The 114,703-nt window shown below is 64.2% G+C and carries 99 protein-coding genes and 3 pseudogenes (1 of these 102 running past the window's edge); 59 read left to right on the top strand and 43 right to left on the bottom strand.

Annotated elements, in window-relative coordinates; genetic code table 11:
* Nucleotides 1-81 carry the 3' end of a LysR substrate-binding domain-containing protein gene (locus GYA95_RS11295; protein WP_015270644.1) on the top strand. It extends 801 nt beyond the left edge of the window, so 81 of the gene's 882 nt are visible here — the last part of the coding sequence; its start codon lies beyond the left edge, outside the window; it ends in the stop codon at nt 79-81.
* Between the two features lie 134 nt (nt 82-215).
* Here GYA95_RS11295 and GYA95_RS11290 read toward each other — a convergent pair whose 3' ends face one another.
* From GYA95_RS11290 to GYA95_RS11275, 4 genes are all read right to left on the bottom strand, one after another.
* Complete coding sequence (locus tag GYA95_RS11290; RefSeq protein WP_015270643.1) at nt 216-815, bottom strand: START domain-containing protein; 600 nt, start codon at nt 813-815, stop codon at nt 216-218.
* 160 nt (nt 816-975) lie between these two features.
* Complete coding sequence (locus GYA95_RS11285; RefSeq protein ID WP_013972924.1) at nt 976-1,812, bottom strand: bifunctional allantoicase/(S)-ureidoglycine aminohydrolase; 837 nt, start codon at nt 1,810-1,812, stop codon at nt 976-978.
* A 106-nt stretch (nt 1,813-1,918) separates the two neighbouring features.
* On the bottom strand, nt 1,919-3,310 hold the full coding sequence (locus tag GYA95_RS11280; RefSeq protein WP_015270642.1) for an LLM class flavin-dependent oxidoreductase: 1,392 nt from the start codon (nt 3,308-3,310) through the stop codon (nt 1,919-1,921).
* A 16-nt stretch (nt 3,311-3,326) separates the two neighbouring features.
* Nucleotides 3,327-4,307 (bottom strand): aliphatic sulfonate ABC transporter substrate-binding protein, encoded by a 981-nt coding sequence (locus GYA95_RS11275; protein WP_015270641.1) that lies wholly within the window; start codon nt 4,305-4,307, stop codon nt 3,327-3,329.
* A gap of 304 nt (nt 4,308-4,611) precedes the next feature.
* On the opposite strand from GYA95_RS11275, the gene GYA95_RS11270 reads away from it, so the two are divergent.
* Complete coding sequence (locus GYA95_RS11270) at nt 4,612-5,295, top strand: TetR/AcrR family transcriptional regulator (RefSeq protein ID WP_015270640.1); 684 nt, start codon at nt 4,612-4,614, stop codon at nt 5,293-5,295.
* 99 nt (nt 5,296-5,394) lie between these two features.
* Here GYA95_RS11270 and xthA read toward each other — a convergent pair whose 3' ends face one another.
* On the bottom strand, nt 5,395-6,207 hold the full coding sequence (xthA, locus tag GYA95_RS11265; protein WP_013972920.1) for an exodeoxyribonuclease III: 813 nt from the start codon (nt 6,205-6,207) through the stop codon (nt 5,395-5,397).
* Between the two features lie 133 nt (nt 6,208-6,340).
* Between xthA and GYA95_RS11260 the strand changes: the two genes are divergently transcribed.
* From GYA95_RS11260 to GYA95_RS11250, 3 genes are read left to right on the top strand one after another with little or no spacing between them, the layout of a single operon-like run.
* The gene (locus GYA95_RS11260) at nt 6,341-6,991 is read left to right on the top strand and encodes a GNAT family N-acetyltransferase (RefSeq protein WP_013972919.1); all 651 of its coding nucleotides are present in this window, start codon (nt 6,341-6,343) and stop codon (nt 6,989-6,991) included.
* 52 nt (nt 6,992-7,043) lie between these two features.
* On the top strand, nt 7,044-8,786 hold the full coding sequence (locus GYA95_RS11255; RefSeq protein WP_015270639.1) for an autotransporter assembly complex protein TamA: 1,743 nt from the start codon (nt 7,044-7,046) through the stop codon (nt 8,784-8,786).
* Nucleotides 8,783-12,457 carry a translocation/assembly module TamB domain-containing protein gene (locus tag GYA95_RS11250; RefSeq protein ID WP_015270638.1) on the top strand — a complete coding sequence of 1,225 codons (3,675 nt, stop codon included), beginning with the start codon at nt 8,783-8,785 and terminating at the stop codon, nt 12,455-12,457. Before GYA95_RS11255 ends, GYA95_RS11250 begins: the two co-directional genes overlap by 4 nt.
* Before the next feature lie 18 nt (nt 12,458-12,475).
* On the opposite strand, the gene GYA95_RS11245 is transcribed toward GYA95_RS11250, so the two are convergent.
* The 4 genes from GYA95_RS11245 to GYA95_RS11230 form a co-directional block, all read right to left on the bottom strand.
* Entirely contained in the window at nt 12,476-13,030 is a 555-nt protein-coding gene (locus tag GYA95_RS11245; protein WP_043935675.1) for a DUF2589 domain-containing protein, read from the bottom strand.
* Nucleotides 13,031-13,105: 75 nt separating this feature from the next.
* The gene (locus GYA95_RS11240) at nt 13,106-13,765 is read right to left on the bottom strand and encodes a DUF2589 domain-containing protein (RefSeq protein ID WP_015270636.1); all 660 of its coding nucleotides are present in this window, start codon (nt 13,763-13,765) and stop codon (nt 13,106-13,108) included.
* A 64-nt stretch (nt 13,766-13,829) separates the two neighbouring features.
* Nucleotides 13,830-14,210, bottom strand: a complete 381-nt coding sequence (locus GYA95_RS11235; RefSeq protein WP_015270635.1) for a Mor transcription activator family protein — start codon at nt 14,208-14,210, stop codon at nt 13,830-13,832.
* Nucleotides 14,211-14,461: 251 nt separating this feature from the next.
* Nucleotides 14,462-14,920, bottom strand: a complete 459-nt coding sequence (locus tag GYA95_RS11230) for a hypothetical protein (RefSeq protein ID WP_015270634.1) — start codon at nt 14,918-14,920, stop codon at nt 14,462-14,464.
* Nucleotides 14,921-15,071: 151 nt separating this feature from the next.
* Between GYA95_RS11230 and GYA95_RS11225 the strand changes: the two genes are divergently transcribed.
* The gene (locus GYA95_RS11225; protein WP_003248064.1) at nt 15,072-15,260 is read left to right on the top strand and encodes a hypothetical protein; all 189 of its coding nucleotides are present in this window, start codon (nt 15,072-15,074) and stop codon (nt 15,258-15,260) included.
* 36 nt (nt 15,261-15,296) lie between these two features.
* Here GYA95_RS11225 and GYA95_RS11220 read toward each other — a convergent pair whose 3' ends face one another.
* Complete coding sequence (locus tag GYA95_RS11220; RefSeq protein ID WP_013972911.1) at nt 15,297-15,671, bottom strand: hypothetical protein; 375 nt, start codon at nt 15,669-15,671, stop codon at nt 15,297-15,299.
* Between the two features lie 194 nt (nt 15,672-15,865).
* Between GYA95_RS11220 and pvdQ the strand changes: the two genes are divergently transcribed.
* Nucleotides 15,866-18,178 carry a bifunctional acylase PvdQ gene (pvdQ, locus tag GYA95_RS11215; protein WP_043935672.1) on the top strand — a complete coding sequence of 771 codons (2,313 nt, stop codon included), beginning with the start codon at nt 15,866-15,868 and terminating at the stop codon, nt 18,176-18,178.
* 113 nt (nt 18,179-18,291) lie between these two features.
* Here the strand turns inward: pvdQ and GYA95_RS11210 are convergent, their stop codons facing one another.
* Both GYA95_RS11210 and GYA95_RS11205 read right to left on the bottom strand, forming a co-directional pair.
* On the bottom strand, nt 18,292-19,014 hold the full coding sequence (locus GYA95_RS11210) for a UDP-2,3-diacylglucosamine diphosphatase (RefSeq protein WP_013972909.1): 723 nt from the start codon (nt 19,012-19,014) through the stop codon (nt 18,292-18,294).
* Nucleotides 19,011-19,511, bottom strand: a complete 501-nt coding sequence (locus GYA95_RS11205; protein ID WP_003259195.1) for a peptidylprolyl isomerase — start codon at nt 19,509-19,511, stop codon at nt 19,011-19,013. The genes GYA95_RS11210 and GYA95_RS11205 overlap by 4 nt, the downstream gene beginning before the upstream one ends.
* A 247-nt stretch (nt 19,512-19,758) precedes the next feature.
* On the opposite strand from GYA95_RS11205, the gene GYA95_RS11200 reads away from it, so the two are divergent.
* Both GYA95_RS11200 and cysS read left to right on the top strand, forming a co-directional pair.
* A complete protein-coding gene (locus GYA95_RS11200) occupies nt 19,759-21,462 on the top strand; it encodes a glutamine--tRNA ligase/YqeY domain fusion protein (RefSeq protein ID WP_015270632.1) in 1,704 nt (567 codons plus the stop codon).
* A 9-nt stretch (nt 21,463-21,471) separates the two neighbouring features.
* Complete coding sequence (gene cysS / locus GYA95_RS11195; protein WP_013972907.1) at nt 21,472-22,854, top strand: cysteine--tRNA ligase; 1,383 nt, start codon at nt 21,472-21,474, stop codon at nt 22,852-22,854.
* A 134-nt stretch (nt 22,855-22,988) separates the two neighbouring features.
* Here cysS and GYA95_RS11190 read toward each other — a convergent pair whose 3' ends face one another.
* From GYA95_RS11190 to csiR, 3 genes are all read right to left on the bottom strand, one after another.
* Nucleotides 22,989-24,380 (bottom strand): sensor histidine kinase, encoded by a 1,392-nt coding sequence (locus tag GYA95_RS11190; protein ID WP_015270631.1) that lies wholly within the window; start codon nt 24,378-24,380, stop codon nt 22,989-22,991.
* Complete coding sequence (locus GYA95_RS11185; protein WP_013972905.1) at nt 24,358-25,038, bottom strand: response regulator transcription factor; 681 nt, start codon at nt 25,036-25,038, stop codon at nt 24,358-24,360. Before GYA95_RS11185 ends, GYA95_RS11190 begins: the two co-directional genes overlap by 23 nt.
* 211 nt (nt 25,039-25,249) lie before the next feature.
* A complete protein-coding gene (gene csiR / locus GYA95_RS11180) occupies nt 25,250-25,945 on the bottom strand; it encodes a DNA-binding transcriptional regulator CsiR (protein WP_015270630.1) in 696 nt (231 codons plus the stop codon).
* 195 nt (nt 25,946-26,140) lie between these two features.
* Between csiR and glaH the strand changes: the two genes are divergently transcribed.
* The 6 genes from glaH (at nt 26,141) to proP (ending at nt 33,936) form a co-directional block, all read left to right on the top strand.
* Nucleotides 26,141-27,118, top strand: coding sequence for a glutarate dioxygenase GlaH (glaH, locus tag GYA95_RS11175; RefSeq protein ID WP_015270629.1), 978 nt, complete (start codon nt 26,141-26,143; stop codon nt 27,116-27,118).
* 114 nt (nt 27,119-27,232) lie between these two features.
* Nucleotides 27,233-28,495 carry an L-2-hydroxyglutarate oxidase gene (gene lhgO, locus GYA95_RS11170; protein WP_161551394.1) on the top strand — a complete coding sequence of 421 codons (1,263 nt, stop codon included), beginning with the start codon at nt 27,233-27,235 and terminating at the stop codon, nt 28,493-28,495.
* Between the two features lie 151 nt (nt 28,496-28,646).
* Nucleotides 28,647-30,038, top strand: a complete 1,392-nt coding sequence (gene gabP, locus GYA95_RS11165) for a GABA permease (RefSeq protein ID WP_023661037.1) — start codon at nt 28,647-28,649, stop codon at nt 30,036-30,038.
* Nucleotides 30,039-30,125: 87 nt separating this feature from the next.
* Nucleotides 30,126-31,019, top strand: coding sequence for a PA4780 family RIO1-like protein kinase (locus GYA95_RS11160; RefSeq protein WP_015270627.1), 894 nt, complete (start codon nt 30,126-30,128; stop codon nt 31,017-31,019).
* A 280-nt stretch (nt 31,020-31,299) separates the two neighbouring features.
* Nucleotides 31,300-32,274, top strand: a complete 975-nt coding sequence (gene hemB / locus GYA95_RS11155; RefSeq protein WP_013972900.1) for a porphobilinogen synthase — start codon at nt 31,300-31,302, stop codon at nt 32,272-32,274.
* A 159-nt stretch (nt 32,275-32,433) separates the two neighbouring features.
* The gene (gene proP, locus GYA95_RS11150; RefSeq protein WP_015270626.1) at nt 32,434-33,936 is read left to right on the top strand and encodes a glycine betaine/L-proline transporter ProP; all 1,503 of its coding nucleotides are present in this window, start codon (nt 32,434-32,436) and stop codon (nt 33,934-33,936) included.
* On the opposite strand, the gene GYA95_RS11145 is transcribed toward proP, so the two are convergent.
* The 5 genes from GYA95_RS11145 to GYA95_RS11125 all read right to left on the bottom strand — a co-directional run bounded on the left by GYA95_RS11145 (nt 33,937) and on the right by GYA95_RS11125 (nt 39,755).
* Entirely contained in the window at nt 33,937-34,638 is a 702-nt protein-coding gene (locus tag GYA95_RS11145) for a YoaK family protein (RefSeq protein WP_013972898.1), read from the bottom strand. It lies immediately after the preceding gene.
* Nucleotides 34,639-34,648: 10 nt separating this feature from the next.
* On the bottom strand, nt 34,649-35,275 hold the full coding sequence (locus GYA95_RS11140) for a riboflavin synthase (protein WP_015270625.1): 627 nt from the start codon (nt 35,273-35,275) through the stop codon (nt 34,649-34,651).
* Between the two features lie 156 nt (nt 35,276-35,431).
* On the bottom strand, nt 35,432-37,498 hold the full coding sequence (gene treS, locus GYA95_RS11135; protein WP_015270624.1) for a maltose alpha-D-glucosyltransferase: 2,067 nt from the start codon (nt 37,496-37,498) through the stop codon (nt 35,432-35,434).
* A gap of 203 nt (nt 37,499-37,701) precedes the next feature.
* Nucleotides 37,702-38,544, bottom strand: a complete 843-nt coding sequence (locus GYA95_RS11130) for a TIGR03915 family putative DNA repair protein (RefSeq protein WP_043935670.1) — start codon at nt 38,542-38,544, stop codon at nt 37,702-37,704.
* Nucleotides 38,535-39,755: a putative DNA modification/repair radical SAM protein gene (locus tag GYA95_RS11125; protein WP_013972894.1), complete on the bottom strand. Its 1,221-nt coding sequence runs from the start codon at nt 39,753-39,755 to the stop codon at nt 38,535-38,537. The genes GYA95_RS11130 and GYA95_RS11125 overlap by 10 nt, the downstream gene beginning before the upstream one ends.
* A gap of 144 nt (nt 39,756-39,899) precedes the next feature.
* On the opposite strand from GYA95_RS11125, the gene mqo reads away from it, so the two are divergent.
* Nucleotides 39,900-41,477, top strand: a complete 1,578-nt coding sequence (gene mqo / locus GYA95_RS11120) for a malate dehydrogenase (quinone) (RefSeq protein WP_161551393.1) — start codon at nt 39,900-39,902, stop codon at nt 41,475-41,477.
* 16 nt (nt 41,478-41,493) lie between these two features.
* Here mqo and GYA95_RS11115 read toward each other — a convergent pair.
* The 3 genes and pseudogenes from GYA95_RS11115 to GYA95_RS11105 all read right to left on the bottom strand — a co-directional run.
* Nucleotides 41,494-41,577: pseudogene (locus GYA95_RS11115) on the bottom strand (NAD-dependent epimerase/dehydratase family protein); the annotation flags it as partial.
* Nucleotides 41,565-42,902, bottom strand: coding sequence for a UDP-glucose dehydrogenase family protein (locus GYA95_RS11110; protein WP_161551392.1), 1,338 nt, complete (start codon nt 42,900-42,902; stop codon nt 41,565-41,567). The pseudogene GYA95_RS11115 and the gene GYA95_RS11110, both read right to left, overlap by 13 nt.
* Nucleotides 42,903-42,950: 48 nt before the next feature.
* Nucleotides 42,951-43,886 (bottom strand): LysR family transcriptional regulator, encoded by a 936-nt coding sequence (locus GYA95_RS11105; protein ID WP_043936190.1) that lies wholly within the window; start codon nt 43,884-43,886, stop codon nt 42,951-42,953.
* A gap of 119 nt (nt 43,887-44,005) precedes the next feature.
* Here GYA95_RS11105 and GYA95_RS11100 point away from each other — a divergent pair, with 119 nt between their 5' ends.
* A complete protein-coding gene (locus GYA95_RS11100; RefSeq protein ID WP_015270618.1) occupies nt 44,006-44,869 on the top strand; it encodes a type 1 glutamine amidotransferase domain-containing protein in 864 nt (287 codons plus the stop codon).
* Nucleotides 44,870-44,931: 62 nt separating this feature from the next.
* On the opposite strand, the gene GYA95_RS11095 is transcribed toward GYA95_RS11100, so the two are convergent.
* The 7 genes from GYA95_RS11095 to GYA95_RS11065 all read right to left on the bottom strand — a co-directional run bounded on the left by GYA95_RS11095 (nt 44,932) and on the right by GYA95_RS11065 (nt 53,970).
* Nucleotides 44,932-46,176 carry a saccharopine dehydrogenase family protein gene (locus tag GYA95_RS11095; RefSeq protein WP_003248123.1) on the bottom strand — a complete coding sequence of 415 codons (1,245 nt, stop codon included), beginning with the start codon at nt 46,174-46,176 and terminating at the stop codon, nt 44,932-44,934.
* A gap of 31 nt (nt 46,177-46,207) precedes the next feature.
* Nucleotides 46,208-47,305, bottom strand: a complete 1,098-nt coding sequence (nspC, locus tag GYA95_RS11090; RefSeq protein ID WP_013972889.1) for a carboxynorspermidine decarboxylase — start codon at nt 47,303-47,305, stop codon at nt 46,208-46,210.
* 333 nt (nt 47,306-47,638) lie between these two features.
* The gene (locus GYA95_RS11085) at nt 47,639-48,556 is read right to left on the bottom strand and encodes a pyridoxal-phosphate dependent enzyme (protein ID WP_015270617.1); all 918 of its coding nucleotides are present in this window, start codon (nt 48,554-48,556) and stop codon (nt 47,639-47,641) included.
* Nucleotides 48,553-49,227 carry a helix-turn-helix transcriptional regulator gene (locus tag GYA95_RS11080; protein WP_015270616.1) on the bottom strand — a complete coding sequence of 225 codons (675 nt, stop codon included), beginning with the start codon at nt 49,225-49,227 and terminating at the stop codon, nt 48,553-48,555. The genes GYA95_RS11085 and GYA95_RS11080 overlap by 4 nt, the downstream gene beginning before the upstream one ends.
* A gap of 245 nt (nt 49,228-49,472) precedes the next feature.
* Nucleotides 49,473-51,176 carry an amidase gene (locus GYA95_RS11075; protein ID WP_015270615.1) on the bottom strand — a complete coding sequence of 568 codons (1,704 nt, stop codon included), beginning with the start codon at nt 51,174-51,176 and terminating at the stop codon, nt 49,473-49,475.
* Nucleotides 51,177-51,373: 197 nt separating this feature from the next.
* A complete protein-coding gene (locus GYA95_RS11070) occupies nt 51,374-53,374 on the bottom strand; it encodes a peptidase U32 family protein (RefSeq protein ID WP_015270614.1) in 2,001 nt (666 codons plus the stop codon).
* 215 nt (nt 53,375-53,589) lie between these two features.
* Complete coding sequence (locus GYA95_RS11065; protein WP_015270613.1) at nt 53,590-53,970, bottom strand: RidA family protein; 381 nt, start codon at nt 53,968-53,970, stop codon at nt 53,590-53,592.
* Nucleotides 53,971-54,106: 136 nt separating this feature from the next.
* Here GYA95_RS11065 and GYA95_RS11060 point away from each other — a divergent pair, with 136 nt between their 5' ends.
* The gene (locus GYA95_RS11060; RefSeq protein ID WP_015270612.1) at nt 54,107-54,799 is read left to right on the top strand and encodes a tRNA (adenine(22)-N(1))-methyltransferase; all 693 of its coding nucleotides are present in this window, start codon (nt 54,107-54,109) and stop codon (nt 54,797-54,799) included.
* Nucleotide 54,800: 1 nt separating this feature from the next.
* Here GYA95_RS11060 and GYA95_RS11055 read toward each other — a convergent pair whose 3' ends face one another.
* The gene (locus GYA95_RS11055) at nt 54,801-55,064 is read right to left on the bottom strand and encodes a DUF2790 domain-containing protein (protein ID WP_015270611.1); all 264 of its coding nucleotides are present in this window, start codon (nt 55,062-55,064) and stop codon (nt 54,801-54,803) included.
* 123 nt (nt 55,065-55,187) lie between these two features.
* Between GYA95_RS11055 and GYA95_RS11050 the strand changes: the two genes are divergently transcribed.
* Nucleotides 55,188-56,120: a LysR family transcriptional regulator gene (locus GYA95_RS11050; protein ID WP_013972881.1), complete on the top strand. Its 933-nt coding sequence runs from the start codon at nt 55,188-55,190 to the stop codon at nt 56,118-56,120.
* Between the two features lie 162 nt (nt 56,121-56,282).
* Here GYA95_RS11050 and GYA95_RS11045 read toward each other — a convergent pair whose 3' ends face one another.
* Together GYA95_RS11045 and GYA95_RS11040 are read right to left on the bottom strand one after the other, a co-directional pair.
* Entirely contained in the window at nt 56,283-57,434 is a 1,152-nt protein-coding gene (locus GYA95_RS11045; RefSeq protein ID WP_003258582.1) for an acyl-CoA dehydrogenase family protein, read from the bottom strand.
* Nucleotides 57,435-57,450: 16 nt separating this feature from the next.
* Nucleotides 57,451-58,521 (bottom strand): enoyl-CoA hydratase/isomerase family protein, encoded by a 1,071-nt coding sequence (locus GYA95_RS11040; protein WP_015270610.1) that lies wholly within the window; start codon nt 58,519-58,521, stop codon nt 57,451-57,453.
* Nucleotides 58,522-58,915: 394 nt separating this feature from the next.
* Between GYA95_RS11040 and mdcA the strand changes: the two genes are divergently transcribed.
* From mdcA to madM, 9 genes are all read left to right on the top strand, one after another.
* A complete protein-coding gene (gene mdcA / locus GYA95_RS11035) occupies nt 58,916-60,577 on the top strand; it encodes a malonate decarboxylase subunit alpha (protein ID WP_015270609.1) in 1,662 nt (553 codons plus the stop codon).
* Nucleotides 60,577-61,521, top strand: a complete 945-nt coding sequence (locus GYA95_RS11030; RefSeq protein WP_043935669.1) for a triphosphoribosyl-dephospho-CoA synthase — start codon at nt 60,577-60,579, stop codon at nt 61,519-61,521. Before mdcA ends, GYA95_RS11030 begins: the two co-directional genes overlap by 1 nt.
* Nucleotide 61,522: 1 nt before the next feature.
* Complete coding sequence (locus tag GYA95_RS11025) at nt 61,523-61,822, top strand: malonate decarboxylase subunit delta (RefSeq protein WP_015270607.1); 300 nt, start codon at nt 61,523-61,525, stop codon at nt 61,820-61,822.
* Nucleotides 61,815-62,663, top strand: coding sequence for a biotin-independent malonate decarboxylase subunit beta (locus GYA95_RS11020; protein WP_015270606.1), 849 nt, complete (start codon nt 61,815-61,817; stop codon nt 62,661-62,663). Before GYA95_RS11025 ends, GYA95_RS11020 begins: the two co-directional genes overlap by 8 nt.
* Entirely contained in the window at nt 62,660-63,451 is a 792-nt protein-coding gene (mdcE, locus tag GYA95_RS11015) for a biotin-independent malonate decarboxylase subunit gamma (protein WP_015270605.1), read from the top strand. The genes GYA95_RS11020 and mdcE overlap by 4 nt, the downstream gene beginning before the upstream one ends.
* A gap of 1 nt (nt 63,452) precedes the next feature.
* Nucleotides 63,453-64,067 carry a malonate decarboxylase holo-ACP synthase gene (locus GYA95_RS11010; protein ID WP_015270604.1) on the top strand — a complete coding sequence of 205 codons (615 nt, stop codon included), beginning with the start codon at nt 63,453-63,455 and terminating at the stop codon, nt 64,065-64,067.
* Entirely contained in the window at nt 64,064-64,984 is a 921-nt protein-coding gene (mdcH, locus tag GYA95_RS11005; RefSeq protein WP_015270603.1) for a malonate decarboxylase subunit epsilon, read from the top strand. The genes GYA95_RS11010 and mdcH overlap by 4 nt, the downstream gene beginning before the upstream one ends.
* A 192-nt stretch (nt 64,985-65,176) precedes the next feature.
* The gene (gene madL, locus GYA95_RS11000; RefSeq protein ID WP_003258591.1) at nt 65,177-65,599 is read left to right on the top strand and encodes a malonate transporter subunit MadL; all 423 of its coding nucleotides are present in this window, start codon (nt 65,177-65,179) and stop codon (nt 65,597-65,599) included.
* A gap of 2 nt (nt 65,600-65,601) precedes the next feature.
* Nucleotides 65,602-66,366, top strand: a complete 765-nt coding sequence (gene madM / locus GYA95_RS10995) for a malonate transporter subunit MadM (RefSeq protein ID WP_015270602.1) — start codon at nt 65,602-65,604, stop codon at nt 66,364-66,366.
* Between the two features lie 226 nt (nt 66,367-66,592).
* Here madM and GYA95_RS10990 read toward each other — a convergent pair whose 3' ends face one another.
* Nucleotides 66,593-66,865, bottom strand: a complete 273-nt coding sequence (locus GYA95_RS10990) for a DUF3077 domain-containing protein (RefSeq protein WP_015270601.1) — start codon at nt 66,863-66,865, stop codon at nt 66,593-66,595.
* An 818-nt stretch (nt 66,866-67,683) separates the two neighbouring features.
* On the opposite strand from GYA95_RS10990, the gene mnxG reads away from it, so the two are divergent.
* From mnxG to GYA95_RS10875, 23 genes and pseudogenes are all read left to right on the top strand, one after another.
* Nucleotides 67,684-73,533, top strand: coding sequence for a manganese-oxidizing multicopper oxidase MnxG (gene mnxG / locus GYA95_RS10985; RefSeq protein WP_161551391.1), 5,850 nt, complete (start codon nt 67,684-67,686; stop codon nt 73,531-73,533).
* Nucleotides 73,534-73,553: 20 nt separating this feature from the next.
* On the top strand, nt 73,554-75,530 hold the full coding sequence (locus tag GYA95_RS10980) for a YncE family protein (protein WP_015270599.1): 1,977 nt from the start codon (nt 73,554-73,556) through the stop codon (nt 75,528-75,530).
* Entirely contained in the window at nt 75,527-76,183 is a 657-nt protein-coding gene (locus GYA95_RS10975) for an SCO family protein (RefSeq protein ID WP_015270598.1), read from the top strand. The genes GYA95_RS10980 and GYA95_RS10975 overlap by 4 nt, the downstream gene beginning before the upstream one ends.
* Nucleotides 76,180-76,845 (top strand): SCO family protein, encoded by a 666-nt coding sequence (locus tag GYA95_RS10970; protein ID WP_015270597.1) that lies wholly within the window; start codon nt 76,180-76,182, stop codon nt 76,843-76,845. The genes GYA95_RS10975 and GYA95_RS10970 overlap by 4 nt, the downstream gene beginning before the upstream one ends.
* 257 nt (nt 76,846-77,102) lie before the next feature.
* Nucleotides 77,103-78,587 (top strand): cytochrome c/ABC transporter substrate-binding protein, encoded by a 1,485-nt coding sequence (locus GYA95_RS10965; protein ID WP_224765912.1) that lies wholly within the window; start codon nt 77,103-77,105, stop codon nt 78,585-78,587.
* A gap of 12 nt (nt 78,588-78,599) precedes the next feature.
* On the top strand, nt 78,600-79,241 hold the full coding sequence (locus GYA95_RS10960; RefSeq protein WP_013972866.1) for a SurA N-terminal domain-containing protein: 642 nt from the start codon (nt 78,600-78,602) through the stop codon (nt 79,239-79,241).
* 249 nt (nt 79,242-79,490) lie between these two features.
* Nucleotides 79,491-80,024, top strand: a complete 534-nt coding sequence (locus tag GYA95_RS10955; RefSeq protein WP_031325917.1) for a response regulator — start codon at nt 79,491-79,493, stop codon at nt 80,022-80,024.
* A gap of 165 nt (nt 80,025-80,189) precedes the next feature.
* Nucleotides 80,190-81,863, top strand: a complete 1,674-nt coding sequence (locus tag GYA95_RS10950) for a GspE/PulE family protein (protein ID WP_015270595.1) — start codon at nt 80,190-80,192, stop codon at nt 81,861-81,863.
* Nucleotides 81,817-82,638 (top strand): hypothetical protein, encoded by an 822-nt coding sequence (locus GYA95_RS10945; RefSeq protein WP_233467751.1) that lies wholly within the window; start codon nt 81,817-81,819, stop codon nt 82,636-82,638. Before GYA95_RS10950 ends, GYA95_RS10945 begins: the two co-directional genes overlap by 47 nt.
* Nucleotide 82,639: 1 nt before the next feature.
* Nucleotides 82,640-83,182: a PilN domain-containing protein gene (locus GYA95_RS10940; protein WP_015270593.1), complete on the top strand. Its 543-nt coding sequence runs from the start codon at nt 82,640-82,642 to the stop codon at nt 83,180-83,182.
* The gene (locus GYA95_RS10935; protein ID WP_015270592.1) at nt 83,169-83,732 is read left to right on the top strand and encodes a GspMb/PilO family protein; all 564 of its coding nucleotides are present in this window, start codon (nt 83,169-83,171) and stop codon (nt 83,730-83,732) included. The genes GYA95_RS10940 and GYA95_RS10935 overlap by 14 nt, the downstream gene beginning before the upstream one ends.
* Complete coding sequence (locus GYA95_RS10930; protein ID WP_043936184.1) at nt 83,732-84,241, top strand: hypothetical protein; 510 nt, start codon at nt 83,732-83,734, stop codon at nt 84,239-84,241. Before GYA95_RS10935 ends, GYA95_RS10930 begins: the two co-directional genes overlap by 1 nt.
* Complete coding sequence (locus GYA95_RS10925) at nt 84,238-86,103, top strand: secretin N-terminal domain-containing protein (protein ID WP_015270590.1); 1,866 nt, start codon at nt 84,238-84,240, stop codon at nt 86,101-86,103. Before GYA95_RS10930 ends, GYA95_RS10925 begins: the two co-directional genes overlap by 4 nt.
* On the top strand, nt 86,100-86,579 hold the full coding sequence (locus GYA95_RS10920; RefSeq protein ID WP_015270589.1) for a type II secretion system protein: 480 nt from the start codon (nt 86,100-86,102) through the stop codon (nt 86,577-86,579). Before GYA95_RS10925 ends, GYA95_RS10920 begins: the two co-directional genes overlap by 4 nt.
* A gap of 5 nt (nt 86,580-86,584) precedes the next feature.
* Nucleotides 86,585-86,959, top strand: a complete 375-nt coding sequence (locus GYA95_RS10915; RefSeq protein WP_015270588.1) for a type II secretion system protein — start codon at nt 86,585-86,587, stop codon at nt 86,957-86,959.
* Nucleotides 86,934-87,461, top strand: a complete 528-nt coding sequence (locus tag GYA95_RS10910; protein ID WP_013972856.1) for a type II secretion system protein — start codon at nt 86,934-86,936, stop codon at nt 87,459-87,461. The genes GYA95_RS10915 and GYA95_RS10910 overlap by 26 nt, the downstream gene beginning before the upstream one ends.
* Complete coding sequence (gene csgE, locus GYA95_RS10905; protein WP_013972855.1) at nt 87,458-87,859, top strand: curli production assembly/transport protein CsgE; 402 nt, start codon at nt 87,458-87,460, stop codon at nt 87,857-87,859. The genes GYA95_RS10910 and csgE overlap by 4 nt, the downstream gene beginning before the upstream one ends.
* Entirely contained in the window at nt 87,856-88,269 is a 414-nt protein-coding gene (locus tag GYA95_RS10900; protein WP_013972854.1) for a curli assembly protein CsgF, read from the top strand. Before csgE ends, GYA95_RS10900 begins: the two co-directional genes overlap by 4 nt.
* Nucleotides 88,270-88,303: 34 nt before the next feature.
* A complete protein-coding gene (locus GYA95_RS10895) occupies nt 88,304-89,152 on the top strand; it encodes a CsgG/HfaB family protein (RefSeq protein ID WP_015270587.1) in 849 nt (282 codons plus the stop codon).
* A gap of 594 nt (nt 89,153-89,746) precedes the next feature.
* Nucleotides 89,747-89,983, top strand: coding sequence for a hypothetical protein (locus GYA95_RS10890; protein ID WP_015270586.1), 237 nt, complete (start codon nt 89,747-89,749; stop codon nt 89,981-89,983).
* 276 nt (nt 89,984-90,259) lie between these two features.
* Nucleotides 90,260-90,491 (top strand): annotated as a pseudogene (locus tag GYA95_RS10885) (CsgG/HfaB family protein); the annotation flags it as partial.
* 70 nt (nt 90,492-90,561) lie between these two features.
* Entirely contained in the window at nt 90,562-91,584 is a 1,023-nt protein-coding gene (locus tag GYA95_RS10880) for an RHS repeat-associated core domain-containing protein (RefSeq protein WP_080604883.1), read from the top strand.
* An 83-nt stretch (nt 91,585-91,667) separates the two neighbouring features.
* Nucleotides 91,668-92,000 (top strand): annotated as a pseudogene (locus tag GYA95_RS10875) (CsgG/HfaB family protein); the annotation flags it as partial.
* A 346-nt stretch (nt 92,001-92,346) separates the two neighbouring features.
* On the opposite strand, the gene GYA95_RS10870 reads toward GYA95_RS10875, so the two are convergent.
* From GYA95_RS10870 to GYA95_RS10840, 7 genes are all read right to left on the bottom strand, one after another.
* Nucleotides 92,347-92,619, bottom strand: coding sequence for a PAAR domain-containing protein (locus GYA95_RS10870; RefSeq protein ID WP_080604882.1), 273 nt, complete (start codon nt 92,617-92,619; stop codon nt 92,347-92,349).
* A gap of 3 nt (nt 92,620-92,622) precedes the next feature.
* Complete coding sequence (locus tag GYA95_RS10865; RefSeq protein WP_226989585.1) at nt 92,623-93,474, bottom strand: hypothetical protein; 852 nt, start codon at nt 93,472-93,474, stop codon at nt 92,623-92,625.
* 79 nt (nt 93,475-93,553) lie between these two features.
* A complete protein-coding gene (locus GYA95_RS27905; protein WP_232914202.1) occupies nt 93,554-95,434 on the bottom strand; it encodes a hypothetical protein in 1,881 nt (626 codons plus the stop codon).
* The gene (locus GYA95_RS10855) at nt 95,427-96,269 is read right to left on the bottom strand and encodes a hypothetical protein (RefSeq protein WP_015270579.1); all 843 of its coding nucleotides are present in this window, start codon (nt 96,267-96,269) and stop codon (nt 95,427-95,429) included. Before GYA95_RS10855 ends, GYA95_RS27905 begins: the two co-directional genes overlap by 8 nt.
* A complete protein-coding gene (locus GYA95_RS10850) occupies nt 96,266-96,841 on the bottom strand; it encodes a DUF4123 domain-containing protein (RefSeq protein WP_015270578.1) in 576 nt (191 codons plus the stop codon). The genes GYA95_RS10855 and GYA95_RS10850 overlap by 4 nt, the downstream gene beginning before the upstream one ends.
* Nucleotides 96,838-98,940, bottom strand: a complete 2,103-nt coding sequence (locus tag GYA95_RS10845; protein ID WP_015270577.1) for a type VI secretion system Vgr family protein — start codon at nt 98,938-98,940, stop codon at nt 96,838-96,840. The genes GYA95_RS10850 and GYA95_RS10845 overlap by 4 nt, the downstream gene beginning before the upstream one ends.
* Before the next feature lie 327 nt (nt 98,941-99,267).
* On the bottom strand, nt 99,268-100,245 hold the full coding sequence (locus GYA95_RS10840) for an IS5 family transposase (RefSeq protein WP_033991331.1): 978 nt from the start codon (nt 100,243-100,245) through the stop codon (nt 99,268-99,270).
* Nucleotides 100,246-100,881: 636 nt separating this feature from the next.
* On the opposite strand from GYA95_RS10840, the gene GYA95_RS10835 reads away from it, so the two are divergent.
* The 4 genes from GYA95_RS10835 to qhpG are packed head-to-tail and all read left to right on the top strand — an operon-like array spanning nt 100,882 to nt 106,479.
* Nucleotides 100,882-102,792 (top strand): sigma-54-dependent Fis family transcriptional regulator, encoded by a 1,911-nt coding sequence (locus GYA95_RS10835; RefSeq protein ID WP_015270575.1) that lies wholly within the window; start codon nt 100,882-100,884, stop codon nt 102,790-102,792.
* Between the two features lies 1 nt (nt 102,793).
* Nucleotides 102,794-104,527 (top strand): ABC transporter ATP-binding protein, encoded by a 1,734-nt coding sequence (locus GYA95_RS10830; RefSeq protein WP_161551390.1) that lies wholly within the window; start codon nt 102,794-102,796, stop codon nt 104,525-104,527.
* Nucleotides 104,517-105,194, top strand: coding sequence for a subtilisin-like serine protease QhpE (gene qhpE / locus GYA95_RS10825; protein WP_015270573.1), 678 nt, complete (start codon nt 104,517-104,519; stop codon nt 105,192-105,194). Before GYA95_RS10830 ends, qhpE begins: the two co-directional genes overlap by 11 nt.
* Nucleotides 105,187-106,479, top strand: a complete 1,293-nt coding sequence (gene qhpG / locus GYA95_RS10820; protein WP_015270572.1) for a flavin-dependent monooxygenase QhpG — start codon at nt 105,187-105,189, stop codon at nt 106,477-106,479. The genes qhpE and qhpG overlap by 8 nt, the downstream gene beginning before the upstream one ends.
* A 139-nt stretch (nt 106,480-106,618) precedes the next feature.
* On the opposite strand, the gene GYA95_RS10815 is transcribed toward qhpG, so the two are convergent.
* Nucleotides 106,619-107,932 carry an alginate export family protein gene (locus tag GYA95_RS10815; RefSeq protein WP_015270571.1) on the bottom strand — a complete coding sequence of 438 codons (1,314 nt, stop codon included), beginning with the start codon at nt 107,930-107,932 and terminating at the stop codon, nt 106,619-106,621.
* 137 nt (nt 107,933-108,069) lie between these two features.
* Entirely contained in the window at nt 108,070-109,563 is a 1,494-nt protein-coding gene (locus GYA95_RS10810) for an aldehyde dehydrogenase family protein (RefSeq protein WP_015270570.1), read from the bottom strand.
* Nucleotides 109,564-110,055: 492 nt separating this feature from the next.
* Between GYA95_RS10810 and peaA the strand changes: the two genes are divergently transcribed.
* Genes peaA through peaD form a run of 4 tightly spaced genes read left to right on the top strand, consistent with a single transcriptional unit; the run spans nt 110,056 to nt 114,580 of the window.
* Nucleotides 110,056-111,621, top strand: a complete 1,566-nt coding sequence (gene peaA, locus GYA95_RS10805) for a quinohemoprotein amine dehydrogenase subunit alpha (RefSeq protein WP_043936178.1) — start codon at nt 110,056-110,058, stop codon at nt 111,619-111,621.
* Nucleotides 111,622-111,670: 49 nt separating this feature from the next.
* Complete coding sequence (gene peaB, locus GYA95_RS10800; protein WP_015270568.1) at nt 111,671-113,101, top strand: quinohemoprotein amine dehydrogenase maturation protein; 1,431 nt, start codon at nt 111,671-111,673, stop codon at nt 113,099-113,101.
* Between the two features lies 1 nt (nt 113,102).
* The gene (qhpC, locus tag GYA95_RS10795) at nt 113,103-113,426 is read left to right on the top strand and encodes a quinohemoprotein amine dehydrogenase subunit gamma (protein WP_004375838.1); all 324 of its coding nucleotides are present in this window, start codon (nt 113,103-113,105) and stop codon (nt 113,424-113,426) included.
* Nucleotides 113,427-113,458: 32 nt separating this feature from the next.
* Entirely contained in the window at nt 113,459-114,580 is a 1,122-nt protein-coding gene (gene peaD, locus GYA95_RS10790) for a quinohemoprotein amine dehydrogenase subunit beta (protein WP_015270567.1), read from the top strand.
* Nucleotides 114,581-114,703 lie beyond the last annotated feature (123 nt).

Below are 114,703 nucleotides of genomic sequence, written 5' to 3'. Positions count from 1 at the left end.
GTCCACCGGCCGACGGCGGATGTGATGGTCAAGGCGCTGGCCGAGGTGATGACGCAATTGCTTGCGGGGGGCGGGATCTGACAGGGTTGGGGCCGCTTTGCGGCCCATCGCCGGCAAGCCAGCTCCCACAGGGTTTGCGTATGGCTTGAGGCCAATGCGGTCGAGGTGGGAGCTGGCTTGCCGGCGATGAGGCCGGTGCAGGTTTTCAATACCCTCTAGGGCTGGCGCTCGGCCACCGCTCGCAGGGTCCGCAACGTCACCACTGGCGCATCCACCACAAACCGGTTGGCCAGCCACCCCGGCACATCCCCGGCAGGGTCGGCCTGCAGTTGGTAGGTCACCTCGGTCCTGCGCTCACCCAGCGGTTTCATCCGCCACTCGCCGTTGAGCTGCTGCACACGGATCAGCCCATCTACCTTGGGGATCCTGTCTGGTTCGGCGCTCAGGTGGCGCAGCAGCGTGCCGTCGTCCAGGCGTTCGGTGGTGACCTTCAGCACGATGTCCCGTGGCATCGTCGGCCACGGCAGGTTGGTGGTCAGGTACACCCAGGTGTTTTCGCCCTGCACATCCAGCAAACGCATCTCGGCGCAGGCGTACAGCCACTTGCAGGCCACCCGCAGGTTCTCCTGCAGGTCGGTGAGCGTGCGAACGCTGGCTTTCATGGTGCTGACACCACGGAATTGCTGGTAGGGCGAGTCGGGGGCGGCACTCAGGTAAACGCGAATGCCTTCGCGGTCGTAGGCCAGGTTCCAGTCATCGGCGGCTGGGGCGGGGGGGCAGAACAGCAGGGCGGTGAGCAGCAGGCAGCGGTTCATGGCTGGTACCGCACGGGGGCAGGATTTTCAGTATGCGGCTACTGGGGCTGCCTTGCAGCCCTTTCGCGACACAAGGCCGCTCCCACAGGGTTCGGGGTACACCGTACTTTTGTGGGAGCGGCCTTGTGTCGCGAAAGGGGCGCAGAGCGCCCCCAATGCATCAACGCTTAGGGTTGAGCGTCAGGTGCACGTGACGGTTCACGTCCTTGTACAGCAGGTAGCTGAACTTGCCTGGGCCACCGGCGTAGCAGGCTTGCGGGCAGAAGGCGCGCAGCCACATGAAGTCGCCGGCTTCCACTTCGACCCAGTCCTGGTTCAGGCGGTACACCGCCTTGCCTTCCAGCACGTACAGGCCGTGTTCCATTACGTGGGTCTCGGCGAACGGGATCACGCCGCCCGGCTGGAAGGTGACGATGTTCACGTGCATGTCGTGGCGCATGTCGGCCATGTCGACGAAGCGGGTGGTGACCCAGCGGCCTTCGGTGCCCGGCATCTCGATGACGGTGGCGTTGTCACGGTGGGTGACGAACGACTCGGGAACGTCCAGGCCTTCGACCTTCTGGTAGTGCTTGCGCAGCCAGTGGAAGGTCACGTTGGACTTGCTGTTGTTGCGCAGGCTCCACTCGGCGCCCGGGGCCAGGAAGGCGTAGCCGCCCGGTACCAGGGTGTGGTGCTTGCCTTCGACGGTGATGTCCAGTTCGCCTTCGACGATGAACACCACGGCTTCGGCGTTCGGGTCCAGCTCAGGGCGTTCGCTGCCGCCTTCCGGGGCCACTTCGACGATGTACTGGGAGAAGGTTTCGGCAAAACCGGTCAGCGGGCGGGCGATGACCCACATGCGCATCTTGTCCCAGAACGGCAGGTGGCTGGTGACGATGTCACGCATCACGCCCTTGGGGATGACGGCATAGGCTTCGGTGAACATGGCACGGTCAGTCAGCAGCTCGGTCTGAGCCGGGTGCCCACCGTGGGGGGCGAAGTACGAATGGTTCGACATGGACGATCTCGACTTGTTGTTCTCTCCCCATGCCGTGAACCGCACCGGCCGGTGCGGCGCAGGGGATGTGGCGACAGAATAGGGTCGAGTGCGTGCCATCCACAAATTAAATGTTGGAATACCCGGTATTTGCCGGCTGAATGCGAACCTGCCGGCCAGCGTGCCCTTCCGGCAAGCGGTCGCCCTGGCCGAACAGCTTGTGGCGCAAGGTGCCTTCGGCATAACTCAGCGGGTAGCGGCCACGGCGTTGCAACTCCGGCACCAGCAGCTCGACCACATTTGCAAGGTCGTCTGGTTGCACTGCGTAGGTCAGGTTGAAGCCATCGATGCCGGTCTGGTCCAGCCAGCTTTCCAGCTGGTCGGCCACCTCGCTGGCAGCCCCCACCAGCACCGGGCCACGGCCGCCCAGGCCGACGAACTCGGCAGCCTCGCGCACGGTCCAGCGGCGGTTCGGGTCGGCGGCGGTGAAGGCGGCCAGGGCTGCGCGGCCGGCATCGTTCTCGACGTATTCGATGGGCGCATCGGGGTCGAGGCCGGCAAAGTCGATGCCGGTCCAGCCCGACAGCAGTGCCAGGGCGGCGTCCAGGTCGACATAACGGCGGTATTCGGCGAAGCGCGCTTCGGCCTCCTCCCGCGTGGGGGCGACGATCAACAGCGCCTGGGCGTAGATCAGCACCTCGTCCCGGCCACGCCCGGCCACCTCGCTGGCCTGGCGGATGCCGTCGGCGTAGCGGCGCAGTACCGTGGGCGTCGGCCCGCTGATGAACACGCATTCGGCGTGCCGCGCCGCGAACTGCTGGCCGCGTGCCGAAGCACCGGCCTGGAACAGCACCGGCGTGCGTTGCGGCGAAGGTTGGCACAGGTGCATGCCCGGCACCTGGAAGTGCTCGCCCACATGGTTGATGGGGTGCACCCGGGCGGGTTCGATATAGCGCCCGCTGTCACGCTCCAGCAGCACCGCATCGTCGTCCCAGCTTTTCTCCCATAGCTTGTACAGCACCTGCAGGTATTCCTCGGCCAGGTCGTAGCGCTGGTCGTGGCCCAACTGGCGCGCCAGGCCCAGGTTACGCGCGGCGCTGTCGAGGTAGCCGGTGACGATGTTCCAGCCGACCCGGCCATTGCTCAGGTGGTCGAGCGTCGACATGCGCCGGGCGAACGGGTAGGGGTGTTCGTAGGTGAGCGAGAAGGTGACGCCGAAGCCCAGGTGCTCGGTAACCCCGGCCATGGCCGGCACCAGCAGCAGCGGGTCGTTGACCGGCACCTGCACGCCACCGCGCAGGGCGGCTTCGGGGCCGCCCTGGTAGACGTCGTAGATGCCCAGCACATCGGCGATGAACAGGGCATCGAACAAGCCGCGTTCGAGCAGGCGGGCCAGGTCGGTCCAGTAGCCCAGGCAATTGAAGGCCACGCTGGTGTTGCGCGGGTGGCGCCACAGGCCGGGGGACTGGTGGCTGGCGGCATTCATGCTGAAGGCGTTGAAGCGAATCGGGCGGGGCATGGTGGGCGCGCTCCGCTCAAGGCAACACGGAAGCCGGGTAGACCGCGTCGGCCACCTGCAGCTTGCGTGGAATCAGGCCCAGGCCCTGGAATGTGTCGGCCAGCTTTTGTTGCTCGGCAACGATCTCTGGGGTGATGGCCACGGCATTGTAGTTGCGCCGCTCGCTGGCCGCTTGCAGCACGTTGGCGTTGATCCCGAGTTGTGGGGCCAGCAGTGCGGCGACTTCCGCAGGCTTGGCGTTGGCCCATTGGCTGACCTTGGCCAGCTCGGCGAAGAAGGTCTTCAGCAATGCGCGATGCTGGTCGGCGAAGCTGGTGGTGGACAGGTAGAAGGTGCGGTTGTTGGACAGGCCGCTGCCGTCGCGCAGGTTCTTCAGGCCCGGCTGGCTTTCTGCCGCGGCGAGGAACGGGTCCCACAGGGTCACGGCCTGGACACTGCCCGATTGCAGGGCAGCCACGGCATCGGCGGCGTTGTTGACGTAGGCCGGGGTGATGTCCTGGTAGCTGAGGCCGGCCTGTTCCAGGGCAACGGCCAGCAGATACTGGGCGTTCCAGCCGCGGCCGGTGGCCACGCGCTTGCCCTTGAGGTCTTGCACGCTGGCCAGGTGGTCCTGCTCACGTACCACCAGGCCGATGCCACGTGGGTAGGGCTGCTCGGCGGCCAGGTACACCACCGGCTTGCCTGCGGCCTGGGCGAACACCGAGGGGGCGTCGGCGGCATGGCCGAGGTCGATGGCGCCGGTGCTCAAGGCTTCGAGCAACTGCGGGCCGGCGGCGAACTCGTGCCAGCTGACTTTCACACCTTGCGGCGCCAGGGCCTTCTCCAAGGCACCGCTGCCCTTGAGGATGTTGATGCTGTTGAACTTCTGGTAACCGATGCGCAGGGTCCTGGCCTCGTCGGCCAGGGCTTGGGACCAGGGCAACAGGGTACTGGCGACACTGGCCAGCAAGCCGCCGATCAACAGGCGGCGCAGGGGGGAAAAGGCACGGGCGGGCATGGGCATTGCTCCTTGAACGGGGAGGGAAGCGATGCGCCCAGACTAGGGAGGTGGCGTTTGGCATTCAATTTTTATATCTCTTTTTGTTAGATTGTTTTGTTATTTTTATATCCTTTTGTTTTGTGACGTCTGCGCACTCCGAGGTGCCTGTTCTGCGACCAGCGTGGCTCTTGGCCAGGGCAGGCACCGTTTGTGGGTAGGCAGCAGCCGTGGGGTGGTGGCTACCCGACCAACAGCGCGCTTCCCTGCATGGCCGCGCTCGCGGATAATCCCCCTCATTCCAATAAACAGCCTGTGAGTGGGTATGAGTGATTCCGTAGTCAGCCTCGGCCAGCCTGAAACCGAAGGGGGGCGCAAGACGCGCAAGAACAACCCCGAGAAAACCCGCGAGGACATCCTCCAGGCCGCCATCAACGAGTTCGTCCAGCAAGGGCTGGCTGGTGCCCGCGTCGACGCCATCGCCGAGCGCACCGCCACCTCCAAGCGCATGATCTACTACTACTTCGGCAGCAAGGAGCAGCTGTACTGCGAGTGCCTGATCAAGCTGTACGGCGACATCCGCAAGACCGAACAAAGCCTGGACCTGGAGTCGCTGCCGGCCGAGCAGGCGATCCGCCGGCTGGTGGAGTTCACCTTCGATCACCACGACCGCAACGTCGATTTCGTGCGGATCATCTGCACCGAAAACATCCACTATGGCGAGTACGTCAAGCAGTCGCCGGCGATTCGCGAAATGAGCAGCCTGGTGCTCGAGGCTCTGGGCAATACCTTGCGCCGTGGGGTGCAGGAAGGTGTGTTCCGCACCGGCATCGAGGTCATCGACCTGCACATGCTGATGAGCTCGTTCTGCTTCTACCGGGTTTCGAACCGCCACACCTTTGGCGAGATCTTCCAGATCGACCTGTCCGATGAGCAGGTCAAGCTGCGTCACAAGGCCATGATCTGTGATGCTGTGTTGCGGTATATCCAGACCGAGCACCGCCCCTGAAAATTCTCCAGTGGCTGGGCCGGCTCCTTTGCCGGCAAGCCAGCCCACGGGTGCAAGAACTGGCTTGCCGGCGATGGACTGCGTAGCAGCCCCCGGCGATCAGCTCAATTCCAGCCAGATCGGCGCATGGTCCGACGGCTTTTCCATCCCGCGCAGTTCGTAGTCCACACCTGCATCCTTGATCCGCGGCACCAGGTGCTGGGAGGCCATGATCAGGTCGATGCGCAGGCCGCGTTTGGGCTCGTCCTCGAAACCGCGGCTGCGGTAGTCGAACCAGCTGAAGCGGTCGGCCACTTCCGGGTAAAGGTGGCGGAAACTGTCCACCAGGCCCCAGCCCTTCAAGCGCTCCATCCACTCGCGCTCTTCCGGCAGGAAACTGCACTTGCCAGTCTTGAGCCAGCGCTTGGCATTGTCCGGGCCGATGCCGATGTCGCAGTCCTGCGGCGAGATATTCATGTCGCCCATCACCAGCAGTGGCTGGTCGTTGCGGAACTGGCCCTCCAGCAGCGCCTGCAGGTCGCTGTAGAAGCGCTGCTTGGCCGGGAACTTGGTGGGGTGGTCGCGGCTTTCACCCTGAGGGAAATAGCCGTTCATGATGGTGATCGGGTTGCCATCGGCATCGGCGAAGGTGCCCCAGATGAAGCGGCGCTGAGCGTCTTCCTCATCGCTGGCAAAACCCTTGTGCAGGCTCAGCGGTGCCTGGCGGGACAGCAGGGCCACGCCATAGTGGCCTTTCTGGCCGTGGTAATGTACGTGGTAGCCCAGCGCCTGCACGTCGGCCAGCGGGAACTGATCGTCGCTGACCTTGGTTTCCTGCAGGCCGATCACGTCCGGCTGGTGCTTTTCGATCAGCGCCGCCAGCTGGTGCGGGCGGGCCCGCAGGCCGTTGATGTTGAAACAGACGATCTTCATGGAAAGATGATCCCGGTAAAAGGCGCGATGCTAGCCGACATCGCTTGCCATCACCAGCATGGCGGCTTCGGCAGCCTGCTGCTAACGTCCTTTCCAAGGCACCCATGAGCCCATTCCAGGAGGACTGCCCGCAATGCCCGAAACCACTGCCGCTCCGGCCCGTGTCTGCCTGCTCGATGACGGCTACAGTCGTGAGGCGCGTTCGCTTCTGTATAACGCCTACCGTCACGAACCTACCTTCGCCTATATCTTCGAGGCCCAGCGCCCAGGCTACGAGCGGCGTCTGCGGGTGATGGTGCGCGAGTGGGTACGCCAGCACTTCTACCTGCAACTGCCCGCCATCGGCCTGCTGGTGGAAGACCGCCTGATCGCCATGGCCCTGATCGTGCCGCCGATGCGCCGGCTGGGCGTAGCCGACAGCTGGGCCTGGCGCCTGCGCATGATAATGGGCACCGGCCTGCGCTGTACGCGCCGCTACATGGACTACCAGGCCGCCCTGGCCACCTGCCTGCCCACCGACGAGGTGCATGTGCTGCCGCTGCTGGGCGTGCACCCGCAGTTCCAGGGCAAGCACTACGGCGAGCAATTGTTACAAGCTGTGCATGACTGGTGTGCAGACGACCCTGGTACGCAGGGAGTGGTGCTGGACACCGGCAACGAGCACTACCTGGCTTTTTACCAGCGCCAGGGCTATGAGGAAATTGGCGAGGTGGCTGTAGGACCAATCCGTGAGAGGGTGTTCTTCCATCCCAACCCGGTCTCTTCCAATTCTGCTTTTGCCTGAGCGAACCGCGCGACGGCTCCCTTGAGCGCCCGGCTCTGGTAGCATGCGCCGCATGACGTATTCAGGAAGATTGACCTGGGGCCTGGTTATCTGGGTCGCCAGTTTCGCAGCATGGGGCCAGAGTGAGTTGCTGGTGAAGGTCAAACCGGCCAACAAGGCGCTCAAGGCCAATGTCGAAGGCTATATCGGTAACCTTGGCGACCGCGATGAAGAAGCGCTGCTGCGCTTCAGTCGCGGCGCCCAGGAGCAGGCGCGCAAAGCCGCGCAGGCACTTGGCTACTACCAGGCGCAGATCGACACAGAGGTCAAGCCCGCCAGCGAGGCTGACCGTTCCCCGCAACTGATCATCACCATCGACCCTGGCGAGCCGATTCGCCTGCGCAACGTGACCATACGCATCGAAGGCCCCGCCAGTGAGATGAAGGCTTTCCGCGTGCCCGACAGCAAGGCCCTGCGCGCGGGTGAACAACTCAACCACGGCCATTACGAAGATGCCAAGCGGCTGATCCAGAACCAGGCGTCGCGCTACGGCTTCTTCAGTGGGCGCTTCAGCCGCCAGCGCCTGGCGGTAGACCCCCAGGCCGGTGTGGCCGATATCGAACTGGTCTACCAGAGCGGCCCGCGCTATCGCCTGGGCGCGGTCACCTTCGGTGGCGACACACCGCTGGACGACGATCTGCTGCAGCGTATGGTCTCGTTCAAGCCGGGTACACCTTACGACTCGGAACTGATCGCCGAGCTGAACAATGACCTGCAATCGAGCGGCTACTTCGAAGGCGTGCGCGTGGATGCGGCGCCCACCGCCGCCGTGGGCGAAGAAATCCCCGTGGATGTCCGCCTGCAAACCCGCAAACCGCGCACCATGGGCCTGGGCCTGGGCTTCTCGACCGACGTCGGGCCCCGCGGCAAGGCCAACTGGACCCGCCACTGGGTCAACCCGCAAGGCCATAGCTACGGCTGGGAAACCGAACTGTCGGCACCCCGGCAGAACGTCGGCCTTTGGTACGACATCCCCCTCGACCCGCCGCTGACCGACAAGTTGCGCTTTGCCGGCGGCTACCAGAACGAAGAAATTGCCGGCACCGACACCCTCAGCAAACTGCTGACGGTGGGCCCCGAGTGGCACAGCAAGCTGCCAAGCGGCTGGCAGCGGGTGATTTCCCTCAAGTACCAGCGCGAGGAGTACCGTCTGGGTGATGACTCCGGGCTGAGCAACCTGTTGATGCCGGGGGTGAGTTACTCCTTCCTGCGCAGTGACAACCGCATCGACCCGCATAACGGCTACCGCCTGCAGTTCGATGTACAGGTAGCCAAGGAAGGGCTGGTCTCGGACACCAACCTGCTGCATGGCAACGTGCTGCTCAAGGGCCTGACCACGCTTGGCCATGACCATCGCTTGCTCGGCCGGGTGCAGTTCGGTGGCAGCGCGACCAATGGCTTCAAGAACAACATCCCGCCGTCGCTGCGCTTCTTCGCCGGTGGCGACCAGAGCGTGCGTGGCTATGACTACCAGACCTTGTCGCCGAAGAACAGCGACGGCGACCGCATTGGTGGGCGTTACCTGGTCGCCGGCAGCGTCGAGTACCAGTATTCACTGACCGAGAAGTGGCGGCTGGCAACCTTCGTCGACCAGGGCAACTCGTTCAACGACCTGGAACTGCCAAGCCTCAAGACCGGTGTCGGTTTTGGCGTGCGCTGGGTGTCGCCGGTCGGGCCGCTGCGCCTGGACCTGGCCAAGGCGCTGGATGATGAAGGTGGAATTCGCCTGCACTTTTCCATGGGGCCTGAGCTGTGAAACGCGTGATCAAGTACATTCTGGCGGGCCTGCTGGGGGTAACCGCAAGCCTGGGCCTGGTACTCGGCCTGTTGCTGGGGACCGAAGCCGGCAGCCGCTGGGTGCTGGGCAAGGTGCCCGGGCTTGAGGTGGCTGATTTCCAGGGCCGCCTGGCCGGTAGCTGGCAAGCCAGCCGGCTTATCTGGGCCGATGCCGGCAGCACGGTAGATTTGCAGGCACCGCTGCTGGCCTGGTCGCCGGCATGCCTGCTGCGCTCTACCTTGTGCATTGACCAGTTGCAGGCGCAACGTATCGACATGGCCTTTGCGCCCAGCGCCGAATCGGCCGACAGTGGCCCGCTGCAGTTGCCGGCCCTGCGCTTGCCGCTGGCCATCGAACTGGGTGAGGTCAAGGTTGGCCAGTTGCGGCTGGATGGCAATGACCTGCTTGGCGACTTGCAACTGGCGGCGCACTGGACCAATGCCGGGCTGCGCGTCGACAGCCTGCAGCTGAAGCGTGACGACCTGCAATTGAACCTGCAAGGCAATCTGCAGCCCGAAGCTGACTGGCCGGTACAACTCCAGGCGCAGCTGCAACTGCCAACGGTAGACGGCAAACCCTGGCAGTTGGCGCTGACTGCCACCGGCGAGTTGCAGAAAACCCTGAAACTCGCCGGCACCAGCAGCGGTTACCTCGACGCCACGCTGAGCGGGCAATTGCAGGCGTTGGCCGAGCACCTGCCGGCGACTTTGCAGATCCGCTCCGAGGCATTCAAGCCGGCCGCCTCGTTGCCCGACACCGTGCAGTTCAACCAGCTCAAGCTCGACGCCCGGGGCGACCTGCTCAAGGGCTATCAACTGTCGGGGTCGGCCAGCCTGCCGGCCGAGCAGTCGCCGATTGCCTTGCTGTTGTCCGGGCTGGTCGACAGCAAAGGCGCCAGGCTTGATGCCCTGGACCTGAGCGCCAGCGATACCCAGCGGGTCAAGATGCAAGCCACGGCTGACTGGCAGCAAGGCCTGGTCGCCGACGCCCAGTTGGACTGGCAGGACTTTCCGTGGCTGCGCCTGTATCCGCTGGAGACGCCCCCTGAGGTCACCCTCAAGCGGCTCATGGCCCAGGTGCATTATCGCGATGGCAACTACCAGGGCACCTTCAATGGCGACCTGGATGGCCCGGCTGGCGCGTTTAGCCTGGCCAGCCCCTTCGAAGGTGACCTGAGCCAGGTGAAGCTGCCGCAGTTGGCGCTGACCGCCGGGCAAGGCAAGGCTGCCGGCAGTGTCGCCGTGCGCTTTGCCGACACCTTGGCATGGGATGTCGACCTGCAGTTGTCGGCGCTCGACCCGGCCTATTGGCTGGCCGAGCTGCCGGGTACCCTGGCGGGGCCGCTGCGCAGCAAAGGCGAGATGAAAGGCGACGCCCTGAGCCTCGATGCCCAGCTAGACCTGAAAGGCCGCCTGCGCGGCCAGCCGGCAATGCTCAAGGTCGAGGTCCAGGGGGCAGGGCAGAGCTGGACCTTGGGTACCCTGGCAGTCCAGCTGGGGGATAACCGCATCAATGGCAGTGGCAGCCTGCAGCAACGCCTGGCCGGGCGGCTCGACCTCGACCTGCCGCGCCTGGGCCAGTTGTGGCCAAGGTTGCAGGGCCAGGTCAAGGGCCGGCTTGACGTCGCCGGCACCTTGCAGGCCCCGCAAGGTACGCTGGCCCTGCAGGGCCAGCGGCTGGCCCAGGCGGAAAACCGCGTGCAGCAGCTGGACCTGGACGCCCGCCTGGACAACGCCCAGCGTGGCGTGATCGAACTGAAGGCCAGCGGCATTCACCTGGGTGACACGGCATTGGGCACCTTGCAGGCCAACGGCAAAGGCGACATTCGCCAGCAAGCCTTGACCCTGGCGCTGGACGGCCCGCAGCTCAAACTCGACCTCGGCCTGGATGGCCAGTTGAACAAGGGTGACTGGCGCGGGCGCCTGGCCAGTGGGCGGATCCAGGCCGGCGGCCAGGACTGGCGGCTGCAGGCACCGGCGCGCCTGCAGCGGCTGGCCAGCGGCCAGCTGGACTTTGCTGCGCACTGCTGGCGCTCCGGCCAGGCCAGCTTGTGCGGCGACGACCAGCGTCTGGCCCCCGAGCCACGCTTGCGCTACCACCTCAAGCAGTTCCCGCTGGACAGCCTGGCCCAGTGGCTGCCGAAGGACTTCGCCTGGCAGGGCCTGCTCAATGCCGACATCAATCTGGACATCCCGGCCAGCGGCCCCAAGGGCAACATCGTCGTCGACGCCAGTGGCGGTACCCTGCGCGTGCGCGACAAGGACCGCTGGGTCGACTTCCCGTACCAGGCCCTGCGCCTGGACAGCACGCTGGCGCCAAGGCGCATCGATACCCGCCTGGCGTTCCGCGGCGAGCGCCTGGGCGAGCTGAACGTCAACACCCGCCTGGATCCACTGGGCAGCAACAAACCGCTGTCGGGTGATTTCCAGCTGGCAGGCCTCGACCTTTCGGTGGCGCGCCCGTTCGTGCCGATGGTCGAGCGTCTGGCCGGGCAGCTCAATGGCAGTGGCAGGTTGTCGGGCACCTTGCTGGCGCCGCAGGTCAACGGCAACCTGATGCTCAGTGGCGGCGAAGTCAGTGGTGCCGAGCTGCCGGTCAGCCTCGAGGACCTGTCATTGCAGGCGTTGATTGCCGGCGAGCAGGTACAGCTCAACGGCGGCTGGCGCAGTGGCGAGGCGGGGCGTGGCCAGCTCAATGGCAACCTGACCTGGGGCCAGGCACTGGGCATGGACCTGCGTCTGCAGGGCCAGCAACTGCCCGTCACGGTCGAGCCCTATGCGACGCTGGAGGTCGCCCCAGACCTGACCTTGCGCCTGATCGACGACAAGCTGGCGGTGACCGGCAAGGTACAGGTGCCCAAGGGTGCGATCACTGTGCGCGAGCTGCCACCGTCCACCGTCAAGGTCTCGGATGACACGGTGATCGTCGGCCACCAGACCGAAGAGGGCAAACCGCCCATGGCGATGGCCATGGACATCGATGTCGAAGTGGGCCGCGACAAGCTTTCGTTCAGCGGCTTTGGTCTCACGGCCAACCTGCTCGGCCATGTGCACATCGGCGACAACCTCGACACCCGTGGCGAGCTGAACCTGGCCGATGGCCGCTACCGCGCCTACGGCCAGCGCCTGACCATCCGCCGTGCGCGGTTGTTGTTCGCAGGCCCGATCGACCAGCCATACCTGGACATTGAAGCGATCCGCAAGGTCGACGATGTGATTGCCGGTATCCGCCTGAGCGGCAGTGCCGAGCAGCCCACAAGCAAGGTGTTCTCGGAACCGGCCATGAGCCAGGAGCAGGCGCTGTCGTACCTGGTACTGGGGCGGCCGCTGGGCACGTCCGGTGAAGACAACAACATGCTCGCCGAGGCGGCCTTGGGCCTGGGCCTGGCGGGTAGCGCCGGCATCACCGGCAGCCTGGCCTCGAGCCTGGGCATCGACGACTTCCAGCTGGATACCGAAGGTTCGGGCAATACCACCAGCGTGGTCGCCAGCGGCAACCTCACCGAGAAACTGAGCCTGCGCTACGGGGTGGGGGTGTTCGAGCCCGCCAACACCATTGCATTGCGCTACAAGCTGAGCAAGAAGGTGTACCTCGAAGCTGCCAGCGGGCTGGCCAGTTCACTGGACATCTTCTACAAGCGCGACTTCTGAGCTGGCGCAGGGCGGCCGTCAACGGACAGTGGCCGCTTCGATGAACTCATTGGTATCGGGCGATGGCGGCGGGATGGGGGCGCGTACCGGGATGATCAGGCTGGTGTATTCCTCGATCAACCGGTTGAGGGCTTCCGGCGGTTCGCTGGCCTGGAACTGCATGCGGATCTGCACTTCATCGGGGTCACGGCTGTCGCCCTGACGGCTTTGGCCGCCGATGGTGACCTTGAAGCTGGCCGCCTTGTTTTCGCCTGCAGTCAGCAGTGCCTGCTGTGCTTCGGTGCCTTTGACCCTTACCGAAAGGTCGACCTGCATGCGCTCGAGGGCCAGGCCTTTTGGCGACACCAGCGCGAACAGCGGTACGCGCATGATGTGCTGGCCGTCCATGGCCACTTCGACCATTTTGGCTTTCATGGGCGCGCCCAACGCTTCGGTGTCGCATTCGAAGAACTGGTCGAACAGGTTGATGTACTGCTGCGCGATCAGGCTGTTGGTAGCACTGGCGGCTTCCTGCAGGCCACGGGTGATTTCGCGCAGGTCGATGGAAGTCATGGGGGCGGGGGATTTATCCAATGCTTCGACTCCTCAGGCCAGGTGGTGCCCCCCTGTTGCTGGTCAGGGGGGCTGTTCGGGGCAGGGAGGTGCGTCTCAAGAGGTGGCGGCGGCGAGGGCCGAAGCGCCGTCGGCGGCAGGGTTCTTCAAGGTATCGGCCTGGGAAATCAAGTCCTGGCTTTCCAGTGTGGCGGTTTTGACCACGGTCGGCTTTGTCGCGGCGTCGGTCAGGAAGTCGATCACCCGCATCATCGCTTCAGGCGGGTCTTGGCGCTTCAAGGTCGTGTTGAAGGCGTAGCGGGCGCGGGTGTCAGTCTTGCGGGTTTGCGTGGACTTGTGGCTGACGCTGCCTTTCACGTTGAGCCTGAACGGCCCCCAACCCAGCGAACCGCTTGCCTCGGCGCTCATGTCCTTGCTGGAAACGTCTTCCGACATCTGGTTGATGACCAGCTCGAACTCGACGTTGCCTTCTTCGATGGAGATGTTCGGGTGGGTGATGGCTGCCACCAGCGGCACTTTCATGGTCTTGCTGACCACGCCCTTGTACTCGCCTTGTTCGTCGACGATGGTTTCGTCGTAGTCGAACTGGATGGCCACGGCCTTGCCGTCCTGGACGCACACCTGCATCAGGAAGTCGGCGTAGGATTTGCTGGCGGTGACCTGGGCCTGGACCATGGCCTGCAGGGGGCCTGCGATCATGCGGTCCATCGGCAAGGCATTGATTACGGAACCGATGAGGCTGTTATCTATCGACATTGCTGGGTTCTCTTCTGGTTGGGTTCAAAACGTGGCCGTCAATGGTGGTGACGATGCCGGGGCTTCAGCGCGCGCAAGGTTCTTGCCGGCGGATGTTGCCAATCTGGCGCAGGCTCAGGCCGTACTTGTCAGCGAGCAGGCTGCGTGACAGGCCGCTGGCGCTTTCCTTCTGGATCTGCAGGTTGCGCAACTGGCGCATGAAATGGTCAGCCTTGGGGATTTCCAGGGCGACACCGGCAAAGCGCTTGATCAGCGCGTCGAGCGCTTCGGGCGGCAGCACGTCGGCAAGCTTGGTGCGCTCGCGGTGCTTGGGGATGTACTTGGGCCTGCCGCCGTAGGCGCAGGTCAGCTGGTAGGCGTTGTCGATGCCGATGCAGTCGATCAGGGCCTGCAGCGAGTGGGGCAGTTGGCTGATATCGATGTGGCTCAAGTCTGGCATTTGCATATGGCGCTCCTTCGGGACGGATGGGCTGTGCTACCCGATCACCAGCGGCGTTATGTCGAAGGTGTGACTGGATTTTCTGTGACAGCCGAGGCATGTCGCTAGGCGGCATATGGGTTGGGGGTTGTAGCTTCCGCGAACAGGTTTTGCAGGCAGCGATATCCGGCGTTGTAGGACATGGCTTCAACATCTGGCTGTAGCGGGTGATTTCCCATCAGCTCACTCCTTGTGTTGCGCGCAGGGTGTGATAACCATCAATCACACGGATAGCTGCTCAACAGGCTGGCGCTGCGCAGGTAGGCCTGAGGGGAGTCGCGCATGCCTTGTGGCAGCGTGCGCCAATCGACCAGCAGGCACAGGGCATGCAGCGGCTGCCCGTCACGCTGGCCGATGACCTGGTCGGCAAAGCGGCGGCGATACAGTGCCTGGGTCTGCTGTTGCGCTTGTACCCGGTCGGCCTGGGCCAGGGTTTGCCGGGCCAGCTCTGGCAGTTGCGCCTGGGGGGCAGTGAAATGCACCGACGCACCTTTTGCCTGCAGGTAACCGGCCTGGCGCACGCGCTGCCACAGTTGTTGCCATTGGCTGGCGCCAGCTTGGGCAGCCAGTTCGCGGCCCAGTTCGAGCAGTTGCTCGGCCGAGGTCTGGCGGGTGTCCAGCGCATGAAGGGAAAAGGGGGTCAGCAATAGCGACGCGAACAGAAGGGGTTTGTACATGGTGCCTCCGGCGTGGGTGCTTGGGAGCCCCATGCTTTCAGGCAGGCGCCGACCCACCCAGCAGGAAATGCAGCGCCGGGGCCGGTGGCCGTTGTATCATTGCCGCGGCTCGTTGCGAGCCATTTGCCCCTGATGTTGCAAGGAACCTTCGATGACACACGTGCAGCGCCTCAAATACTCCCTTCTGATCATCCTGGTGGTACTGGGCCTGATGCTGGGCCTGTCCCACCTGCAGAAGCAGGGCACGATCAGTGAGCAGACCTTCCAGATGCTGGCCATCGCCATCGCCGTGGTGGTCGTGGTGATCAACGGCATCCTGCGGCGCAAGGTCAAACCCTGACTTTGGCTGGCCGGCCAGGTATGGCCGGCCATGCGCTCAGCGCAAAGGCGTTCGTTCCAGCACGGCGCGCGCCTGGGGGGCGAGGCTGTAGCATTTGTCGCTGCCCAGCTGGATGACGCCCTCGCTGCACAGCCGCTTGAGCACTTCGCGCACGCTGAGGAACGACAGCGGGATATCCAGCTGTTCCAGCTGCGCGTGCACGCCGCGCACGCCAATGCTGCGGCCATTGCGGTCGGCGGCGTGCAAGGCATCGATGACCTTGAGGCGGATCAGACTGGTACGCAGGCCGAAACTGCGCAACAGCTCGCGGATCTGTTCGTTGCCGATGCGTTCGTCAGCAAAAACGTCCTGTTCCCTGGGCGCTTTGCCTGGGACGCGCCCAGCCTGGATCGAGGGTTGCGGGTTGTACATGTGAATGCTCCTTTTCGTGGACGAACCCGAAATTTGGGTGCCTCACTTACTAGGACGAATGAGAACGGAAAAACTGCAGCCCACTCGCAAAAAAAATCTGGTTCTGTTCAAGACGTTCCATTGCCTTGTAATACGTAAAATTTTCATTTGGCCATTCGTCTGATCGGGATGATCCCCGAAGCCGAGGAGTGCCTGTGTTTCCACTTTCCCGTCCCATGACTTGCGCTGGCCTGGCCGCCGCCCTGGTAGCCTTCAGCGTTGGCGCAGTGCCGGTGCAGTCCGCCGCAGCCGATACCAGTGCGCAGATTCGCCGAACCACTTACGGTGTGCCGCACATCGTGGCCAAGGACGAGCGCGGCCTGGGTTATGGCATCGGCTACGCCTACGCCCAGGACAACTTGTGCCTGCTGGCCAATGAAGTGCTGACCGTGAGTGGCGAGCGCTCACGCTACTTCGGTGCCAAGGGCAAGACCCTTGAGCAGCGTGACAACCTGGCCAGCGACGTATTCTTCACCTGGCTCAACACTCCGGCGGCAGTCGATGCGTTCTTGCAGGCGCAGCCGGCGCCGGTACGGGCGCTGCTGGCAGGTTATGCCAGCGGGTTCAACCGGGCGCTGGCCGAGCGCCGCAGCCAGGGGTTGCCCGCCGAATGTGGCACTGGCGAGTGGCTGCGGCCGATCAGCAGCGAGGACCTGGTCAGGCTGACCCGTCGGCTGCTCGCCGAAGGCGGTGTCGGGCAGTTCGTCGAAGCGCTGGCCGGGGCGCAACCGCCAACGCAGGCCAGCCAGCCGGCGCCGGCAGGGTTTGCCGCGGCGCTGGCCAGGCAGCAGCGTTTTGCCACGGAGCGCGGTAGCAATGCGGTGGCTGTCGGGGCCCGGCGTTCGGCCAATGGCCGCGGTCTGTTGCTGGCCAACCCGCACTTCCCGTGGATGGGCGGCATGCGTTTCTACCAGATGCAACTGACCATTCCCGGCCAGCTCGATGTCATGGGGGCGGCATTGCCGGGCCTGCCGGTGGTCAACATCGGCTTCAACCAGCATCTGGCCTGGACGCACACCGTCGATACGTCGAATCACTTCACCCTGTACCGCCTGCAACTCGACCCCAAGGACCCGACCCGCTACCTGCTCGATGGCAAGTCGCTGCCGTTGGCCCGGCAAACCGTCAGTGTTGCGGTAAAGGCCGAGGATGGCAGCCTGAGCCAGGTGCAGCGCCAGGTCTACAGCTCGCAATTCGGCCCGGTGGTGCAATGGCCGGGGCGCCTGGACTGGGATGCACATGCTGCCTACAGCCTGCGCGACGCCAACCTCGAGAACACCCGGGTGTTGCAGCAGTGGTACCAGATCAACCGTGCCGACAGCCTGGCTACGTTGAAAGGCTCGATCGAACAGCTGCAGGGTATTCCCTGGGTCAACACGCTGGCGGTAGACCCGGCAGGCAAGGCCTTGTACCTGAACCAGTCAGTGGTGCCTTATGTGGATCAGCAACTGCTGAGTGCGTGCAGCAACCCGCAGGCGCAGGGGCGCCTGGTGGTACTGGATGGCTCACGCAGCGCGTGCCAGTGGAAGGTCGATGCGCAGGCCGCACAGCCGGGGATTTTCCCTGCGCGGCTGCTGCCGAGCCTGGAACGCGAGGATTTCGTGCAGAACTCCAACGACCCGGCCTGGATGGCCAACCCGGCGCAGCCGCTGACCGGTTATTCGCCGCTGGTCAGCCGCAGTGACCAGCCGCTGGGCATGCGTGGCCGCTTTGCCCTGCAACGCCTGCAGGGTACGGCCCGCCTGGGCGCTGACGACCTGCAGCGCATGGTGACCGATGACGAGGTCTACCTGGCCAGCCTGCTGCTGCCTGACCTGCTGCAGTGGTGCAAGGGCGCCGAGGCGGATGTGCGGGCCGTATGCAGCAGCCTGGCGGCCTGGAATGGCAAGGCTGACCTGGACAGTGGCATTGGGCTGATACATTTCCAGAACCTGTACGATGCCCTGGCCGAGCACCCGCAAAGCTGGCGGGTGGCCTTTGACCCTGCCGATCCGCAGCACACCCCGCGCGGGTTGGCGGTCGAGCAGGCGGCCGTGCGCAAGCTGTTGCATCAGGCCGCATTGGCGTCGCTCGAGCAGGTGCGTGACAGCGGTATGGCAGGGGAGGTGCGTTGGGGGCAGGTGCAACAGGCGGGCGATGGTACGCCGGTGCCGGGTGGCCCGCAGGCGTTGGGCGTGTACAACGCGATCTACAGTGTGCCGCATGGGCAGGGCAAGCGGTTGGTGGTCAGTGGTACCAGCTACCTGCAACTGGTCAGTTTTACCGACCAGGGGCCAGAGGCCCGTGGGCTGCTGGCGTTTTCCCAGTCCAGTGAAGCGGCTTCGGTGCATGCCAGTGACCAGACCAAGGCGTTTGCAGCCGGGCAACTGGCGGTGATTCCATTTACCGAGGCGCAGATCAAGGCTGACCCGGAGTACCGGGAAGTGGTGATCAGTGAGGGGGACAAGGGGGCGGTGGTCCAGCAGTAGGGCATACCGGCCTCATCGCGGGCTCGCCCGCTCCCACAGGTACCGCACCGCTTGTAGCCCTGGTGCAGTACCTGTGGGAGCGGGCATGCCCGCGAAGAAGGTGCCTCGGTCGGTCAGGAAAACTCGAACGGCGCCAGCTGAAAGCCTTGCTCGTCAACCTGCAAGGCCCAGCCTCGGCGGTCCCAGTCGCCCAGCACGATACGCCGTGCCGGTTGCCCGTCGACCACCAGCTTGTGTATCGCCGGCCGATGGGTATGCCCATGCACCAAGGTACGTACACCATGCGCCGCCATTACCTTCGGCACTTCCTCTGGCGTGACATCGACGATCTCGGTGGACTTCATCCGCGTTTGCGAGCGGCTTTCGCTGCGTAGCTTGCGTGCCAGCTTGTAGCGGGCCGACAGCGGCAGGTGCCGCAACACCCACAGGCTCAGCGGGTTGCGCAGCAAGCGGCGCATTTTCATGTAGGCCAGGTCGCGGGTGCACAAGGTATCGCCATGCATCAGCAGCACCTGCTCGCCACCCAGCTCGATCACGCTGGGGTCGTGCAGCAACGTGCAGCCCGCAGCGTCGCAGAAGGCTTGGCCGATCAGGAAATCACGGTTGCCATGCATCAGGTAGATGGCCGTGCCGCTGTCGCTCAGCCGACGCATGGCCTGGCAGACCGACTGCTGGAAGGGCGTCATGGCATCGTCGCCGATCCAGGCTTCGAAAAAGTCGCCAAGGATGTACAACGCCTTGGCGTGGCGGGCACGGCCATCGAGCAGATCAAGAAACGCCCGGGTAATGTCCGGGCGTTCTTCTTGCAAGTGCAGATCGGAGATCAGCAGGATCACTCAACGATCTCGGCTTTCTCGATGATCACGTCGTCCTTCGGCACGTCCTGGTGGCCAGCCTTGGAACCGGTGGCGACCTTTTCGATGGCGTCGACGATTTCACGGCCTTCGATCACTTCGCCGAATACCGCGTAGCCCCAGCCCTGAACGTTCTTGCCGCTGTGGTTGAGGAAGTCGTTGTCGGACGAGTTGATGAAGAACTGCGCCGAGGCGGAGTGCGGCTCCATGGTACGGGCCATGGCGATGCTGTACTTCTTGTTCTTCAGGCCGTTGTCGGCTTCGTTCTGGATGCTGGCGCGGGTCTTCTTCTGGCTCATGCCAGGCTCGAAGCCGCCGCCCTGGATCATGAAGCCCTTGATCACGCGGTGGAACACGGTGCCATTGTAGTGGCCGTCCTTGACGTACTGAACGAAGTTTTCGGTAGTCAGCGGCGCTTTCTCGGCGTCCAGTTGCAGGACGATGTCGCCGTGGTTGGTGCTCAGTTTGACTTTGGACATGCTGAAACTCGCTCTTTCAAGGCAATCGGAATTAGGGTGCGCAGGGCGCGGGTCATCACCTGACGCAGGATCAGGCGATCGCGACACATGGCGCGCACTGGCCATTTTGCCAGGCTGCGGCAAAAAGCCGTGATAAATCACGCCAGTTTGTCCGGGCCCGACTGTCAGCAGCTTGACTGCTTCGGCTATGATAGGCCCTTTGATTCAATCGGCCTACCCAGGCCGGACACGTGCATTCAAGGATCCTATGAGCAAGCCCACTGCCGACAACGCGCCCAACGCCGCTGCCAAAGGCGCCCCCGCTGTCCCTGCGAATTTCCTGCGGCCGATCATCCAGGCCGACCTGGACTCGGGCAAGCACAGCAGCATCGTCACCCGTTTCCCGCCGGAGCCCAATGGCTACCTGCACATCGGTCACGCCAAGTCGATCTGCGTCAACTTCGGCCTGGCCAAGGAATTCGGGGGCGTCTGCCACCTGCGTTTCGACGATACCAACCCGGCCAAGGAAGACCAGGAGTACATCGACGCCATCCAGAGCGATGTCAAGTGGCTGGGCTTCGACTGGGCCGGCGATGTGCGCTACGCCTCCGACTACTTTGACCAGCTGCACGACTGGGCGGTCGAGCTGATCAAGCGTGGCAAGGCCTACGTCTGCGACCTTACCCCCGAGCAAGCCAAGGAATACCGTGGCAACCTCAAGGAGCCGGGCAAGAACAGCCCGTTCCGCGAGCGCAGCGTTGACGAGAACCTCGACCTGTTCGCGCGCATGAAGGCCGGCGAGTTCAAGGATGGCGAGCGCGTGCTGCGGGCCAAGATCGACATGGCCTCGCCGAACATGAACCTGCGTGACCCGATCCTGTACCGTATCCGCCATGCCCACCACCACCAGACCGGTGACAAGTGGTGCATCTACCCGAACTACGACTTCACCCACGGCCAGTCGGACGCCATCGAGGGCATCACCCATTCGATCTGCACCCTGGAGTTCGAAGGCCATCGTCCGCTGTACGACTGGTTCCTCGACAACCTGCCGGTGCCGGCGCACCCGCGCCAGTACGAGTTCAGCCGCCTGAACCTGAACTACACCATCACGTCCAAGCGCAAGCTCAAGCAGCTGGTCGACGAAAAGCACGTCGAAGGCTGGGACGACCCACGCATGTCGACCCTGTCCGGCTTCCGTCGCCGTGGCTACACCCCGGCTTCGATCCGCAACTTCTGCGAAATGATCGGCACCAACCGTTCCGACGGCGTGGTCGACATGTCGATGCTCGAGTTCAGCATTCGTGACGACCTGGACCGCACCGCACCGCGCGCCATGTGCGTGCTGCGCCCGCTGAAGGTGGTCATAACCAACTATCCGGAAGGCCAGGTCGAGCAGCTCGAACTGCCGCGCCACCCGAAGGAAGACATGGGCGTGCGCGTGCTGCCGTTCTCCCGTGAACTGTACATCGACCGCGACGACTTCATGGAAGAGCCGCCGAAGGGCTACAAGCGCCTGGAACCGGCCGGTGAAGTGCGCCTGCGCGGCAGCTACGTGATCCGCGCCGACGAGGCGATCAAGGATGCCGACGGCAACATCGTCGAGCTGCGCTGCTCGTACGACCCGGACACCCTGGGCAAGAACCCGGAAGGCCGCAAGGTCAAGGGCGTGATCCACTGGGTACCGGCCGAGGGCAGCATCGAGTGCGAAGTGCGCCTGTACGACCGCCTGTTCCGCTCGCCGAACCCGGAAAAGACCGAGGAGGGCGGCAGCTTCCTGGACAACATCAACCCAGGCTCGCTGCAGGTGCTCAGCGGCTGCCGCGCCGAGCCGTCGCTGGCCCAGGCGCAGCCCGAGGACCGTTTCCAGTTCGAACGCGAAGGCTACTTCTGCGCCGACCTGAAGGACAGCCAGCCGGGCCGCCCGGTGTTCAACCGCACTGTCACCCTGCGTGACTCCTGGGGCAGCTGAGGAACCGCCGTGCTTACCATCTACAACACGCTGAGCAAAACGAAGGAAACCTTCAAGCCGCTGGATGGCAACAAGGTGCGCATGTACGTGTGCGGCATGACCGTGTACGACTACTGCCACCTGGGCCATGGCCGCAGCATGGTGGCCTTCGACCTGGTCACCCGCTGGCTGCGCAAGAGCGGCTACGAGCTGACCTACGTGCGCAACATCACCGACATCGATGACAAGATCATCAACCGGGCCAACGAGAACGGCGAAAGCTTCGATGCCCTGACCGCCCGCATGATCGACGCGATGCACGAAGACGAGCGCCGCCTGAACATCCTGCCGCCGGACCAGGAGCCGCGTGCCACCGACCATATCGCCGGCATGCACGCGATGATCCAGACCCTGATCGACAAGGGTTATGCCTATGCCCCGGGCAATGGTGACGTGTACTACCGCGTCGGCAAGTTCGTCGGCTACGGCAAGCTGTCGCGCAAGAAGATCGAAGACCTGCGCATCGGTGCCCGTATCGAGGTCGACGAAGCCAAGCAGGACCCGCTGGACTTCGTGCTGTGGAAGGGCGTCAAGCCGGGCGAGCCGAGCTGGGAGTCGCCATGGGGCCCGGGGCGTCCGGGCTGGCACATCGAGTGCTCGGTGATGTCCACCTGCTGCCTGGGTGAAAGCTTCGACATCCACGGCGGCGGTAGCGACCTGGAGTTCCCGCACCACGAGAACGAGATCGCCCAGAGCGAGGCGGCCACCGGCAAGCAGTACGCAAACGCCTGGATGCACTGCGGCATGATTCGTATCAATGGCGAGAAGATGTCCAAGTCGTTGAACAACTTCTTCACCATTCGCGACGTGCTCGAGAAGTATCACCCGGAAGTGGTGCGCTACCTGCTGGTGGCCAGCCACTACCGCAGCGCGATCAACTACTCGGAAGACAGCCTGCGCGACGCCAAGGGCGCGCTGGAGCGCTTCTACCACGCCCTGCGTGGCTTGCCACGGGTGGCGGCCAAGGGTGGCGAAGAGTTTGTCGAGCGCTTCAGCGTGGCCATGAACGACGACTTCGGCACCCCCGAAGCCTGCGCCGTGCTGTTCGACCTGGTGCGCGAGATCAACCGCCTGCGCGAAAGCGACGTGGAGGCTGCTGCCGGCCTGGCAGGTCGCCTGCGCGAGCTGGGTGACGTGCTGGGTGTGCTGCAGCTGGAAGCCGATGACTTCCTGCGTGCAGGGGCCGAAGGCAAGGTGGATGCCGCTGAGGTCGAGGGCTTGATCCAGGCGCGCCTGCAGGCGCGTGCGGACAAGAACTGGGCCGAGTCCGACCGCATTCGCGACCAGCTGACCGCCATGGGTGTGGTGCTGGAAGACGGCAAGGGTGGGACTACCTGGCGTCTGGCCGACTGATCGATGTCATTGGGGCTGCTGCGCAGCCCATCGCCGGCAAGCCAGCTCCCACAGGAACCGCGCAATACTGAAGAACTGCGCAGTCCCTGTGGGAGCTGGCTTGCCGGCGATGGGCCGCATAGCGGCCCCAGCTTCTATTTGGCTAGCCCGGCGAGCGGGCAGTGCAGTACCAGCCTCGCCCCACCCAGCTCGCTTTCCCCCACTTCCAGCCCGAACCCATGCAGGTCGACGATCGCCGCAACGATCGACAACCCCAGCCCGAACCCCGCATGGCGGTGGCCTTCATCGCTACGGTAGAAGCGCTTCAGCACTGCCGCACGTTCCTCTTCCGGAATACCCGGCCCGCTGTCCTCGATGGCCAGGTGCAGCCCTTTGTCGTCCTGCGTCGCCGCTATCCGCACCAGCCCACCCTCGGGCGTGAACTTGATGCCGTTGCCCACCAGGTTGGCCAGTGCCTCGAACAGCAGTTCGCGGTCACCATGCAATGCCGGCAGTTCGGCCGGCTGCTGCAGTTCCAGGCGGATGCCGCCATCTTCTGCCAACGGCAGGTAGAAGTCGTGCAGCTCGACCAGCAACTCGTGCGGGTCAAGCTGGACGAAACCGGCCCGCCGCTGGCGGTCTTCCAGTTCGCTGATGCGCAACAACCCGCGAAAACGCGCCATCAGGGTGTCGGTTTCGCTAATGGCCTGGTCCAGTGCCTCGGCCTGGGTGGAGTCAGCGTCACTTTGCTGGCGAATGCGGTACAGCTGGGCGCGCAGGCGCGTGAGCGGGGTGCGCAGGTCGTGGGCGATGTTGTCACACACGCCCTTGACCTCGTGCATCAGCCGCTCGATGCGGTCGAGCATGGCGTTGACGATGGCTGCCAGCATGTCCAGCTCGTCGCGCCGGGCCGACAGCGGCAGGCGGTGGGTAAGGTCACCGGCGACGATCAGTTCGGCCTGGGCCTGGATCGCGCGGATGCGCTTGAGTGGGCGGCGCCTCAGCAGGTACCAGCCGGCAAAGCCCGGGATCAGGGTCAGCGAGATCCCCCAAAGCAGGGCATGCAGGATGATCCGGGTGACCACGAACAGCGAGCCGTTGTCGCGCACCAGCACCAGCCAGCGGCCATCTTGCACCTTGATCGCCACCGCGTCGCAGCTGTCACGCGGCATGTGCGGGTCGTCGGCGTCCAGGCAGCGCTTGAGTTCGTGAACCTTGCCGTCCAGCCCCAGCTCTGGCGGGATGGCGCGAATGCGCCCGCCGATCGGGTTGAGTTGGTTGTCGAACAGGCCGTAGGCGTCGAAGCTGCGCTCCTCGAAGGCCTGGCTGGCGACCAGGGCGTCGTCCAGCTGTTTGCCGCTCATGTGCGCGAACAGGTGCTGGCGCTGCAGCATCGAATGGCGGGTGAGTTTGTTCAGGTAGCTGGACACCTCGAAGTACAGCACCCCCATGAGGATGCTGCTCCAGGCCACGAACAGAAAGCTGTACAGCGCCAGCAGGCGGCTGGTCGAGGAGCTCCAGCCCTTAGACGGGTTCAGCAATGGCATAGCCGGAGCCCCGTACCGTACGGATCAGCGGCGACTGGCCGGGCGAGTCGATTTTCTTGCGCAGGCGACCGATGTGTACGTCGATCAGGTTGGTGCCCGGGTCGAAGTGGTAGCCCCAGACTTCCTCGAAAATCATCATCCGGGTGATCACCTGGCCGCTATGGCGCATCAGGTACTCCAGCAGCTTGTATTCGGTGGGCAGCAGGTTGAGGGTCTGTTCGCCACGGCGGGCTTCGTGGCTGATCAGGTCCAGTTGCAGGTCGGCGACCTGAAGGCGGGTCTGGGTCATGGGTACGCTGTTGCGGCGCAGCAGCACTTCGACCCGCGCGGCCATCTCGTCGGAGGCGAACGGTTTGGTCAGGTAGTCGTCACCCCCGGCACGCAGGCCGCGCACCCGCTCGTCGACGTCGGAGAGGGCGCTGATCATCAGGATCGGCGTGGCAATCTTGAGGTTGCGCAGCGTGGTGACGATGGTCAGGCCATCGACCTCGGGCAGCATGCGGTCCAGGGTGATCAGGTCGTAGCCGCCGGCAATGGCCTTGGCCAGGCCTTCACGGCCATTGTCGGCCCAATCCACCTCAAGGCCGTGGCTGGTAAGTTCGGCGACGATTTCCTGGCCGGTGACGGCGTCGTCTTCGATAGTCAGTACGCGAGGCATGCTGGTTCCCGGGCATCTATTGGAGACTTGATTGTGCCAAAGAATAGCCAAACGGCGATTTAAGAAAAATTCATCTGGCGCGTTTTGCCTGCCCTGGCCCTATCGCCGGCAAGCCAGCTCCCACAGAGACCCCACAGGCCCCGAAGGCAGCGCAGTACCTGTGGGAGCTGGCTTGCCGGCGATAGGGCCCTGAGGGATACAAAGCAACCCTCTAGCGTGCGCCGATACCCTCGGCATGCATGATCTGCGCAATGATCGGCACCGGAGTCATCAGGTGCGAGCGCATCATGGCACTGGCGCGCTTGGCGTCCCGGGCCAGAATCACTTCCACCAGAGCCGCATGCTCCTGGCGCTTGAGCTCCAGGGCCTGTTCGGAAAACACCGTCTGGGTCAGCCACAGGTGCCGGTAGCGCTCGGCCTGGTCGAACAGGTAAGTGCGCGCCTGCAGCAGGTGCTTGGAGCCGCAGCCCGAGGCAATGGCCGTGTGGAATGCCTTGTGCCGTTCGTCCCACACATCCAGGCGCTGCTCGCGGGTCTTCACTTCCACCACCTTGGCCAGGGTATGCGAGTGGGCCAGTACCGACGCCTCCCAGGCGTCGTCGCCACGCTCGATGGCCAGGGTGATGATCATCGCCTCCAGGTTGGCGCGGGCATCGTAGATGTCGTTCATCTCGTCCAGCGACATGGGCGCCACACGGTAGCCCTTCTGGCTGATCGCGTTGACCAGGTGCTCGGCCACCAACTGCGACAGTGCTTCGCGCAGCGGGCCCACGCCCAGGTCGTAGCGCTCCTTCAGGGTGCTCATCAGCAGCTTTTCGCCGGGTTTGAACACGCCGCGGATGATGTCCTTCTTGAGCCTCTCATACCCGCTGAATGCTGAGTTTTGTCGGGGGGCGAGCGCTTCCAAGGTCCTGTTCCTCAAACGGTTTTGACGATCATACCGAAAGCGTTCGCCGGCGAAAAACAATGGACAAAAATACATTCTGTCTTTGAAAAATAAAAATGTAGACATTTTGCGTTTATGGCGATAATTTTAGCTCGCCCGCACTGATCCAGGTCATGCCCGGACGGCGCTACTCATTTTTTCTGCCAGGACACTGCCATGAACGCTTTTACGCAGATCGACGAACTTGTGATGCCACTGCCGCTCGAGCCGCGTGGTTACACCATCGCCCCTTCGAAACAGTCGCCGCGCCTGCTTGAGCTCACCTTTGCCCGCGAAACGGTCGAAGCGTTCGTCCAGGCTGTTGCCCAGTGGCCGGTGCAGGCGCTGGAGTACAAGTCGTTCCTGCGCTTCCGGGTTGGCGAGATCCTCGACGAGCTGTGCCAGGGCACCCTGCGGCCGGTGCTGCTCAATACCATCCTCAACCGCGCCAGCGGCGGCATGCTGATCACCCCGGTCGGCCTGGATGACGTGAGCCAGGCCGAGGACATGGTCAAGTTCACCACCGCCTGCGCACACCTGATCGGCCGCTCCAACTACGACGCCATGAGCGGCCAGTTCTATGCCCGCTTCGTGGTGGTCAACACCGACAACTCCGACAGCTACCTGCGCCAGCCGCACCGGGTCATGGAGCTGCACAACGACGGCACCTTCGTCAACCAGATCACCGACTACGTGCTGATGCTGAAGATTGACGAAAAGAACATGGAAGGCGGCAACTCGCTGCTGCTGCACCTGGACGACTGGGAGCAGTGCGACGAATTCTTCCGCCACCCGCTGGCCCGTCGCCAAATGCGCTGGACCGCACCGCCGAGCAAGAAGGTGTCCGAAGATGTGTTCCACTCGGTATTCGACACCGATGCCGAAGGCCGCCCGACCATGCGCTACATCGACCAGTTCGTGCAGCCGGAAAACTACGAGGAGGGCATCTGGCTGAACGCCTTGTCCGAATCGCTGGAAGGCAGCGAGAAGAAGCTTTCGGTACCGGTCGGTGTGGGTAGCTTCCTGCTGATCAACAACCTGTTCTGGCTGCATGGCCGCGACCGCTTCACGCCGCATGAAGGCCTGCGCCGCGAGCTGATGCGCCAGCGCGGTTACGTGGCCTTCCCCAAACCGCTGTACCAGCGCGGGCAATAATGACAGGGCGCGGGGCGGGCGCCCGCCCTCGCGTCTTTGCACAAAACGATGCCACCAGGGCCCGCGCGGGCCTTGGTGAGCCAGTCAGGCAATGCCTGCGTGTGAGGTAAGGCTGTGTACGATTTCATCATCATTGGCGGTGGCATTGTGGGCATGTCCACGGCCATGCACCTGATCAAGGTCTACCCGGATGCGAAGATTCTCCTGCTGGAGAAAGAGTCCGGCCCGGCCCGCCACCAGACCGGCCACAACAGCGGCGTGATCCACGCCGGCGTGTATTACACCCCCGGCAGCCTCAAGGCGCGCTTCTGCCTGGAAGGCAACAAGGCCACCAAGGCTTTCTGCACCCAGCACGGTATCCGCTTCGATGAATGCGGCAAGCTGCTGGTGGCTACCAACGACCTGGAAATGCAGCGCATGAAGGCGCTGTGGGAGCGCACCGCGGCCAATGGCCTGGAGCGCTACTGGCTGTCGGCGGCCGAACTGCGCGAGCGCGAGCCCAATATCGTTGGCATGGGCGGCATCTTCGTGCCCTCCAGCGGTATCGTCAATTACGCTGAAGTGACTGCGGCCATGGGCGCCGAGTTCCAGCGCGCCGGCGGTGAGATCCGCTATGGCGCCGAGGTGGTTGGCCTGCAGGAGCTGGCCAGCGAAGTGGTCGTGCGCACGCGTGGCGACCATCATGACGATGAGTTGCGCAGCCGTTTCCTGGTGACCTGCTCGGGCCTGATGGCCGACCGCGTGGTGAGCATGCTGGGCCTGCGGACCGAGTTCGTCATCTGCCCGTTCCGTGGCGAGTACTACCTGCTGCCCAAGCAGCACGACCAGATCGTCAACCACCTGATCTACCCGATTCCCGACCCGTCCATGCCGTTCCTGGGGGTGCACCTGACTCGCATGATCGACGGCACCGTGACCGTTGGCCCCAACGCCGTGCTGGCAATGAAGCGCGAGGGTTACCGCAAGCGTGATGTCAGCCCAGCCGACCTGTTCCAGACCCTGACCACCCCCGGCATCCTCAAGGTGCTGGCGAAGAACTTCCGCCCAGGCCTGATCGAGATGAAGAACTCGCTGTTCAAGGGTGGCTACCTCAAGCAGGTCCAGAAATACTGCCCGAGCATCACCAAGGCCGACCTCACGCCTTATCCGGCCGGCGTGCGTGCCCAGGCCGTATCGCGTGACGGCAAGCTGATCGACGACTTCCTGTTCGTCAACACCGCTCGCAGCGTCAACGTGTGCAACGCACCGTCGCCGGCCGCTACCTCCGCCATCCCGATCGGCGCCTACATCGTCGACAAGGTATGCGAGCAGGTTGGCCGCCAGGGCGGCAGTTTCCCCAAGGCCGACCTGGCGCCTCGTCAGCGGGCTGCCGGCTGACCTACCCGTAATACGCCCTGCGGTTTCGTTTTCCTCAACCCGTACTGCCCTACTCACCATCTGGGGCAGGGCGGGCTTTTTCGCGCCTGCGTCGGTGACGTGCAAGCCGGCGGCCCCAGCGTGGGCATGACAAAAACAACAAGGTAGCGCCATGCAAACCCACAAGAACAATTTGAGTCATGGATTGAAATCCCGGCATGTCACCATGCTGTCCATTGCCGGCGTGATCGGTGCCGGCCTGTTCGTCGGCTCCGGCCGTGCGATTGCCGAGGCAGGGCCCGCCACCATCCTGGCCTATATCCTGGCCGGCGCGCTGGTGGTGCTGGTGATGCGCATGCTGGCCGAAATGGCCGTTGCTTCACCGGACACCGGTTCGTTCTCTACCTATGCCGACCTCGCCATCGGCAAATGGGCCGGCTACACAATCGGCTGGCTGTATTGGTGGTTCTGGGTACTGATCATCCCCATCGAAGCCAATATCGCCGCCACCATCATCAATTCCTGGGTCCCGCAGCTGGAGATCTGGGTCTTGTCGTTGGTGATTACCCTGTTGCTGACCGCCACCAACCTGTTCAGCGTGAAGAACTACGGTGAGTTCGAGTTCTGGCTGGCGTTGGTCAAGGTGGTGGCCATTGTCGGCTTCATCGCGCTGGGGGTATGCGCCATCTTCGGCCTGCTGCCAGGCTCCGGTGTCAGCGGCGTGTCGCGCCTGTGGGACAGTGGCGGCTTCATGCCCAACGGTTTTGGTGCGGTGCTGAGCGCCATGCTGATTACCATGTTCTCGTTCCTCGGCGCCGAAGTGGTGACCATTGCCGCAGCCGAATCGGATGAAGCGGGCAAGCATATTTCCAAGGCCACCAACTCGGTGATCTGGCGGATCACGCTGTTCTATATCCTGTCGATCTTCATCGTCATCGCGCTGGTGCCGTGGACTGACCCGCGCCTGGCCACCGAAGGGTCCTATGTCACGGTGCTGGACACCCTGGGCGTGCCGAATGCCAAGGCCATCATCGACTTCGTGGTGCTGACGTCGGTGACCAGTTGCCTCAACTCGTCGCTGTATACCGCTTCGCGCATGGTCTACTCGCTGAGCCGCCGCGGTGATGCGCCGGCCTGTGCCCAGGTGACCAGCCGCAGCGGCACCCCTGTGGTGGCTGTGCTGCTGTCCACAGGCGCAGCTTTCCTGGCGGTGATTGCCAATTACCTGGTCCCGGCCAAGGTGTTCGGCTTCCTCATGGCAAGCTCCGGCGCCATTGCCCTGCTGGTGTATCTGGTGATCGCCGTTTCCCAGCTGCGCCTGCGTCAGCGCCTGACTGCACAGGGCAAGACGTTGGGCTACCGCATGTGGCTGTTCCCATGGCTGACCTGGGGCGTGATCCTGTTCATCAGCGGCGTGCTGGTACTGATGCTGTTCCGCCCGGATCACCGTCTGGAAGTAGTATCGACCATGGTGCTGGCGGTACTGGTGGTGTGTTCGGGCCTTCTGGTCACACGGCGCCGGGCGCGCGAGGCGGTGGTTGGCAGCGTAGGGCAGGGCGCTTGAGTCGCTCGGCCTGAAGACAGACGAGCAAGTCGCATCAGGCTGTGAGAGGATGTCCGCCATCACAGCCAGGACCCCGAACGCAGCCTGATGAAGACACCCAAAAGAATCGAACCCCTGATCGAAGACGGCCTGGTCGACGAAGTACTGCGGCCGTTGATGAGTGGCAAGGAAGCCGCCGTGTATGTGGTGCGCTGTGGCAGCCAGGTGCGCTGCGCCAAGGTTTATAAAGAAGCCAACAAGCGCAGTTTCCGCCAGGCTGCCGAGTACCAGGAGGGCCGCAAGGTTCGCAACAGCCGTCAGGCCCGGGCCATGGCCAAGGGCAGCAAGTACGGCCGCAAGGAAGCCGAAGACGCCTGGCAGAACGCCGAAGTGGCGGCGCTGTTCCGCCTGGCCGGCGCTGGTGTGAGGGTTCCCAGGCCCTACGATTTCCAGGACGGCGTGCTGTTGATGGAGCTGGTGACCGATGCCGACGGTGACGCGGCCCCGCGCCTGAACGACGTACACCTCGAAGCCGAGGAAGCCCGGGCGTACCATGCCTTTGTCATTCGCCAGATCGTGCTGATGCTGTGTGCCGGGCTGGTGCACGGCGACCTGTCGGAGTTCAACGTGCTGCTAGGCCCGGACGGGCCGGTGATCATCGACTTGCCGCAAGCGGTGGATGCAGCGGCCAACAACCATGCCTTCAGCATGCTGCAGCGCGATGTGGCCAACATGGCCCATTATTTCGGGCGCTTTGCGCCGGAGCTGAAAAGTACCCGGTATGCGCAGGAAATGTGGGCCTTGTACGAGGCGGGCGAACTGCGCCCGGACAGCCCACTGACGGGGTTGTTCGAGGATGACGAGCAGGCGGCTGACGTGGCCGGGGTGATGCGCGAGATCGATGCGGCCCGGCTGGATGATGCGCGCCGGCGCGCCGCGCGGGCCGAGGCTGAGCATGGGGCGGCCAGGGCAGAGGAGCCTGCGCCGCCCTGGCTTCAGTAAAATGTTGCCTTGAGGGCTGCACAGTTCTCTGTAGGAGCAGCCTTGTGCTGCGAAGAGGCCTGCAAGGTAACACATCACCTTCGGCTTTAATGGCCCCTTCGCAGCACAAGGCTGCTCCTACAGGACCTGCGCATGCCTTGAAGGCAAGGCCAGGGCTTGCCAGCGATAGGGCCATTGCAGGCTTGTTGCTGTTGACGCAAGACAATATCTCGTCATCTGGCCTTTTCACTGGCGCGCGACAGGCATAAGGTATACGCCGTTCAAATTCCCTGGAGCTGTCATGTCCAACCAATTCCCGTCCGTTCGTCCACGCCGCCTGCGCCAGAACGAGTCCCTGCGCACGATCTTCCAGGAAACCGAGTTCCGCCTTGAAGACCTGATCCTGCCGATCTTCGTCGAAGAGGGCATCGATGACTTCGTGCCGATCACCAGCATGCCGGGCGTCAACCGCATCCCCGAGAAGCTGCTGGCCCAGGAAATCGAGCGCTATGCCCGCGCTGGTATCAAGTCGGTGATGACCTTTGGCGTTTCGCACAACCTGGACGCCGTCGGCAGCGACACCTGGAACGAAAACGGCCTGGTCGCGCGCATGTCACGCATCTGCAAGGACACCGTGCCGGAAATGGTGGTGATGTCCGACACCTGCTTCTGCGAATACACCAGCCATGGCCACTGCGGCGTGCTGCACGACCACGGCGTGGACAACGACGCCACCCTGGCCAACCTGGGCAAGCAGGCGGTCATCGCCGCTGCTGCCGGTGCCGACTTCATTGCCCCGTCGGCGGCGATGGACGGCCAGGTCCAGGCCATCCGCAGCGCGCTGGATGGTGCCGGCTTCCACGACACCGCGATCATGGCCTATTCCACCAAGTTCGCCTCGTCGCTGTATGGCCCGTTCCGTGAAGCCGGTGGTACCGCGCTGAAGGGCGACCGCAAGAGCTACCAGATGAACCCGATGAACCGCCGCGAAGCCGTGCGCGAGTCGCTGCTCGACGAGCAGGAAGGCGCCGATGTACTGATGGTCAAGCCGGCCGGTGCCTACCTCGACGTGATCGCCGATATCCGTGCCGCCTCGCGCCTGCCGCTGGCGGCGTACCAGGTGAGCGGCGAGTACGCGATGATCAAGTTCGGTGGCCTGGCTGGCGCCATCGATGAAGGCCGGGTGGTGCGTGAAAGCATTGGCGCGATCAAGCGTGCCGGTGCCGACCTGATCCTCACCTACTTCGCCATGGACCTGGCCCGCGAAGGCATCTGACCGCGAGCCGTTGCCCATGCAAGCCGCTGCCATCGCAGCGGCTTTTCTTTACCTGCGCCGCAACCGGTGAGGAAAAACACAAAAAAACCGTAAGCGCTGAATTATTTAGTGTCCCGTTGTATCTCATCCCTTAGAGCATTCATCGACAGGGATACGGACATGAAACCTCGCAAGAAAAGCATCCAGCCAATCGGCCTGAAGGACATCACCATCGTCGACGACGGCAAGATGCGCAAGGCAATCACCGCGGCGGCACTGGGCAATGCCATGGAGTGGTTCGACTTCGGCGTCTACGGCTTCGTCGCCTACGCCCTGGGCAAGGTTTTCTTCCCCAATGCCGACCCAAGCGTGCAGATGATCGCGGCGTTGGCCACGTTCTCGGTGCCGTTTCTGATCAGGCCTCTGGGCGGGCTGTTCTTCGGTGCCTTGGGCGACCGGTTCGGGCGGCAGAAAATCCTCGCTGCGACCATCGTGATCATGTCGCTCAGCACCTTTGCCATCGGCCTGATACCGTCCTATGCCAGCATCGGTATCTGGGCGCCGATCCTGTTGCTGCTGGCCAAGATGGCCCAGGGCTTCTCGGTGGGGGGCGAGTACACCGGCGCGTCGATCTTCGTCGCCGAATATGCCCCGGACCGAAAACGGGGGTTTCTCGGCAGTTGGCTGGACTTCGGCTCGATTGCCGGGTTCGTGCTGGGTGCCGGTGTGGTGGTGTTGATCTCTACGGTGCTGGGTGAGGACAAGTTCCTCGAATGGGGTTGGCGCCTGCCGTTCTTCCTCGCCTTGCCGCTGGGCATCATCGGCCTGTACCTGCGCCATGCCCTGGAGGAAACGCCGGCTTTCCAGCAGCATGTCGACAAACTGGAGCAGGGCGACCGCGAAGGCCTGGCGTCCGGGCCCAAGGTGTCCTTCAAGGAGGTCGCCACCCAACACTGGCGCAGCCTGGTGACCTGTATCGGTGTGGTAATCGCCACCAACGTCACCTACTACATGCTGCTCACGTACATGCCCAGCTACCTGTCGCACAACCTGCACTACAGCGAAGACCATGGCGTGCTGATCATCATCGCGATCATGGTCGGCATGCTGTTCGTGCAGCCGATGATCGGGCTGCTCAGCGACAAGTTCGGCCGCCGACCGTTCATCATCGTCGGCAGCGTCGGCCTGTTCGCGCTGGCTATTCCGGCATTCATGCTCATCAACAGCGGCGTACTGGGGGTGATCTTTGCCGGGCTGCTGATCATTGCCGTGCTGCTGAACTTCTTCATCGGCGTGATGGCCTCGACGCTACCGGCAATGTTCCCCACGCATATCCGCTACAGCGCCCTCGCCAGCGCCTTCAACATCTCGGTGCTGATCGCCGGCCTCACCCCGACCATCGCCGCCTGGCTGGTGGAGAGTACTGGCAACCTGTACATGCCGGCCTATTACCTGATGGTGATCGCCGCCGTGGGGCTGGTCACCGGCCTGACCATGAAGGAAACCGCCAACAAGCCGCTGCGCGGCGCGGCACCGGCAGCATCGGATATCGAGGAAGCGCGTGAGCTGCTGCAGGAGCACCACGACAACATCGAACAAAGGATAGAGGACATCGATGCGCAGATTGCCGAACTGGAGGCCAAGCGCAAGTTGCTGGTGCAGCAGCACCCGCGCATCGAGTGATCAGTGTGGCATGTAGCCACGCTGCCATGTTCGTGGAATGAACCGCGAGACCAGGGCCAGCACGCAGGCCAGCGAGCAGCTGCCGGCTAGCGCCTGCAGGCCCAGGTGGTGCTGCAGCCAGGCACCCAGCGCGGCGCCCAGCAGCATGCCGGCCCAAGGCACCAGTTGCACCCGCCAGCCATTGCGCCGCTCGCCCAGCAGCCAGCGCCCCAGCCCACGACCGAAGCGTGACAGGGCGCCGGTGACGTAGGTCAGGCCGATGGGCAGGCCGTTCACCTGTTCGACCACGGCGTTGATCATGCCCATGGCCAGTGTGGCGGCGAGCAGCGCGGGCAAGGTCGCTGCCAAGGGCCATGCGGCTGCAAAGCCCAGCAGGGCGGCGACCACCAGCAGCACCGGCCAGGCCCGACGACGGAACGCGCGCGCCAGCAGCACGCCCAGGGCGTTGCCGATGACGAAGCTCAGCACTGCAGCACTCAGGCGCAGCACCAGGGCCAGGTCCGCATCGCTGATGGCGACGGCCAGACGCGTGGTGTTGCCACTCATGAATGACACGAAGTCGCCCAGCGCCAGCAGGCCGATGGCATCGGTCATGCCGGCCAGTACGGACAGGCCGGCGACCAGGCCGAGGCCGACACGACCACGCAGAATCTGCAGGCGCAGCCGCTTGGCAGTGCGCGCGGGGAGGGTGTTGGGCAGCATCCTCGGGAACTCAGCGAGGCATTTCGCGGGCCAGGGTGCTCTTGATCGTGCGCTCCACCACATCGACCAGCACCATTGTCTGGTGGTCCACTTCGATGTTGAGCAGTTCGCCGGCCTTGTAGCTGGGGAAGGTGGTCTGGCGCAGGGTTTCCGGGATCAGGTTGATGGTGATCACGTTGTCCTCGGCATCGGCTACGGTCAGGCTGCAGCCGTTGACCCCGATGAAGCCGCGCGGGAACACGTACTTGCCCCATTCCGCTGGCATGCGGAACTTGATGAAGGCGCCGGTTTCCTTGATCGACAGCTCGACGATTTCGGCGGTGGTGGCGATGTGGCCGGCCATCAGGTGGCCGCCGACTTCGGCGTTCATCTTCGCCGAGCGTTCGATGTTGACGCCCTGGCCGGCCTTGAAGTTGCGCAGGTTGGTGCGCTCGAGGGTGGCGGTCATGGCGTCGAACCTGACCTGGGTGCCGTTGATTTCGGTGACCGACAGGCAGGTGCCTTCGACACTGACGCTGGCGCCGATCTTCAGCTCGTCGAGCAATTCCGGGGTGAGGTCTATGGTGAACTGGTTGTGGCCCGGGTAGGTGGTCACATCAAGCAGAGGGCGGACGGCCTGGACGATGCCGGTGTACATGGAGTTGCTCCTGGGCACGGAAAAGAAAACTTCCGAACGCTATGCCCGTGGAGCGGTAAAAGCAAGCCAGCCATTGGTCAGGATACTGGAAACCCACAGGAGTCGCGTGGCTGCCGTTCAGAGCTTCACCGGCGAAGGCAATGGGGCAAATCCAACTCAGACATGCCCACTGCTGTTGACGATCCGCAGGCACAGCGCCTCATACGGGTCCAGGTTCACCATCAGCCGCCCATCCTCGGTCAAATCCCCTTCGACCGTTTCATTGATCATGTCCACCACCGGCCCCGGCGTGAACCCGGTCAGTTGCAGCTCCTCGGCAATCACTTCCTGGCCAAAGTTCAGCGCAGTGATCTGGATGCCACGCCCGGCCGGCAGCTCATGCACCATCACCAGCAAGCCGGGGCTGCTGACTTCGGGCACCAGCACCTGGCGGCTGGTGGCAATGCCATAGGCCTGGCGCACCGCCAGCAGCTTCTTCACCTTGCAGGCAAACGAATCGCCGTTCTCCAGCTGGCTGTCCAGGCTGCCATACAGCGCCCGGGCTCGGGGCATGCCACGCACAGACGTCTGGGCCTGCGGCTCCAGCCCGGCCAGGTCGTAGCCGCCGCGGTGAATCCAGCGGGTATCGCCATCCAGCATCCGCTGGGCGACCGCTTCGGCTGGCAAGGGCAGGGCGCCTACCAGGTCCCAGCCGGACAGCGCCACCACACCCGGCTGCATGGCGTTGTACATGACCAGCAGCAGGTGCACCTTCTGGATCAGCTCGATTTCTGCCACCCCGATCTGCCCAAGGTCGCGGATACCCAGCGCGGCAGCGATCAGGCTGGCCGTGGTACAGGCTATGCCATTGGTGACGAAGCGCAGGTTGTATGGTGCATGCTCGCCCGACAGCCGTTCGTAGATCTCTTCGCGGATGTGCTCGCGCAGGATGCCGCCGGGCAAGGTCTGGCCTTTGTACAGGTACATGTCGTGGGCATGCAGGGTCCAGAAATGCACCAGCTCCACGGTCAGCTCGTCGTGGTTCTGCAAGGCATGGATCAGCGAGGCCGGGTCGATGCCGAAAGCATGCATCTCCTTGAGCATCAGGCGCAGGAACTCGGTGTCGCCAGTCAGCAGCGCATGCTGGTAGGCCGGCCGGGTAATGAAATCGTAGGACAGGTCGGCACCGCCCCTGGACATCTGCGCGATGTCGTCGAGGGTCAGGTTCAGTTCCTGGAAGCTGAAACCGCCGGCCTTGCGGATCATGCCGCCGATCAGTTGGTTGCCGACGATCGACAGCGGGTGGCTTTCCGACCAGGCAGTGCCGCTGGCGCGGGTCTCCACACCGAGAAAACCGTTGGCATCCAGGCGCAGGCCACGTGCACCCAGGCAGTCCAGGGCGTGCAGGGCATCGCCAATGATCATCTGCTGGGCGGCGAAGGTCGGGTCCAGCCAGTTCAGCGATGGCTGGCCTTCCTTGAAGTAGTGCAGGTACACCCAGCGCCGGGTCTTGCCATCTACACCGGTCACCGGCGGCGTGGCGCTCCAGTCGGTTTCCTTCACACCTGGTTCGAAGAAGATAACCCGTTGCAGCTGGCCGACGATGTAATGGCGGGCCTTGAGCTCGTCGCACTGGGCCGGCAGCAGGTTGACCGCGTCGCGCCCGGCAGGCACTTCGGGCAGCAGCGGCCAGTCTTCCTCGCGGATTTCGACCATGTGGTACAGCCCCGGATAGGGACCGTAGGCCAGCTCGGCCAGGCGAAAGTCGGCGCCCTTGCCCGTGTGCGAGGGGATCAGGTCGTCGATGGTCACGGCGTTGTGCGCGGCGGCCATGCGGCTCATCTGGATCAGCTCCTGCTCGCTGCCGTACAGCGGATCGATGTCGAAACTGATGCGGTCGAAGTTGCCGTCCACGCTGGGGGTGAGTTCACGGCCACGAATGCCGCCGGATAACTTGATCGGGCCGGTGTGCAGGCCCTGAATGCCGATCTCCGACAAACGCTTCCACAGCGCCTCGTGGCCCAAGGCGCCAAGCACCGAACAACCTTCGGGGGCGATGATGGCATCGGGGTAGACGGTCAGCCAGACCGAAGCGATTTCAGTGGCGCGGCGGGGCTGCGCTTCGGCGTAGGGCTGTTGCCACAGGCGCGACTGGCCCGAGTACAGGTGGGTGCGTTGCTGGGAGGCCTTGAGCATGGCGCGGTCTTCGAGCCATTTGACGTATGACGGGTCGGGTTGGGTCATTTCGCGTCCTCTTTGCGTGTCGGCAGCGGCTCAGGTTATGACGGCTGTGGCGGCTGATCGTTCGGCTTGAGATTGCTTTTGGCTGTTTCGCGGGCGCGCCCGCTCCCGCCGGATCTCTACACACTTCGAGAACTGTGCAATACCTGTGGGAGCGGGCATGCCCGCGAAGAAACTGCCACTGATCAAGGTTTGCGAATACGCAACTACCGTATGGGCCTGCTGATTTGTTTGCCAGCCTGAGAGGCGACCTCCAGTGCTTGGCCGTCCCGTTGCTTGCCTTGCCGAGCCAGGCCTTCGAGCTGCGGAATCAGCATGCCCTCCGGCAAATGGCGCCAGAACCGCCCGGGCATGTGCAAGCGCAAGGCGTCGGGGTTGAGGCGGGCGGGGTTGAAGGTATGACGATAGTAGGTGCGCCATAATTCGGCACCAGGGTCTTCGGCGTTGCGGGCCCATTGGCGCCAGGGTTCGGGGCACTGTCGCTGGTAGTCGAATGCCTGGCCATCGAAGCGTATGCCGTCGTGGGCCGTGGCAATCATCCAGCGCAAACGCCCCAGGCGGTCGGCGAAATGCCCACTGGCGCTTTCGAGAATGTCATGCGCCGGCTCGTGATAGGCCACCAGGTCGAGTTGCAGCTGTTCAGCCAATACTTCGGGTAGTGGTACGAAGCGTACAAACGCATGCAGGTGGTGTGCTTCGCGATTGACCTGCTTGATCCGTCTATGCAGCTCACTGCCCAATCGGTCACCCGGCAGCATTGCAGTGCGGTCGCCATGGGCCACCCGCCACAGTACCTCGTAAAGCAGGTTCCAGCGGTGCTCGCCACGGTAGCGGGCCGCCTGTTCCAGCTGGCCGAGCAGCGCCGCAGGCACTTTGGCGCGAAAGGGACCGGAGCCTTCCGGCAGCGCTGTCGGTACGGCCAGCAAATCAGCCACCGGCCCTTGCGCCCAGGTGACCTCCGACGGGTCGATGCCATGCCCCAACAACACCCGGGCCTGGTCACGCCAGGTGGCGAACAGGCCGTCGCAATCGAGCGCGATCATCCCCACAAACCCATCTGCACCGGGGCCTGCGGCTCACGCAAGCGCGCCCTCAGCAGGCCGCTGCGCAGTTCGGCCTGGGGCGGGCGGTAGTCGCTGGTGACAATGAATGGCCGCGCCTTGTCCAGCACGCAGCGCAACTGGATCAGGTCATCGTACCGAATGCGCCGTTCGCGTCGCAGGGCTACCAGGCGCTGCACGCTGCGCAGGCCGATGCCGGGGATGCGCGCCAGTAGCGCCGGCTCGGCACGGTTCACATCCAGCGGGAACACGTCGCGGTTGGCCAGCGCCCAGGCCAGCTTGGGGTCGATGTCCAGTGCCAGGTTGCCGCTCTGGCCCAGCAGCTCGCCGGCCTTGTAGCCATAGCCACGCAACAGGAAGTCAGCCTGGTACAGACGGTGCTCGCGCAGCAGCGGTGGTGCGGCCAGGGGGACGCTGCCGGGGCTGTCAGGGATGGGGCTGAAGGCGGAGTAGTACACACGCTTGAGGCCGTAGCCTTGGTACAGCGATTCGGCATTGCGCAGCAGTGTGCTGTCGTCGGTGCTGTCGGCCCCGACGATCACCTGGGTGCTTTGCCCGGCCGGGGTAAAGCGCGGCGCCTTGGGTTCGTGGGCCACAGCTTGCTGGCCCTGGTGGATCACGCCCATGGCCTGGCGAATCGTGTGCGCCTGTTTTTCCGGTGCCAGGCGTTTCAGGCTGGCGTCGGTCGGCAGCTCGATGTTGACGCTGAGCCGGTCTGCCAGGCGCCCTGCCTCCTCGATCAGCAACGGGTCGGCATCGGGGATGGTCTTGAGGTGGATGTAGCCACGGAAGTCGTGCTCTTCGCGCAACAGCCGCGCCACACGGACCAGCTGCTCCATGGTGTAGTCCGCCGAACGGATGATGCCGGAGCTGAGGAACAGGCCGCTTATGCAGTTGCGCCGGTAGAAGTCCAGGGTCAGCCGGACCACTTCCTCGGGGCTGAAGCGTGCGCGTGGCACGTTGCTGGATCGGCGGTTGACGCAGTACTGGCAGTCGTAGAGGCAAAAGTTGGTCAGCAGCACCTTGAGCAGCGATACGCAGCGCCCATCAGGGGTGTAGCTGTGACAGATGCCCATGCCATTGGTAGCACCCAGCCCATCAGCCCCGCGCGAGTTGCGTTTGGGCGCGCCGCTGCTGGCGCAGGATGCGTCGTACTTGGCAGCATCGGCAAGGATGCCGAGTTTGGCGATGAGTTGCATGGGTCTGACCTGTGATACTGAATATTCATACAGTATTTTGAGACGTGACGGATTGCAAGTGATTGTGCACTAGCCACGCCCGACCAAATCCGTCATCTAAGCTTGTGGCTGACTTACGGATAGCAACGAGGCAAGGGGGAGGTTATGAGGATCACCATCAAGCCGGTACTGGCGCTGACCGGGCTGGCCTTGGCATTCGGCATGCTCGATGCCCAGGCCGCGGAAACCAGAAGGGTCGATGTCATGCTGGTGGGCGGCGGCATCATGAGTTCAACCCTGGCCGTCTGGCTCAATGAGCTGGAGCCGGGTTGGTCGATGGAAATGGTCGAGCGCCTGGACAAGGTCGCCGAAGAAAGCTCCAACGGCTGGAACAACGCTGGTACCGGCCACTCGGCCCTGGCCGAACTGAACTACACCCCGGAGAAGGACGGCAAGGTCGATATCAGCAAGGCGGTGGAGATCAACGAGTCGTTCCAGGTCACCCGTCAGTTCCTCGCCTGGCAGGTCAAGCAGGGCGTGCTGAAGAACCCGCATTCCTTCATCAATACTACCCCGCACATGAGCTTCGTCTGGGGCGACGACAACATTCGCTTCCTGAAGAAGCGCTACGAGGCGCTGCAGGCCAGTCCGTTGTTCAAGCCCATGCAGTACTCCGAGGACCACGAGCAGATCCGCAAGTGGGTACCGTTGATGATGGAGGGCCGCGACCCCAACCAGAAACTGGCCGTGACCTGGACCCCGATCGGCACCGACGTCAACTTTGGCGAGATCACCCGGCAATACGTGGGCTATCTGCAGACCCGGCCGAACTTCGACCTCAAGCTGTCGACCGAAGTGCAGGCGATCACCCGCAACGACGACGGCTCCTGGCATGTCGAATACAAGAACCTCAAGGACGGCAGCAATGCGGCCACCGACGCCAGGTTACTGTTCATCGGCGCAGGTGGTGCAGCGCTGCCACTGCTGCAGAAGTCGGGTATCGAGGAGGCCAAGGACTATGCCGGTTTCCCGGTCGGTGGTTCGTTCCTGGTCACCGACAACCCGGCCATCGCCCAGCGTCACATGGCCAAGGCCTACGGTATCGCCGCCACCGGCGCACCACCGATGTCGGTGCCGCACCTGGACACCCGTGTGCTCGATGGCAAGCGCATGATCCTGTTCGGGCCGTTCGCCACCTTCTCGACCAAGTTCCTCAAGCAGGGCTCGCTGCTTGACCTGTTCGCCAGCGCCAGTGTGCACAATGCCTGGCCGATGGTAAGGGTTGGGGTGCGCGAGTTCGACCTGGTGCAGTACCTGATCGGCCAGGTGCTGCAATCTGACGATGACCGTTTCGAAGCGTTGCGCACCTACTTCCCCGAGGCGAAGAAGGAGGACTGGCGGCTGTGGCAGGCGGGCCAGCGGGTGCAGATCATCAAGAAGGACGAAGCATTGGGTGGTGTGCTCAAGCTCGGCACTGAAGTGGTGACGTCCAATGATGGCAGCATTGCAGGATTGCTGGGTGCTTCGCCTGGCGCCTCGACCGCGCCGCCGATCATGCTCGATGTGCTGAGCAAGGTGTTCAAGGACAAGATGGCATCGCCGCAGTGGCAGGCGAAGATCAGGCAGATCATCCCGTCCTACGGCATCCGCCTTAACGACCACCCGGACCAGGTGCAGAAGGAGTGGGCATACACCAACGAGGTGTTGCAACTGAATCCTCCCGAGGGCGCCGTTACGCCGTAGCAAAGTACCATGCGGCGACCACCTCGATGCCTGCTTCGCACAGGCGCCGTGCAATGTGGTCGCCGATGAAGCCGGCCACGCCGGTAATCAGTACGGGCATGCTGGCTGCACCTGGCCGCGACCGATGCCGTAGTAAGTCAGGCCGGCGGCGGCCATGTGCTCGGGTTCGAACAGGTTGCGCCCGTCGAACACCACCCGGTCGGCCAGTTGTTGCGGCACCTTGTCCAGGTTGAGCACGCGGTATTCCTGCCATTCGGTGATGATCACCAGGGCATCGGCGCCGCGCAGCGCGTCGTCCTTGCGCGGTACCAGTTGCAGGTCGGCGCGGGCGCCATAGTGCCGCTGGATTTCCTCCATGGCCTGCGGGTCATGGGCCTGCACCCGCGCGCCGGCGGCCCACAGCGCTTCCAGCAAGACTCGGCTGGAGGCCTCGCGAATGTCGTTGGTATTGGGCTTGAACGACAACCCCCACACGGCGAAGACCTTGCCTCGCAGGCCGCGTGGGTAGTGGCGTTGGATCTTGCCGAACAGCCGGTTCTTTTGCTGCTCGTTGACCGATTCCACCGCACGCAGCAACTGTGGTTCGAAGCCCTCGGCCTCGGCGCTGCGGCGCAGGGCTTGCAGGTCCTTGGGGAAGCATGAGCCGCCAAAGCCGCAGCCGGCATAGATGAAGTCGTAGCCGATGCGCGGGTCCGAGCCGATGCCGCGGCGCACCAGTTCGATGTCGGCGCCCAGATGCTCGGCCAGGTTGGCGATTTCGTTGATGAACGAGATCTTGGTCGCCAGCATGCAGTTGGCCGCGTACTTGGTCAGCTCGGCGCTGCGCGCGTCCATCACCATCAGTTTTTCGCGGTTGCGGCTGAACGGCAGGTACAGCTCGCGCAGCAGCTCTACTTCGGCGGGTTCCGCGCCACCGATGATGATGCGCTCCGGGCGCATGCAGTCATCGACCGCCGAGCCCTCCTTGAGGAACTCGGGGTTGCTGACGACGCGCAAGCGGCTGGTATCGGCCACGGCCTGGGCGATGCGCGCCTTGATGCGGTGCACCGTACCAACCGGTGCGGTGGATTTGTTGACGATCAACTTGGGGCCATCGGCATGTTCGAGGATGCTGTCGACCACGGCGAACACGTGCTTCAGGTCGGCGCTGCCATCGGCCTGAGGCGGGGTGCCGACGGCAATGAACTGCACCTTTGCGTAGTTGGCCGCTTCGCTGGCGTCGGTGGTGAAGCGAAGGCGACCGCACGCCAGGTTCTTCTCCAGCATCGGCGCAAGGCCGGGCTCGAAGATCGGGCAATGGCCTGCATTGAGGCTGGCGACCCGCTCGGCGTCGACATCCATGCACAACACCGAATGGCCCACCTGGGCCAGGCACACTGCCTGGGTGAGGCCGACATAGCCGGTACCGAAAACCGTGACCTTCATCTGACAGCTCCTTGGCGAGAAAGCTGAAAAAAAATGTCACATCGTTGTTTAGAAATTGTTACTCGCGCAGGCGGCTGCCTCTTGGGCGACGTTCCACAGCTGTTGGCGAAACCAGCGGCGCAAGGGGTCGGCGTGGGTGCGTTCGTGCCAGATCTGCATCACCTCGATCGCTGGCAATGTCAGCGGCAGCGGGTACATGAGCAGGTCGTCGTCACGTTCGACGGCTTCGGTGGCCAGTGAGCGCAGGCAGGTGAGCAGCAGATCGGTGCCGCGCAGCAGGCGCATGGGAGCCAGGAAACTCGACAGGCCAGCCACGACCCGCCGTTGCATGCCCTGGCTGCGCAAGGCGCGGTCGACCAGGCCATCGAGGTCGCCGGTGAGGGTGGTAAGCAGGTGGTCGCTGGCAAGGAAGGTATCGAGGTCCAGGCCGTTTTCCAGGCCTGGATGGCTGCGCGAGGCCAGCACTACCAAGGGTTCACTGAGCAGGCGCTGTTGGTGGAAGGTTTCCGGCAGGTCGGTGTAGAACCCGGCAACGGCCAGGTCACAGGTGCCTTTCTCCAGTTCTTCGCGAGGCAGCAGACCGCGGGTGTTGCAGGTGACCAGCGTCAGGTTCGGTGCCTGGCTACGCAGGATCGGCAGCAGCCTGGGCAACAGGGTCTGCTCCACATAATCGGTGCTGTACAGGTGCAGTCGGGCAGGGCGGGCGAGGAAGTCCTGCCCTTCGCAGCGCTCATAAAAACCTTCCAGGCCCACGACCAGGCGTTCTACCTCAGGCGCCAGTTCGTGGGCGCGTGGCGTCGGGGTCAGGCCCCTGGGCGCGCGCACGAACAGCGGGTCGCCAAACTGATGGCGCAGCTTGTTGAGTTTGTGGCTTAGGGCCGGCTGGCTCAGCGCCATGCGCTGGGCGGCGAAGGTGGCGTTGCGTTCCTGGTACAGCACATGGAACAGGTACAGCAGGTTGAAGTCCTTGCTGGAGATATTCATTTTCTGGATCACAGGCATGAGAGCTTTCGAATTATCGAATCATAGCCTTGCCGTTAGCATGAACGCATCCCCGCCAACATGAGCGGACAGCTCTATTTGCCTGATCAGGAGATTGTTGCATGACCAAGATGTCCCGGCTTGCCCTGGCTGTTGCCAGCACCCTGCTTGCCACCGGCGCCCACGCTGCGGCAAAGGGAGAGGTGCTGGTGCTGTTGTCCAGCGAGCACCAGTTGCCCCTGCAGGACGGCAAGCGCTACGCCACCGGCTACTACCTGAACGAATTCGGCGTGCCTGCCGACCAGTTACTCAAGGCTGGCTACAAGCTGGTGCTGGTTACCCCCAAGGGTAATGCCCCGAGTGTCGACCAGCGTTCGATCGACCCGAGCTACTTTGCCGGCGATGCGGTGGAGATGCGCCGGATCGAGAAGGTCGTGCAAGGCTTGCCGGGCATTGACGATACCCTGTCGGTGAAAGAAGTACTGGCAGGTGACCTGGGCCGCTATGCCGGGCTGTTCATCCCCGGCGGCCATGCGCCGTTGATCGACCTGGCCAACAACCCGGACGTGGGTGCCTTGCTGCGGCATTTCCATCAAGCCGGCAAGCCTACAGCCGCGATCTGCCACGGCCCCATCGCCTTGCTCTCGGCCCAGCAGGACCCGGCCAGCTACCAGTCGGCGCTGGCGCGTGGTGAAAAGCCGGCAGCCATCGACTGGTTGTACAAGGGTTACAAGATGACCATTTTCTCCGACCCGGAGGAGCAGGTATTCGAAGGTTCGCTCAAGGACCAGCGGCTGCTGTTCTACCCGGCCAACGCCATGGCAATGGCAGGGGGCGACATGGGCTACGCCAAGGCCTGGCAACCCAATGTGGTGGTGGACCGCGAACTCATCACCGGGCAGAACCCGTTCTCGGACAAGGCGCTGGCCAAGGTATTGCTGGAAAAGCTGGCTCAGCAGGCAAAGGCCTCTGGCCAGGGCATCTAGACTTACACGTGGCCTGCAAAAGCAGAGGGGGCGCCTTGATGGCGCCCCCTCTGCTTTGCTGCTTAGGCTTCAGCGTCCCAAGGACGATCGCCTTTTTCATCCTTGACGCGGGTCGGCAGGCCCATGACGTCCAGTGCCTTGAGGAACGGCTCGGCTGGCAGCTCCTCGACGTTGACCATGCGCTTGGCATCCCACTCGCCACGGGCGACCAGCAGGGCGGCAGCCACTGGCGGTACACCGGCGGTGTAGGAAATACCCTGGCTGTCGGTCTCGGCGTAGGCTTCTTCGTGGTCGGCCACGTTGTAGATGAACACTTCGCGCGGCTGGCCATCCTTGGTGCCCTTGACCAGGTCACCGATGCAGGTCTTGCCGGTGTAGCCCGGGGCCAGAGAGGCTGGGTCCGGCAGCACGGCCTTGACCACTTTCAGCGGTACCACTTCCAGGCCTTCGGCGGTTTTCACCGGTTGCTCGGAGAGCAGGCCCAGGTTCTTCAGCACGGTGAACACGTTGATGTAGTGCTCGCCGAAGCTCATCCAGAAACGCACGTTCGGCACGTTGAGGTTCTTCGAAATCGAGTGAACCTCATCGTGGCCGGTCAGGTACAGGTTCTGCGAACCCACCACCGGCAGGTCGTCGGTACGCTTGACCTCGAACATGGTGTTGCTGGTCCACTGGCTGTTCTGCCAGCTCCACACTTGCCCGGTGAATTCACGGAAGTTGATTTCCGGGTCGAAGTTGGTGGCGAAGTACTTGCCATGCGAACCGGCATTGACGTCGAGGATGTCGATCGAGTCAATGCTGTCGAAATACTGTTGCTGCGCCAGCTTGGCGTAGCTGTTCACCACACCCGGGTCGAAACCGACGCCGAGAATGGCGGTAATGTTCTTTGCCTGGCACTCTTCGAGGTGTTTCCACTCGTAGTTGCCGTACCACGGCGGGGTCTCGCAGATCTTGCCCGGCTCTTCGTGGATGGCGGTGTCCAGATAGGCGACACCGGTATCGATGCAGGCACGCAGCACCGACATGTTGAGGAAGGCGGAACCAACGTTGATCACGATCTGCGATTCGGTCTCGCGGATCAGCGCCTTGGTAGCCTCGACATCGAGGGCATTGAGCGAGAAGGCCTGGATGTCGGCGGGTACCTTGAGGCTACCCTTGGCCTTGACGCTGTCGATGATGGCCTGGCATTTGGAGATGTTCCGTGACGCGATGGCGATACGACCCAGTTCGTCGTTATGCTGCGCGCACTTGTGGGCCACCACCTTGGCGACACCTCCTGCACCAATGATAAGAACGTTCTTCTTCAATTTATCCCTTGCTCCTTACTGAAAGCCGGTCTTACGACAGGCTGGAAACGTAGTCTTCGAAACCGAACTCGCGCACCACTTCGACGCTGCCGTCGAGTTGCTTGACCACGATGGATGGCATTTTCAGACCGTTGAACCAGTTTTTCTTGACCATGGTGTAACCCGCCGCGTCGACGAACGACAGGCGATCACCGATGGCCAGCGGACGATCGAATTGGTATTCGCCGAAGATGTCACCGGCCAGGCACGACTTGCCGCAGACCATGTAGGTGTGCGCGCCGTCGTTGGGGGCCATCTTGGCGTTGAGGCGGTAGATCAGCAGGTCGAGCATGTGCGCTTCGATCGAGCTGTCGACTACGGCCAGGTGCTTGCCGTTGTACAGGGTGTCGAGCACGGTCACTTCCAGCGAGGCGCTGTTGGTGATGGCCGCTTCGCCCGGCTCCAGGTACACCTGCACGCCGTACTTTTCCGAGAAGGCTTTCAGGCGCGCGCAGAAGGCGTCCAGCGCGTAGTCTTCACCGGTGAAATGGATGCCGCCACCGAGGCTGACCCACTCGACCTTGTGCAGCAGGTGGCCGAAGCGCTCTTCGATGTGCGTGAGCATCTTGTCGAACAGGCCGAAGTCGCCGTTCTCGCAGTTGTTGTGGAACATGAAGCCGGAAATCTGCTCGATCACCTGTTCGACCTTGGCCGGGTCCCATTCGCCCAGGCGGCTGAACGGGCGGGCAGGGTCTGCCAGCAGGTAGTCGGAGCTGCTGACCTGCGGGTTGACGCGCAGGCCACGGACCTTGCCTTCGGACTGTTCGGCGAAGCGCTGTAGCTGGCCGATCGAGTTGAAGATGATCTTGTCGCAGTTCTCGAGCATTTCCTCGACCTCGTCGTCGGCCCAGGCCACGCTGTAGGCGTGGGTTTCGCCGGCGAACTTCTGGCGGCCGAGCTTGAGCTCGTACAGCGACGAAGAGGTGGTGCCGTCCATGTACTGTTGCATCAGGTCGAAGACTGACCAGGTGGCAAAGCACTTGAGGGCGAGCAGTGCCTTGGCGCCGGAGTGTTCGCGCACGTAGGCGATCTTCTCCATGTTGCCCAGCAGCTTGGTTTTATCGATGAGGTAGTACGGCGTCTTGATCATTTAAAGGCCCCCGGCCAGGCCGGCCAAAAAAAGGACACGCATTGTGCCTTCACTTGCCGCAGACCGAAAGGGTGGGTTACGCATTTCGTCGTGGTTGACGCTGTTGCGAGAGGATTTTTCCGGTTGCGGCGGGCTCAGTAGAACAGCGGCATGTGACTATCGTAATCAGCAACCGGGTGCCGCAAGGAGAATCCGATGAGTGTTGTATTGGATGGCACCGGCTCCGCCGGTGTTCGCGGGTGAACCCGCTCCCACAGGTTTAGCGCGAGGCTCAGAAAATGCGCGGTTCCTGTGGGAGCGGGCAAGCCCGCGAAGAGGCCGGTACAGGCAACCTCAATCAACCTGCTGCAACCATGCCTGGATCTGCTCCAGCGTGGCGGTAGCCCCGCCACAAACCACCACCAGCACATTCTGGTACTGCGCCAGGGCGCCCGGTGCATAGGCCAACGCCAAAGCCGCCCCACATGCAGGCTCCACCAGCACGCGATGGTCCAGCAGGAACCGCTCGCACGCCTCCAGCGCAGCGCGGTCAGTGACCAGGTGGCTGTGCACCGGATGCTGCTGCACGCACACCAGCGCCTGGTCAGCCACACGCTTGGCCCCCAGCGACGTCGCCACCGAGGCAATACGTTCCAGCTCCACCGAATGCCCCGCCCGCATGGCCGCATGCAGCGATGCCGCGCCCTCGGTTTCCACCGCCAGCACCGGCACATCGCCCCAGCCGTTACGCTGTAGCCCCTCGACCACACCACTGAGCAAACCACCACCGCCTACCGACAACACCACGGCATCCGGTTTCACGCCGGCCTCGGCGACTTCATCCACCAGGCTGGCATGCCCGGCCCACAGCAGCGGGTCGTCGAATGGGTGGATGAAGGCGTCATCCGGGCCGACCAAGGTCTGCGCCAGGGCGTTGGCCTCTTGCCAGGAGCTGCCATGCACCACCACCTTGGCGCCCTCCAGGCGCAGCAGGTCTTTGGCCCGCTCGGTGGTGGTCTCGGGCACTACCACGGTCACCGGCACGCCCAGCTTGCGCCCGGCATAGGCCACTGCCAGGCCCGCGTTGCCGCCCGAGGAAGACACGAAGTGCCGCGCGCCACGGGCATGGTGCACCTCGCAGGCATGGCCCACGCCGCGCAGCTTGAACGAGCCGCAGGGCTGCAGGGCATCGAGCTTGAGCCAGACGTTGCTGTCCGCGGCCAGCGACAGCGGGCGGGACTCGATCAGGGGGGTATGGATATGCAAGGTCATTGGCTGGCTCCGCGCAATTGCTCGAGGTAGTTGTAAACGGTGTAGCGGGTCACACCCAGGGCGCTGGCGGCCTTTTCCACGCCGCCCTTGACGATGAACAGGCCACGCTCCTGCATCACGCGCACGGCCTCGACCTTGGCCTGCTTGTTCATCCGCCCTTGGCCGCTGCGCTGCAGGGATGCCTGGATTATCTCGCTCATCAGCAGTTCCATGTCGGCGGGTTCACTGACGGCAGGTATGGCCCCCAGCGGCTGGAACTGCTGAAGAAAGTTCATGGCGGCGTCCAGGCCGGTGACGTCGGTGTTGACGCAAAGGCTGGCGAAGGGGTGCCCGCTGCTGTCACGGAAGATGGCCGTGGCGCTGCGCAGTGTGCGGCCCTTCAGCGTGGTGGGGTAGTCGGGCAGCACCACCGGCTCGCAGCCGTGCTGATCGGCCGAGGCCTGCATCAGCGCCTTGAAACCCTGGTCCTGTTCCGGGGCGGCGAGGATTGGGCTACCGACGCTGCGCCCGGAAAGATGGCCGTTGACGATCGCCACCACGGAGTGTTCCGGGTGGTCGAGGTCGTGCAGGAGGATTTCCATGTTGCGCGCGGCAACGCTGCCCAGGGCCTGGATGGCGGCCTTGAGGACGGTGAGGGTGAGCTGGCGTTCTTCGCTTGGGGTGATAGGCATGGCAGATCGCAAAATCAACGTTTTGTGTATTTTTACACATAAAGTTGAATTTTGCGATCTGTTGTGGACTGCACAGCCCTGTAGGAGCGGCCTTGTGTCGCGATAGGGCTGCGAAGCAGCCCCAGGTTTTCAGCGTACATGCACAGATTGTTGGGGCTGCTTCGCAGCCCTATCGCGACACAAGGCCGCTCCTACAGGAATTGCGCACGGATCGAGGTAGATAGGCGGCGATGCAGCCCCAGTACTCAGCCCAGGGGCGGGGTACGCGGCGGGATCATTCGACGCGACCCGGTCGCCTCGAAGGCTGCACCAAAGCTGAGCAGCGCATTGTCGCTGTAAGCCCGGCCAGCAAAGGTCAGCCCCACCGGCATGCCGATATCGGCCATCACGCCCATTGGCACGGTCACGGTAGGCACGCCCAGGTGACGGATTGCCAGGTTGCCGTTGGCCACCCAGATACCGTTGCTCCAGGCGATGTCCGCCGACGCCGGGTTGACGTCGGCATCCGCCGGGCCCACGTCGGCCACGGTGGGGAACAGCACCGCGTCCAGGCCCAGGTTGTCCATCCAGTCTTCCAGGTCGATCTTGCGGGTCTGCTCCAGGCCGCGCAGGCCGTCGGGCAGGGTCTCGATCTGGTCCCAGGTCTTCAGGCCACGCTTGGCCATGTTGACGTACTCGTCCATGCCAGCGGCCAGGTCGTCCTCACGGTTGGGCAGGGTGCCCGGGTCGTGGGGGAAGATCTGCGGCCCGTCGACATCGGCCAGGCGGTTGAGCCTGGGGTCATCGTTGGCGCGCAGGAAGTCGTCGAAGGCCCAGCCCGACAGCTCCCACAGCTCGTCATGCAGGAATTCCTTGCTAACGATGCCGCGGTTGTACACAGTCGGTGCCCCCGGGCGGTCGCCTTCGCAGTTGGACACCAGCGGGAAGTCCACTTCCAGTACTTCGGCACCAGCCGCCTCCAGTGCCTGGCGGGCCTGCTGCCACAGGTCGATCACCGTGGCGCGGGTGTGGATGCGCTGGCCAGTCGGGCCGCCGATGCCTGGCTTCTCGGAAGTACCGGCTTCGGCATCGGCATTGATGTACATGCGTGGCACGCCAAAGCGCTTGCCCTTGAGCGCGCTGGCATCCACGGCCAGGTCCAGATACGAAGCCGGGCGCACCGTAGAAGCGGCCGGGATTGGCACCCAGGGTTGCAGGCGCCACAGGTCGCCGCGCTTGTCAGCGTCGTCGGCTACGACTACGTCGAGGATTTCCAGCAGGTCGGCCATGGTACGGGCATAGGGAACCACCACGTCCATGGTCGGTGTGAGCGGCCAGTTGCCACGCACCGAAATCACCCCACGCGACGGGGTATAGGCGCACAGGCCATTGTTGGATGCCGGGCCACGGCCGCTGGACCAGGTTTCTTCGGCCAGGCCGAAGGCACTGAAACTGGCGGCAGTGGCGGTGCCGGCACCGTTGGACGAGCCCGAGGCGAACGGTGCGGTCAGGTAGTTGGCGTTGTACGGGCTTTCGGCGCGGCCATACACGCCGCGCTGCATGCCGCCGTTGGCCATGGGCGGCATGTTGGTCTTGCCCAGGCACACGGCGCCGGCGGCGCGCAGGCGTTCGATGGTGAAGGCGTCGCGCTGGGCCACCAGATCCTTGAAGGCAGGGCTGCCGGAGGCAGCGGTCAGGCCTTTGACCAGGTAGCTGTCCTTGGCGGTGTAGGGGATGCCGTCCAGCGGACTCAGGACCTGGCCTTTGGCGCGACGGGCGTCGGAGGCTGCGGCCTCATTCAGCGCCTCGGGGTTGCGTACCACAACGGCGTTCAGGGCGGTGGCGGTGTCGGCGCCATCGTAGGCGTCGATGCGCGCCAGGTAGGCCTGGACCAGCTCGACCGCCGTCGTGCGGCCCGACTCGAGCGCATCGCGCAGCTCGGCAATGGAAACCTCGGTTACCTCGATCATGCGTTCACCAAAAAAATGTGCAGGTGGGGGCTAATGCGAGGAGTGTACAAGAAGGGCTTGGCGGGCGCAGGTTTGCGCGGGGGCAAACGGTTTTTTGCAGGCGAGCATTGTCGGGTCTTCCCGAGTCGTCCCACCACCCCTTCGAGTATCATCATGCAGGCGGCTTCAGCCGCAAAAAGGCCCTTGCAGGCCACCGATCAATGCGGCCCGCGCGGAATGGTCTTCAGCAAGTCTTCCGGGCTGATGTGCCCAACCACCTGGGCCACCGCGCTGCCCGGGGTCGGCAGGTCGATGATGTGGCTTTTCATCTTGCCGATCACGTGCATTTCGCACGGCTTGCAGTCGAACTTCAGGGTCAGCACTTCATCACCCTGGATCAGCTGCATCGGCGCCACCTTGGTGCGCACGCCGGTCACGCCCTTGGCCTGCTTGGGGCACAGGTTGAAGGAGAAGCGCAGGCAGTGCTTGGTAATCATCACCGGAACTTCGCCGTGCTCTTCATGGGCCTCGTAGGCTGCGTCGATCAGCTGCACGCCGTGGCGGTGGTAGAAGTCGCGGGCCTTCTGGTTGTACACGTTGGCCAGGAACGACAGGTGCGACTCTGGGTAAACCGGCGGTGGCGTGGTCTCGGCCTTGCGCCCGCCACGCGGGTGCGCCTGCACCCGTGCTGCAGTCAGCGCCTCGATGGCTTCGCGGCGCAGGGCCTTGAGCTGCGAGTTGGGGATGAAGTAAGCCTGCGGGGCGTCCAGCTCGATGCTGTCGGCGTGGTACATGGTGGTGCCCAGCTGGCCGAGCAGGTCGTGCAGCTGGTCCAGCGCCTGCTGCGGCTTGTTGGCCGGGCCGAACGGGCCTTCCAGTGCCACTTGCGTGCTCACGCCTTCCTCGCTGGTGACTGTCAACACCAGGCGTTGCTCGCGCAGTACCGCGTGCCATTGCACGCCGACGCGGCGCTCGGCCGAGGTGCGTTGCAGGGCCTGCTGCCAGTTGTGGTCGAGGTTGCGCGACAGCGGGTGGTTGGGCCGCAGCTTGTGCAGGCCTTCAGGCATTTCGTTGGGCTCGACGCGGTAGCGGTAGCGCTTCTCGCCGTCTTCCTCGAATTCGCCACGCGGTTCGGCGATGTTGGCACGGAAGCCCACCACCTCACGCTTCACCAGCACATTGAGGCCGTCACCGTTGGTCAGCGGCACCTCGGTGACCACCTGCATGTCACGCTTGCCGACCTTTTCCACCACGCCCACCGGCAGGCCGGTGAAGGTTGGCGAGTCGAAGGCGCCGATGTCGACCTTGCGGTCGGTGACGAAGTAGTCGGTGCTGCCGCGGTGGAAGGTCTTGTCCGGGTCGGGCACGAAGAAGTGCTGGGTGCGGCCGCTGGAGGCACGGGCCAGCTCAGGGCGGCCTTCGAGGATGGCGTCGAGTTCCTTGCGGTAGTGGGCGGTGATGTTCTTCACATAGGCCACGTCCTTGTAGCGGCCTTCGATCTTGAACGAGCGCACGCCGGCGTCGACCAGGTCAGCCAGGTTGGCGGTCTGGTTGTTGTCCTTCATCGACAGCAGGTGCTTCTCGAACGCGACCACGCGGCCCTGGTCATCCTTCAGGGTGTAGGGCAGGCGGCAGGCTTGCGAGCAGTCGCCGCGGTTGGCGCTGCGGCCGGTCTGCGCATGGGAGATGTTGCACTGGCCGGAGAAGGCCACGCACAGCGCACCGTGGATGAAGAATTCGATGGCGGCGTCGGTTTCGGCGGCGATGGCGCGGATCTGCTGCAGGTTCAGCTCACGCGCCAGCACCAGCTGGGAGAAGCCGGCCTGGTCGAGGAACCTGGCCCGTTCCAGGGTGCGGATGTCGGTCTGGGTGCTGGCGTGCAGCTCGATCGGCGGGATGTCCAGCTCCATCACCCCGAGGTCCTGCACGATCAGTGCGTCGACACCAGCGTCGTACAGCTGGTGGATCAGCTTGCGCGCGGGCTCCAGCTCGTTGTCGTGGAGGATGGTGTTGATGGTGGTGAACACGCGTGCATGGTAGCGATGGGCGAACTCGACCAGTTCGGCGATATCGCTGACTTCGTTGCAGGCGTTATGGCGCGCGCCGAAGCTAGGGCCACCGATGTAGATGGCGTCTGCGCCGTGCAGGATCGCTTCGCGGGCGATGGCCACGTCACGGGCAGGGCTGAGCAGTTCCAGGTGATTCTTTGGAAGGGACATGTCGTTATAGGTTCGGGCTGTCACGGTTTAGGCGGGCATTGTAGCGGCGAAACGGGTTGGCGGCATCATCGGGGTGCTTGTAGGAGCGGCCTTGTGTCGCGAAGGGCCGCAACGCGGCCCCGGCAATATATGCTGCGGAGCTGAGAATCTGGGGGTGCTTTGCACCCCATCGCGACACAAGGCCGCTCCTACAAGGATCGTGCCTCAGGCAAAAGTCAGCGCTTGGCAGCCATTGCGGTCACTTCCACGCGCATGCCTTCGAACGCCAGTGCAGCCACGCCCACGGCGGCGCGTACCGGCCAGGGCTTGCTGAAGAAGCGCTGGTACACCTCGTTGAATGCCGCGCGGTCGGCCATGTCGGTGAGGTAGATGGTCAGGTGCAGCACGCGGTCCATGCCGCTGCCGGCCTTCTCCAGCGCCACCTTCAGTGCCTGCAGGGTGCACTCGCTCTGCTCGACGATGCCGCCGAGCTCCAGGCTGCCATCAGCGTGGGTCGGGATCTGCGTGGTGACCAGCACGCCGTTGTATTCGGCAACGTCGGAAGAAATCGACTCGGCGTCCGGGTCCGGGGTGTAGATGATGTCTGCTTGTGCCATGGTGTGTTTTGCCTTGCTACGGAAGGAAAGCGGCAAGCCTACGCGAGCGCGCCGGCCCGGTCGAGGGCGCCCCGGTGTTTGAAATGCGTGGCGTTCGCCGTCAGAATCGCGGCCGATTGCAAAGCAGGGGTTTACGTTGAACGAACAGACATTGTCCAGGCGCCTGGAGCGCGTGGCTGCACAAGTACCGCAAGGCGCGCGCCTGGCCGACATCGGCTCGGACCATGGTTACCTGCCGGTGGCCCTGATGCTGCGCGGCATACTGGACGCGGCGGTAGCGGGCGAGGTGGCGCAGACGCCGTTCGCCTCGGCCCAGCGCAACGTGCGCAGGAACGGCCTGGAAGGGCGGGTCTGCGTGCGCCTGGCCGATGGCCTGGCAGCGGTCGAGCCGGAAGATCGCATCTCGGTGATCAGCATCTGCGGCATGGGTGGCGACACCATGTGCGAGATCCTCGAGGCCGGCAAGCAGCGCCTGGGTGGCGTCACGCGCCTGGTGCTGCAGCCCAATGGCGCCGAGCGCGAACTGCGCCAGTGGCTGATGGGCAATGGTTACCGGATCGTCAGCGAAGAACTGCTGCGGGAGAACCGCTTCGACTACGAGATCATCGTCGCCGAGCCAGGCGGGGCGGCGTACACCGCTGAACAGCTGTACTTCGGCCCGGTGCTGGTGCAGGAGAAAAGCGAGGCGTTTCTGGTCAAGTGGCGGCGCATGCTGCGGCAGAAGCAGCAGACCCTGGCAAACTTCGAGCGGGCCCGCGGTGCGGTGCCTCAGGCGAAAATCGACGACTTCAGGCAACAGGTCGGCTGGATCACCGAGGTGCTGGCCTGACTCACTGCTGCGAGCAGTTGCCCATTTCCCGGTAGTCGATTTCGCGCTTCTGGCCCTGGTGGTCTACATACACCATGTGCGCGGTACCAACCTGGCAGTCGGCGGCGTTGCTGGGCGGGGTGATGGAGATGACCTTGGCCACGTCCAGCGGCATGCCGTATTCGTAATTGCTGCTGCTGACCGGCTGGTTGCTGCCGGTGTCGGCAAGGGCACCGAACGAGGCGAGGGCAGCGGTAACGGCAAGGACAGCGATCGAACGTTTCATGGCAGGCTCCTTTTTTCAATGTATGACTAATGATCCATTCATTGGCCATCCACAATAAATGGGCTAACCCGTGATAGATTCCTGCCTGTAACGCAAGAATAAGACCGAACAAGGAGCACCTTCATGGACATGCTGCATGCCATGCGTACCTTCGCCCGTGTGGTGGAATGCGGCAGCTTCGCTGCGGCCGCCAATGCCCTGGATATTTCCGCGGCGCAGGTTTCGCGTATCGTTGCCGAGCTGGAAAACCAGCTGCAGACCCGCCTGCTGCACCGCACCACGCGGCGTTTGCGCATGAGCGAGGCGGGCGAGCGGTTTCTCGAGCGCGCGCGGCAGATCATGTTGCTGACCGAAGAGGCGGTGGGTGAAGCCCGTGGCGCGCACCTCACGCCCCGCGGCCGCCTGCGCTTGCACTGCCCGCACGGGATGGGCCTGTTGCTGATGCCGCTGGTGGCCGGCTACAACGCATTGTGCCCGGAGGTGGTGATCGAACTGACCCTGTCCCAGCGCAACCCCGACCCGCTGGCCGAAGGGCATGACGTGGTGATTACCGTGGACGGTGCGTTGCCGGATTCGCAGCTGATCGCTGTGCCGCTGGGCAACATTTTCAGCATCCCCTGCGCGGCGCCGAGCTACCTGTTGGCCCACGGCGTGCCAGAGCGCCCGGAAGACCTGCACCAGCACCGTTGCCTGCGCATGGCTTATCCGATGTACGAAGGTGACTGGGTGTTCCCGCAAGGGGTGGACCAGTGCGTGATCGCGCCGAACGACAGTTTTTCCACCAACGTCGCCGACGCCATGCTGGTGGCCAGCGAGCTGGGCATGGGCATTGGCCTGCTGCCGTTCTACACCGCCAGCCAGGCGATCGAGCAGGGGCGGTTGTGCCGCTTGCTGGCGCCGTATCGCCTGCGCGAGAGCGCGCTTTATGCGATTTACCCGTCACGGCATTACCTGGATGCCAAGGTGCGCACCTGGATCGACTACCTCAAGGAGCAGTTGCCGGCACTGTTCGAGGGGCATGCCAGGGTGGTGGATGATTCGCGGTATTGGCGATAGCCGAGTGCGGGGCGGTTAACGCTGGCCCTTGTAGGAGCGGCCTTGTGTCGCGATAGGGCCGCAAAGCGGCCCCAGGATGTCAGCTTCGATGCACAAATTGCTGGGGCCGCCATGCGGCCCTATCGCGACACAAGGCCGCTCCTACAGGGATCGCGCAAGGTTTTAAAGCGGGTAGTGCTTCAACTCCCGCGCAATCAGCATCCGCTGGATCTCGCTAGACCCTTCATAGATCTGCGTGATCCGCGCATCGCGGTAGTAGCGCTCGACCGGGTAATCCTCCAGGTAGCCATACCCGCCATGCACCTGGATCGCCATCGAACACACCCGCTCGGCCATCTCCGAGGCGAACAGCTTGGCCTGCGAAGCTTCCGACAGGCACGGCTTGCCGGCGCTGCGCAGGCGCGCGGCATGCAGGATCAGCAAGCGCGCGGCATTCACCTGCACCTGCATGTCGGCCAGCAGGTTGGCGATGCTCTGGTGTTCGTTGATCGGCTTGCCGAACTGCACCCGATCACGCGAGTAGGCCAACGCCGCCTCGAATGCGGCGCGGGCAATGCCCAGTGCCTGGGCAGCAATGCCGATACGGCCACCCTCGAGGTTGGACAGGGCGATGGCCAGGCCCTTGCCACGCTCACCGAGGATGTTGGCGGCAGGGATGCGGCAGTTGTCGAAGGTGACCGCGCAGGTGTCGGAAGCGCGGATGCCCATCTTGTGCTCGCTGCGATCGACCTTGAAGCCCGGGTTGTCGGTGGGCACCAGGAACGCCGACAGGCCCTTTTTGCCCAGCTCCGGGTCGGTCACCGCGAAGACGATGGCCAGGCCGGCGCGGCGAGCGTTGCTGACGAACTGCTTGGCACCGTTGATCACCCACTGGCCATCCACCAGTTCGGCGCGGGTGCGCAGGTTGTGCGCCTCGGAACCGGCCTGTGGCTCGGTCAGACAGAAGCAGCCGATCACCTCGCCGGTGGCCAGGCGTGGCAGCCACTGCTGTTGCTGTTCGGCCGTGCCATAGGCCAGCAGCGGGCCGCAGCCCACCGAGTTGTGGATGCTCATCATCGCTCCGGTGGCGCCGCAGCCGGCGGCGATCTCTTCCACCGCCAGGGCATAGGCGACATAGTCGGTGTAGCTGCCGCCGAAGTCTTCCGGCACCACCATGCCCAGCAGGCCCAGTTCGCCCATCTTGCGTACCACGCCATCGTCGATCCAGCCGGCCTTTTCCCAGGCCTGGGCATGCGGGGCGATCTCGCCACGGGCAAAGTCCCGGGCCATGTCGCGGATCATGATCTGTTCTTCGCTCAGTTCCAGGTCTTGCATCTGTGTACTCCCGGGCTCACAGGCCTTCGAAGAATTGGTCGACCCGCTGGCGGTGCAGTGCGGCCAGGGTCGGAGGGTTCCAGCGTGGCTGCTTGTCCTTGTCGATGATCAGCGCGCGCACGCCTTCGATGATGTCGCCGTGTTGGAACCACTGGCGGTCCAGGTGCAGCTCCATGGCAAAGCAGTCGTCAAGGCTCAGGTGGCGACCCCGGCGCAGCATCTCCAGAGTAACCGCCATGGCCAGCGGCGAGCGGCTTTCCAGCTGGTCGGCGGTGGCTACCGCCCAGGCGTGGCTGTCGCCAATGCTCACGGCACGCAGTTGCTCGACCATGGCAGGCACGTCGGGCAGGGCGAAGAAGTGGTCGATGACCGGGCGCAGTTTTTCCAGCGGCGCATCGTCGAGCACCTGGGTGCCGAGCTTGGCCAGCAGGTTCTGCAGGTCCTTGAGTGGCTGGTCGCCGAAGTGCAGCTGGTCCAGGCCCTGGTCGAGGGCTGCCAGCTGGTCGCTGGCCAGGTACCAATCGGCCAGGCCGCAGTACAGTGCATCGGCGGCCTGGATCTGGCTGCCGCTGACGCCCAGGTAGATGCCCAGTTCACCGGGGAGGCGCGACAGGAAGTAGCTGCCACCCACATCCGGGAAGTAGCCGATTGCCACTTCGGGCATGCCCAGGCGGCTGCGTTCGGTGACCACGCGCAGGTCGCAGCCCTGGGCCAGGCCCATGCCGCCACCGAGGGTGAAGCCGTCCATCAGCACCAGCACCGGCTTGCGGTAGCGGTGGATGGCCAGGTCGAGGGCGTATTCCTCGACGAAGAAGGTTTCATGCAGCGTTTCGCCGGCCTTGAAACTGTCGTGCAGCGAGCGGATATCGCCACCGGCGCAGAACCCTTTCGGGCCTTCGCCACGCAGTACCACGGCGTGCACGTGCGGGTCTTCGGCCCACTGGTCGAGGTGCTGGCGCAGGCTGCGGACCATGTCCAGGGTCAGGGCATTGAGGCCGGCGGGGCGGTTCAGGGTCAGATGGCCGATCTGGTTGCGGACCTCGGCCAGCACATGGTCGGTTGCCGAGGTATGAGCGTGCGCAGTCATTGCGTTCTCCCTGCTTTGTTATTGATTTTCCAAGTGAAGTCTGGAGTTCGCTGGAGGATCGCAGGATCCTGTCATGCGAATTTGCCTTGCACAATCGACAAATCTGCACGGGGATTCTGCATTTTTGTCTTGTGTGGCGATAACGCCACTCTAGCAAGGTTTCAGGTTGGCCGGGCTGGCCCTATCGCCGGCAAGCCAGCTCCCACAGGTACCGCACAACTTTCAAGGCCTGCGCTGTACCTGTGGGAGCTGGCTTGCCGGCGATAGGGCCATCAGCGACAGCGCATATGCTAAATCGTTACCCTGACCGTAACGATCAGTGCCTGAGCTTGATTGATGCGCAACCACCCCAGCCCTAAGGTGACCCCCACGACAGCGAACCCGTGGAGTCACCATGACAACAACCAAGAATCCACCGCCGCAATGGTCGCGGCGGCGCGCCGAAAAGCAGCGCCGCCTTGACCGGGTCCGCCACCTCGCCGACGGCGTGGTGCTGCCCACCGAGCGTATCGTCGAAGCCCTGGAACTGCTGCTGGCCCCCGGCGACCGGGTAGTGCTCGAAGGCAACAACCAGAAGCAGGCCGACTTCCTTTCCCGCGCGCTGGCCAAGGTCGACCCTGGGCGCCTGCACGACCTGCACATGATCATGCCCAGCGTAAGCCGCGCCGAGCACCTTGACCTGTTCGAACGTGGTATAGCCCGCAAGCTCGACTTCTCCTTCGCCGGCCCGCAGAGCCTGCGCATTGGTCAGCTGCTGGAAGACGGCCTGCTCGAAGTCGGTGCCATCCACACCTACATCGAGCTGTACTCGCGGCTGCTGGTCGACCTGATCCCCAACGTCACCCTGGTGGCTGGTTTCATGGCCGACCGCGATGGCAACCTGTTCACCGGCCCCAGCACCGAAGACACCCCGGCCTTGGTGGAGCCGGCTGCGTTCAGCGACGGCATCGTCATTGCCCAGGTCAACCAGCTGGTGGACCGCGTGGATGACCTGCCACGGGTCGATATCCCGGCATCCTGGGTCGATTTCGTGGTGGTTGCCGACCAGCCTTTCTATATAGAGCCGCTGTTCACCCGCGACCCGCGCCATATCAAGCCGGTGCATGTGCTGATGGCGATGATGGCCATTCGCGGCATCTACGAAAAGCACCAGGTGCAGTCGCTGAACCATGGCATTGGCTTCAACACCGCCGCCATCGAGCTGATCCTGCCCACCTATGGCGAATCCCTGGGCCTGAAGGGCAAGATCTGCCGCAACTGGACACTCAACCCGCACCCGACACTGATCCCGGCCATCGAGACCGGCTGGGTGGAAAGCGTGCACTGCTTCGGCACCGAGCTGGGCATGGAGGACTACATCGCCCAGCGCCCGGACGTATTCTTCACCGGTCGTGATGGTTCGCTGCGTTCCAACCGCATGATGTGCCAGCTGGCCGGGCAGTACGCCGTCGACCTGTTCATTGGCGCCACCCTGCAGGTGGATGGCGATGGCCATTCCTCGACCGTGACCCGCGGCCGCCTGGCCGGCTTCGGCGGTGCCCCGAACATGGGCCACGACCCCCGTGGCCGGCGCCATGCGACCCCGGCCTGGCTCGACATGACCGTGCCGGAAACAATGCTCGAACGCGGTCGCAAGCTGGTGGTGCAGATGGTCGAGACCTACCAGGAAGGCGGCAAGCCCACCTTCGTGGAAACCCTCGATGCCGTGGAAGTGGCCAGGAAAGCCGGCATGCCGCTGGCGCCGGTGATGATCTACGGCGACGACGTTACCCACCTGCTGACCGAGGAGGGCATTGCCTACCTGTACAAGGCCCGCAGCCTGGAAGAGCGCCAGCAGATGATCGCCGCCGTGGCCGGGGTTACCGCCATCGGCCTGCGGCACGACCCCAAGGACACTCAGCGCCTGCGCCAGCAAGGCCTGGTCGCCTTGCCCGAAGACCTCGGCATCCGCCGCACCGACGCCAGCCGCGAACTGCTGGCCGCGCGCAGCATCGCCGACCTGGTCGAATGGTCCGGCGGCCTCTACAACCCGCCTGCACGGTTCAGGAGCTGGTGATGAAAGCACTCGACTTGCAACCGCGTGGGATTCTTCGCGAGCACAGGAATAGTGATCCATTTGAAGATTGCGCGGTCCCTGTGGGAGCGGGCGTGCCCGCGAAGAGGCCAGCACAGGCAACCGAATTACCCCTGGCCGACCACCTGGCCGACCTGGCCGTGGAAGCCCTGATCGACGAAGCCGACCTGTCCCCCAAACCCGGCCTGGTCGACCGCCGTGGCAATGGCGCCCACCACGACATGACCCTGGCCCTGATGCATGCCTCGGCCCTGGCCCTGTGGCCTTGCTTGCGCAACATGGCCGAAGCCGCCCAGGCCATCGGCACCCTCGGCCAGCCCCTGCGCGCCACCTTGGGCCAGCTCGGCCGCGAAGGCGAGGCGGCGATGCTGGCCGCGACCGGTGGGGTCAACACCCACCGCGGCGCAATCTGGGCCCTCGGCCTGCTGGTAGCATCCAAGGCCCTCGACACCCAGGCCGATACCAACACCCTGGCTGCCCGTGCCGGGCGCATCGCACTGTTCGACGACCCCGCCATGACCACCCAGGACAGCCATGGCCTGCAGGTACGCCGCCGCTATGGCACTGGCGGCGCCCGCGAACAGGCGCAACAAGGCTTCCCGGCGGTTATCGGTCACGGCCTGCCACAGCTGCAGCGCAGCCGCGCCGCAGGTGCCAGCGAGCCCCACGCCCGGCTCGACGCGCTGCTGGCGATCATGGCCGTGCTCAACGATACCTGCGTGCTCTGGCGCAGCGGCCCGACCGGGCTGGCTGCCGTCCAGCACGGCGCCCGTACCGTGCTGAGCGAAGGCGGCAGCGCCACGCTGGCCGGGCGGCGGCAGCTGCGCCGGCTGGACCAGCACCTGCTTCAGCTGAATGCCTCACCGGGCGGCGCCGCCGATCTGCTGGCCGCCTGCCTGTTCCTCGACAAAGCCGGGAGCCTGTGACATGGAAACCCTGACCTTTCAATTCCCCGCCGCCGCCCCTGGGCGTGGCCGCACGCTGGTGGGCTGCGTCAGCTCCGGCGACCTTGAAGTGCTGATCGAGCCCGGCACCGCCGGCAGCCTGCAAATCAAGGTGGTGACTTCGGTCAACGGCAGCGCTGCCCGCTGGGCGCAGCTGTTCCAGCGCCTGTTCGAAGGCCGCACCTGGCCGGCCGTCAACATCGACATCCATGATTTTGGTGCCACCCCAGGCGTGGTGCGCTTGCGCCTGGAGCAAGGCTTCGAGGAGATCGCCCATGACTGATATCGCGCGCTTGCTGCACAGCCGCAGCTTTGTCGAACTGGGCGCCCGCCAGCGCGCCCGCGCCGTGCTCGACCCGGGCAGCTTCCGTGAACTGCTGGGGCCGTTCGACCGGCTGATGTCACCGTGGCTGCCGCGCCAGGGCATCGTGCCCCAGGCCGATGATGGCGTGGTCATCGCCAAGGGCCTGCTGAACGGGCGCAACGCGGTGGTCGCTGCCATCGAAGGCAGTTTCCAGGGCGGCAGCATGGGCGAAGTGGGGGGGGCCAAGATCGCCGGTGCGCTGGAACTGGCCATCGAAGACAACCGCAACGGCATCCCCACCTGCGCCGTGCTGCTGCTGGAAACCGGCGGTGTACGCCTGCAGGAAGCCAACTTGGGTCTGGCGGCGATTGCCGAAATACAGGCGGCGATTGTCGAGCTGTGCGCCTGGCAGCCGGTGGTCGGCCTGGTCGCAGGTTCGGTCGGCTGTTTCGGCGGCATGTCCATCGCCGCCGGCCTGTGCAGCCATTTGCTGGTCACCCGCGAAGCCCGCGTGGGCCTCAACGGCCCGCAGGTAATCGAGCAGGAAGCGGGCATCGGTGAATACGATGCCAAGGACCGTCCCTTTATCTGGAGCTTGACCGGCGGCGAGCAGCGCCACGCCAGCGGCCTGGTCGATGCCTGTGTGGCCGATGACATCGAGGTTTTGCGCGAACGCTTGCTGCAATTGCTCGACGAGCCTTCAAGGGATCGCGCCGGTCAACACGCCTGGTTCCTCGAACGCCTGGCCCGGCTGGGCGATGGCTGCCCGCAACTGGATGCCGCTGCCGTGCGTGACCTGTACCAAGGAGAAGCCAAATGAACCGTGCCTTGAACTGGCTGCCGGGCCTCGCCGGCGGACAAGCCTTGCCCGGCTACCCCGCGTCGTTGCGGGTAATCGATGGCGAACTGGACAACCGCCTGGCGCGTTTCATCGCCGTGGTGCCGGACACCGACAACCCGTTCCCCCGGGCGCGCTCGGGCGAAGTCGGCCTGCTGGAAGGCTGGGGCCTGGCCAAGGCCGTGAGCGAAGCGGTCGAGGCGGACCGCCAGGGCCAGAAGCGGGCCATCGTCGCGGTGATCGACGTGCCCAGCCAGGCTTACGGCCGCCGTGAGGAAGCCTTGGGGATTCATCAGGCGTTGGCCGCTGCGGTGCAGGCCTATGCCCAGGCACGGCTGGCCGGGCACCCGGTGATAGGCCTGCTGGTCGGCAAGGCCATGTCCGGTGCCTTCCTGGCCCACGGCTACCAGGCCCAGCGCCTGATCGCCCTGGATGATGCCGGGGTCATGGTGCACGCCATGGGCAAGGCGGCGGCAGCGCGCATCACCCTGCGCAGCGTCGAGCAACTGGAAGCCCTGGCCGCCGAGGTGCCGCCGATGGCCTACGACCTGGCCAGCTACGCCTCGCTGGGCCTGCTGTGGCGCCGCCTGACGGTGGACAACGCCGAGACGCCGAGCAGTGCCGACATCGCCCAGGTACGTGCCTGCCTGGCTGATGCGGTGCGCGACATCGGCAGCTCGAGCGACCTGTCGTCGCGGCTGGCGGGCGAAAACCGCAACGCCTCGCGCCAAGTGCGCGAACAGCTGCGCCGTCAGTGGCAGGGCGCTTGAGATGAACGCGCCAAGGCCGCACGACCTGCTCTGGGGCATGCCCGTATCGTGCCTGCCTGCTGATGCGCCGCGGTGGGCGCAGGATGTGCTGCTGAGCGGCCAGCCGGTGGTGGTGCGCCGTGCCACTTGTGCGGACGGCTGGGTGGCGGTGGGGCTGCGTGGCCAGGGCAGGGCGCAGCGGTCGGGTGTACTGATGCGGCTGGCCGATATCCAGTGTCAGCAAGGCCCCGAAGCGCTGCGCTGGCAAGCTGAAAGCCCTTGGCCTGCATTGCAGGCCCTGGCCTCGGTCGCCCCGGTACTGGATGCCAGCGGCCTGGCCTGGGGGCCGACAGGTGGGGTGGGGTACCAGATCGCGACCGGTATGGAGGTGGTACACGCCGACAGCGACCTGGACTTGCTGCTGCGTACGCCACAACCGCTGGGCAGGGCGCAGGCGCGTGAGCTGCTGGATATCCTCGATTGCGCGCCTTGTCGTATCGACCTGCAGCTGGAAACCCCGGCGGGTGCTGTCGCTCTGCGTGAGTGGGCCGGCTTCGCCCGCCGCGTGCTGCTCAAGTCGGCCCATGGCCCACGCCTGGTCAGCGACCCATGGGCAGCGATGGAGCGTGCAGCATGAGCAGCCTGTTCGCCTTCCCCGGCCAGGGCGCCCAGCAGGTGGGCATGCTGCAGCGCCTGCCTGAGGGTGCCGGGCAATTGCTGGAAGAGGCCAGTGACACCCTCGGCGAGCAGGCCCTGGCGCTGGACAGCCAGCAGGCCCTGCAGACGACCCGTGCCGTGCAGCTGTGCCTGCTGCTGGCTGGCGTGGCCTGGGCGCGCTGGCTGATGCAGCGCAGCCCCGCGCCGGATTACGTGGCGGGCTTGTCGATTGGCGCCTACCCGGCGGCGGTCACGGCGGGCGCCCTGGGCTTTGCCGATGCCGTGCGCCTGGTTGCCCTGCGTGGCGAACTGATGCAGCGCGCCTATCCGCAAGGCTACGGCATGACCGCACTCAGCGGCCTGGACCTGGCCTGTGTCGAACGCTTGCTGAGCGATGCGGGCGGCGAGGTGTATGTCGCCAACCTCAACAGCGACAACCAGATCGTCATCGCCGGTAGCGATGGCGCGATGGCTGCGGTTGCCGCCAAGGCACGCCGGCTGGGCCAGGGCGTGGCCCGGCGCCTGGCGGTCAGCGTGCCGTCGCATTGCCCGTTGCTGGATGGCCCGGCGGCCGAACTGGCCAGTGCCTTCGCCACGGTCGAGCTGCAGCGACCGCGTATCACCTACCTCAGCGGCAGCAGCGCTCGGCCGATATTCGACCCCCAGCGTCTGCGCGACGACCTGGCCGGCAACATGGCGCGGGTGGTCGACTGGCGTGCTACGTTGCGCAACGCCTATGAGCGTGGTGTGCGCCTGCACCTGGAACTGCCGCCCGGCAACGTGCTCGGCGGGCTGGCCCGGCCGGTGTTCGAACAGGGCAGGGTGGTTGCTGTTGAAGGCACCCGCTGGGACACCCTGGATGCGCTGCTGCGCCAGGAGGTGGCCGACGAACGATGATGGCAACACCGCGGAGGATGGTGATCCCAGTGGGAGCGGGCGTGCCCGCGAAGCAGGCACCTCGGTGAGTGGCACGGGCTTTGCCCGTGTTCGCGGGCACGCCCGCTCCCACAATGACCGCGAAAGCTGCACAAAAGTGTGTTTACGAAGAACAACAACAAGCAACTTCGACACTACCTGAGGACAACAACAATGATCATCTATGGTGTGGCACTGCTGGCGGTCTGCACGCTTGCCGGCGTCATCGTCGGCGACTTCCTGGGCGTGCTGCTGGGCGTCAAATCCAATGTGGGCGGGGTCGGCATCGCCATGATCCTGCTGATCTGCGCACGCCTGTACATGCACCGCAACGGCGGCATGAGCAAGGAATGCGAGTTCGGCGTGGGCTTCTGGGGCGCCATGTATATCCCCGTGGTGGTGGCCATGGCCGCCCAGCAGAACGTGGTCACCGCCCTGCACGGCGGGCCGGTGGCGCTGCTGGCGGCAGTGGGTGCGGTACTGGTGTGCGGTGCGACCATTGCCCTGATCAGCCGCAGCCACCGCGGCGAACCCCTGCCGGCAGTGGAGGCCGGCCCCGAAAGCAATGTGCAGGCCGCCCCTGCAGGAGGGCGTTGATCATGTGGCCGATCATTGACAATGCCCTGGAACATAACGGTTTGATCACTGCCTTTGCGGTGGTGGGCGCGATCATGTGGTTGTCGGTGGTGCTGTCGAAGTACCTGACCTTCGGCCGCGTGCACGGCTCGGCCATCGCCATCGTCATCGGCCTGGTGCTGGCCTGGGTCGGCGGCACCATTACCGGTGGCCAGAAAGGCCTGGCCGACATGACGCTGTTCTCCGGCATCGGCCTGATGGGCGGGGCCATGCTACGCGACTTCGCCATTGTCGCCACGGCCTTCGAAGTGCAGGCCACCGAGGCGCGCAGGGCCGGGATGATCGGCGCGGTGGCGCTGCTGCTCGGCACGGTGCTGCCGTTCATTGTCGGCGCTGCGGTGGCCTACGCCTTCGGTTACCGTGATGCGGTGAGCATGACCACCATCGGTGCGGGTGCGGTGACCTATATCGTCGGGCCGGTGACCGGGGCGGCGCTGGGGGCCAGCTCGGACGTGATGGCGCTGTCGATTGCTACCGGGCTGATCAAGGCGATCCTGGTGATGGTGTTTACCCCGGTATCAGCGCGCCTGCTGGCGCTGGACAACCCACGTTCGGCGATGGTGTTCGGCGGGTTGGCGGGGACGGTGTCGGGGGTGACGGCCGGGCTGGCGGCGACCGACCGGCGCCTGGTGCCGTACGGGGCACTGACAGCCACCTTCCATACCGGGTTGGGCTGCCTGATGGGCCCGTCGATCCTGTACTTCTGCGTACGCGCCCTGGTTGGGTGACATCAATCTCCTGGACTGCGCAGACCCCTTGTAGGAGCGGCCTTGTGTCGCGATCGGGCCGCGGCCCCAGCGATATCCGCACCGCAGCCAAGATCCTGGGGCCGCTGCGCGCCCCATCGCGACACAAGGCCGCTCCTACAGGTACAGCGACAACCTCGAGAGCAATGCTGTACCTGTGGGAGCTGGCTTGCCGGCGATGAGGCCAGTACAGGCAGAACCCTGAGCTTTAGCGCAAGGTATTCTTGGTCAGCTCAACTTCGTTCATCAAGGCCTTGGCCAAGGCCGTGAGATAATCGGCGGCGCCCAGGAACTTGTGGTCGTCCTCCATATCGCCTTCGCGCAGCAGGTGCTTGATATAGCTCAGCAGGATCGACACTTGCTCGTAGGCATCATCAATAGGAATGCCGGGCTGGACCCGCAGCAGATTGATCGGCGGGTTGCCGACCTCGAGAAAGGTCTCGGCGCCGATGGTGAGGATAACCTTGGGTTCGTCTTTCATGTTTTCAGGGTTCCAGTTCTCTAATAAGGGAACTGCCACCAGAATCTTTCTCACGGATTGAAGGTGGCAGCCATACGTGGGGTGAGAAACCGAGGAGAATTGGTAAAGACTCGGCCAGGCAAAAGCCTGCCCACGTACGGCCACCATGACGGTGATACCAAATCTACCCGTCGGGTTCTCACACCCGGTCGCCGGAGCGACCCGAAAACGTTATCCGTGAGGTGTTTCCCCGACAACAGCGATAGTTCGGCAGCGCGCGTAGGATAATTCCCAAGCGGGTCGTTTCTGAAGTATTTGGTTTCATGTTCAGAAATGTCTTACAGGTGATGGCTTTGTTGGCTGTGGGGTGTAGGGCGAGAGGTTGGGGTCAGGGCTGCCATGTGTCCGGCACTGCATTTTCAGCGCCTGTGAGATCGAGCGCCGCCCGCGCGGCGCTTGGCAGCACAAGGCTGCTCCTACATCTGTTTCTGGCCAGTAACGCCTGTGCCAACGCGCGCGACCGCCTTGTTTGTCCGGCACGATATCGAAGTGGACGCCAAGGGGCCGCGCGCCTTTGCCTCAGGAATAATTGGCCCGAAACAGATGTAGGAGCAGCCTTGTGCTGCGAAGCGCCGCGCGGGCGGCGCTCGATCTCCCAGGCACTGAAAACCTCGTGACGAACACCCGCAACCCACCCCCCGTTTCGGGGAAAACCGCTGGGGAATCCTCCCCAATCTGTTTCGTTTGCCGCTGCAACCAACTGAAAATTAAAGCAATCCGCTCCTGGCATACACCTTGCTCCAGCTCCACGCAGAGATCTTGTGTCCCGGAGGTGCAGCATGTCCATGCCACTCAAAGGCCCCATCCTGTCATCACTCGTTCTGGCCTTGCTCGGCTGGGAGTCGACCAGCGAAGCCGCCGTGCAGTGCCAGCGCACCCTGGTCGCCAACGTTGTGGCGCTGGACCAGCCACTGATGTTCAACCGCCTTGGCGCGCAAAACGCCAACGGCATGATGTTCGCCCTGCGCGAGGATGTGGTGGACGACAAGATGGTCCCCCTCAGCAGCGGCGGGGCGGCGGTACCGGGCAAGGTCACCCTGCGCCCGGACAAGCGCCCGCGGCCCATCGTGCTGCGGGTGGCCGCCGGTGAATGCCTTACCGTCAACCTGACCAACCTGCTCGACTACAAGGCCAACCCCAACAAGGACGGCATCGAGGCCGAAGAGCCTGAGGGCGAAGAGGAGGGGCCGGAGCTCGAAAATGAAGCCGCCGAAGGCTTCGTCGCCGACGAGCAGGTGGCCGAGCGCATGGTCGGCTTCCAGGTCAACGGCATGCAGGCGGTCAACAGCATCGCCGACATTTCGGCCTACACCGGGCGTAACGGCAACTTCTTCGTCAGCCCCGGCAGCACCCGCAGCTATACCTTGTACGCCGAACGCGAAGGCGCTTTCGCCGCCACGAGCAAAGCCGCCACCTTCGGCGGCGAGGGCACTGCGGGCAACGTTGCCAACGGCCTGTTCGGCCAGGTAGTGGTAGTGCCCAAGCTCGGCCGCACCTACCGCAATACCCTCACCGAAGAAGAAATGCGCCTGGCCACCACCGGCCGCACCGCCACCGGTCAGCCGGTAATCGATTACGAAGCCCGCTACCCGCAAATGCAACCCTGGATCGCCGAGGGCAAGGCCGGCAAACCGATCATTGCCATGGTCGACGGCAACGAAATCATCAACAGCGAAACCGATGCCATCGTCATGGGCCCCAACCCCGATGGCAGCTTCCCCAAATCCACCTACCCGCTGGAAAACCTGGGCAAGCGCAACCCGGCGCTGCCCAACCGCCTGGAGGCGTTCCGTGACTTCGCCTCGCAGTTCGCCGACGAGGTCGCCGGCACCCAGGCGTTCCCGGGCTACTGGGCCGACCCGGTGATGGGCCACGTACTGGAACCCACCCGCGACTCGTTCATGATCAACTACGGTTCCGGTGGCATGGGCGCGGAAGTGGTGGCCAACCGCCTGGGCGTGGGGCCGATGCACGACTGCCTGTCGTGCGCCTATGAGGAGTTCTTCCTCAGTGCGCACACTGTCGGTGACGTCGGTACCCTGGTGGACGTGCCGGCCAACGTCGGCCTGGAGCACATTCGCCCTGGCGAGGTGCCACCGGCCAGCGCCGTCGGGGTCAAGGCCAGCATGGCCCTGTTCCCGGCGGAACCGGCCAACGTGCACCACAGCTACATTGGTGACTTCACCAAGTTCCGCAACACCCACAACGGCCATGAACAGCACATCTTCCACCTGCACGGCCACCAGTGGCTGTTCAACCCCAATGACGACAATTCCGACTACATCGATGCCCAGGGCATCGGCGCGGGGGTCGGCTACACCTACGAAATCGCCAACGGCGGTGCGGGCAACCGCAACCGGGTGGCGGGCGATGCCATTTACCATTGCCACTTCTACCCGCACTTCGCCCAGGGCATGTGGGCCATGTGGCGTGTGCACGACGTGTTCGAGGAAGGCACCCGCCTGGAAGTGAGCGGGCAGGGCGAGAACGGCTTCCACAGCACCCCGTTCGCCCTGCGCAGCGGCAAGCCGGCGGTTGGCGCGCGGGCCTTGCCCGATGGCGAGATCGTTGCGGGTACGCCGATCCCGGCCATCGTGCCGCTGCCCGGCAAGGCCATGGCGCCGATGCCAGGCAAGGTGGTGGTGGTACCGAAGCTGTCCGAAGCGCTGGTTGCCGCCAATGATGACGACGACGAGCCCGAGGAAGAAGAGGATGAAGAGCCAGCCAATCAGGAACCGGTTCGCAAGGCCATCGGCTCGCTGGCGCTGGTCGACCGCAGCGACGCCAACCGCAACGCCGACGGTACCTTGAAAAACCCTGGCTATCCGTTCTGGATCGGCGGCATGGAAAGCAGCGTGGGCAACCGCCCACCAACCCCGCCACTGGACATGCTCGACCCGGCCATGGCACGCCAGCTCAAGGAAAGCGGCAAGGCGCTGTGGGCCAACCTTGACCCGAACCAGGTCGATGGCTGGGATGGCGGCCTGGGGCGCCACGCGCTGGACGGCGTATCTGCCGGCGGCGAGGCCGAAACCACCACCACCAAGCTCGATTTCACCAAGGTGGTACACAAGGCCAAGCCCATCTACCTGCCGGAAGAGGGCACCGATGTCGAGCAGGCGGCCATGCAGTTCCATGCCCAGGCCGAACACCAAAGCTTTGCCCTGATCCCCGGCAGCCAGCCGGTGGCCAAGGCGTTCCGCACCAACGGCGCCTTGCCGACTGCCGGCGCGCCGTTCTACGAGCCATGCATGGATGACCGGGGCAAACGCCTGACCCAATCTTCCGGGGTAGGCGAGTTCTTCAGCGGCGAAAGCCTTTCGGGCCTGAACTTCCGGGGCTCCTCGGCCTTCACCGCCGACCACCCACGCATCTACAAGGGCGCCAACATCCAGTTCGACGCGGTGTACAACAAGGTCGGCTACCACTTCCCGCAGGCCCGCATCATCGCCCTGTGGGAGGACGCCTGGCCGGTGATCACCAAGCAGCGCCCGCCAGAGCCACTGGTGATGCGCATGAACACCTTCGACTGCACCATGTACCAGCACACCAACCTGATCCCGAACATCTACGAGATGGACGATTACCAGGTGCGCACCCCGACCGACGTGATCGGCCAGCACATCCACCTGCCCAAGTGGGACCTGACCGCCGCCGACGGCTCGGCCAACGGCTGGAACTACGAAGACGGCATCCTCTCGCCCGGCAGCGTGGTCGAGCGGGTGCAGGCCATTCGTGCCTACAACGGCTGCACCCAGGGCGATAGCCGCGACGGCACCGCCGCCTGCCCGCAAGCCCGGCAGCACCCATACTTCGGCCGCTTCGGCCGGGCCGACTGGCTGGGCGCACGCACGGCCATGCAGCGCTGGTTCGCCGACCCGCTGGTGAACGTGTACAACGTCGACCGTGGCCTGGGCACCATCTTCACCCACGACCACCTCGGCCCATCGACCCACCAGCAGCTTGGGCTGTATGCCACCGTACTGGCCGAACCGGCCAACTCCACCTGGTACCACGCCGAAACCGGCGAGAAGCTGTACAACCCGGCCACGCGCCAGGACGGTGGCCCGACCTCGTGGCAGGCGGTGATCCAGACCGGTGACCACGATGGCGACGGCAAGAACGACAGCTACCGCGAGTTCTTCCTGGAATACAGCGACTTCCAGCACGCCTACGAGGCCGGTGTGTACGTCGGCGCCGGGCCGGACGGCATCCCCAATGCCCAGTCGTACCCGGCCACCGCCGACAGCTTCCGCTACGCCATCAACCCGCCGGTGCGCGGCAAGGCGTCGAACCTGCTGGAGGCCATCGTCGAGGAACGCGGCGGCATCAACCCGGGCTGCCCAAGCCGGCCCTGCCCGCAGGCAATCTCGGTGGATGACCCGGGCATGTTCGTCGTCAACTACCGCAACGAGCCCCTGGCCCTGCGTGTGTACGACCCGAACAAGGTCGGCCCGGACGGCAAGCGTGGCATGCAGGCCGACGGCCTGGCCGGCGACCTCAGCTATGCCTTGCAAACCCGTACCGACCGGGCGATTCCGGCCATGAACCTGGCTCCGTCGGCGATTACTTCGGCCGTGGGCCCCACCGGCGGCACCACGCTGTTCCCGCCGCACATCAACGCGGCCGGCAGCGAACCGGGCGACCCGTTCACCCCGATGCTGCGCACCTACTCCGGTGACAACGTACGCCTGCGCATGCACGCCGGTGGCCATGAAGAGGAGCACAACGTCACCTTGCATGGCGTGAAGTGGCTGCAGAACGGCACCGGCTACGGCAACAGCTCCAACTCGGGCTGGAAGTCATCGCAGATGATCGGTATTTCCGAGCAATTGGGCTTCATGGCGCCGGTGTCGATGATCTCCAGTTCGGCGGCCACCAACGGTGACTACCTGTATTCCCTGGATGCGGCCCTGGAGGGCTACTGGAACGGCATCTGGGGCATCATGCGCAACTACACCGCGCAGCGTGCCGACCTGTTCCCGCTGCCCAACAACCCGCAGCCGGTGGCCATGCGCAACACCGTCAACTTCGACGGCATCTGCCCGAAAACCACGGCCAACCCCAATGGCATCGGCAGCCGTCCCACGGTCAAGCGCAGCTACGAAATCGTCGCGGCACTGGCCAACGACATTCTCGAGAACCGCAACGGCGTCAGCATCAATGACCCGGCCGGTGTCGGCCAGCATGTCGGCGGCCCGCTCAAGGCCAATGGCGGCACCCTGGTGTTCAACAGCCGCAAGACCACCATTCCGCTGGTCAGTGGGGTAGACCCCGAAGATGGGGAACCCTTCACCATCGGTGGCCACAGCGCGCCGCTGCACGACCCGACCGCGATCCTGTACGTGCGCAAGGCCGACCTGGACGCCACCACCGGCAAGCTCAAGGCGGGCGTGCCCGTGGAGCCACTGGTGCTGCGCGCCAATGCCGGCGAGTGCATCAGCATCACCCTGGAAAACCGCCTGCCGCTGGTGATGCCGGACCTGCCCAGCACTGCGGTGATGCACAACGTGGTCAAGCGTGACCGCTTCGACAGCGAGGGTGCCACCGCCTTTGCCAACAACCTGATGCGGCCGTCCAGCCACGTGGGCCTGCATGCCCAGCTGCTGGCCTACGACATCACCAAGTCCGATGGCGCCAACGTCGGCCTCAACCCGGTGCAGACCGTAGCCCCGCGTGCCGGCACCAGTGGCGCCTGGCCGACCCGTACCTACCAGTACTATGCCGGCCACCTGGAGCGTGAAGGCAAGCCGGTGTCGCAGCTGGGCCGCACGGTGGACAACATCAACACCACGGCCATCGAGTTCGGCGGCCTCAACCTGACCCCGTCAGACTTCATCAAGCAGCCGCAGAAAGGCCTGGTGGGTGCCATGAGCATCCTGCCACAGACAGCCACCTGGACCGAGGACACCGCAACACGGGCCCAGTCCACGGTCAAGGTCACCGGCCAGCCCGACTACCGCGACTTCGTCACGGTCTGGCAGCGTGCGCTGAACATGCGCTGGGCCGACGGCCGCCCGGTGGAGGGCATCAATACCGAAGGCAACGGCGCCGCCGGCGACCCGCAGGACAACGGCAACATGGCGGTCAACTACAAGACCGAACCCCTGTGGCTGCGCTTCGGCATGGCCCCCGACTCACCCTTCGGCCGCGCCGGTGGCCTGGGCTTTGGCGATGTGCCCAATGCCCACATGGCCTACGCCAACGCCCTGGTCGGCGGCGACCCGCAAACCCCGGTGCTGTACGCCAAGCCCGGCCAGCCAGTGCGCAACCATATCGTGATGCCCAGTGGCGGCAGCCGCGGCATGGTCTACCAGCTGGATGGCCACTTGTGGCCGCTGCACAACTACCAGGCCGAGAAGAGCGACGAGTACGGCTACCCGATGTGGCAGCCCGGCATCGGCTCGGTGCGCTTCGGCTACAACCCGATGGCCATGTACATCGGTGCCCAGGAAAGCGTGCTGCCGGCTGCGCACTTCAGCTTCATGCTGCCCAGTGCCGGCGGCGCCAACGCGGTGGCGGGTGACTACCTGTTCCGCGACTACGCCGCCTACGGCAACCTCTCGGGGCTGTGGGGGATCTTGCGGGTGACCAATGAAGCGCCGCCGGCAACGGCACCGGCGCAGTGACGGTAAATGGGGGCGCGAAAATGAACAAGAAGACCCGCCTTGCATGCATGGGGGTAGCACTGGGGGCAGCGCTGATCGGTCTGGGCGTGGCCTATGAAAGCCTGTGGTGCGATCCGCGCGAGTATTTGCAGGGCTCTGCCGACCCGCAGGCCCCGCACCGGCTCAGCCGCGACGGTGTGACCGTGGAGTTCGAGGCCCGGCCGCTGGCGGGGGATCAGCTGCAGGAGGGCAGCTTCGCCAACATCCGTTTCAAGGTCAGCGACCAGGCCAGTGGCCAACCGCTGTCGGGCATGGCCCCGGGGGCGTGGCTCGACCCGACGCAGTCGGCCCCGGAGGGCGACCGCGACCAGAGCTGCAAGGCCCGTGTCGCGCTGTTCCTCAAAAGCAGCATTGGCGCGCGGCCTTTGCTCGACCTGAACAGTTACTTCCTGTTGATGATGAACAAGGACGCCAGCCTGACGGTGATCGACCCGACCGTATCGGTGGGCGGCGTGACCAGCACCATGGCCCGCATCGACCTGCCTGGGCGGCCCATGGACTGGGTAGCCACCGCTGACGACAGGCAGGTGTTCGTGTCCATTCCCGAGCGCGGCAAGGTCTCGGTGATCGACACCGAGACCTTCACCCGCGTGGCCGACCTGGACGCTGGCGACCAACCGCTGCGCGTGGCCCTGCAACCGGACCAGCACCGGCTTTGGGTAGGCAACAACAGCAGCGACCCGGCCAAGGGCGGGGTAACGGTGATAGACGTACCGGGGCGCAACACCCTGAAAACCTTCAACACCGGCGGCGGCCACCACGAAATCGCCTTCAGTGGTGACTCCCGCTACGCCTATGTCAGCAACCGCGACAGCGGCACCCTGAGCGTGATCGACATCCCGGAAATGCGCCTGGCCAAGACCATCAAGGTTGGCCCGCACCCGCTGTCGGTCAGCTATTCGGCGTTGTCCCAGGCGGTGTACGTGGTCGATGGCGAGGAGGGCAGCGTGCGCGTGTTTGATGCCCGCAACCACCAGCTACGCCACACGGTCCAGGCCGAGCAGGGCCTGGGGCCAATGCGTTTCAGCAGCGATGGCCGCTATGGCATCGTGCTCAACACCCTGGAGAACCAGGCCCTGGTGATCGACGCCAGTACCGACAAGCTGATCCACCGGATCCCGGTGGCGGCCGAACCGTATCAGCTGACTTTCACCAAGGGCTATGCCTACGTGCGCGGCCTGGCTTCACCGAAGGTGAGCATGATCAACCTGGCCAGCCTGGGCGAAGGGCGTTCGCCGATCATCCAGGGCTTCGAGGCCGGCCCGGCGGCGCCACGCCAGGCTGGCGACCTGCCGCTGGCTCAGGGGCTGTCGGTGTCGCGCGATGACAATTCGGTGTTCGTGGTCAACCCGGTGGACAACACCACCTACTTCTACGCCGAAGGCATGAACGCACCGATGTCCGGCTACAACAACCGTGGCCACCAGGCCCGTGCCGCCATCGTCGTCGACCGCAGCCTGCGCGAACTGGCGCCGGGCGTGTATGGCTCGACGGTGAAGATGCCCGCCGCTGGCAAGTTCGACGTGGCCTTTTTGCTCAACCAGCCGCAGATCATCCACTGCTTCAGCACCGATGTGGTCGCAGCGCCGAATGCCGGCAAGCGCAAGGGTGCGCATGCCGAGTTCATCGGCCTGGACCGGCCGTTGTCGCAGCACAGCGCTGTGACCGCACGGGTGCGCATCGTCGGCGACGACGGCCTGCCGCGCCTGGGCCTGAGCGACCTGAGCCTGCGCTACTTCCTGGCGCCTTCGTCGATGCCACGCAACCTGCAGCTGGAGGAGGTGGGCGAGGGCATCTATCAGGCAGCGCTGAGCCTGCCCGAAGCTGGTGCCTGGTACCTGCACGTGCAGTCGCCGTCGCTGGGGCGCAAGTTCGCCGAAGAAAACTACACCAGCCTGCGCGTGCTGCCGGCCGCAACGTCCACCGTTTCCGATAATGACGTGAGGAATCTGCGATGAACGCCAAGCATGCTTGCACATTGTTGGCCCTGAGCCTGGCTTTTGCCGGCAACCTGGCCCTGGCCCATGGCGGCCACGACCACAACGGCCACGCCGAACAGCCGCCGGCGGCGCGCCAGGAAAAGGCCAGTGTGCGCTTTGCCGATGTCTCGCTGCTGAACCAGGACGGCATGCCGGTACGCCTGGAAAAAGACCTGGTTGGCGACCACCTGGTGGTCATGGGCTTTATCTACACCAGCTGCACCACGGTGTGCCCGGTGGTGTCGTCGATCATGGGCAAGGTCCAGCAGCAACTGGGTGGCCGGGTAGGGCAAGACATTCACCTGGTATCGATCAGCGTCGACCCGCAACGTGACGACGCCAAGCGCCTGCAGGATTACGCCAAGGCTTTCCAGAAGGGGCCGGGCTGGAGCTGGCTGACCGGCACGCCATATGCCATCAGCGAAACCCTCAAGGGCCTGGGCAGCTTCAGCGCCGACCTCAGCCAGCACCCGCCACTGATCCTGGTGGGGGACGGGCGCACCGGCCACTGGACGCGCTACTACGGCTTCACCGACCCGGCAGTGCTGATCGACGAAATCAACCGCCTCGGCGCCCGCCGGGTGCATGCCAAGAGCACGGCGATTGCCGACCATCACGAGGTGCAACCATGAGCCTGGTAAGCTCCCGCCGCGCAGGCATGCGCGGTTTTGACTGGCTGATGCTGGGTGGCTGCCTGTGGATCCTCGCCTCGGTGGCGTTCGCCCATGAAGGCCATGCCCCGCAGGCGCCAGCACCGCAGCCGGCACCGCAGGCGATGACCAGTGGCGGCGGTACCCGCGATGCCCAGGCCTGGTTCACCGACACTGTGCTCAAGGACCAGAATGGCCGCGAGCTGCGCTTCTACAGCGATGTGCTCAAGGACAAGGTGGTGATGCTCAACGTGATCTTCACCCATTGCACCGACGCCTGCCCGCTGATTACCCGCAAGTTGCGCGAAGTGCGCGAGACCATGGGGCCGCAGCTGGCCAGCCAGGTGACCTTCGTGTCGATCAGCAGCGACCCGCTCAATGACACCCCCGAAGTGCTCAAGGCGTTTGCCGGGAAGCAGGGCGTGGATGGGCCCAACTGGTTGTTCCTGACCGGTGACAAGGCCAATGTCGATTTGGTGCTCGGCCGCATCGGCCAGTTCCTGCCCAGCCCCGAGCAGCATTCGACACAGCTGATTGCCGGCGATGTGGCCGGCAAGCGCTGGAGCAAGATCCGCCCGGATGCACCGCCGGCGGCGATTGCCCAGCGCATGCAGCTGCTGGCACTGCCTTTGGCAGGGCGGTGAGTATCATGCGCAGTACTTCGCCAATGCCCACGCCAAATTTGGCGCGAATCCCGGCGCGAATCCCTGTAGGAGCGGCCTTGTGTCGCGATCGGGCGCGCAGCGGCCGTAAAACCGGCATACCCGGAGTACCTGATGAAACACATTCGCCGGTCCTGCGGCCGCTGCGCGCCCGATCGCGACACAAGGCCGCTCCTACAGGGATTCGCGTCCGTATTGAAGCAGTGCTGCGCTATCTGGCATTCGCATTAGGCATTGCCATGTGCAGCGGTGCACTCGCCCTGGACCTGACCGAACATGAACAAGCCGGCAAACACCTCTACCGCCAGGGCGTCTCCAGCAGCAACGCACAGCTGCAAGCCCGTGTCGGCGCCAGCGACATGACTGTCCCCGCCAGCGTGCTGCCCTGCGCCAGCTGCCACGGCAACGATGGCCGCGGCCGTGCCGAAGGGGGCGTACGCCCGCCCAGCCTCGACTGGCAGCGCCTGGCGCAAGGCCAGGGCGAACGCGAGGTCAACGGCCGCCGCTATCCGGCCTACACCGACAGCAGCCTGGCCCGGGCGATTCGGCACGGCGTCGACCCGGCAGGCAATCGCCTGGACCCGGCCATGCCGCGCTTCGAACTCACCTTGGCCGACCAGCGCAACCTCACGGCCTACCTCAAGCGCCTGGCCCAGGAGCGCGACCCCGGCGTGGAGGAGGGCGTGCTGCGCCTGGGGACCTTGCTGCCGGCATCCGGCCCGCTGACCGAGGCCGGGCAGGTGGTGCGTGCGGTGCTGGAAGACGGCCTGACGCAACTCAACCAGCAGGGTGGCATCCACGGGCGACGCCTGGAGCTGGTGGTGCTCGACCCGGGATCCGACCCGGCCAGCGCCGAACGGGCGCTGAAGCAGTTGCTGGAGCAGGAGCAGGTGTTCGCCCTGATCGCGCCATTGGCACCCATGCTCGACCAGCGCCTGGCAACCTTGCTGGCGCCCCACAATGTACCGCTGATCGGCAGCACCCCACGCAGCGGCGGCAGCCCACAGATTTTCGACCCGTTGCCCGGCTTGCCCGCGCAATTGCTGAGCCTGGCCGGCCACGCCCGCGCGGCACTGGGGCTGGCTGCCAACGACCTGCGTGTGGTGTATGCCGGCAATGAACAAGCGGCGTTGGCCGAACAGGTGCGCGAACGCCTTCAGCAGCAGGGCTGGTCACCACCTGCGGCCCAGGCCTTTGCTGGCCAGGCCGTGGACGGGCAGGGCATTGTCTTCCTCGGCCGTGCCCAGGCCTTTGCCGAACTGGCTTCGGCGCTGCAGTCAGCCGGCCGCCAGCCATACCTGTTTGCCGCCTCCAGCCAGGTGACCGGCGCCGTGGCGCGCTTGCCCGAGTTTTGGTCGCAACGGGTGTTCCTGGCTTATCCCTACGTGCCTGGGGACTGGACCGAACAGGGCCAGGCGATTCTGGCCGGCCTGCAGCAGCGTCAGGGCCTCGACCCTCGCCAGGCGTCGTTGCAGGTCAACACCCTGTGCGCGCTGCGCCTGCTGAGTGAAGCGTTGAAGCAGACAGGCCGCGACACCAGCCGCGAGCAGCTGATTGCCGCGCTGGAAGGCCTGCATGATGTGTCCACCGGCCTGACCCCGGCCCTGGGCTTCGGCCCCGGTCGCCGCCAGGGCATGGCCGGTGCCCATGTGGTGGCGGTGGCCCTGCCCGGGCCGCGCTTCACCGCGGTCACCCCATACCGGCCACTGCCGGACAGCCCTTGAGCGGAGGTTGCCATGCGCGTTCTGTTGTTGTGCCTGTTGCAGGTGTTGGCCAAGGCAAGCTGGGCCGATATGCCGGCGGCGCGGGTCAATGGTGTGGAGATCGAAACGATGCGCCTGGAGCGCTATTTCAGCGAATACCTGGATGCCCAGGGCCGCGCGGTGGCCAGCATCCGCAACCCGAACCTGTACCAGCGCCTGCGCGACCAGGCACTGAATGAACTGATCGACAAGGAGTTGTTGTGGCAGGAGGCCCAGCGCCGCGGCATAGCCATCAGCGACGAGCAGGTGTCGGCGCATGTGGGCGAGGTCGAGGCCGCGCTTGGCAGCCCGGCAATCTTTGAACGGCGGCTGGCGGAAGCGGGCTTCGATAGGGCACAGTACAATGAGTACACCCGGCGCGAGCTGGCCGCGCAGCAGGTGTATGCCCAGCTCAGCGCTGTCGCCGCGCCCAGCCAGGCCGAAGTGGAGGCATTCTACGATGCCAGCCTGGAAACCCTGCAAGGAGTGCAGAAACAAAATGACGAACCTTCGGTCATACGCGAACAGGGACTGGTTCAAGCCAGGGCCACGCTCATCGGGCAGCGGGAGGCGCAGGCGCGCCAGTCCGTGCGCCAACGTTTGCGTGCGTCCGCTATCGTGGAGATTGCCGACTGAGGTGACTGATGGCGTTTCCCCAATCATGGGGAATAACGATCTGGCAGTGTGCCATCAGTTTCCCCGCATGTGGGGAACCAGGCCGGTGCGCCTGCCCGCTGCGTTACGGATGTTGATCGGTACCCCCTGGCGAATCAATGACTTACAGTGGTGCAGCATGATTTTTCACGCCTGGCACGAAGCCTGCTCAAGCCTGTACAGGGGCGCACTTCGCAGACCGGGTTACCGGGCAGTTCTTGGGAGTCGACCTTGGTGAACAGAGTATTGGTAGTCGATGACGAACAGACTCTTGCGCAGAACCTGCAAGCGTACCTGCAGGCGCAAGGCCTGGAAGTTCATGTTGCCCACGACGGTGCCAGTGGTATCGAGCAGGCTGCAAGCCTGGCACCGCAAGTGATCGTGCTGGATTACCGCTTGCCCGACATGGAGGGTTTTCAGGTTCTGGAGACCGTACGCAGGAACAGGCAGTGCCACTTCGTGCTGATTACCGCCCACCCCACCGTCGAGGTGCGTGAGCGGGCCGCCGAACTGGGTGTGAGCCATGTCCTGTTCAAGCCGTTCCCGTTGGTGGAACTGGCCCGTGCAGTCTTCGACCTGATGGGCATCGAGCGCCGGCGCAGGGCCACGGACAACCCGGCTGAAGGGTTTGTCGAACGACGCCAGAACAGGAACGAATCGTTCCCCCTGCAGTTGTACGATGGAAGCTGGGTATTGGCCGACCGCCGCCGCAACGGCGCCAAGCCCCCGGGGCCCGACGACGATCAACTGCTCACAGGGGAATAGCGGCGCCCGCACCCCTGGCCGAGCCAGCCTGCGACGCGCCCCTGAGCGGAGTCGCAGGCCATGCCAGAAGCATTCGATGCAACCGTTACGGCCTTGTCGCCGGCAAGCCAGCTCCCACAGGATTCGCGTTGCCTTCAGGATTGCGCTGTGCCTGTGGGAGCGGGCATGCCCGCGAAGAATCCAGCACCATTCTCAGCCTACCCCCGCGACCTGCTGGCCCAGGCCCGCCTGCAAACCAGCGACGAACGCCTGCTCACCCGCCTGGAACAGCTGGCCTGCGACACCCCCGACACCTTCACCCAGCGCCTGGGCCTGACCCTGCATTACCCGGTGCTGGACAGCCACACCCTGCTGGCCAGCACCCCACGCTTCGACAAGGTCAGCCTGGCGATGTGCCTGAAGCGTGAATTCGTCCTGATCGAGCAGGGCGGCCAACTGCTGGGCGTGTTCGCCGACCCCTTCGACCACGCCCGCCTGGCCTGGATCGACGATGTGCTGCAAGGCGCACCGCTGTACCTGGCCCATGCCGCCGACCTTGCCACCTTCCTGGCCCGCCACGAAGAAAGCTTCCACGCCGTGGACGCCCTTGACCACGACGCCGAAACCAGCAGCGAAAGCGACCCGCTGCAGCGCCTGTCGCTGGCCAGCATCAGCGAAGACCAGAGCCGCGTGGTCAAGCTGGTCAACTCCACGCTGTACGACGCCCTCAAGCTGCACGCCAGCGACATCCACCTGGGCATGACCGGCCAGGGCCTGACCATAAAGTACCGCATCGACGGCGTGCTCAACGGCGCCGGCAAGGCCAGCGGCAGCGCCTTCGCCGACCAGGTGATCTCGCGCATCAAGGTGATGGCCGAGCTGGACATTGGCGAAAAGCGCGTGCCCCAGGACGGCCGTTTCAAGGTTGCCGTGGGCGACCGGCAGATCGACTTCCGGGTATCGATCATGCCCAGCATCTTCGGCGAAGACGCCGTGCTGCGGGTGCTCGACAAGCAGGACCTGTCCGACCGGGTCAGCGGCGTGCAGCTGCAGGCCCTGGGCTTTGCCGAGGAAACCCTGCGCGCCCTGCGCCGCCTGGCCGCCGAACCCTACGGCATGATCCTGGTCACCGGCCCCACCGGCAGCGGCAAGACCACCACCCTGTACGCCATGATCAGCGAGATCAACCACGGCGTGGACAAGATCATCACCATCGAGGACCCGGTCGAATACCAGCTGCCTGGCGTGTTGCAGATCCCGGTCAACGAGAAGAAGGGCCTGACGTTCGCCCGCGGCCTGCGCTCGATCCTGCGCCACGACCCGGACAAGATCCTGGTCGGTGAAATCCGCGATCCGGACACCGCGCAAATCGCAGTGCAGTCGGCGCTCACCGGCCACCTGGTGTTCACCACCATCCACGCCAACAACGTGTTCGATGTGATCGGCCGTTTCAGCCAGATGCAGGTCGACCCCTACAGCTTCGTCTCCGCGCTCAATGCGGTGCTGGCCCAGCGCCTGATCCGCCTGGCCTGCCCGCACTGCGCGACGCCGTGCGAAGTCGACGACGACACCCTGTACGGCGCGGGCCTGACCCGCGAGGGCGTGGCCGGCTGGAAATTCGTCCGCGCCCAGGGCTGCGGCCAGTGCCGTGGCAGTGGCTACCGCGGCCGCAGCGCCATCGCCGAACTGCTGCACCTGGACGACGACCTGCGGCAGATGATCGTCGAGCGTCGCCCTCTGTCGCAAATCAAGAACCTCGCCTGCCAGCGTGGCCTGCGCCTGCTGCGGGCCTCGGCCCTGGACCTGGTCCGGGATGGCCGTACCACACTCGAGGAGATCAACCGTGTCACATTCATTTGATCGTGGCGCTTACAGATACAGTGCCGTACTCGGTGCCGAAGGTGTGGGCCTGGGTAGCTGGCACGCCAATCACCACCAATGGCTGGGCAGCCGCGACTTTACCTGCGATGCCGCCCAGCCGGCCTGGGAGGCCGCCGTCGACGCCCTGGCCACGCTGCTGGCCGAGCATGCCGTGCGCGGTGCCCAGTTGCGGGTACTGCTGTCGGCCCGGTACAGCCGCTTCTGCCTGGTGCCCTGGAGTGATGCCATCAGCCACCCGCGCGAGCTGGACGCCTACGCCCGGGCCTGTTTCGAAAACCTCTACGGGCAGCCGCTGGACGACTGGCGCATCGTGCTGTCGCCCGAGCCGGCCGGTGCCGCGCGCATCGCCACGGCGTTGCCCGAAGCCCTGCTGCAGCGGCTGCAGGCGCTGGGCCGGGAAAGCCACCTGAGCCTGCGCTCGGTACAGCCGTACCTGATGGCCGCCTACAACCGCTGCTCGGCGCAGCTGGGGCAGGGCGACTTCCTGTTCGTCCTGGCCGAACCGCGCCGCAGCGTGCTGCTGCTGGCTGCCGGCGGGGCCTGGCAGCAAGTGCTGACGCAAGGCTGTGCCGACAGTGACCTGGCCCTGCAAGCACTGATCGAGCGTACCTGCGAGCTGTACGGCGAGCACCTGCCACGGGTCTACCTGCATGCCCCGGGCCGGGGTGACGTGCCGCAACTGGCGGCGGTGCAGCTGTGCCAGCCAGCCAGCGATGCCGACCCACTGTGCGCCATGTGGCGGGCGGTGGCCTGACATGCGCCGCCTCGACCTGGAATTCCAGCCCCGGCGCAACGGCCCGTTGGCCTGGTCGCTGCTGGCCGTGGCGAGCGCCACCGTTGCCGGCCTGGTGCTGCTGCAACAAAGCTTGCAGGCCGAGCAGGTCGAACGGGAGGCCAGCGTGCACAGCCTGGAGCAGCAACTGGGCCGTCGCCCGGCCACTGTCGCGCCGCTGAGCAGCGCCGCCAGCCGCGAACAGGCCGAGCGCCTGGCGCAGATGCAAAGCGTCTCGCAGCAACTGCAACGGCCTTGGCAGCAGCTGTTCGCCATGCTCGAAGCGCAGCCCCAGGACGACGTGGCGCTGCTAAGCCTGGCCCCCGACGCGCGCAAAGGCCAACTGCGCATCACCGCCGAGGCGCGCAACCTGGAAGCGATGCTGCAGTACCACCAGCGCCTGGAGGCCAGTGCCGAGCTCAGCGATGTGTCGTTGCTTAACCACGAAGTGCTGGCCGCGCAGCCCGAACACCCGGTGCGCTTCACCCTCACCGCTACCTGGGAGACCGGCCATGCGCGCCCGTGAATCGCTGAACAGCCTGATCCTCCAGGAGCGCCTGCGTCGCGTCGGCCCGGTCGGCCTGGCTGCGGCTGCGGTGGGCCTGCTGGCCGTAGGCGTGCTGTGCGCCGGGGTGTTGCCGCAATGGCAGAACCTGCGCGAACTGCGCGCCACCGAAGCGGACGCCAGCGTGCAGGTCGAGCGGGTCAGGCGTGGCGAGCTGAAGATTGCCATCAAACCCGAGCAGCAGGCCCTCGACAGCCTGCGCCAGCAACTGCCGGGGCAGCCCCGGGCCAGTGAGCTGATCGAGCGCCTGTACCACCTGGCCAGCGCCGAGCATATCAGCCTGGCGCGTGGCGAATATGCCCTGGGCATCGACCCCAAGACGCAACTGGCGCGCTACCAGATCGTGCTGCCGGTACGCGGCAGCTACCCGCAGATTCGCGGTTTCCTCAAGGGCCTGCTCAAGCAGTTGCCGACCCTGGTGCTGGAAGACCTGGAGCTGCAACGCAAACGCATTGGCGACAGCGAGCTCAACGCCCGCCTGCGCATGACCCTTTACCTGTCGAGGTCATGATGAACACACAACGTGCTGTCATCTGGGTTGGCTTCCTCGGCGTGAGTGCGGCGCTGGCCTGGGCGCCGGGTCATTGGTTCGGCGAGGAAGACAGTGTTGCCCCCTTCGCGGGCGCGCCCGCTCCCACAAAATCGGCGGTATCCACGGTCCCTGTGGGAGCGGGTTTACCCGCGAAAGGGCCGGAACAAGCCTCCAGGGATCTCTTCCCAACCCAGCAATGGACCAAACCCAAGGCTCTGGCCACTGTCACCGAACAACCCGTGGTCACCGCACCCGCCGTAGTCGCAGCCCCGACTGCACCGGCCCTGCCATTCCAGTTCATTGGCCGCATCGGCGACCGCGACGACCTGCAGATCTTCCTGCAGAGCGGCGAAAAACTCTACGTCGTGCGCCAAGGCGACGTGATCGAAGACACCTACCGCCTCGAGCGGGTATCGGCCAGCGAGCTGCATCTGGTCTACCTGCCTTTGCATCAGTCGCAGACTTTGTCTGTAGGGAGCGCACCATGAAGTCGTCAAAGCTGTGCAAACCGGCTCCGTTCCTGCTAGTGGCGCTGTGCGTGGCCATTGCCGGCTGCGGCTCCAGTGCGGTACGCAAGGACAGCGAACAGCTGATGAAGGAGGGCCAGTACGAAGCCGGCATCGCCAGCCTGGAAGAAGCCCTGCGCGAGGACCCGCGTGACACCGAGCTGAACATCGCCCTGGCCCACAGCCGCCAGGCCGCGGTCGAGGCGCTGCTGACCCAGGCCGACGCCGACCGCATCCGCCACGACTTCGCCAGCGCCCGCATGGGCTATGGCCGGGTGCTGACCCTGGAGCCGAACAACCGCCGCGCCCAGGAAGGCATCCGCCAGCTGGAGCTGATCCGCACCCTCGACGAGCGCGTGGCGCTGGGCCAGGCGGCGCTGCGCCAGGGCGACCTGTTCGGTGCCGAGCGCTACATGCGCGAAGTGCTGCGCCTGGACCCGCAGAACCAGAAGGGCATTGCCCTGCGCAGCGACATCGAGAACGTGCAGGCGCGCACCGCGCAACCGTTCCCGCAACTGCGCAGCAAGCTGGAGCGGCCGGTGACCCTGGAGTTTCGCGATGCCAACCTGAAGACCATCTTCGAGGTGCTGTCCCAGGTCGCCGGCATCAACTTCATCTTCGACAAGGACATGCGCCCGGACATGAAGGCCACCATCTTCGTGCGCGAGTTGCGCATCGAGGACGCCGTGGCGCTGCTGCTGGAACAGAACCAGCTGCGGCAGAAGATCGTCAACGAGAACACCCTGATGATCTACCCCGACTCGCCGCAGAAGACCAAGGACTACCAGGAACTGGTCATGCGCACCTTCTACCTGACCAGCATCGACTCCAACACCGCGCTGAACATGGTCAAGACCATGCTCAAGACCCGCGACGTGTTCGTCGATGAGCGCCTCAACACCCTGACCATGCGCGACACCCCCGATGCCGTGCGCATGGCCGAAAAGCTGCTGCAGTCGCAGGACCAGTCCAACCCCGAGGTGGTGCTGGAAGTGGAGGTGATGGAAGTGGCCACTTCGCGCATCCTCGACCTCGGCCTGCAATGGCCCAACACCTTCGGCGTGCTGAGCTCCGACGGCCAGCCGGTAAGCGTGCTCGACCAGCTCAAGGGCATCGACTCCAGCCGCATCAGCATCGCGCCGGCACCGCAGGCCAAGATCAACGCGCAGGACAAGGACATCAACACCCTGGCCAGCCCGGTGATCCGCGTCAGCAACCGCGAGCAGGCGCGCATCCACATCGGCCAGCGGGTACCGATCATCAGCGCCACCTCGGTGCCGTCCACCCAGGGCCCGGTGATCACCGAAAGCGTCACCTACCTGGACGTGGGCCTGAAGCTTGAGGTGCAGCCCACCGTGCACCTGAACAACGAAGTGGCGATCAAGGTAGCCCTGGAGGTGAGCAACGCCACCCCGCTGGAAGCCACCCGCCAGGGCACCATTCCGGTCCAGGTCGACACCCGCAACGCCCAGACCACTCTGCGCCTGCACGATGGCGAAACCCAGGTGCTGGCCGGCCTGGTGCGCAACGACCATAACGCCAGCGGCAACAAGATCCCGGGCCTTGGCGACATCCCTGGCCTGGGCCGGCTGTTCGGCAGCAACAAGGACGACATGAGCAAGTCGGAGCTGGTGCTGGCGATCACCCCGCGCATCGTGCGCAACCTGCCGTACCAGAGCCCGTCGGACATGGAGTTCGCCACCGGCACCGAGTCGGCCATGCAGGTGCGGCAGATGGCGCCGTTGCCGCCAGCGGATGTGCCTGGCAATGCCCCGGCCACCGATGCCCCGGTGGTGGAAAGCCAGATGGCGATCGCCCCGCCCAAAGGGAGCCCGCGGCCATGATCGCGCAGCGCCGCATGCAGGGCTTCAGCCTGATCGAGGTGGTGCTGACCCTGGCACTGCTCGGGCTGCTTGCCAGCATGGCCGCGCCGCTGACCGAAACCGTGGTGCGCCGCGGCAAGGAACAGCAGCTGCGCGAGGCGCTGTACCAGATTCGCGACGCCATCGACGCCTACAAGCGCGCGTTCGATGCCGGCTACATCGAGAAGCGCCTGGACGCCAGTGGCTACCCGCCGAACCTGCAGGTGCTGGTCGACGGCGTGCGCGATGTGCGCAGCGCCAAGGGCGCCAAGTTCTACTTCCTGCGGCGCATCCCGCACGACCCGCTGGTGGCGGCCAAGGGTGAGGACGAAGGCGGGTGGGGGCTGCGCGCCTATGACAGCAGCCCCGACAACCCGCGCGAAGGTGAAGACGTGTTCGACGTGTATTCCAAGGCCCGCGGCAAAGGCCTGAACAACATCCCCTACGGGCAATGGTGACAGCGATGAAACGCAGCCGGGGCTTCACCCTGATCGAACTGCTGGTGGTGCTGGCGATCATCGCCACGTTGATGACCATTGCCATGCCGCGCTACTTCAACAGCCTGGAAAGCTCCCGCGAAGCCACCCTGCGCCAGAGCCTAGCGGTGCTGCGCGAGGCGCTGGACCACTACTACGGCGACACCGGCCACTACCCGGACTCGCTGGAGCAATTGGTGGAACAGCGTTACCTGCGCAACACCCCGATAGACCCGATCACCGAGCGCAGCGATGCCTGGCAGCTGGTGCCACCGCCCGAAGGCGTGGCTGGCGGCGTGGCCGATATCAAGAGCGGTGCCACAGGGAGGGCGCGCGATGGCAGCCTGTTCGCGGAATGGTAAGGCCGACGCCGGCTTCACCTACCTGGGCGTATTGCTGCTGATTGCGGTCAGCAGCGTGGCCCTGGCCGCCACCGGCACGCTCTGGGCCAGTGCTGCCCAGCGTGACCGCGAACGCCAGCTGTTGTGGGTAGGCAGCCAGTATGCCCAGGCCCTGCGCAGCTACTACCGCGCCTCGCCGGGGCTGGCCCAGTATCCGCAGGAACTGGCCGACCTGCTGCAGGACAACCGCTTCCCGCAGGCCAGGCGGCACATTCGCCGGTTGTACCCCGACCCCATCACCAACAGTGACGATTGGGGCCTGCTGCGCTCGATCGATGGCCGCATCACCGGCGTGCACAGCCGCTCGGACGCCACCCCGTTCAAGCGCAGTGGCTTCAGCGCCGAATGGAGCGGTTTCGATGGGCTGGAACATTACAGCGACTGGCAGTTCGTCGCCGAACAGGCCTTTACCGAAAGTGCCGGTGGCGTGCAGACCCATGCCGGCCCGGGAGACACGCCATGAGCCGCCTGGCCGCGCTGTGCCTGGGCCTGCTGCTGGTGGCAGTGCTGGCCACCTCGGCCAGGGCCGGGGACGAGGACGAGATGCAAGGCTTCATCGTCGACAACACCATCTCGCACATCGGCCACGACTTTTACTACTACTTCGCCGACCGCCTGCGCGCCACCAGCCGGTTGGATTTCAACCTGGTGGTGCGCGAACGCCCGGATGCCCGCTGGGGCAGCCTGGTCACCGTGGAGTTCGAGCGTGAGGTGGTGTACCGCCGCTTCCTGCCGCCGAACACCACCGAGCTCAAGGACGAGGCCGTTGCAGCAGCCGACCTGGTCAAGCAGCAAATCATCCAACGCAAGTTGCAACGCCTGCTGCAGGACACCACCGATCTGGAGAGGGACGAGCTATGAAGCACCACATACCCCGTTGCATCGCCGCCTGCCTGTTGGCCAGCGCGTGTGCCGCCCAGGCCACCGAGCTGGTGTACACCCCGGTCAACCCGGCCTTTGGCGGCAACCCGCTCAATGGCACCTGGTTGCTGAACAATGCGCAGGCGCAGAACGACTACGACGACCCCGACCTCAAGGACCGTTCCTCGGCCTTTGCCGGCACCACGGCCCTGGAGCGCTTCAGCAACCAGCTGGAGTCGCGGATGTTGTCGCAGTTGCTGGACAACATCAGTAACGGCAACACCGGCAGCATGGCGACCGATGCGTTTCTCATCGACGTCATTGACGATTCCGGGGCCCTGAGCATCAAGGTCACCGATCGCGCCACAGGAGAAATTTCGATCATTGAGGTCAGCGGCCTGAACCCTTGAGGGGGCAAGGCTATTTGTTTGGGGAGAGAACACCATGAAACGTTTGCTGAGCACGCTGCTGATCCTCACCGCCCTGGGTCTGCACGGTTGTGGCCTGCGCGAACCGATGCCCGCCGAACAGGATTCGGAAACCCCGACCCTGACCCCCCGTGCCTCGACCTACTACGACCTGATCAACATGCCACGGCCCAAGGGTCGGTTGATGGCGGTGGTGTACGGCTTCCGCGACCAGACCGGGCAGTACAAGCCGACCCCGGCCAGCTCGTTCTCCACCAGCGTCACCCAAGGCGCGGCAAGCATGCTGATGGACGCCCTGAACGCCAGCGGCTGGTTCGTGGTGCTGGAGCGTGAAGGCCTGCAGAACCTGCTGACCGAGCGCAAGATCATCCGTGCTTCGCAGAAAAAGCCCGACGTGCCGGAAAACATCATGGGCGAGCTGCCACCGCTGCAGGCCGCCAACCTGATGCTGGAGGGCGGGATCATCGCCTACGACACCAACGTGCGCAGCGGCGGCGAAGGTGCCCGCTACCTGGGGATAGACATCTCCCGCGAGTACCGCGTCGACCAGGTGACCGTGAACCTGCGCGCGGTGGACGTGCGCACCGGGCAGGTCCTGGCCAATGTGATGACCAGCAAGACCATCTATTCGGTTGGGCGCAGTGCGGGGGTGTTCAAGTTCATCGAGTTCAAGAAGCTGCTCGAGGCCGAGGTGGGGTACACCACCAATGAACCGGCGCAGCTGTGCGTGCTGTCGGCGATCGAGGCGGCGGTGGGGCACTTGCTGGCGCAGGGGATTGAACGGCGGCTGTGGCAGGTGGCGGGGGATGCGGGGGAGGGGCAGGCTACGGTGGACAAGTATTTGAGCCAGAATCAGCAGCCGTGATTGGCTACGGGGGCCTCTTCGCGGGTGAACCCGCTCCCACAGGTACAGCGTCAACTCGAAGCCCGCGCCGTCCCTGTGGGAGCGGGCGCGCCCGCGAAGCAGACGACGCGGTGGATGGCACCGGCTTTGCCGGTGTTCGCGGGCATGCACGCTCCCACAGGTATCGCGTGATCTCAAGCGCGACGCCGTCCCTGTGGAGGCGGCAACGGAAGTGTTACTGCACATTCCCTTCGCTTGAAACGCTTCCCCGACACCGGTAGTCTTTGCCCGCTGCTGTAAGTCCAGCAGCCGGGTTTGGTAGCCCGCGATCAATCAAGGCGCACAAGCGCCCGCTCTGCGATACAGTTGGCGCTTTTTTGTGCCCGGCTGTTTCGTTTTATGGCGGCTGTGCGTAGGGCGCCTCCGTGCGCGCCGGTTTCCTTGATTCCCGGTCTACCAACCTGCGTACAGCCGTCACCATCTCGTTTGGTAGCGATTTGTGGCGGCTCCAGTGAATCAAGGAGCGACACAATGACAAAAGGCTTACCCGATCCTCCCGTACGCGCCACCACGGCGTCCTCCAGTTTCTCCACGTGCGAATGCAGCCATCCGCCGTTGTTTGCCGTGCGTTCGGGGGTGGACTACGAAGATGCGCTGGTGCATCTGTCCACGCTGCTCAAAGGCGCGTTTGCGACCAATCTCAAGGCACTGGAGCTGGCCAAGGGAACCTGTCGTGATCTGTTGTTGAGCAACGACCATGGGCTGGATTCGGCCAAGGCGGTGGTGGAGGCGTTGCTGGATGGGGTGGAGAGACAGCAACTGGTTGGGCGGAAGACGGTACCGGGTGTCTGACGGGCGCTTGGGCTTTGTTGGACTCTAGCGGTAGCCGTGATTGACCTCGAGGGCCTCTTCGCGGGTGAACCTGCTCTCATACAACACGTGACTCATTGGTTCGGCGAGGTTCTGTAGGAGCAGCCTTGTGATCGCCGACAAGCCACACAAGGATTGCGCTAATTTTATGGAATATAACCCAGCCTTACCCCAATCCATACACTACTAGATGCCGTTCAGCCAATTCTATCGCGCGACTCGACCTCCTATCCTGATCAACTTGCCTCAGCCCAAGAGATGTACGGCTTCCGCGACCAGACCGGGCAATACAAGCCGACCCCGGCCAGTTCGTTCTCCACCACCGTCACCCAGGGTGCAGCAAGCATGCTGATCGGTTGGGCGCAGTGCGGGGGTGTTCAAGTTCATCGAGTTCAAGAAGCTGCTCGAGGCCGAGGTGGGGTACACCACTAACGAACCGGCGCAGCTGTGCGTGCTGTCGGCAATCGAGGCGTCAGCATGCAACCTGGTATTTTTGCTAGTGGTGGATTTAGTCTTGTTTGTGATATTCAAATAACGCACAAATTCAGCGGAATCCAATAATGGCACTCATTTCGGCAAACAGTTTTGACGGCCTTTCATCAGGTTCCGAAGTTCACTCAGTTGAGCGGAAGGCTCATAGGATTTACAGGTTCTACTGTAAAGAACGTATGGTTAATGAAGTGCAAGGCTTGTTGTATACTTCCCTCATGCAGAATGCGGATCAATTATTAGCTCAGCAGCAGCGTAAAGGTGATGCATGCGTTAACACATTGCTAGCAGTGGATCAGCATCGAACGGTGGTCAATACCGAACGTGTACGGCAGGCCTTGAACTATTCACCTTATGGATTTTGTTCGGAAATTCTGGTGGCGCTTGGCTTCAATGGTGAGCGACCAGATCAAATTACGCGAAATTATCCGTTGGGTAATGGCTATCGAGAGTTTAGTCCGGTTTTGATGCGTTTCAATACTCCTGATAGCATGAGTCCGTTTATGCTTGGTGGTTTAAATCCATATGCGTATTGCCTAGGGGACCCTATAAATTCGGAAGATTCAAGTGGGCATTTCTCAGTGCGAGGATTTTTTGGGAGGTTGTACGGGATATATGCGAGAAATGCCACAGGCGTTTATGGGTTTATGCAAAGGGGGCGAAAGGTGCTCGAAACGATCGTGCCTCTTGGGAGAGTATCCCGTAAGAATATACCAGAAGGTCATATGCTCGTAGGCTATCACGGCAGTAATGAAATCTATACCGGTAGCTTGGAGGCAGGAGTCACGAGTCAAATAGGGGGGCACGACAGGTGTGGGGTAGGATTTTACATCTCACAAAATTATAATGTCGCCTCAGGGTATGCGGAAATCCCCTCAAATCGTCGCCGCGGACATGTCTTTGGAGTGTATTCAAAAAATATAAACGAATTAAGAAAGGGCATTGATTTTGACTATATAGATTCCGGGGATGAAAGTATGGTAATTCGTCCGGGTGCATTTGATAAAATAGTTGTTCGTGCAGAGGTAAGAGGCCCGCTCGTTCGTAGGGATTCATATTATGAAAAAAGTCCGAATGCGCATTTTTATCGCTGAACTGGTTTTGGCGCCCAGAAACTGTTGATACGACTTTGATCATGGCTAACTCGCCACCGATATCTCGCTGCGGCGCACGAGCCCAGTACCGCGTCGACCAGGTGACCGTGAACCTGCGCGCGGTGGACGTGCGCACCGGGCAGGTGCTGGCCAACGTGATGACCAGCAAGACCATCTATTCGGTTGGGCGCAGTGCGGGGGTGTTCAAGTTCATCGAGTTCAAGAAGCTACTCGAGGCCGAGGTGGGGTACACCACCAACGAACCGGCGCAGCTGTGCGTGCTGTCGGCGATCGAGGCGGCGGTGGGGCACTTGCTGGCGCAAGGGATCGAACGGCGGCTGTGGCAGGTGGCGGGGGATGCGGGGGAAGGGCAGGCTACGGTGGACAAGTACCTGAGCCAGAATCAGCAGCCGTGATTGGCTACGAGGGCCTCTTCGCGGGTGAACCCGCTCTCATACAACACGTGACTCATTGGTTCGGCGAGGTTCTGTAGGAGCAGCCTTGTGCTGCGAAGAGGCCAGTACTGACAAAGCCTGTCTGTTGCTTGTACCGGCCTCTTCGCAGCACAAGGCTGCTCCTACAAAGCACGCGTCAGACGAGCGATATTTGTTCTTTGCAATTTCCCACATATACAGCGCCAACTCGAAGCCAGCGCAGTACCTGTCAAAGCGGGCGCGCCCGCGAAACAGACAACGCGTGCGCTGTTCAAATCGTGCAAGCCTGCGAAGAGGTCGATGCATGAAACCACGATCTTCAGGTCGTTCAGCCCTCTTTGGCATAAGGTCCCGAACAGGTAGATGAAACCTTGCACCCACAAGCAAGCTCTGCCGGCTCGAACACCAACGAAATACCGTTGAACAAGACACTACCGTCACCGCCAGAGACCAACGCAAATGTCCCTCCATGAAGCGCGCATGGCGCACGATCTCCGAGGACGCATTGCTGCCGCCCGTTGACAAGAACTCCGCTTCCTTCCCCCATCCGACCACCCCCGCTGTGGGGATCGCCTTTTCGAATCGCACCTTGTCGGGACATCGCTCAATCCTTTGTGCTGTTTTGCAGGATTGCTTCGTAAAGGCCCGCCGGTACGGCATCAGGATCGTATTTGCAGGCGGCAGCCAGGAAGCGCATCAGCAGTTCATCCGGCTCGAAGCGCATGCCAGGCGGGCAGGTCAGCCTGGCGTAGGGTGTTTTCATCAATGGGTGGTCGATGGAAGGGTTTGGCAGGCCCAGCGAACGGCGCAGGTTGAGAATGGCCAGGATCTCGGCGGGGTAGACGGCCTCGAAGGGGGAGCCGAATTCGAAATTGCCGGAGTCAAGTTCTCGGGATGTCAGGGCGATGCGTTGGACATGGGTATCGCAGGCCGCCACCAGAATTGGCGCCAGTTTATTGGGATCAGGTTCGCGCCAATGGGCGACCAATTGACCCCAGGCAGGATCGCGAGGCAGGGCGTGCTTGTCGAGGTCAAGCGGTTTGCCGAGCCAGTCGCCGATGATGGTCAGACCGAAGGCGGCGTAGCGAAGGGTGGTGCCTATCGGCAGGTTGTGGCCATCGCTGACACCGTAACCATTATGAATACCCGTAAAAGTAGCTTGGTGAAATGGCTCAATCAGTTCGAACCGGCCAGTAGCCAGTGCGCACAACATGAGGTGAGTGACCCCATCTAAATCGCCGGTGGTGCTTTCTTTAGTGCCCACAAGTTTTTGTATAAGAATTGCTTCAGCGACCAGCATTTGTGTAATGCCAGAAACGAAATCCAATGACGCTGGCCCGTATGGGTGCTGCGGTGCAAGCTGTAAACCTTTTCCAATATTGTTCATGCCAACTCTGAATATCTGATTGCAAGCGATACCGATGGTTTCGCCAGTCATGATGTAAGAGGTCAGCATGTCGCACCTTACGAGTAGGTCCTCTCTCGCCCATTCGTGTATTTTTTTCAAGCTGACTTTGAGTCGATCTTTTGTCTGTCTATTCATGTTGGTTCCAGAGATTAATTTGTATTCCGCTTCGGTCGCCGACAATGGTGTTAGGATGACCTTTCGAGTCAAAGAATACTTGTGCATGGAGGAATGAAACCTTTCGCGAGTCCAAGCTGTCCTCTATTGCTTGGTGCTTTGTAATAAAGGCTGGGTCAGTTTTTGTAAGGGCTTCTCCCCATCCTTGTCTTTTTCTGCGAATCAAGTCCTGTATGCGCTGAAGGTTGGCTTTGCCTCCTGCTTTCTGGGTGTTGATGAAACCAGGCGTCTTGCTTTTCCCTAGAGTCGTCTTCACCTCGATCACCAACAACGTCCCAGCCTCGAACTTCAGTTCCTCCAGCGGCGCCGTCCCCTTCAGCCCATCGATGTGATGCCGCATTTCCAGCGTCGTCGGATTACGCACCGTCATCGAGGGCGGTGGTGGCACGTACACCAGCATGTCGATCCCCTGGTCGCTCTTGTTCTTCAAACCGAACTGGCTGGGCCGGGAAGGGTGGGTGCTCAGGCCGAGTATGTTCTCCGGCTTGACCTTCCAGTGGCTGACCAGGGCCGCCGCCAGGGCTTCTTCGCCGGCATCGGCGACGACCCGGGTCAGGCTGCCGCCCATGCGCACCGGCCCGATGCTGTGTTGAATCATGGCCACCAGCCGGTCGCGCAGGGTGGTGGCCATGTAGGCGTAGTCGGCCTTGCCGCCAGCCACATCGAGCGCGACCAGGCTGGCATTGCGCTCCACCGAGTGCAGTTCACGGGCAGTGACCGGCAGCTCACCCTCACGGGTGCGTCGCTGGATGCGGGTTTCCAGTACGGTGACTTCGCCGGCGCTGCGGTTGCCAAGGCGCCGGACTTCCTCTTGCGACAGCGCGGCGTTGTCGAGGCGTACGGTGGTCATGCTGCCGGGCTGCAACTTGTGCATCAGCCAACGGGCGCCGCCGATGGCGGCCGGCAGCAGCAGGGCCAGGTTGATGGCCATGAATACCTGCTTGCCACGTGCCTCGGCAGTGTCGGGGTTGGCCAGGCGCGCCAGGTCGGTGAAGAACTGCTCGCCGATACTCAGGCCTTCGCCGGTGATCATGCGGCTGCTGCCGTCGACCATGGCATCGGCGGCCAGCGCGGCTTCCAGGGCCACGAAGGCATAGCGGCCGAGCGTTACGGTGCCCTTGATGCCGCGCACCACCGGTATGAATGCCAGCACGCCGAGGGCGAATTCGCCCGCGCCAATGACGCCTTGCCAGAAGCGAGCCCGGGCCTTGGCTTCGGCGTAGTGCCGGGCCAGCTGTTCACAGGCCTGTTCGATCGGGTACAGGCCACTGGGCGTGTGCCAGGTATAGGGCGGGCTGATACGCTGGGTGCCGTGCTCGTCGACGTACTCTTCCCGTTGCGCCTCGGCCCACTGCACATGAGTGAAGGTGGCGAAATAGATCTTGTGGTCGGTGAACAAGAAATTGCTGTGCAGGGCAAAGGCATAACCGTGCTGGCTGCGCTCGCCCATGTGGTCGAGTACGGGTGGGGGCAGTTCGTCGAGGCGGATCTCGTCGTCGATGCACACCAACTGCAGCTTTTCGCTGGCGGCAAAGGCATGAAACTCAGCCAGCCAGGCATTGCCCAGCGTGTCGCCGGCATGCTCCAGCACCTGCTGGAGGAAGGTATCGCGGTGGTTGCGCGCCTGGTCGCGGATCCAGGGGTTGTTGCGAAACCAGGCAGGGCCGACGCCGTTCTGGGAGGGGATGCCCAGCAGCTGGTCGCAACCGTCGCCGCCGTCGAGGGAGAACAGCGCGCCGGGAAGGGAGCAGGGTACGCAAATGTCGGGTGGAACAGGCAGCGCCCCGTTGAGTGCGGCTTGCCCCAGCGTTTGTAAAGCAGATGCTTCAACCATGCGGGCTCGGCTCCTTGAGTGCTTGTTGGTGGGCTGCCAATTGACTTGCCAACACCCGGCAGCGCTCTCGGGGAGAGTCGGTGGCTTCAAGCAACTTCACCCAAGGGGTGAACAATGGGTTGAGGTAAAAGTGTCGACCGAACGCGATCGCCAGGAGCACATGCATCAGCACTTGGCTGCGGGGCAACGGGGGCAGCTTGTACAGGTCATCGGACGGCTGAGGTAGCCGTTTTCCGTAATAGCGGTGGGCGAGGATCTCGTTCCCGTTCAGCTCCTTGTGAGTGATGGCGGGCAGCGCATAGCGGCGGCTGGCATCCGACTCATAGCAGCAGTAACAAGACTGCTGCGCGTCAGCCGGTATGCCGCGCAGGGTCATCAGTTGCTCCAGTGATCGCCACTGCCGGTCGTGGACGCAATCGTCATCGGGCAAGCGCAAAATCTGCCGTGTAACGTCATGCATAAGGGTGAGTTGACCCTCCCACTGCATACGGTGGGCTACTGCCCGCACGGTCAGCATGTCGAGTCGCTCATCCTGGGTAAGGCCGGGAACCTGGTGGATTGACCACACCGATACGCTTGCGGGGTCGTTCCACCAGCCCAGACCCAGCAAGAAATGGCTCAGCACCAGCAAGCTGTATTCCTTGCCGCAGGTGTAGCCCCTGTTGCTGACCAGAGCCCCCGCATTGGCTACCAGCAGGGGAACATCCTCGGGACGGGTATGAAAGCGCGCAATCGAACCGTCCAACGTCCCCAGCAGGAAGCGGGACAGTCGACGGTTGGTGGTCCGTAGCGAGGCAGCTTGCAGCGCACCCAGATTCAGTTTCGGCAGGCTCATGCAGGGACCTCGTGGCGCAATGGCAGCCAGGCCAGGCAGCCTTCCCGTTCGATGCTGCTTTCTGTTTGCTCGAACAGCGGCTGTGCGCCAAGTGCAAGCCCGGTTCGTGAATCGTGAAAGTAGAGTCTGCGTATGCGTCCGTGATCGAACAGCCGGGCCAGGGTGTCTGGCTGGTGCGTCAGTGAGCCGACATAGAAGCTTAGCGACCGAGGATCACCAAGCCTCATGAAGTACCGACGTCGGCCTTCCTGGACTTTGCCAAAGCGGCGCAGGTGCCTCGCGAGGGCTTCGAGGGGCAGAGTGGTCTCGGCGACAGTACAGGCGAAGGCCCCGTCCAGGCCGCCAAGCCAGGCATCCAGTTCGCTGCCTGCTGTCAGCTGGAACAGTAATGGCGCATGCTTCTCCAGCCCGGTGTGATGGTCCAGGTGCCATAGGCATTGGTGTCGGGTGGAATGAAACTCGAGCCTGCCCAGCAGGCCCGGATTGGCCGACGCTTCGGCAAGCACGAACAGGCTTGCACTGACGACACCCGTGTACAGGCTGCCTTCGCTTAATTGCTGGTGCAGGCTCATGCGTCGTCCTTCCCGGCAAAGGGGCATTCTTCAATCAGCGGTGAGCCTTCTCGAATGGCGGCCTCGATGGCTTCGACCTGGGCCTGCACAGGTGTCTGGTAGGTGACATTGCCTTTGAAGTGGATGTTGGGAGCCTCGATAGTGATGCCGTTGGTATCGAGGATGATCTTGCCGCTCGGGCCACGGATGTGGATGCGTTCCGTGCCCTGAAGCATGTAATACCGGGTCAGCAGGCGTTGTGCAGTACGGGCTTCAATGGCGCGCGTACCTTCGATGACGAGCGACTGATTGCCGCCGATACTCAGGCTGTGGTCGGCGGCAATGGTGATGCGGCTTGTGTTGCCAATGGTGTGGATATCGTTGCGGTCGATGCTGGTGAATCGGTCCTGGTGAACATGATCGCGGCGATCACGTCCGGTATCGATAGTCTCGTCACGCGCAATGCTGGTGTTTTGGTCCCGGCCTGTCGCAGTGGCGCGATCATTGCCGACGTTCAGGGTCTGGTCGTGTTTGACCTTGGTATTCATGTTCCTTTCGGCATGCACGTACACTTCCTGCCGACCCAGTTCATCTTCGAAACGCAGTTCGTTGCAGCCATTACCCTTGTGGGTCTGACTCTTGATGGTCATGCGCGTCTTGTGTTCCGGCAGCTCGTAGGGCGGCAGTTGATCGCCGCAGTAGGTGCGCCCGGTGATCATTGGCTGGTCGGGGTCGGCGTTGACGTACTGGATGATCACGTCCTGGCCGATGCGTGGGATAGCCATCGAGCCCCAGCTGCCGCCTGCCCAACCTTGTGATACGCGCACCCAGCAGGAGCTGAACTCGTTGTTTCTGCTCTCGCGATCCCAGGGGAAGCTGACCTTGACCCGTCCCCATTCGTCACAATAGATCTCCTCGCCGGGTGGACCGACGACGGTGGCCATGTGCGGGCCATCGATGCGCGGTTTGTCCAGCGGCGCAGGTCGCCATTCGATCCGGCCGGGCACCAGCACGGCTTCCTGCGAGTAGCGCGTTCCCTGTTCGGCTCCGGCTGCTTCTTCTTGCAGGCTGGTGAATTGGCTCCCCTCGTGATGCACGCGCATCACGCGCCAGTGTGTGTTGAGGTCTTTGCGGGGGTGTTCGATGAGGGTGAAGCTCAGGCCTGGTTGCAGCCGCACATCGTCGCCCTCTACCTCGGCAATACGGGCGTCATGGCGCAGGGCCGTGAGTCGCGTGGCGGTGAAGGGGACGCCGACCACATCGCGCTTGTAACGGCCGGGGTAGTCGAAGCGCTCATAATCCCGGGACTGATGGGCGATGCCACTGTCATCTGCGCGGTGTTCCTGCCGGTACTGCGGGTTGGTGAAGGTGTAGTCCCGCTGTACCTGTCGTGCGGTGCGTACCTGCTCGCTGTAGCGCAGGCGGCGCAGGCAAGGCCTGGCCTGATCACCACCGCTGTTGGCGCGGTACAGCACCTGGTCGGGGCCGACGTCGTCCTCTTCAGGAAGCCCTTCATCGTCGTCTTCGGTCTTGATCGCGCCTCGGCTGATCTGCCCCAGCGCCAGCAGTCGGTCGGTGATGACCAGCAGGTGTTGTTTTGGCGTGTGCTCGAAGCGATAGATGAAACCCTCTTCACCCGCCAGGCGGGCGATGAAGTCGAGGTCTGTTTCACCGGCCTGTACGCAAAACTCGCGCACCTGATGGTCGCCAAAAGTGTGCAACTCGAAATGAAGGATGCACTGGCGCTTGAGCATGATTTCGAGAATCTGCGGCACGGTTTTCTGCTGGAAGATTCGCCAGTTCGAACGCAACCCGCCGCGGGCCAGGAGGGGCTCGACCAAGGCATGGTAACGGGTGCGATAAAAGCCCGTTTCACCTTGGCTGAAGCTGCTTGTCACGCCGTGCACGTAGCGCAGTGGGCGTTCGTGCTGCCAGATCGTGAACAGTACCGGCTTGTCGAGCAACTGACCGAAGTCGACTTCATCTTCGTGACTGATCAGCTCCAGCTTCAACTGGAATGGTGCGCTGATGGCTTCGTCGAGTTCGAATGAAATCACCTCGAATTGAATGTCGCCAGCCAAGGGTTGAAAGCTGAAGCGCAGATCAGATTGTCGGTACATGGCGTGTTTTCCCTTGTTAAGAATTGCTCCAGTATCAGCCGTAGTCTTGGTGCAGATTGGGCCTGGGGTAAGGTTGATGGCGAGGGCGGACTTGCAGGGTAGGCGGGCTGCGGCGGGATTTAAATAAACAGGGTGTTGTTGTTTTTGGTTATAAGTAGGAACTTTCTGAAACTTGTAACTTAGGGAGACGCTGAACAATTTACCTCTTCAGTCCGCATTCCATTTTCCAACCGATTTTTTCAACCTGACGGTCTTATTTTGCGTTTATGGGCCGATTTCAGGCCCTGTTTTACTGATTAGCGGGTAAACCCCGCCTTTCAGACGGATTTATCCCGCCACCCGTTGCAAGTACCGCTTTGCCAGCATCAGATTGGCCAACCCGAACAGACTGAATAACTGCGCCGTATTCTTTTCCAGTCCACGGTAACGGACTTTGCGATGGTTGAAGCGCACTTTGATCACTTGGAACGGATGCTCTACCTTGGCACGCAGTTGCGCCTTGGCGTATTCGATCTTGCGCTTGACCCGGAACAGCACGCTGTCTTTGCCGTGATGCTGGTAGCTGCTTGGCCGTGCTGCAATCGACCAGATAACGTCCCGTTCAGCATACTCCGCTCGCTTGGCCGCACCGGTGTATCCAGCATCTCCCGAGACATAGGTTTCGGCACCGTGCAGCAGCTTGTCGACCTGGGTGACATCGGCCACGTTAGCCGCGGTCCCCACCAGGCTGTGCACCAGCCCCGACGTGGCGTCGACGCCAATGTGGGCCTTCATCCCGAAGTGCCACTGATTGCCTTTTTTAGCCTGATGCATCTCAGGATCGCGCTTACCTTCTCGGTTCTTGACCGAGGGCGGTGCGGCGATCAGGGTGGCATCGACGATGGTGCCTTCCTTGAGCAGCAGACCCCGACTGGCCAGATGCTGGTTGATCGTTTCAAACAACACCCGCGTCAGCTGATGGGTTTCCAGCAAGCGGCGAAAGCGCAACAAGGTAGTGGCATCCGGTGCCGACTCCCGGCCCAGGTCGATGCCCATGAAGCCACGAATGGCCTGGCTGTCGTAGATGGCATCTTCGGTGCCTTCATCGGAGAAACCGAAACACTGCTGCACGACATACATGCGCAGCATGCGCGACAACCCAATCGAGGGGCGTCCGCGCTTGCCGGTGGTGTCGCGGTAGAACGGCGCCACTTGAGCTTCCAGCTGTGCCCAGGGCACCAACTGCTCGATATCCGCCAGGAAGCGATCTCGTCGGGTTTGCTTTTTCTTGCCGGTGTATTCGAGTTCGGAGAAGGTCTTCTGCATAGCGCGTAACGAGGCTCACGAAGAGGGGGCTGATTGAGGGGGTCAGTGTGCCAAGGCTCTGAGCGGTTGGCTATTTATGCAGCGTCTCCTTAGTGTTTTTTCTTGGTTGTTGGGTTGGCCATGTAGTTGAGAACAAGTTGTGCGCTGTTTCTGCAGGAGCGGCCTTATGCCCGGTTATTTCGTTTTATGGTGGCTAAGACAGCGCAGTACCTGTGGGAGCGGGCGCGCCCGCGAAGCAGACGACGCGGTGGATGGCACCGGCTTTGCCGGTGTTCGCGGGCTTGCCCGCTCCCACAAGTACCGCGTGATCTCAAGTGCGACGCCGTCCCTGTGGGAGCGGGTTTACCCGCGAATGGGCCGGTTCCGGGTATCTGGCGGGCGCCTGGGCTTTGTTGAAATCAAGCGGCAGCCGTGATCGACCTTGAGGGCCTCTTCGCGGGTGAACCCGCTCCCACAAAGCTTGCGCAAGCTTCCAGATCTTGAGCAAGGCGGCGCTCCTGCGTGTCCCTTTACGTAAACGTCACCATATGCCACCTTCTACCTCAGCCTGATGACGGCCAGGGATTTCTCCCGCACACTGCGGAAAATTCCCAAGCCCGTTCCCCGCCACCTTGCGGGGCACAGCCGGAGTAGAAAATGGCGCGACAACTAATAACAAACGCCCACGACCCGCTGCACGAATCCCGCCAGGCCCGCCTGAAGCTGGCCAGCGAAGGCGAGCTGCCACTGGGCATGCTGCGCGACGAGATCGATGCCTCCTGGCGCCGCAGCCTGGGCCATGGCCTGGACTGTCTGCAGGGCGAGCAGGTGGGCCTGGGCCTGGAGCAGGGCCACGACCTGCGCATGCTGCTGGAGCGCAACCGCCTGCTGGTTGACGCCGTTACCCCGGAACTGGACTATCTGGTCGCGCGTCAGGGCAAGGCCGGCATCGTCATCCTCGGCGACGCCCAGGCCAATGTGCTGGCCATCGAAGGGCAGAAGCACGTGCTGCAACGCGAGGGCCTGCGCGACCTGCACCCGGGCAGTTGCTGGAGCGAGTCGCTGCGTGGCACCAATGCGATCGGCACGGCAGTGGTGGAAGGCCGGCCGACGCTGATCAACTGCGGCGAACATTACCTCGACCGCCTCAGCCCGTTCTCCTGCACTTCGGTACCCCTGCGCGACCCGCGCGGCGAGGTGATCGGCGTGCTCGACATCACCCGTGAAGGGGTGATGGCGCAACCACAGGACAGCCTGTCGACGCTGATGCTGGCGGCCGGCAACATCGAAAGCCGTATGTTTGGCCTGTGCCACCCGGAGCAATTGGTGCTGGCCTTCCACAGCCGCCCGCAATACCTCAACAGCGCCTGGCATGGCCTGCTGGCGCTGAGCCTGGACGGTGAAGTGCTGGCTGCCAACGACAGTGCCTGCCAGCTGTTGCAGGTGCCGCGCCATGAGCTGTTGGGCCGGCGCAGCAGCGACCTGCTGGGTGAACGGTCACCGGCCTTCATCGCCCGCCTGTGGCAGGGCGGGGTGAGCAGTGTGCAAACGGCCAAGGGCGAGTTCTACTTCCGCGCCCTGCAGCTGCCGCGCCATGGCCGGGTCAACGGCAGCACGCCGGTGAGCAAGCCGGCGCCGGGCAAGCAGTCACCCGCCCTCGACGCCCTGGCCGGTGGCGACCTGCGCCTGGCGCGCAACCTGCGCATGGCCCGCCAGGGGCTGGGCAATGGCCTGCCGGTGCTGTTGCTGGGCGAGACCGGTACCGGCAAGGAAGTCGTCGCCCGGGCCCTGCACCAGGCCAGCCCGCGTGCCGACAAACCGTTCGTGGCCGTCAACTGCGCGGCCATCCCCGAAGGGCTGATCGAGTCCGAACTGTTCGGCTACCGTGAAGGCGCGTTCACCGGCTCGCGCCGGGGCGGCATGGTCGGCCGGCTGATGCAGGCCCACGGCGGCACGCTGTTCCTCGACGAAATCGGCGACATGCCGCTAGCGCTGCAGGCGCGCTTGTTGCGGGTACTGCAGGAACGGCGAGTGGCACCGCTGGGGGCGGGCGACGAGCAGGACATTGATGTGGCATTGATCTGTGCCACGCACCGCGACCTCAAGCGCCTGGTGCAGGAGCAGCACTTCCGCGAAGACCTTTACTACCGGGTCAACGGCGTGTCGCTGCGCCTGCCGGCACTGCGCGAGCGTGATGACCTGACTGCGATCATCCAGGGGCTGCTGGAAAAGTCCGATGCCCGGGGCGTGACCTTGGACCCGGCCCTGACCGCGTTGCTCGAAGGCTTCGACTGGCCGGGCAACATCCGCCAGCTGGAAATGGTCGTGCGCACCGCGCTGGCCATGCGCGAGGACGGCGAGCAGGTGCTGACCCTGGACCACCTCACCGACTGCCTGCTGGACGAACTGGCCAGTGGCACGGCGCCTTCCGGCAGCCTCAAGGACAACGAACTGGAACTGATACGTGGCGCCTTGGCGCGCCATCAGGGCAATGTGTCCGCGGCGGCCGAGGCGCTGGGTATCAGCCGGGCGACGCTGTACCGCAAGCTCAAACAGTTGCGCGGCTGACGTGGGCGGCCTGTTCGCCCGGCTGGTGGAGTCCAGCGACCCTGTGCTCATGCGCCAGGCGTTGGCCTGGCTGTATGGTTTCGTGCGCCCCCATCGACGCGCCATCGGCCTGTTGCTCGGCTTGTCGCTGGGTGCCTCATTGCTGGCGCTGGCGCAACCTTGGCTGGTCAAGACGCTGATCGACGAGGGGCTGCTGGCCAAGGACTACCAGACCCTCTGGCACATGGCCGCGATCATGATCGGCGCGGGCCTGCTGGGTACCGTGCTGGCCGGGGTCAACCGCTACCTGCACACGCGCTTGTCGGGGCGCATCCTGTTTGCCCTGCGCGACGACCTTTACCGCCACCTGCAGCAGCTGTCGCCGACGTTCTACGGGCGGCGGCGCATCGACGACATCCTTTCGCGGCTGGATGGCGATGTGGCGGAAATCCAGCGCTTTGCCGTGGATTCGCTGTTTTCGGCGGTGTCGGCGGTGATCGGCCTGGTGGGCGCGGTGGTGTTGATGCTGATGCTGTCGTGGCAACTGTCTTTGCTGCTGGCGCTGCTGGTACCGATAGAAGTGCTGTGGCTGCGCTGGATGCGGCGCAAGGTTGAGCGCGAAGTACGCACCCTGCGCGAACGCTCGGCAGATGTGTCGTCGTTCCTGGTCGAAACCCTGCCGGCAATGAAGTTCATCCAGGCCGCCGGCCAGCAAGGCCGCGAGGCGGGGCGCCTGGACCAGTTGGGCCAGGGCTACATGCGCCAGCTGCTCAAGGTGCAGGTGACCGAATTCTTCACCCAGGCCATCCCCGGCACGCTGACCTCCTGGTGCCGCGCCTGCGCGTTCCTGGTCGGCGGTTGGTGGGTGATTCAGGGTGCCTGGCAGTTGGGTGCGCTGATCGCCTTTTCCACCTACATGGGCATGGCGGTAGGGCCGGTGCAGAGCCTGCTGGGCCTGTACGTGGCGGTGCAGCGCATGGCGGTGAGCCTGGGGAGGGTGATGGAACTGAAGCAGGAGGCCGTGGCCGTGCGCCCGGCAGCCAACCCGCAGCCGGTGCCCGACGGCCCGGGCGAATTGCGCCTCGAGGGGGTGAGTTTTGCCCATGAAGGGCGCCAGGGCGCGGTGCTGAACGACGTGCAGGTGTGCGTGCCGGGTGGCCTGAAGGTGGCCATCAGCGGTGCCTCGGGGGTGGGCAAGTCGACCCTGATCGACCTGCTGCAGCGCTTCTACGACCCGGACGCCGGGCGCATCCTGCTGGACGGCACCGACCTGCGCGAACTGGACCTGGCCGCGCTGCGCCGACGCATTGCAGTGGTCAGCCAGGATATCGTGCTGTTCCGCGGCACCCTGGCACAGAACCTGGCCTACGGCGTGCCCGAGGCAAGCCGTGAGGAACTGGAACGGGTGGTGCGCCTGGCGCGGCTGGACAGCCTGGTCGACAGCCTGCCGCTGGGCCTGGACGGCCTGCTGGGTGAGCGTGGCCAGCAGTTGTCGGGCGGGCAGAAACAACGCATTGCCATCGCCCGCGCGGTGCTGCAGGCGCCGGCGATCCTGGTACTGGACGAGGCCACCTCGGCGGTGGACGAAGCCACCGAGCGCGAAGTGATAGCGGCCATCGACCAGCTGTTCGCCGGCCGCACGCGCATCCTGATCAGTCACCGTGCTTCGACCCTGGCCGATGCCGACCTGCACCTGCAGCTGCACGCTGGCCAGTTGCAGGTGCTGCCCGAGGAGGTGATCAAGCATGGGCACTGACGTGCGTGTTGGCGTGATCGACAGTGGTTGCACGCCAGAGCAGGCCAGCGCCTTGCTGGGCGCGCGCCGCTTTTGGCTGGAGGACGGCCAGTTGCGCGAAGGTGACATGCTGCCCGACCAGCTTGGGCACGGTAGCGCGGTGCTCGCCGGCTTGCAGCGGGAGGCCGGGCCGGTGCCTGTGCTGCTGGCCCAGGTTTTCGGCGCCCAGGCCAGCACCAGTGCCTTGCAGGTGGCGGCCGCGCTGCTGTGGCTGGTGGAGGCGGGGGTTACGCTGGTCAACCTCAGCCTTGGCCTGCAGCAGGACCGGCCTGTGCTGCACCAGGCTTGCGCCGAGGCTTTGGCCGCGGGTGTGCTGTTGTGCGCCTCCAGCCCGGCCCAGGGCGGGCCGGTGTATCCGGCCAGCTACCCCGGAGTGATCCGGGTTACCGGCGATGCCCGCTGTGCACCGGGCCAGTGGTCCTGGCTGGGTACCCGGCAGGCGGACTTCGGCGGTTATGTGGGCGCGGGCGGCAGGGCGGGCGCGAGCCTGGGCTGTGCGGCCCTGAGTGGCAGGATTGCTGCGTTGCTGCGTGATGAGCCGGGCATGGGCCACCAGCAGGTTCATGACTGGTTGCGCCACCACGCGGCGTTTACCGGCCCCGAGCGACGAGGTGCCGGCCATGGCTGAACCGCGCATTGTGGTGCTGGGGGCAGGCCCTGCGGGTGCGGCCACGGCCATTGGCCTGCGGCGGCTGGGTTATGCGGTAACGGTGGTGTCCGAGTGGCGCCGGTTCGCGGCGGTCGAAGGGGTTTCGCAGCGGGTGCTGGACGGGCTGCGCCATGCCGGCCTTGGTGGGGCGTTGCGCCAGGCGGCGATGCCGGCGACTCGGCAAGTGCACTGGAACGGCCAGCAGCTGCACCTGAACCAGGAGTTTCTGCTCGATCGGCAAATGTTTGACCGGGCGCTGCGCGACGACCTTCAGTGCGCGGGTGTGAGCGTGGTCGAGGGGCGGGTGCGTGAGGTGGTTCGCGAAGTCGGTCATGGCATTCGCCTGGACGACGGGCAGGTACTGCAGGCCGATTTCCTGGTCGAAGCCCGAGGCCGCCAGGCCCCATTGGCCGCCGACCGCCTGCGCGGGCCGGAGACGGTCAGCTTGCTGAATGTCTGGCAGGCCGCCCCCGGGGCGCCAGCGTCGGCGGTGGAGAGCCTGGCAGATGGCTGGGCGTGGATGGCGCGCCTGGAAGACGGCCGCTGCTACTGGCAAGTCACCCTGGACGCCGCCGGGCTGCCGGGCAAGGCCGGATTGGCGGATTACTGTGCGGCGCGGCGAGCTGGCAGCGTGCTGGTGGCCGAGCTGTTCGATGCCAGGGCCTTGGCGCCGGCAGAGGTGCATGCGCGCAGCAGTACCGCGATTCTGGCCGGTGAGTGCGTCGGGCAGGACTGGATACGCGTGGGTGATGCCGCGATGGCCGTTGACCCGCTATCAGGTAACGGGATCTTCCAGTCGCTGTCTTCGGCGCTGCAGGCGCCGGTGGTGATCAATACCTTGCTGCGCAGGCCCGAGCGGGCCGGGTTGGCGCGGCAGTTTCACCAGCAGCGGATCGAACAGCTGTTTTTGCGTTTTGCCCGGATCGGGCGGGATTTCTATGGGCAAGAGCAGGGTCGGGTGGGGCAGCCGTTCTGGGCGCGGCGGCAGGGTTGGCCGGACATGCAGGCATTGCACGTGGCGGCGGACTGGAGCGCGGTGAGGGTCGAGCGGCGGCCGGTGTTGCGTGACGGGCTGGTGGATGAGGCCGAGGTGGTGGTGACGGCGGATCAGCCGTTGGGGGTGTGGCATTTGCAGGGGGTGGAGTTGGCGCCGGTGGTGCGCGGGCTGCGTAGCGGCCGACCTCTCGAGGCAGTGTTGTCAGGCCTGCCAGGGGAGCAGCAGAGGATGGTGCGGCGGTGGTTGTTGGAGCAGGGCTTGGTTTGAGATTGCCGGGGCCGCTTTGCGGCCCTTTCGCGACACAAGGCCGCTCCTACAGGTTCGGTGATGCCCATGATGCTTGTGCGGTACCTGTAGGAGCGGCCTTGTGTCGCGATGGGCTGCGTAGCAGCCCCAGGATTTCGAATCAGAAGAAAGTCCCGACGATCAGCTGCATATAGGTCCCGGTATCCCGCCCACCCAGCTGCGTCCCGCCATTGGCCGCGCTGCGTTCCGGCTTGTAGAACCCTACCAGCGGGCTGATCAGCAGGTGGTCGTTGACCATCCATTCCACGTACAGGTCCAGCTCCCGTCCGCCCAGGTTGCCTTGGTCGGTGTCCAGCGTATCGAAGTCGAAGTACAGCGCGCCGACGGTCAGGTTGTCCCGTGGTTTGCCCTTCAGCGCCACGTGGTGCACCTGGCTGTTGCTGTTGAACGGCCCGGCATAGTTCGCCGCCACCTCACCCTGGAACCAGGTGCCATAGCCACGGCTCAGGCCATAGAACAGCGGGTCGAAGTCTTCGGAAAAGCGGCTGTAGCGGTAGGTGGCGGTGGGGGACCAGGGCAGTTCGGAGAAGGTCCAGTTGCCTTCCAGGTACCAGGCGTTCTCCCGCCCGCCGGTTTTGTCCTGGGTCACGTACTCGGCGGCCAGCTCCAGGTCTTTCACCCCCAGGTTGCCACGCCCGCGCAGGCTGGCGGTGTCCATGCCGTCGCGGTGTTCCAGGCCCATGATCTGCGCGTAGCGCTGGTCCACGTCGAGGCCGCGGATCCAGCTCAGGCCGACGGTGCCGGCGTCGGCGACGTGCTCCAGGTTGGCCACCGCCAGCGAGGTGTCGGCCTGGTAGTGGTTGTCGGACTTCAGCCACATCAGGTCGCTGCGCCAGCCTTGCTTGCCGCCAAGGCGCAGCACGGCGGTGCTGTCGAAGGCCTTGCGTGCGGCCAGGTAGTAGGCGCCACCGCGGTCGAAGTTGGCGCCCAGGTCGACCTTGCCCAGGTTCACTGGGTCGCCCTGGATCAGGAAGCCGTCGCCCAGGGTCACCACCTGGCGGCCGCCGGAAATGTTCACGCCGTCTTCGCCCAGGGCCGGGAACAGGTTGGCCGAGCGCCAGCCCAGGTACAGGTCTTCGATGGCGGTGCGGCGCTCGTCCCCCAGGGTCAGGCCGGCGGCATCGCCGTCGCCCCAGGTGGCGGAGCTGAGCAGGTTGAAGGCACCGTAGAGCGCGCCGCTGTCGGCCAGGGCCTGGCTGCCGCTGAGGCCATACTTGACGTAGCCTTCCTGCCAGGCGGTACTACCAGGCTTGCGGTTGCCGGCGAGGTTGAAGCTTTCGTCGCTGTGGAAAGCGCCGAACAGGGCTTCGATGTCGGCGTTGAGGGTGGTGCCGTCGTGGTTGTACAGCTCGTAGGCCTGGGTGACCGGGGCGGCGAACAGCAGGGCCAATGTGCAGGCGAGTTTGTGCCTCATGGTGTGCTCCATGTTTTTGTTGTTGTTCTCGGGTTGCCTGTGCCGGCGTCTTCGCAGCACAAGGCTGCTCCTACAAGGACCGCGCTACCTTTGTAGGAGCAGCCTTGTGCTGCGAAGAGGCCGGTACAGGAAAATGATCAGAGCTTGATCAACACCGATTTCAGCTCGGTGTAGTGGTCGATGGCAGCCGCCCCCATCTCACGGCCGACGCCGGACATCTTGTAGCCGCCAAAGGGCAAGGCAGGGTCGAGGGCGCTGTGGCAGTTGACCCACACCGACCCCGACTTGATGCGTGGGATCATCCGGTGCACGGCGGCCAGGTCGTTGGACCAGATGCTCGCACCCAGGCCATAGGGGTTGTCGTTGGCCATGCCGATCACTTCGTCGATGTCATCGAACGGCATCGCCACCAGCACCGGGCCGAAGATTTCTTCCTGCACCAGGCGGTGGCGCTGGTCGACATCGACGATCACTGTCGGCTTTACGAAATAGCCCGGCCCGAAGCCTTCGCCACCGCAGGCAATGGTCGCGCCCAGCTCGCGGCCAAGCTCGATGTAGCCGGTGACGCGGTCCTGCTGCTTGGCCGAGATCAGCGGACCCATCTGCACTGCCGGGTCCAGACCGCTGCCCAGCTTCATGCCGTTGGCGATGCCGGCGATGTCGGCCACCACGTTGTCGAAGTGCTTGCGGTGCACGTACAGGCGGGACCCGGCACAGCACACCTGGCCCTGGTTGAAGAAGATCGCCGTGGCCGCGCCGGCCGCGGCTTCCTGCAGGTTGGCGTCGGGCATGACGATGGTCGGCGACTTGCCGCCGAGTTCCAGGGTGACACGGGTCATGTTGTCCATGGCTGCCTTGCCGATCAGCTTGCCGACCTCGGTGGAGCCAGTGAAGGTCAGCTTGTCCACGCCGGGGTGGCGGCTGAGTGCGGCGCCGGCGTTCAGGCCGGTGCCGGTGACCACGTTGAACACACCTGCCGGGTAGCCGGCTTCGTCCACCAGCTCAGCCAGCTTGAGCACGCTCAGCGGTGTTTCGTCCGCGGGCTTGAGCACGACGGTGCAACCGGTAGCCAGGGCCGGGCCGAGCTTCCAGCAGGCCAGCAGCAACGGGAAGTTCCAGGCGACGATGGCGCCGACCACGCCCACTGCCTCGCGCCGCACGAAACCATGGAACTGGTCGTTGGGCATCAACGGCATCGAGGCTTCGACAGTGCTACCCTCGATCTTGGTGGCCCAGCCGGCCATGTAGCGCAGGAAGTCGATGGCCAGTTGCACGTCCATCACCTGGGCAACGGCGGCGCTCTTGCCGTTGTTCAGGCATTCCAGTTCGGCCAGCTGGCGGGCGTCGCGCTCCATCAGGTCGGCCAGGCGCCACAGCAGGTTCTGCCGTTCGCGTGGGCGCAGGCGGCTCCACGGCGAATCGTCGAAGGCCTGGCGAGCGGCGCGCACCGCGCGGTCGACATCTTCGGCCTCGGCGGCGGGCACTTCACCCAGTACCTCGCCAGTGGCCGGGTTGCGGAACGACAGGGTGCGACCGCTGGCGGCGTCCTGCCAGTCGGCGCCGATGCGCATCTTCAGCTTGCGTTCGAGAAAGGCGCGGGTGGCGGGCAGGATGGGCAGTTCGGAAAGCATGGGACGGTGCCTCTTGTCATTGGATGTGACAGGCATAGGCGCAATGGGCGTGCCAAGGTCGGTAGATGGCCGCAAGCCGTTGAACGGGTTGGGTTTTGTCCTGGTGCAAGGTTGGGATTGCAGGGCTGCGCTGTTGCACATTGAGACGGTGTGAGACGGTGGTGAAACAGTAAAAGCGGGGGCCGCTGTGCGGCCCTTTCGCGACACAAGGCCGCTCCTACAGGCCGTACGCGATCCCTTGTAGGAGCGGCCTTGTGTCGCGAAAGGCCTGCGCAGCAGGCCCAGTGTCTCAAGGTGAAACACTCAGTCGCGGAATGGGACGCTCAAAGAAGCTGTCCTTGCATTGCCATTATCCGGTAATTGTCCTCAATGGCTTGATTTAAAACACTTTTACAGCACCTGGCACAGTTCCTGTATCGCAACCGTCACATGCACACCTGCTGTACCAAAGCGTGCGAAAACGATAAGAACAACAACCGTGGAGGTCTGACCTTGAAGACGACTCGACTCCGGCGGCATGCGGGCAAACTGGCGCTGGTCGCCGCCGCGCTGCTGAGCACCCAGGCCATGGCGGCCGAGCAGGGCCCGAGCCTGTTGCAGAACAAGTGCATGGGGTGCCATATCCCCGAAGGCAACGACACCTACAGCCGCATCAGCCACCAGCGCAAGACGCCGGAAGGCTGGCTGATGAGCATCGCCCGCATGCAGGTGATGCACGGCCTGCAGATCAGCGACGACGACCGCCGCACCCTGGTCAAGTACCTGGCCGACAAGCAGGGCCTGGCGCCCAGCGAAACCGATGGCGTGCGGTATGCCATGGAGCGCCGGCTGAACACCGTCGAGCAGTTCGACACCCAGCTCAGCGAAACCTGTGGCCGTTGCCACTCCGGTGCCCGTGTCGCCTTGCAGCGGCGCCCGGCCAAGGAGTGGGAGCACCTGGTCAACTTCCATCTCGGCCAGTGGCCGTCCCTCGAATACCAGGCCCAGGCGCGTGACCGCGACTGGCTGCCGATCGCCCTGCAACAAGTGGTGCCGGACCTGGCCAAGCGCTACCCGCTGGAAAGCGCGGCGTGGGCCGAATGGCAGAAAGCCAGGCCCAAGGCCGATGCGCTGCCGGGCCAGTGGGCATTCAGCGGCCACATGCTGGCCAAGGGCGATGTGCGCGGGGTGATGAGCGTCACGCCTGACCAGGGTGACACCTTCAAGGTCGAGGTCAAGGGCGCTTATGCCGACGGCACGCCGTTCAATGGCAGCGGTTCGGCGATCCTCTACAACGGCTATGAATGGCGTGGCAACGTCAAGGTCGGCGACGCCAACCTGCGCCAGGTGTTCGCCGCGCTGGATGGCGAAATGAAGGGCCGCATGTTCGAGGCCGAGCACGACGAGCGTGGCCTGGACTTCACCGCAGTGAAGGAGGGCAAGGCGCGCCTGCTGGCGGTACAACCGGCATTCATCAAGGCCGGTGGCGAAAGCGAGATCACCCTGGTCGGCAGCGGCCTGGCCGGCAAACCGGACCTGGGCGCTGGCGTGGAAGTGACCGAGGTACTGGAGCAGACCCCAACCCTGGTACGGGTGAAGGCCCGCGCCGCGGCCGATGCCAGGCCTGGCCAGCGCGAAGTCGCCGTAGGGGCGCTCAAGGGCGTCAACCTGGCGGTGTACGACAAGGTCGAGGAAGTGAAAGTGGTGCCGGCGTTCTCCATCGCCCGCATCGGTGAAAACGGCGCCTCGGTGCCCAAGGTGCAGGGCCGCTTCGAGGCCGAAGCCTGGGGCAAGGACGCCAATGGCCAGCCGCTGCGCATCGGCTACCTGCCGGCCAGCTGGAAGGTCGAGCCGTTCAACGAGCGTGCGATCGAGGACGAGGACGTGAAGTTCGCCGGGAAGATGCAGGCCGATGGCGTGTTCGTGCCAGGCGGCGCCGGCCCCAACCCGGAGCGCAAGATGATGACCAACAACGCCGGCAACCTGAAGGTCATCGCCACCCTGGCCGACGGTGGCCAGACTGGCGAGGGGCACATGATCGTCACCGTACAGCGCTGGAACAACCCGCCGCTGCCGTAACGGCAGGGGGCTTACGGTTTTCCAACGGATCGATTATCGGGAGGTCGCCATGGGCGCGCTACTGAACCTGGTCGAACGCAACCTGCATGAAGTGCAGGTCGACGCCGACCGCATGCTGTTCCATATCCCCAGCAGTTCGCTGTTCACCGCCGACGCGGTGACCGGCGGCATCATCGACACCCTGCGCCAGCAAGGCTGCTCGGCCGAGGAGCTGATGCAGCGCCTTGGCCAGCGGTTTGCCGGCAGCGATATCCAGGACACCCTGCGCGAGCTGATCGCGCTGGAACTGGTCAGCGACGGCTCGCCGCTGACCCCGGAAATCGCCCTCAAGCAGGTCGAGCGCACGGCGCTGAACACCGTGGTGCTCAACGTCAACACCGGCTGCAACCTCAGCTGCACCTACTGCTACAAGGAAGACCTGGACAAACCGTCCGCGGGCAAGAAGATGAGTACTGCCACCGCCGAGGCTTCGGTGGAGATGCTGCTCAAGGAGTCGCCCGACGAGCAGCGCTACAGCGTGGTGTTCTTCGGTGGCGAGCCGCTGTCCAACCGGCCACTGATCGAGCACATGGTCGCCTACTGCGAGCGGCGCTTCGCCGAGGCGGGCAAGCAGGTGGAGTTCATCATGACCACCAATGCCACCTTGCTCAACGAAGAGATCGTCGACTGGCTCAATGCCCATCGCTTCGGCCTGTCGATCAGCATCGACGGCCCCAAGACCGTGCACGACCGCAACCGCATCACCGTGGGCGGGCAGGGCACCTATGACGTGGTGCGGCGCAAGGTCGACATGCTGCTGTCGCGCTACCACAGCCGCCCGGTGGGCGCGCGGGTCACGCTGACCCGTGGCATCACCGATGTCGAGACCATCTGGAACCACCTGTTCAACGAACTGGGCTTCGCTGAAGTCGGCTTTGCCCCGGTCACCTCCGGCGACATGGCCAACTTCAACCTCACGGGCGAAGAGCTGGTGCAGGTGTTCGCCAACATGAAGGCGCTGGGCCGGCGTTACCTGGAGGCTGCGCTGGAGCACCGCAACATCGGCTTCTCCAACCTGCACCAGCTGATCACCGACATCCACGAAGGCCACAAGAAGGCCCTGCCGTGCGGCGCCGGGCTGAAGATGCTGGCCGTGGACCATGAGGGCGAGTTGAACCTGTGCCACCGCTTCACCGGCTCCAGCCTGCCGACCTTCGGCAATGTGCACCAGGGCGTGAAGCAGGCGCAGCTCAACGACTTCCTGTCGCAGCGCCTGGACCGCAGCAACACCGGCTGCGACAGCTGCCGCATCCGCAACCTGTGCTCCGGCGGCTGCTACCACGAAAGCTATGCCCGCTATGGCGACCCGCAGCACCCGACCTACCACTATTGCGAACTGATGCGCGACTGGGTCGACTTCGGCATCGAAGTCTACAGCCGCATCATGGCCGCCAACCCGGCCTTCATCGATCGCTACATCACCCCGCGGAAGGCGCACTGACATGAAGCACTTGAAGCCCCTGAACAACAAGGCGCGCATCCTCGAGCAGGCCGCCGCCGAAGACCGCGTCGAAGAAGTCATGGCCATGAGCGCAGTGGCGGGCTGCACCGCCACCACCGACCCGGGCTGGGAAGTGGACGCCTTTGGTGGCGTGAGCTCGCTGTGCCAGCCGATGGAGGCCGACCTGTATGGCTGCTCCGACCCTTGCTGGTGGCCGGCCCAGGTGCCGGACATGATGAGCACCTACCAGGACTGGAACGCCCAGGCGAGCAACTCGGCGGAAGACTGGCGCAACCTCGGCACCGTGTTCCCGAAAGACAAGTGACCGGCCCAACAAGAATGACAAGGGGAAACCGCATGAAAGCTGGACGCTGCGCGTCACTCGCGCTCACCATCGCCGCCACGGCCTGTGCCGGGCTGGTACAGGCCGCCGACACCGGGCCGGCGCTGAAGGCTGGCCACGAATACATGATCGTGACCAACTACCCGAACAACCTGCACGTGGTCGATGTGGCCAGTGACACGGTGTACAAGAGCTGCGTGATGCCCGACAAGTTCGGCCCCGGCACCGCGATGATGGCGCCGGACAACCGCACCGCCTACGTGCTCAACAACCACTACGGCGACATCTACGGCATCGACCTGGACACCTGCAAGAACACCTTCCACGCCAACCTGTCCAGTGTGCCGGGTGAGGTGGGCCGGTCGATGTACTCGTTCGCCATCAGCCCGGACGGCAAGGAAGTGTACGCCACGGTCAACCCCACCCAGCGCCTGAACGACCACTACGTGGTCAAGCCACCGCGGCTGGAAGTGTTCAGCACCGCCGATGGCCTGGAGGCCAAGCCGGTGCGCACCTTCCCGATGCCGCGCCAGGTGTACCTGATGCGTGCGGCGGACGATGGCAGCCTGTACGTCGCCGGGCCGGACATCTACAAGATGGACGTGAAGACCGGCAAGTACACGGTGGCCTTGCCGCTACGCAACTGGAACCGCAAAGGCTACAGCGCCCCGGACGTGCTGTACTTCTGGCCGCACCAGAGCCCGCGCCACGAGTTTTCGATGCTGTACACCATTGCCAGGTTCAAGGATGACAAGCAGGACCCGGCCACCGCCGATCTGCTGTATGGCTACCTGAGCGTCGACCTGAAGACCGGCAAGACCCACACCCAGGAATTTGCCGACCTGACCGAGCTGTACTTCACCGGGCTGCGTTCGCCGAAAGACCCGAACCAGATCTACGGCGTGCTCAACCGCCTGGCCAAGTACGACCTCAAACAGCGCAAGCTGATCAAGGCGGCGAATCTGGACCACACTTACTACTGCGTGGCCTTCGACAAGAAAGGCGACAAGTTGTACCTGGGCGGCACCTTCAATGACCTGGCGGTGTTCAACCCGGATACGCTGGAGAAAGTGAAGAACATCAAGTTGCCGGGTGGGGACATGTCCACCACCACGCCGCAGGTGTTCATCCGTTAGCTCCAGGATGGCTTCACTGGCCTCTTCGCAGCACAAGGCTGCTCCTACAGGCTACTGCGCTCCAATGTAGGAGCAGCCTTGTGCTGCGAAGAGGCCCGCTCAATCAACACAAGAACAACAAGA

Source organism: Pseudomonas asiatica, from assembly GCF_009932335.1.
In the GTDB taxonomy this organism is placed as follows: domain Bacteria; phylum Pseudomonadota; class Gammaproteobacteria; order Pseudomonadales; family Pseudomonadaceae; genus Aquipseudomonas; species Aquipseudomonas asiatica.
This window is presented reverse-complemented; position numbering and strand designations above follow the sequence as displayed.

What these genes read in the sequence shown, in the direction of transcription:
- GYA95_RS11290 (WP_015270643.1), bottom strand. Translation starts at nt 815, where the DNA reads ATGAACCGCTGCCTGCTGCTCACCGCCCTGCTGTTCTGCCCCCCCGCC.
- GYA95_RS11285 (WP_013972924.1), bottom strand. Translation starts at nt 1,812, where the DNA reads ATGTCGAACCATTCGTACTTCGCCCCCCACGGTGGGCACCCGGCTCAG.
- GYA95_RS11280 (WP_015270642.1), bottom strand. Translation starts at nt 3,310, where the DNA reads ATGCCCCGCCCGATTCGCTTCAACGCCTTCAGCATGAATGCCGCCAGC.
- GYA95_RS11275 (WP_015270641.1), bottom strand. Translation starts at nt 4,307, where the DNA reads ATGCCCGCCCGTGCCTTTTCCCCCCTGCGCCGCCTGTTGATCGGCGGC.
- GYA95_RS11270 (WP_015270640.1), top strand. Translation starts at nt 4,612, where the DNA reads ATGAGTGATTCCGTAGTCAGCCTCGGCCAGCCTGAAACCGAAGGGGGG.
- xthA (WP_013972920.1), bottom strand. Translation starts at nt 6,207, where the DNA reads ATGAAGATCGTCTGTTTCAACATCAACGGCCTGCGGGCCCGCCCGCAC.
- GYA95_RS11260 (WP_013972919.1), top strand. Translation starts at nt 6,341, where the DNA reads ATGCCCGAAACCACTGCCGCTCCGGCCCGTGTCTGCCTGCTCGATGAC.
- GYA95_RS11255 (WP_015270639.1), top strand. Translation starts at nt 7,044, where the DNA reads ATGACGTATTCAGGAAGATTGACCTGGGGCCTGGTTATCTGGGTCGCC.
- GYA95_RS11240 (WP_015270636.1), bottom strand. Translation starts at nt 13,765, where the DNA reads ATGTCGATAGATAACAGCCTCATCGGTTCCGTAATCAATGCCTTGCCG.
- GYA95_RS11235 (WP_015270635.1), bottom strand. Translation starts at nt 14,210, where the DNA reads ATGCAAATGCCAGACTTGAGCCACATCGATATCAGCCAACTGCCCCAC.
- GYA95_RS11230 (WP_015270634.1), bottom strand. Translation starts at nt 14,920, where the DNA reads ATGTACAAACCCCTTCTGTTCGCGTCGCTATTGCTGACCCCCTTTTCC.
- GYA95_RS11225 (WP_003248064.1), top strand. Translation starts at nt 15,072, where the DNA reads ATGACACACGTGCAGCGCCTCAAATACTCCCTTCTGATCATCCTGGTG.
- GYA95_RS11220 (WP_013972911.1), bottom strand. Translation starts at nt 15,671, where the DNA reads ATGTACAACCCGCAACCCTCGATCCAGGCTGGGCGCGTCCCAGGCAAA.
- GYA95_RS11205 (WP_003259195.1), bottom strand. Translation starts at nt 19,511, where the DNA reads ATGTCCAAAGTCAAACTGAGCACCAACCACGGCGACATCGTCCTGCAA.
- GYA95_RS11200 (WP_015270632.1), top strand. Translation starts at nt 19,759, where the DNA reads ATGAGCAAGCCCACTGCCGACAACGCGCCCAACGCCGCTGCCAAAGGC.
- GYA95_RS11190 (WP_015270631.1), bottom strand. Translation starts at nt 24,380, where the DNA reads ATGCCATTGCTGAACCCGTCTAAGGGCTGGAGCTCCTCGACCAGCCGC.
- GYA95_RS11185 (WP_013972905.1), bottom strand. Translation starts at nt 25,038, where the DNA reads ATGCCTCGCGTACTGACTATCGAAGACGACGCCGTCACCGGCCAGGAA.
- glaH (WP_015270629.1), top strand. Translation starts at nt 26,141, where the DNA reads ATGAACGCTTTTACGCAGATCGACGAACTTGTGATGCCACTGCCGCTC.
- gabP (WP_023661037.1), top strand. Translation starts at nt 28,647, where the DNA reads ATGCAAACCCACAAGAACAATTTGAGTCATGGATTGAAATCCCGGCAT.
- GYA95_RS11160 (WP_015270627.1), top strand. Translation starts at nt 30,126, where the DNA reads ATGAAGACACCCAAAAGAATCGAACCCCTGATCGAAGACGGCCTGGTC.
- hemB (WP_013972900.1), top strand. Translation starts at nt 31,300, where the DNA reads ATGTCCAACCAATTCCCGTCCGTTCGTCCACGCCGCCTGCGCCAGAAC.
- proP (WP_015270626.1), top strand. Translation starts at nt 32,434, where the DNA reads ATGAAACCTCGCAAGAAAAGCATCCAGCCAATCGGCCTGAAGGACATC.
- GYA95_RS11145 (WP_013972898.1), bottom strand. Translation starts at nt 34,638, where the DNA reads ATGCTGCCCAACACCCTCCCCGCGCGCACTGCCAAGCGGCTGCGCCTG.
- GYA95_RS11140 (WP_015270625.1), bottom strand. Translation starts at nt 35,275, where the DNA reads ATGTACACCGGCATCGTCCAGGCCGTCCGCCCTCTGCTTGATGTGACC.
- treS (WP_015270624.1), bottom strand. Translation starts at nt 37,498, where the DNA reads ATGACCCAACCCGACCCGTCATACGTCAAATGGCTCGAAGACCGCGCC.
- GYA95_RS11125 (WP_013972894.1), bottom strand. Translation starts at nt 39,755, where the DNA reads ATGCAACTCATCGCCAAACTCGGCATCCTTGCCGATGCTGCCAAGTAC.
- mqo (WP_161551393.1), top strand. Translation starts at nt 39,900, where the DNA reads ATGAGGATCACCATCAAGCCGGTACTGGCGCTGACCGGGCTGGCCTTG.
- GYA95_RS11110 (WP_161551392.1), bottom strand. Translation starts at nt 42,902, where the DNA reads ATGAAGGTCACGGTTTTCGGTACCGGCTATGTCGGCCTCACCCAGGCA.
- GYA95_RS11105 (WP_043936190.1), bottom strand. Translation starts at nt 43,886, where the DNA reads ATGAATATCTCCAGCAAGGACTTCAACCTGCTGTACCTGTTCCATGTG.
- GYA95_RS11100 (WP_015270618.1), top strand. Translation starts at nt 44,006, where the DNA reads ATGACCAAGATGTCCCGGCTTGCCCTGGCTGTTGCCAGCACCCTGCTT.
- nspC (WP_013972889.1), bottom strand. Translation starts at nt 47,305, where the DNA reads ATGATCAAGACGCCGTACTACCTCATCGATAAAACCAAGCTGCTGGGC.
- GYA95_RS11085 (WP_015270617.1), bottom strand. Translation starts at nt 48,556, where the DNA reads ATGACCTTGCATATCCATACCCCCCTGATCGAGTCCCGCCCGCTGTCG.
- GYA95_RS11080 (WP_015270616.1), bottom strand. Translation starts at nt 49,227, where the DNA reads ATGCCTATCACCCCAAGCGAAGAACGCCAGCTCACCCTCACCGTCCTC.
- GYA95_RS11075 (WP_015270615.1), bottom strand. Translation starts at nt 51,176, where the DNA reads ATGATCGAGGTAACCGAGGTTTCCATTGCCGAGCTGCGCGATGCGCTC.
- GYA95_RS11070 (WP_015270614.1), bottom strand. Translation starts at nt 53,374, where the DNA reads ATGTCCCTTCCAAAGAATCACCTGGAACTGCTCAGCCCTGCCCGTGAC.
- GYA95_RS11065 (WP_015270613.1), bottom strand. Translation starts at nt 53,970, where the DNA reads ATGGCACAAGCAGACATCATCTACACCCCGGACCCGGACGCCGAGTCG.
- GYA95_RS11055 (WP_015270611.1), bottom strand. Translation starts at nt 55,064, where the DNA reads ATGAAACGTTCGATCGCTGTCCTTGCCGTTACCGCTGCCCTCGCCTCG.
- GYA95_RS11050 (WP_013972881.1), top strand. Translation starts at nt 55,188, where the DNA reads ATGGACATGCTGCATGCCATGCGTACCTTCGCCCGTGTGGTGGAATGC.
- GYA95_RS11045 (WP_003258582.1), bottom strand. Translation starts at nt 57,434, where the DNA reads ATGCAAGACCTGGAACTGAGCGAAGAACAGATCATGATCCGCGACATG.
- GYA95_RS11040 (WP_015270610.1), bottom strand. Translation starts at nt 58,521, where the DNA reads ATGACTGCGCACGCTCATACCTCGGCAACCGACCATGTGCTGGCCGAG.
- mdcA (WP_015270609.1), top strand. Translation starts at nt 58,916, where the DNA reads ATGACAACAACCAAGAATCCACCGCCGCAATGGTCGCGGCGGCGCGCC.
- GYA95_RS11030 (WP_043935669.1), top strand. Translation starts at nt 60,577, where the DNA reads ATGAAAGCACTCGACTTGCAACCGCGTGGGATTCTTCGCGAGCACAGG.
- GYA95_RS11025 (WP_015270607.1), top strand. Translation starts at nt 61,523, where the DNA reads ATGGAAACCCTGACCTTTCAATTCCCCGCCGCCGCCCCTGGGCGTGGC.
- GYA95_RS11020 (WP_015270606.1), top strand. Translation starts at nt 61,815, where the DNA reads ATGACTGATATCGCGCGCTTGCTGCACAGCCGCAGCTTTGTCGAACTG.
- mdcE (WP_015270605.1), top strand. Translation starts at nt 62,660, where the DNA reads ATGAACCGTGCCTTGAACTGGCTGCCGGGCCTCGCCGGCGGACAAGCC.
- GYA95_RS11010 (WP_015270604.1), top strand. Translation starts at nt 63,453, where the DNA reads ATGAACGCGCCAAGGCCGCACGACCTGCTCTGGGGCATGCCCGTATCG.
- mdcH (WP_015270603.1), top strand. Translation starts at nt 64,064, where the DNA reads ATGAGCAGCCTGTTCGCCTTCCCCGGCCAGGGCGCCCAGCAGGTGGGC.
- madL (WP_003258591.1), top strand. Translation starts at nt 65,177, where the DNA reads ATGATCATCTATGGTGTGGCACTGCTGGCGGTCTGCACGCTTGCCGGC.
- madM (WP_015270602.1), top strand. Translation starts at nt 65,602, where the DNA reads ATGTGGCCGATCATTGACAATGCCCTGGAACATAACGGTTTGATCACT.
- GYA95_RS10990 (WP_015270601.1), bottom strand. Translation starts at nt 66,865, where the DNA reads ATGAAAGACGAACCCAAGGTTATCCTCACCATCGGCGCCGAGACCTTT.
- mnxG (WP_161551391.1), top strand. Translation starts at nt 67,684, where the DNA reads ATGTCCATGCCACTCAAAGGCCCCATCCTGTCATCACTCGTTCTGGCC.
- GYA95_RS10980 (WP_015270599.1), top strand. Translation starts at nt 73,554, where the DNA reads ATGAACAAGAAGACCCGCCTTGCATGCATGGGGGTAGCACTGGGGGCA.
- GYA95_RS10975 (WP_015270598.1), top strand. Translation starts at nt 75,527, where the DNA reads ATGAACGCCAAGCATGCTTGCACATTGTTGGCCCTGAGCCTGGCTTTT.
- GYA95_RS10970 (WP_015270597.1), top strand. Translation starts at nt 76,180, where the DNA reads ATGAGCCTGGTAAGCTCCCGCCGCGCAGGCATGCGCGGTTTTGACTGG.
- GYA95_RS10965 (WP_224765912.1), top strand. Translation starts at nt 77,103, where the DNA reads ATGTGCAGCGGTGCACTCGCCCTGGACCTGACCGAACATGAACAAGCC.
- GYA95_RS10960 (WP_013972866.1), top strand. Translation starts at nt 78,600, where the DNA reads ATGCGCGTTCTGTTGTTGTGCCTGTTGCAGGTGTTGGCCAAGGCAAGC.
- GYA95_RS10950 (WP_015270595.1), top strand. Translation starts at nt 80,190, where the DNA reads ATGCCCGCGAAGAATCCAGCACCATTCTCAGCCTACCCCCGCGACCTG.
- GYA95_RS10945 (WP_233467751.1), top strand. Translation starts at nt 81,817, where the DNA reads ATGGCCGTACCACACTCGAGGAGATCAACCGTGTCACATTCATTTGAT.
- GYA95_RS10940 (WP_015270593.1), top strand. Translation starts at nt 82,640, where the DNA reads ATGCGCCGCCTCGACCTGGAATTCCAGCCCCGGCGCAACGGCCCGTTG.
- GYA95_RS10935 (WP_015270592.1), top strand. Translation starts at nt 83,169, where the DNA reads ATGCGCGCCCGTGAATCGCTGAACAGCCTGATCCTCCAGGAGCGCCTG.
- GYA95_RS10930 (WP_043936184.1), top strand. Translation starts at nt 83,732, where the DNA reads ATGAACACACAACGTGCTGTCATCTGGGTTGGCTTCCTCGGCGTGAGT.
- GYA95_RS10925 (WP_015270590.1), top strand. Translation starts at nt 84,238, where the DNA reads ATGAAGTCGTCAAAGCTGTGCAAACCGGCTCCGTTCCTGCTAGTGGCG.
- GYA95_RS10920 (WP_015270589.1), top strand. Translation starts at nt 86,100, where the DNA reads ATGATCGCGCAGCGCCGCATGCAGGGCTTCAGCCTGATCGAGGTGGTG.
- GYA95_RS10915 (WP_015270588.1), top strand. Translation starts at nt 86,585, where the DNA reads ATGAAACGCAGCCGGGGCTTCACCCTGATCGAACTGCTGGTGGTGCTG.
- GYA95_RS10910 (WP_013972856.1), top strand. Translation starts at nt 86,934, where the DNA reads ATGGCAGCCTGTTCGCGGAATGGTAAGGCCGACGCCGGCTTCACCTAC.
- csgE (WP_013972855.1), top strand. Translation starts at nt 87,458, where the DNA reads ATGAGCCGCCTGGCCGCGCTGTGCCTGGGCCTGCTGCTGGTGGCAGTG.
- GYA95_RS10900 (WP_013972854.1), top strand. Translation starts at nt 87,856, where the DNA reads ATGAAGCACCACATACCCCGTTGCATCGCCGCCTGCCTGTTGGCCAGC.
- GYA95_RS10895 (WP_015270587.1), top strand. Translation starts at nt 88,304, where the DNA reads ATGAAACGTTTGCTGAGCACGCTGCTGATCCTCACCGCCCTGGGTCTG.
- GYA95_RS10880 (WP_080604883.1), top strand. Translation starts at nt 90,562, where the DNA reads ATGGCACTCATTTCGGCAAACAGTTTTGACGGCCTTTCATCAGGTTCC.
- GYA95_RS10870 (WP_080604882.1), bottom strand. Translation starts at nt 92,619, where the DNA reads ATGTCCCGACAAGGTGCGATTCGAAAAGGCGATCCCCACAGCGGGGGT.
- GYA95_RS10865 (WP_226989585.1), bottom strand. Translation starts at nt 93,474, where the DNA reads ATGCTGACCTCTTACATCATGACTGGCGAAACCATCGGTATCGCTTGC.
- GYA95_RS27905 (WP_232914202.1), bottom strand. Translation starts at nt 95,434, where the DNA reads ATGGTTGAAGCATCTGCTTTACAAACGCTGGGGCAAGCCGCACTCAAC.
- GYA95_RS10855 (WP_015270579.1), bottom strand. Translation starts at nt 96,269, where the DNA reads ATGAGCCTGCCGAAACTGAATCTGGGTGCGCTGCAAGCTGCCTCGCTA.
- GYA95_RS10850 (WP_015270578.1), bottom strand. Translation starts at nt 96,841, where the DNA reads ATGAGCCTGCACCAGCAATTAAGCGAAGGCAGCCTGTACACGGGTGTC.
- GYA95_RS10845 (WP_015270577.1), bottom strand. Translation starts at nt 98,940, where the DNA reads ATGTACCGACAATCTGATCTGCGCTTCAGCTTTCAACCCTTGGCTGGC.
- GYA95_RS10840 (WP_033991331.1), bottom strand. Translation starts at nt 100,245, where the DNA reads ATGCAGAAGACCTTCTCCGAACTCGAATACACCGGCAAGAAAAAGCAA.
- GYA95_RS10835 (WP_015270575.1), top strand. Translation starts at nt 100,882, where the DNA reads ATGGCGCGACAACTAATAACAAACGCCCACGACCCGCTGCACGAATCC.
- qhpE (WP_015270573.1), top strand. Translation starts at nt 104,517, where the DNA reads ATGGGCACTGACGTGCGTGTTGGCGTGATCGACAGTGGTTGCACGCCA.
- qhpG (WP_015270572.1), top strand. Translation starts at nt 105,187, where the DNA reads ATGGCTGAACCGCGCATTGTGGTGCTGGGGGCAGGCCCTGCGGGTGCG.
- GYA95_RS10815 (WP_015270571.1), bottom strand. Translation starts at nt 107,932, where the DNA reads ATGAGGCACAAACTCGCCTGCACATTGGCCCTGCTGTTCGCCGCCCCG.
- GYA95_RS10810 (WP_015270570.1), bottom strand. Translation starts at nt 109,563, where the DNA reads ATGCTTTCCGAACTGCCCATCCTGCCCGCCACCCGCGCCTTTCTCGAA.
- peaB (WP_015270568.1), top strand. Translation starts at nt 111,671, where the DNA reads ATGGGCGCGCTACTGAACCTGGTCGAACGCAACCTGCATGAAGTGCAG.
- qhpC (WP_004375838.1), top strand. Translation starts at nt 113,103, where the DNA reads ATGAAGCACTTGAAGCCCCTGAACAACAAGGCGCGCATCCTCGAGCAG.
- peaD (WP_015270567.1), top strand. Translation starts at nt 113,459, where the DNA reads ATGAAAGCTGGACGCTGCGCGTCACTCGCGCTCACCATCGCCGCCACG.